Origin of the sequence: Halorientalis pallida (assembly GCF_004118325.1) — an archaeon.
GTDB classification, from domain to species: Archaea; Halobacteriota; Halobacteria; order Halobacteriales; family Haloarculaceae; genus Halorientalis; species Halorientalis pallida.
In genome coordinates this window covers 129001-242500 of sequence record NZ_RDFA01000002.1, presented here as the reverse complement: position 1 = coordinate 242500, position 113500 = coordinate 129001, and the positions used below count along the sequence as shown (strand labels likewise).

General features: G+C 64.9%; 110 protein-coding genes and 4 tRNA genes (1 of these 114 cut by a window edge). 57 read left to right on the top strand and 57 right to left on the bottom strand.

All coding sequences use genetic code 11. The features are described 5' to 3' along the window. On the top strand, positions 1–346 hold the end of the coding sequence (locus EAF64_RS06390) for a hypothetical protein (protein ID WP_129068148.1). 971 nt of this gene lie to the left of the window's left edge; 346 of the gene's 1317 nt are visible here — the last part of the coding sequence; its start codon lies beyond the left edge, outside the window; the stop codon is at positions 344–346. Here EAF64_RS06390 and EAF64_RS06385 read toward each other — a convergent pair. From EAF64_RS06385 to EAF64_RS06370, 4 genes are all read right to left on the bottom strand, one after another. Next, positions 343–546 (bottom strand): DUF7561 family protein, encoded by a 204-nt coding sequence (locus EAF64_RS06385; RefSeq protein WP_129068147.1) that lies wholly within the window; start codon positions 544–546, stop codon positions 343–345. The genes EAF64_RS06390 and EAF64_RS06385 overlap by 4 nt on opposite strands. Positions 547–584: 38 nt before the next feature. Further along, complete coding sequence (locus tag EAF64_RS06380; RefSeq protein ID WP_129068146.1) at positions 585–1304, bottom strand: MinD/ParA family ATP-binding protein; 720 nt, start codon at positions 1302–1304, stop codon at positions 585–587. A 79-nt stretch (positions 1305–1383) separates the two neighbouring features. Next, a complete protein-coding gene (locus EAF64_RS06375) occupies positions 1384–1812 on the bottom strand; it encodes an HIT family protein (RefSeq protein WP_129068145.1) in 429 nt (142 codons plus the stop codon). Between the two features lie 47 nt (positions 1813–1859). Beyond that, positions 1860–2237, bottom strand: coding sequence for a DUF5658 family protein (locus EAF64_RS06370; protein ID WP_227738897.1), 378 nt, complete (start codon positions 2235–2237; stop codon positions 1860–1862). Positions 2238–2438: 201 nt separating this feature from the next. Between EAF64_RS06370 and EAF64_RS06365 the strand changes: the two genes are divergently transcribed. Genes EAF64_RS06365 through EAF64_RS06355 form a run of 3 tightly spaced genes read left to right on the top strand, consistent with a single transcriptional unit; the run spans position 2439 to position 4799 of the window. Next, the gene (locus EAF64_RS06365) at positions 2439–2861 is read left to right on the top strand and encodes a hypothetical protein (RefSeq protein ID WP_129068144.1); all 423 of its coding nucleotides are present in this window, start codon (positions 2439–2441) and stop codon (positions 2859–2861) included. Between the two features lies 1 nt (position 2862). Beyond that, positions 2863–3594: a HalOD1 output domain-containing protein gene (locus EAF64_RS21325; protein ID WP_227738896.1), complete on the top strand. Its 732-nt coding sequence runs from the start codon at positions 2863–2865 to the stop codon at positions 3592–3594. A gap of 53 nt (positions 3595–3647) precedes the next feature. Continuing rightward, positions 3648–4799, top strand: coding sequence for a thiolase family protein (locus tag EAF64_RS06355; RefSeq protein WP_129068143.1), 1152 nt, complete (start codon positions 3648–3650; stop codon positions 4797–4799). Between the two features lie 112 nt (positions 4800–4911). On the opposite strand, the gene EAF64_RS06350 is transcribed toward EAF64_RS06355, so the two are convergent. The 8 genes from EAF64_RS06350 to EAF64_RS06315 form a co-directional block, all read right to left on the bottom strand. Next, on the bottom strand, positions 4912–5574 hold the full coding sequence (locus EAF64_RS06350) for a DUF2306 domain-containing protein (protein ID WP_129068142.1): 663 nt from the start codon (positions 5572–5574) through the stop codon (positions 4912–4914). 163 nt (positions 5575–5737) lie between these two features. Beyond that, positions 5738–6337 carry a TetR/AcrR family transcriptional regulator gene (locus tag EAF64_RS06345; protein ID WP_129068141.1) on the bottom strand — a complete coding sequence of 200 codons (600 nt, stop codon included), beginning with the start codon at positions 6335–6337 and terminating at the stop codon, positions 5738–5740. Between the two features lie 61 nt (positions 6338–6398). Next, positions 6399–8216, bottom strand: a complete 1818-nt coding sequence (locus EAF64_RS06340) for an LEA type 2 family protein (RefSeq protein ID WP_193767598.1) — start codon at positions 8214–8216, stop codon at positions 6399–6401. Between the two features lie 80 nt (positions 8217–8296). Then, positions 8297–9166, bottom strand: coding sequence for a ZIP family metal transporter (locus EAF64_RS06335; RefSeq protein ID WP_129068139.1), 870 nt, complete (start codon positions 9164–9166; stop codon positions 8297–8299). Between the two features lie 57 nt (positions 9167–9223). After that, a complete protein-coding gene (locus EAF64_RS06330; RefSeq protein WP_129068138.1) occupies positions 9224–10354 on the bottom strand; it encodes a DUF7344 domain-containing protein in 1131 nt (376 codons plus the stop codon). A gap of 88 nt (positions 10355–10442) precedes the next feature. After that, positions 10443–14033, bottom strand: coding sequence for a PAS domain-containing protein (locus EAF64_RS06325; protein ID WP_193767597.1), 3591 nt, complete (start codon positions 14031–14033; stop codon positions 10443–10445). Positions 14034–14097: 64 nt separating this feature from the next. Then, entirely contained in the window at positions 14098–14724 is a 627-nt protein-coding gene (locus EAF64_RS06320; RefSeq protein WP_129068136.1) for a uracil-DNA glycosylase, read from the bottom strand. Between the two features lie 46 nt (positions 14725–14770). After that, positions 14771–15301 (bottom strand): type IV pilin, encoded by a 531-nt coding sequence (locus tag EAF64_RS06315; RefSeq protein ID WP_129068135.1) that lies wholly within the window; start codon positions 15299–15301, stop codon positions 14771–14773. 102 nt (positions 15302–15403) lie between these two features. On the opposite strand from EAF64_RS06315, the gene ileS reads away from it, so the two are divergent. After that, positions 15404–18610 (top strand): isoleucine--tRNA ligase, encoded by a 3207-nt coding sequence (gene ileS, locus EAF64_RS06310; RefSeq protein ID WP_129068134.1) that lies wholly within the window; start codon positions 15404–15406, stop codon positions 18608–18610. 53 nt (positions 18611–18663) lie between these two features. Here the strand turns inward: ileS and EAF64_RS06305 are convergent, their stop codons facing one another. Further along, positions 18664–20067: a PAS domain-containing sensor histidine kinase gene (locus EAF64_RS06305; RefSeq protein WP_129068133.1), complete on the bottom strand. Its 1404-nt coding sequence runs from the start codon at positions 20065–20067 to the stop codon at positions 18664–18666. A 492-nt stretch (positions 20068–20559) separates the two neighbouring features. Here EAF64_RS06305 and EAF64_RS06300 point away from each other — a divergent pair, with 492 nt between their 5' ends. Beyond that, positions 20560–21525: a DUF726 domain-containing protein gene (locus EAF64_RS06300; protein ID WP_129068132.1), complete on the top strand. Its 966-nt coding sequence runs from the start codon at positions 20560–20562 to the stop codon at positions 21523–21525. Between the two features lie 29 nt (positions 21526–21554). Here EAF64_RS06300 and EAF64_RS06295 read toward each other — a convergent pair whose 3' ends face one another. Next, positions 21555–22403 (bottom strand): ribose-phosphate diphosphokinase, encoded by an 849-nt coding sequence (locus EAF64_RS06295; protein WP_129068131.1) that lies wholly within the window; start codon positions 22401–22403, stop codon positions 21555–21557. A 116-nt stretch (positions 22404–22519) separates the two neighbouring features. On the opposite strand from EAF64_RS06295, the gene EAF64_RS06290 reads away from it, so the two are divergent. After that, positions 22520–22852, top strand: coding sequence for a DMT family transporter (locus EAF64_RS06290; RefSeq protein WP_129068130.1), 333 nt, complete (start codon positions 22520–22522; stop codon positions 22850–22852). On the opposite strand, the gene EAF64_RS06285 is transcribed toward EAF64_RS06290, so the two are convergent. Then, positions 22853–23656, bottom strand: coding sequence for an HVO_0234 family beta-propeller protein (locus tag EAF64_RS06285; RefSeq protein WP_129068129.1), 804 nt, complete (start codon positions 23654–23656; stop codon positions 22853–22855). 177 nt (positions 23657–23833) lie between these two features. Between EAF64_RS06285 and EAF64_RS06280 the strand changes: the two genes are divergently transcribed. Continuing rightward, positions 23834–24442: an OsmC family protein gene (locus EAF64_RS06280; RefSeq protein ID WP_129068128.1), complete on the top strand. Its 609-nt coding sequence runs from the start codon at positions 23834–23836 to the stop codon at positions 24440–24442. 21 nt (positions 24443–24463) lie between these two features. On the opposite strand, the gene hemL is transcribed toward EAF64_RS06280, so the two are convergent. After that, a complete protein-coding gene (gene hemL / locus EAF64_RS06275) occupies positions 24464–25804 on the bottom strand; it encodes a glutamate-1-semialdehyde 2,1-aminomutase (RefSeq protein WP_129068127.1) in 1341 nt (446 codons plus the stop codon). 343 nt (positions 25805–26147) lie between these two features. Between hemL and nasA the strand changes: the two genes are divergently transcribed. Next, positions 26148–28262, top strand: coding sequence for an assimilatory nitrate reductase NasA (nasA, locus tag EAF64_RS06270; protein ID WP_129068126.1), 2115 nt, complete (start codon positions 26148–26150; stop codon positions 28260–28262). A gap of 39 nt (positions 28263–28301) precedes the next feature. Here the strand turns inward: nasA and EAF64_RS06265 are convergent, their stop codons facing one another. The 12 genes from EAF64_RS06265 to EAF64_RS06220 form a co-directional block, all read right to left on the bottom strand. Further along, positions 28302–28598 carry a hypothetical protein gene (locus EAF64_RS06265; RefSeq protein ID WP_129068125.1) on the bottom strand — a complete coding sequence of 99 codons (297 nt, stop codon included), beginning with the start codon at positions 28596–28598 and terminating at the stop codon, positions 28302–28304. 89 nt (positions 28599–28687) lie between these two features. After that, on the bottom strand, positions 28688–31348 hold the full coding sequence (locus EAF64_RS06260) for an Ig-like domain-containing protein (protein WP_129068124.1): 2661 nt from the start codon (positions 31346–31348) through the stop codon (positions 28688–28690). Then, a complete protein-coding gene (locus EAF64_RS06255; RefSeq protein ID WP_129068123.1) occupies positions 31348–32364 on the bottom strand; it encodes a phage tail protein in 1017 nt (338 codons plus the stop codon). The genes EAF64_RS06260 and EAF64_RS06255 overlap by 1 nt, the downstream gene beginning before the upstream one ends. Positions 32365–32486: 122 nt before the next feature. Continuing rightward, positions 32487–32951, bottom strand: coding sequence for an HTH-type transcriptional regulator Lrp (gene lrp, locus EAF64_RS06250; protein WP_129068122.1), 465 nt, complete (start codon positions 32949–32951; stop codon positions 32487–32489). 3 nt (positions 32952–32954) lie between these two features. Continuing rightward, positions 32955–33320 carry a P-II family nitrogen regulator gene (locus tag EAF64_RS20850; RefSeq protein ID WP_193767596.1) on the bottom strand — a complete coding sequence of 122 codons (366 nt, stop codon included), beginning with the start codon at positions 33318–33320 and terminating at the stop codon, positions 32955–32957. Continuing rightward, entirely contained in the window at positions 33317–34648 is a 1332-nt protein-coding gene (locus EAF64_RS06245) for an ammonium transporter (protein WP_193767595.1), read from the bottom strand. Before EAF64_RS06245 ends, EAF64_RS20850 begins: the two co-directional genes overlap by 4 nt. Before the next feature lie 441 nt (positions 34649–35089). Continuing rightward, positions 35090–35584 carry a DUF7519 family protein gene (locus tag EAF64_RS20845; RefSeq protein ID WP_193767594.1) on the bottom strand — a complete coding sequence of 165 codons (495 nt, stop codon included), beginning with the start codon at positions 35582–35584 and terminating at the stop codon, positions 35090–35092. Further along, positions 35581–36864, bottom strand: coding sequence for a DUF58 domain-containing protein (locus EAF64_RS06235; RefSeq protein ID WP_193767593.1), 1284 nt, complete (start codon positions 36862–36864; stop codon positions 35581–35583). Before EAF64_RS06235 ends, EAF64_RS20845 begins: the two co-directional genes overlap by 4 nt. Next, complete coding sequence (locus EAF64_RS20840; protein WP_193767592.1) at positions 36861–37391, bottom strand: DUF7269 family protein; 531 nt, start codon at positions 37389–37391, stop codon at positions 36861–36863. The genes EAF64_RS06235 and EAF64_RS20840 overlap by 4 nt, the downstream gene beginning before the upstream one ends. Then, entirely contained in the window at positions 37391–38056 is a 666-nt protein-coding gene (locus EAF64_RS06230) for a DUF4129 domain-containing protein (RefSeq protein ID WP_129068120.1), read from the bottom strand. The genes EAF64_RS20840 and EAF64_RS06230 overlap by 1 nt, the downstream gene beginning before the upstream one ends. Before the next feature lie 93 nt (positions 38057–38149). Further along, positions 38150–39130 carry a porphobilinogen synthase gene (gene hemB, locus EAF64_RS06225; RefSeq protein ID WP_129068119.1) on the bottom strand — a complete coding sequence of 327 codons (981 nt, stop codon included), beginning with the start codon at positions 39128–39130 and terminating at the stop codon, positions 38150–38152. A 39-nt stretch (positions 39131–39169) separates the two neighbouring features. Then, entirely contained in the window at positions 39170–39937 is a 768-nt protein-coding gene (locus tag EAF64_RS06220; protein WP_129068118.1) for a CPBP family intramembrane glutamic endopeptidase, read from the bottom strand. Between the two features lie 112 nt (positions 39938–40049). Here EAF64_RS06220 and EAF64_RS06215 point away from each other — a divergent pair, with 112 nt between their 5' ends. The 3 genes from EAF64_RS06215 (at position 40050) to EAF64_RS06205 (ending at position 41436) form a co-directional block, all read left to right on the top strand. Then, positions 40050–40697 carry a helix-turn-helix domain-containing protein gene (locus tag EAF64_RS06215; RefSeq protein WP_193767591.1) on the top strand — a complete coding sequence of 216 codons (648 nt, stop codon included), beginning with the start codon at positions 40050–40052 and terminating at the stop codon, positions 40695–40697. Between the two features lie 155 nt (positions 40698–40852). Continuing rightward, entirely contained in the window at positions 40853–41158 is a 306-nt protein-coding gene (locus EAF64_RS06210; protein ID WP_193767590.1) for a DUF7344 domain-containing protein, read from the top strand. Then, complete coding sequence (locus EAF64_RS06205) at positions 41155–41436, top strand: HalOD1 output domain-containing protein (protein ID WP_129068115.1); 282 nt, start codon at positions 41155–41157, stop codon at positions 41434–41436. Before EAF64_RS06210 ends, EAF64_RS06205 begins: the two co-directional genes overlap by 4 nt. Here EAF64_RS06205 and EAF64_RS06200 read toward each other — a convergent pair whose 3' ends face one another. Both EAF64_RS06200 and EAF64_RS06195 read right to left on the bottom strand, forming a co-directional pair. Further along, a complete protein-coding gene (locus EAF64_RS06200; protein ID WP_227738894.1) occupies positions 41437–42006 on the bottom strand; it encodes a PH domain-containing protein in 570 nt (189 codons plus the stop codon). A 138-nt stretch (positions 42007–42144) separates the two neighbouring features. Further along, positions 42145–44349: a heterodisulfide reductase-related iron-sulfur binding cluster gene (locus EAF64_RS06195; RefSeq protein ID WP_129068114.1), complete on the bottom strand. Its 2205-nt coding sequence runs from the start codon at positions 44347–44349 to the stop codon at positions 42145–42147. A gap of 162 nt (positions 44350–44511) precedes the next feature. On the opposite strand from EAF64_RS06195, the gene EAF64_RS06190 reads away from it, so the two are divergent. From EAF64_RS06190 to ilvA, 4 genes are all read left to right on the top strand, one after another. After that, the gene (locus tag EAF64_RS06190; protein ID WP_129068113.1) at positions 44512–45120 is read left to right on the top strand and encodes a conditioned medium-induced protein 4; all 609 of its coding nucleotides are present in this window, start codon (positions 44512–44514) and stop codon (positions 45118–45120) included. A 260-nt stretch (positions 45121–45380) separates the two neighbouring features. Beyond that, positions 45381–45791, top strand: coding sequence for a hypothetical protein (locus EAF64_RS06185; protein WP_129068112.1), 411 nt, complete (start codon positions 45381–45383; stop codon positions 45789–45791). 27 nt (positions 45792–45818) lie between these two features. Further along, positions 45819–46466: a CRISPR-associated protein Cas4 gene (locus tag EAF64_RS06180; protein WP_129068111.1), complete on the top strand. Its 648-nt coding sequence runs from the start codon at positions 45819–45821 to the stop codon at positions 46464–46466. A gap of 223 nt (positions 46467–46689) precedes the next feature. Next, a complete protein-coding gene (gene ilvA, locus EAF64_RS06175) occupies positions 46690–47901 on the top strand; it encodes a threonine ammonia-lyase (RefSeq protein ID WP_129068110.1) in 1212 nt (403 codons plus the stop codon). A 5-nt stretch (positions 47902–47906) separates the two neighbouring features. Here the strand turns inward: ilvA and EAF64_RS06170 are convergent, their stop codons facing one another. After that, positions 47907–48866 (bottom strand): patatin-like phospholipase family protein, encoded by a 960-nt coding sequence (locus tag EAF64_RS06170; protein ID WP_129068109.1) that lies wholly within the window; start codon positions 48864–48866, stop codon positions 47907–47909. Between the two features lie 31 nt (positions 48867–48897). Next, the gene (locus EAF64_RS06165) at positions 48898–49752 is read right to left on the bottom strand and encodes an SDR family NAD(P)-dependent oxidoreductase (protein ID WP_129068108.1); all 855 of its coding nucleotides are present in this window, start codon (positions 49750–49752) and stop codon (positions 48898–48900) included. A 95-nt stretch (positions 49753–49847) separates the two neighbouring features. Here EAF64_RS06165 and EAF64_RS06160 point away from each other — a divergent pair, with 95 nt between their 5' ends. From EAF64_RS06160 to thsB, 11 genes are all read left to right on the top strand, one after another. Continuing rightward, positions 49848–50225 (top strand): Rid family detoxifying hydrolase, encoded by a 378-nt coding sequence (locus EAF64_RS06160; protein WP_129068107.1) that lies wholly within the window; start codon positions 49848–49850, stop codon positions 50223–50225. Beyond that, positions 50225–50437 (top strand): hypothetical protein, encoded by a 213-nt coding sequence (locus EAF64_RS06155; protein WP_129068106.1) that lies wholly within the window; start codon positions 50225–50227, stop codon positions 50435–50437. Before EAF64_RS06160 ends, EAF64_RS06155 begins: the two co-directional genes overlap by 1 nt. Positions 50438–50464: 27 nt before the next feature. Next, positions 50465–50548, top strand: a tRNA-Ser gene (locus tag EAF64_RS06150). Between the two features lie 671 nt (positions 50549–51219). After that, complete coding sequence (locus tag EAF64_RS06145; RefSeq protein ID WP_129068105.1) at positions 51220–52515, top strand: hypothetical protein; 1296 nt, start codon at positions 51220–51222, stop codon at positions 52513–52515. Positions 52516–52599: 84 nt separating this feature from the next. Beyond that, positions 52600–53727, top strand: coding sequence for an ABC transporter permease (locus EAF64_RS06140; protein ID WP_129068104.1), 1128 nt, complete (start codon positions 52600–52602; stop codon positions 53725–53727). Between the two features lie 94 nt (positions 53728–53821). Further along, complete coding sequence (locus tag EAF64_RS06135; protein ID WP_129068103.1) at positions 53822–54439, top strand: Yip1 family protein; 618 nt, start codon at positions 53822–53824, stop codon at positions 54437–54439. 501 nt (positions 54440–54940) lie between these two features. Beyond that, on the top strand, positions 54941–55510 hold the full coding sequence (locus tag EAF64_RS20835) for a stage II sporulation protein M (RefSeq protein ID WP_193767589.1): 570 nt from the start codon (positions 54941–54943) through the stop codon (positions 55508–55510). A 979-nt stretch (positions 55511–56489) separates the two neighbouring features. Further along, a complete protein-coding gene (locus EAF64_RS06125; RefSeq protein WP_129068101.1) occupies positions 56490–57311 on the top strand; it encodes a DUF6159 family protein in 822 nt (273 codons plus the stop codon). A gap of 42 nt (positions 57312–57353) precedes the next feature. Continuing rightward, the gene (locus EAF64_RS06120) at positions 57354–57746 is read left to right on the top strand and encodes a DUF7383 domain-containing protein (RefSeq protein WP_129068100.1); all 393 of its coding nucleotides are present in this window, start codon (positions 57354–57356) and stop codon (positions 57744–57746) included. Positions 57747–57801: 55 nt separating this feature from the next. Beyond that, on the top strand, positions 57802–58674 hold the full coding sequence (locus tag EAF64_RS06115; protein WP_129068099.1) for an alpha/beta fold hydrolase: 873 nt from the start codon (positions 57802–57804) through the stop codon (positions 58672–58674). A gap of 204 nt (positions 58675–58878) precedes the next feature. Continuing rightward, on the top strand, positions 58879–60543 hold the full coding sequence (gene thsB / locus EAF64_RS06110; protein ID WP_129068574.1) for a thermosome subunit beta: 1665 nt from the start codon (positions 58879–58881) through the stop codon (positions 60541–60543). A 229-nt stretch (positions 60544–60772) separates the two neighbouring features. Here thsB and EAF64_RS06105 read toward each other — a convergent pair whose 3' ends face one another. Further along, positions 60773–61654 (bottom strand): hypothetical protein, encoded by an 882-nt coding sequence (locus EAF64_RS06105; protein WP_129068098.1) that lies wholly within the window; start codon positions 61652–61654, stop codon positions 60773–60775. Positions 61655–61873: 219 nt separating this feature from the next. On the opposite strand from EAF64_RS06105, the gene EAF64_RS06100 reads away from it, so the two are divergent. The 4 genes from EAF64_RS06100 (at position 61874) to EAF64_RS06085 (ending at position 67086) form a co-directional block, all read left to right on the top strand. Continuing rightward, positions 61874–62323 carry a hypothetical protein gene (locus tag EAF64_RS06100; protein ID WP_129068097.1) on the top strand — a complete coding sequence of 150 codons (450 nt, stop codon included), beginning with the start codon at positions 61874–61876 and terminating at the stop codon, positions 62321–62323. 241 nt (positions 62324–62564) lie between these two features. Beyond that, complete coding sequence (locus EAF64_RS06095; RefSeq protein WP_129068096.1) at positions 62565–65288, top strand: alkaline phosphatase PhoX; 2724 nt, start codon at positions 62565–62567, stop codon at positions 65286–65288. Between the two features lie 42 nt (positions 65289–65330). Further along, complete coding sequence (locus EAF64_RS06090; protein WP_129068095.1) at positions 65331–66023, top strand: PGF-CTERM sorting domain-containing protein; 693 nt, start codon at positions 65331–65333, stop codon at positions 66021–66023. A 106-nt stretch (positions 66024–66129) separates the two neighbouring features. Further along, positions 66130–67086 carry an AEC family transporter gene (locus EAF64_RS06085; RefSeq protein ID WP_129068094.1) on the top strand — a complete coding sequence of 319 codons (957 nt, stop codon included), beginning with the start codon at positions 66130–66132 and terminating at the stop codon, positions 67084–67086. Here EAF64_RS06085 and EAF64_RS06080 read toward each other — a convergent pair. Together EAF64_RS06080 and EAF64_RS06075 are read right to left on the bottom strand one after the other, a co-directional pair. Next, positions 67083–68534 carry an MATE family efflux transporter gene (locus tag EAF64_RS06080; RefSeq protein WP_129068093.1) on the bottom strand — a complete coding sequence of 484 codons (1452 nt, stop codon included), beginning with the start codon at positions 68532–68534 and terminating at the stop codon, positions 67083–67085. The two genes, EAF64_RS06085 and EAF64_RS06080, sit on opposite strands and share 4 nt — an antisense overlap. Then, complete coding sequence (locus tag EAF64_RS06075; protein ID WP_129068092.1) at positions 68531–69142, bottom strand: TetR/AcrR family transcriptional regulator; 612 nt, start codon at positions 69140–69142, stop codon at positions 68531–68533. Before EAF64_RS06075 ends, EAF64_RS06080 begins: the two co-directional genes overlap by 4 nt. A gap of 130 nt (positions 69143–69272) precedes the next feature. Between EAF64_RS06075 and EAF64_RS06070 the strand changes: the two genes are divergently transcribed. Further along, positions 69273–69581 carry a hypothetical protein gene (locus tag EAF64_RS06070; RefSeq protein WP_129068091.1) on the top strand — a complete coding sequence of 103 codons (309 nt, stop codon included), beginning with the start codon at positions 69273–69275 and terminating at the stop codon, positions 69579–69581. A gap of 14 nt (positions 69582–69595) precedes the next feature. Here EAF64_RS06070 and lrp (EAF64_RS06065) read toward each other — a convergent pair whose 3' ends face one another. Further along, positions 69596–70051, bottom strand: a complete 456-nt coding sequence (gene lrp / locus EAF64_RS06065) for an HTH-type transcriptional regulator Lrp (protein WP_129068090.1) — start codon at positions 70049–70051, stop codon at positions 69596–69598. A gap of 126 nt (positions 70052–70177) precedes the next feature. Here lrp (EAF64_RS06065) and glnA point away from each other — a divergent pair, with 126 nt between their 5' ends. Beyond that, entirely contained in the window at positions 70178–71548 is a 1371-nt protein-coding gene (glnA, locus tag EAF64_RS06060) for a type I glutamate--ammonia ligase (RefSeq protein WP_129068089.1), read from the top strand. Positions 71549–71671: 123 nt separating this feature from the next. Here the strand turns inward: glnA and EAF64_RS06055 are convergent, their stop codons facing one another. Then, positions 71672–72577: a phosphatase PAP2 family protein gene (locus tag EAF64_RS06055; protein ID WP_129068088.1), complete on the bottom strand. Its 906-nt coding sequence runs from the start codon at positions 72575–72577 to the stop codon at positions 71672–71674. A 1-nt stretch (position 72578) separates the two neighbouring features. Continuing rightward, positions 72579–73847 carry a YihY/virulence factor BrkB family protein gene (locus tag EAF64_RS06050; protein ID WP_227738893.1) on the bottom strand — a complete coding sequence of 423 codons (1269 nt, stop codon included), beginning with the start codon at positions 73845–73847 and terminating at the stop codon, positions 72579–72581. Between the two features lie 112 nt (positions 73848–73959). Between EAF64_RS06050 and EAF64_RS06045 the strand changes: the two genes are divergently transcribed. After that, positions 73960–74361: a hypothetical protein gene (locus EAF64_RS06045; RefSeq protein WP_129068086.1), complete on the top strand. Its 402-nt coding sequence runs from the start codon at positions 73960–73962 to the stop codon at positions 74359–74361. Here EAF64_RS06045 and EAF64_RS06040 read toward each other — a convergent pair. Next, complete coding sequence (locus EAF64_RS06040) at positions 74358–75470, bottom strand: tRNA (guanine(26)-N(2))-dimethyltransferase (RefSeq protein ID WP_129068085.1); 1113 nt, start codon at positions 75468–75470, stop codon at positions 74358–74360. The two genes, EAF64_RS06045 and EAF64_RS06040, sit on opposite strands and share 4 nt — an antisense overlap. A gap of 85 nt (positions 75471–75555) precedes the next feature. Between EAF64_RS06040 and EAF64_RS06035 the strand changes: the two genes are divergently transcribed. Beyond that, positions 75556–75903 carry a hypothetical protein gene (locus EAF64_RS06035; protein WP_129068084.1) on the top strand — a complete coding sequence of 116 codons (348 nt, stop codon included), beginning with the start codon at positions 75556–75558 and terminating at the stop codon, positions 75901–75903. 62 nt (positions 75904–75965) lie between these two features. Continuing rightward, positions 75966–76373, top strand: coding sequence for a PPOX class F420-dependent oxidoreductase (locus EAF64_RS06030; RefSeq protein WP_129068083.1), 408 nt, complete (start codon positions 75966–75968; stop codon positions 76371–76373). Positions 76374–76383: 10 nt separating this feature from the next. Here EAF64_RS06030 and EAF64_RS06025 read toward each other — a convergent pair whose 3' ends face one another. Then, positions 76384–77436 carry an aldo/keto reductase gene (locus EAF64_RS06025; protein WP_129068082.1) on the bottom strand — a complete coding sequence of 351 codons (1053 nt, stop codon included), beginning with the start codon at positions 77434–77436 and terminating at the stop codon, positions 76384–76386. A gap of 78 nt (positions 77437–77514) precedes the next feature. Between EAF64_RS06025 and EAF64_RS06020 the strand changes: the two genes are divergently transcribed. After that, positions 77515–77709 carry a hypothetical protein gene (locus tag EAF64_RS06020; protein ID WP_129068081.1) on the top strand — a complete coding sequence of 65 codons (195 nt, stop codon included), beginning with the start codon at positions 77515–77517 and terminating at the stop codon, positions 77707–77709. 3 nt (positions 77710–77712) lie between these two features. Here the strand turns inward: EAF64_RS06020 and EAF64_RS06015 are convergent, their stop codons facing one another. Next, positions 77713–78801, bottom strand: a complete 1089-nt coding sequence (locus tag EAF64_RS06015; protein WP_129068080.1) for a CPBP family intramembrane glutamic endopeptidase — start codon at positions 78799–78801, stop codon at positions 77713–77715. Between the two features lie 166 nt (positions 78802–78967). Here EAF64_RS06015 and EAF64_RS06010 point away from each other — a divergent pair, with 166 nt between their 5' ends. From EAF64_RS06010 to EAF64_RS05985, 6 genes are all read left to right on the top strand, one after another. Then, complete coding sequence (locus tag EAF64_RS06010) at positions 78968–79876, top strand: acyltransferase (protein ID WP_129068079.1); 909 nt, start codon at positions 78968–78970, stop codon at positions 79874–79876. Positions 79877–79942: 66 nt separating this feature from the next. Then, positions 79943–80326 carry a hypothetical protein gene (locus EAF64_RS06005; protein WP_129068078.1) on the top strand — a complete coding sequence of 128 codons (384 nt, stop codon included), beginning with the start codon at positions 79943–79945 and terminating at the stop codon, positions 80324–80326. A 78-nt stretch (positions 80327–80404) separates the two neighbouring features. Further along, positions 80405–80680: a DUF7577 domain-containing protein gene (locus tag EAF64_RS06000; RefSeq protein ID WP_129068077.1), complete on the top strand. Its 276-nt coding sequence runs from the start codon at positions 80405–80407 to the stop codon at positions 80678–80680. 36 nt (positions 80681–80716) lie between these two features. Further along, a complete protein-coding gene (locus EAF64_RS05995; RefSeq protein WP_129068076.1) occupies positions 80717–81445 on the top strand; it encodes an Nmad3 family putative nucleotide modification protein in 729 nt (242 codons plus the stop codon). A 91-nt stretch (positions 81446–81536) separates the two neighbouring features. Beyond that, a complete protein-coding gene (locus tag EAF64_RS05990) occupies positions 81537–82223 on the top strand; it encodes an RAD55 family ATPase (protein ID WP_129068075.1) in 687 nt (228 codons plus the stop codon). Beyond that, the gene (locus EAF64_RS05985; protein ID WP_129068074.1) at positions 82220–82639 is read left to right on the top strand and encodes a hypothetical protein; all 420 of its coding nucleotides are present in this window, start codon (positions 82220–82222) and stop codon (positions 82637–82639) included. Before EAF64_RS05990 ends, EAF64_RS05985 begins: the two co-directional genes overlap by 4 nt. Here the strand turns inward: EAF64_RS05985 and EAF64_RS05980 are convergent, their stop codons facing one another. Continuing rightward, positions 82640–83743, bottom strand: a complete 1104-nt coding sequence (locus EAF64_RS05980) for a sensor histidine kinase (protein ID WP_129068073.1) — start codon at positions 83741–83743, stop codon at positions 82640–82642. A 193-nt stretch (positions 83744–83936) separates the two neighbouring features. Between EAF64_RS05980 and EAF64_RS05975 the strand changes: the two genes are divergently transcribed. Further along, positions 83937–84239, top strand: coding sequence for a hypothetical protein (locus EAF64_RS05975; RefSeq protein WP_129068072.1), 303 nt, complete (start codon positions 83937–83939; stop codon positions 84237–84239). 293 nt (positions 84240–84532) lie between these two features. Here EAF64_RS05975 and EAF64_RS05970 read toward each other — a convergent pair. Further along, positions 84533–84603 (bottom strand) — tRNA-Gly (locus EAF64_RS05970). Between the two features lie 420 nt (positions 84604–85023). Between EAF64_RS05970 and EAF64_RS05965 the strand changes: the two genes are divergently transcribed. Then, complete coding sequence (locus tag EAF64_RS05965) at positions 85024–85860, top strand: DUF4397 domain-containing protein (RefSeq protein ID WP_129068071.1); 837 nt, start codon at positions 85024–85026, stop codon at positions 85858–85860. 130 nt (positions 85861–85990) lie between these two features. Further along, on the top strand, positions 85991–86845 hold the full coding sequence (locus EAF64_RS05960) for an NAD+ synthase (protein WP_129068070.1): 855 nt from the start codon (positions 85991–85993) through the stop codon (positions 86843–86845). Here the strand turns inward: EAF64_RS05960 and EAF64_RS05955 are convergent. Both EAF64_RS05955 and EAF64_RS05950 read right to left on the bottom strand, forming a co-directional pair. Further along, on the bottom strand, positions 86842–87480 hold the full coding sequence (locus EAF64_RS05955; RefSeq protein WP_129068069.1) for a hypothetical protein: 639 nt from the start codon (positions 87478–87480) through the stop codon (positions 86842–86844). The two genes, EAF64_RS05960 and EAF64_RS05955, sit on opposite strands and share 4 nt — an antisense overlap. Positions 87481–87563: 83 nt before the next feature. After that, a complete protein-coding gene (locus EAF64_RS05950) occupies positions 87564–88244 on the bottom strand; it encodes an enoyl-CoA hydratase/isomerase family protein (RefSeq protein ID WP_129068068.1) in 681 nt (226 codons plus the stop codon). A gap of 61 nt (positions 88245–88305) precedes the next feature. On the opposite strand from EAF64_RS05950, the gene EAF64_RS05945 reads away from it, so the two are divergent. After that, entirely contained in the window at positions 88306–89067 is a 762-nt protein-coding gene (locus EAF64_RS05945; protein WP_129068067.1) for a DUF7114 family protein, read from the top strand. A 60-nt stretch (positions 89068–89127) separates the two neighbouring features. Here the strand turns inward: EAF64_RS05945 and EAF64_RS05940 are convergent, their stop codons facing one another. Further along, positions 89128–90384 (bottom strand): RNA-guided endonuclease InsQ/TnpB family protein, encoded by a 1257-nt coding sequence (locus EAF64_RS05940; protein ID WP_129068066.1) that lies wholly within the window; start codon positions 90382–90384, stop codon positions 89128–89130. Positions 90385–90740: 356 nt separating this feature from the next. Here EAF64_RS05940 and EAF64_RS05935 point away from each other — a divergent pair, with 356 nt between their 5' ends. From EAF64_RS05935 to EAF64_RS05920, 4 genes are all read left to right on the top strand, one after another. Beyond that, complete coding sequence (locus EAF64_RS05935; protein WP_129068065.1) at positions 90741–92060, top strand: homing endonuclease associated repeat-containing protein; 1320 nt, start codon at positions 90741–90743, stop codon at positions 92058–92060. Positions 92061–92177: 117 nt separating this feature from the next. Continuing rightward, a tRNA-Thr gene (locus EAF64_RS05930) sits at positions 92178–92249 on the top strand. A gap of 182 nt (positions 92250–92431) precedes the next feature. After that, positions 92432–93622, top strand: coding sequence for a tyrosine-type recombinase/integrase (locus EAF64_RS05925; protein WP_129068064.1), 1191 nt, complete (start codon positions 92432–92434; stop codon positions 93620–93622). A gap of 50 nt (positions 93623–93672) precedes the next feature. Further along, positions 93673–94662: a hypothetical protein gene (locus EAF64_RS05920; protein WP_129068063.1), complete on the top strand. Its 990-nt coding sequence runs from the start codon at positions 93673–93675 to the stop codon at positions 94660–94662. A gap of 29 nt (positions 94663–94691) precedes the next feature. Here the strand turns inward: EAF64_RS05920 and EAF64_RS05915 are convergent, their stop codons facing one another. Next, entirely contained in the window at positions 94692–95183 is a 492-nt protein-coding gene (locus EAF64_RS05915) for an FxLYD domain-containing protein (protein ID WP_129068062.1), read from the bottom strand. Between the two features lie 876 nt (positions 95184–96059). Here EAF64_RS05915 and EAF64_RS05905 point away from each other — a divergent pair. From EAF64_RS05905 to EAF64_RS05890, 3 genes are all read left to right on the top strand, one after another. Beyond that, the gene (locus EAF64_RS05905; protein WP_129068061.1) at positions 96060–96488 is read left to right on the top strand and encodes an SWIM zinc finger family protein; all 429 of its coding nucleotides are present in this window, start codon (positions 96060–96062) and stop codon (positions 96486–96488) included. A gap of 462 nt (positions 96489–96950) precedes the next feature. Then, on the top strand, positions 96951–97457 hold the full coding sequence (locus tag EAF64_RS05895; protein WP_153188280.1) for a hypothetical protein: 507 nt from the start codon (positions 96951–96953) through the stop codon (positions 97455–97457). A gap of 152 nt (positions 97458–97609) precedes the next feature. Beyond that, positions 97610–98557, top strand: coding sequence for a DUF4268 domain-containing protein (locus EAF64_RS05890; protein WP_129068058.1), 948 nt, complete (start codon positions 97610–97612; stop codon positions 98555–98557). A gap of 41 nt (positions 98558–98598) precedes the next feature. Here the strand turns inward: EAF64_RS05890 and EAF64_RS05885 are convergent, their stop codons facing one another. The 6 genes from EAF64_RS05885 to EAF64_RS05860 form a co-directional block, all read right to left on the bottom strand. Beyond that, on the bottom strand, positions 98599–99669 hold the full coding sequence (locus tag EAF64_RS05885; protein ID WP_129068057.1) for a hypothetical protein: 1071 nt from the start codon (positions 99667–99669) through the stop codon (positions 98599–98601). Next, the gene (locus tag EAF64_RS05880) at positions 99666–100388 is read right to left on the bottom strand and encodes a M48 family metallopeptidase (protein ID WP_129068056.1); all 723 of its coding nucleotides are present in this window, start codon (positions 100386–100388) and stop codon (positions 99666–99668) included. The genes EAF64_RS05885 and EAF64_RS05880 overlap by 4 nt, the downstream gene beginning before the upstream one ends. Next, positions 100381–103356 carry a type I restriction endonuclease subunit R gene (locus tag EAF64_RS05875; RefSeq protein WP_129068055.1) on the bottom strand — a complete coding sequence of 992 codons (2976 nt, stop codon included), beginning with the start codon at positions 103354–103356 and terminating at the stop codon, positions 100381–100383. The genes EAF64_RS05880 and EAF64_RS05875 overlap by 8 nt, the downstream gene beginning before the upstream one ends. Continuing rightward, positions 103349–104722, bottom strand: coding sequence for a restriction endonuclease subunit S (locus tag EAF64_RS05870; protein WP_129068054.1), 1374 nt, complete (start codon positions 104720–104722; stop codon positions 103349–103351). The genes EAF64_RS05875 and EAF64_RS05870 overlap by 8 nt, the downstream gene beginning before the upstream one ends. Then, the gene (locus EAF64_RS05865; protein WP_129068053.1) at positions 104715–106226 is read right to left on the bottom strand and encodes a type I restriction-modification system subunit M; all 1512 of its coding nucleotides are present in this window, start codon (positions 106224–106226) and stop codon (positions 104715–104717) included. The genes EAF64_RS05870 and EAF64_RS05865 overlap by 8 nt, the downstream gene beginning before the upstream one ends. Before the next feature lie 115 nt (positions 106227–106341). After that, positions 106342–106941, bottom strand: coding sequence for an adaptin protein (locus EAF64_RS05860; protein WP_129068052.1), 600 nt, complete (start codon positions 106939–106941; stop codon positions 106342–106344). Between the two features lie 767 nt (positions 106942–107708). On the opposite strand from EAF64_RS05860, the gene EAF64_RS05855 reads away from it, so the two are divergent. Together EAF64_RS05855 and EAF64_RS05850 are read left to right on the top strand one after the other, a co-directional pair. Next, the gene (locus tag EAF64_RS05855; protein WP_129068051.1) at positions 107709–109298 is read left to right on the top strand and encodes a hypothetical protein; all 1590 of its coding nucleotides are present in this window, start codon (positions 107709–107711) and stop codon (positions 109296–109298) included. Between the two features lie 942 nt (positions 109299–110240). Further along, positions 110241–110630: a hypothetical protein gene (locus EAF64_RS05850; RefSeq protein WP_227738891.1), complete on the top strand. Its 390-nt coding sequence runs from the start codon at positions 110241–110243 to the stop codon at positions 110628–110630. A 486-nt stretch (positions 110631–111116) separates the two neighbouring features. On the opposite strand, the gene EAF64_RS05845 is transcribed toward EAF64_RS05850, so the two are convergent. Genes EAF64_RS05845 through EAF64_RS21590 form a run of 4 tightly spaced genes read right to left on the bottom strand, consistent with a single transcriptional unit; the run spans position 111117 to position 113209 of the window. Then, positions 111117–111467: a hypothetical protein gene (locus EAF64_RS05845; RefSeq protein ID WP_129068049.1), complete on the bottom strand. Its 351-nt coding sequence runs from the start codon at positions 111465–111467 to the stop codon at positions 111117–111119. Between the two features lie 58 nt (positions 111468–111525). Continuing rightward, complete coding sequence (locus EAF64_RS05840; protein ID WP_129068048.1) at positions 111526–112032, bottom strand: hypothetical protein; 507 nt, start codon at positions 112030–112032, stop codon at positions 111526–111528. After that, complete coding sequence (locus tag EAF64_RS05835) at positions 112029–113024, bottom strand: hypothetical protein (RefSeq protein ID WP_129068047.1); 996 nt, start codon at positions 113022–113024, stop codon at positions 112029–112031. Before EAF64_RS05835 ends, EAF64_RS05840 begins: the two co-directional genes overlap by 4 nt. A gap of 50 nt (positions 113025–113074) precedes the next feature. Continuing rightward, complete coding sequence (locus EAF64_RS21590; RefSeq protein WP_267899425.1) at positions 113075–113209, bottom strand: hypothetical protein; 135 nt, start codon at positions 113207–113209, stop codon at positions 113075–113077. A 223-nt stretch (positions 113210–113432) separates the two neighbouring features. Here EAF64_RS21590 and EAF64_RS05830 point away from each other — a divergent pair. Then, positions 113433–113500, top strand: a tRNA-Thr gene (locus EAF64_RS05830).

Below are 113500 nucleotides of genomic sequence, written 5' to 3'. Positions count from 1 at the left end.
GTTCTCGTGGGACTACGAGCGCCGCGGCGACGGGGTGGGCATCACGACCGTCTCCCACGACGGCGGGGATTCGGTCAGGGCGAGCGAACTCGTCTTCCGCGGGGACGGGTTCGTCGGTGCCGGATCGACTCCCGAGACGGTGGCCGGCGAACTGGACGTGACCGAGAGCGGTGGGCAGTGGCCGGCCGCGTTCGCCTCCGGGAACGTCGACGGCGACGCCGCCGTCGTCGCGGGCGATCAGGCTCGCCTCGGCGTCGCCAGCGACGCGGAGATTTCGCTGGTCTGGGAGTCGGCAGACAGCGACGTGTCCGCGACGCTGTCGGCGTACGAAGGGCCGGACGCCTAGAGTTCTTCCACGTCGTCGGCCGTCGCGTCGCGGTCGTCGGGCAACCGGTCGATGCACTCCGAACAGAGCAACCACTCCGAGCCGTCGGCGAGTTCCAGCGCCAGCCCCGCGGCGCGGTCGCCGCCGAACGACCAGATGTCCGCGATGCCACCCGCTACCTCGACGCGCTCCCCACAGCCGTCACAGGGCTCGTGTGCCATGGTGGCCGTTGGGCCGCCCGTGGCTTGGCGGTTCCGGCCTACAGCAGTCCCTCCTCCGGGAAGTCCAGTTCCAGATCGGTGCCCAGCACCCGCTCTACGGCGACTGCGACCGCGGGCGCGAACTCGGTGTCGGGGTCGGCACAGACGGGCAGGTCCGCGACCGTCCGCACGTCGCTCTCGGGGATGGTGGCGTCGGCGGGCTCGACGGCACCCGCAGCGCGGGTCGCGATCACGGCGTCGACCGGCGCGCCGAGGTCGTGGAGGCGGTCCCGCATCGTCGGGAGCCGGTCCAGCCCGCGCTCGCTGGCGGGGGCGACCAGCGCCACGCGGTCGGCGCTGGTGACCGCCGCGACGGCCTGGTTGGCCGCAACTGGGGGCGTATCCACGAGGACGTGATCGAATCGCCCGGCCGCCGTACCGAGCAACTCTTCGAACCGCCGGGCCGCCTCGGGGGTCTTCGCCCGGGCCAGGGGCTCGAAGGGCGCGCGAGCGGGACAGGCGGCCAGCCGACCCGGCACGTCGAGAGCGAGGTCGGCGAGGCCGTCGGCTAGCTCCCCCGAACCGGTACAGAGGGCGGTCAGGTCCGGGTCGATGCGGCCGGGGACGTGGGCTGCCAGCCCCTGCGTGGCGAAGGCGGCGTCCAGCAGGGCCACGTCCCGGCCGGCCCGCGCGAGGGTCGCGCCGAACTCCACGGTCGTCCGCGTCGTGCCCGCACCGCCGACCACGCCGGCCAGCGCGAGCGTCGATCCGCTGGTCACGGACGGGCCTGCTCCTGTCTTCCGATAAAAACCTACGGGCACGCTCGTGGACTCGCTCGGATCGAGACCGACGACCTCGCTAGTCCTGCGCGGCCGCGATGTCCTCGGCGATGTCGGCCATCTCGTCGTCGTCGAGGTCCGGTGCCGCGCCGCCGACCGCGTGGATGGGGCTCCCGCCGTCGTCGGCGAAACGCGGGACCACGTGGCCGTGGACGTGGGGCACTTCCTGGCCACTCTCCTCGCCGTTGTTGAACCCGACGTTGCTGGCCGGGGCGTCGACGGCGGCCTCGGCGGCCGGCACGAGGTCGTGGATGGCGGCGTACAGTGCGTCCGCGGTGTCGTCGGGCAGGTCGTTCAGCCGTTCGTGGTGGTCCCTCGGGATGACCAGCGTGTGGCCCGGCGCGAGCGGGTTCACGTCGAGGAACGCGAACACGTGGTCGTCCTCGTAGACGGTGTGGCTCGGAATCTCCCCCGCGACGATCTGACAGAAGATACAGTCGTCTGACATCGCCTGGGTGTTCGACCGCCGGCCTCAAAAAGCGTACGCGAGGCGGGCTATCCGAACAGCAGGGTGGCGTTGATCACCGACGCGCCGAGCCACGGGAGCGCGAGCCCCAGCGGGACGACCGCGCGCTCGCGGTCGGGCATCGCGAGCCAGGCCGTCAGTCCGAACCCGACGGCCCCGACCTTCAGCGCGCCCAGCATCCCGATGCCGGCGTCGGCGACGGCCGCCCGGACGACCGGGTTGCCCTCGGTCAGGCCACGCAGGAGTCCGAGGTGTGTCAGCGCGACGTCGGCCAGCAAGGTGACGGCGACCAGTGCCCACAGCCACCGTTCGTGGCGACTGGCCGCCAGCACGATCCGTTCGACGTAGCCACTGTGCGACTGCTGTCCGTCGGGTACCCCACCCGTGTCGTACGCGTCCGTTGCCATGTCCGTGGACCCCACCGCGTCGCCGGGCCCGCCCCACCAGCGCGGACCGCGGCGTCGGTGTCGTGTTCGTTTCTAGCCGAACTGGCGGAAATAAGCTTTCGGTCCGCCACACGGGGCTGGAGAGCCGTGTTTCCGTCCGCAGTCGTGTTCACCGTGCCGGGGCAAACAGTTAATAGCAATTCGTCTGAAAACTGCACGAGAATGACTCGCATAGCTGGCCGCCCGGCACGGACGGCCGCCCTCGGATTCGGAGTGCTCTGGATCGCAAGTGTCGCGTTCACGACGCCCGCACTGGCACAGAGCGGGGGCGCAGGGTCGGGCGGCCCCGGCTTCTGGTACGCGACGAGCCTCATCGCACAGGTGATGCTCTCGATCGGTGCGGTCGGGTTCGTCGTCCAGGCCGCTCGGGCCTACGGCGGTGAGATCGGCAAAGCGCTCTACGTCGCCGGGGGTGGTGTCATCGTCTTCGCGGTCTGGCGACTGCTCGACGGCGCGGTCAAGATACTGAACCTGCAGAGCCCCGGCGAGAGTATCGAGAGTACCGTATATCTCGTGACGACGGCGCTCTTGCTCGCGGGCTTCTACATGCTCTGGGAGACGATGAGCGGCCACAGCGCGGCCTGAGATGACGAGCTACGAACGCCTCGCCGAGCGGCTGATCGAGACCCAGCGGACGATGATCGGCAAGCGCGCCGTCGACATCGCCCGCTCGGTCGAGGGGCTCTCGATCACCGACGACGGCGCGGTCGAGAACGTCGCAGCCGACGACCGGCAGGTCCTGGACGAGCTGGTGCGGTCCTACGTCGACGTGATGGGCGAGTCCGCTCGCACCCGGCTCACCGACGTGGCCAGCGAGTACGAGGACCTCACGCTCCCGGAGACGCTGGGCGGACCGCCGGCCAGCGCGGACGCGGCGGAGACGACCGACGCGGTCGAGCCGGTCACGCCCGACGAGGAGGCCACCGCCGAGGACGTGGACGACGCCGTCACCGCGGCCGAGGACAGGACGTCACGCGAGGACGTGGTCACGAACATCTGGGGCGACGACGTGGCCGCCGAGCCCGAGGCGGCCGCCGATCCCGTCGCCATCGACGTGGTCGAGGGGTCGTTCGCCACCATCTACGTCAACGTCACAGGTGACCGCGGGCGAGGCCCTGTGCCGGTCGGCCAGTTGATCGTCGACGCCGTCCTCGCCGAGACGGACCTCGAACCCGACGATCTGGACCACCTCTCCGCGTACGTCTCCGCCGACGAGATCGTCGCGCTCGCCGAGGACGATGACCGGACGTCCGTCTCCTTCTCGGTCGAAGACCACGAGGTTCGTCTGGACGAGGACGGGTCCGTTACGGTGGAGTGACCTCACAAGACGGGAGAAACACCTATCGGTCTCGATCCGGTAACGAGTGTCACATGAGGGACGCACTCATCGTCGACGCGGTGCGAACGCCTTTCGGCAAGCAGAACGGCTCGTTCCGGGACACACATCCGCAGGACCAGGCGGCGGAACCGCTGACAGCGCTGGCCGAGCGCAACGACTTCGACGGCGAGGAGACCGTCGAGGACGTGATCTACGGCTGTGTCACGCCGGTCGACGAACAGGGGCTCAACATCGCCCGCCTCGCGCCGATGGTCGCGGGCTGGGGCGACCGGGTGCCCGGCGTCCAGTTGAACCGGATGTGTGGCTCGGGCCAGCAGGCGGTCAACTTCGCCGCGACGAACGTCATGGCCGGGCAACACGACGTGCTGGTCGCGGGCGGCGTCGAACACATGACCCGCGTGCCGATGGGCTCGGACGGCAACAGCGTCACCGAGACCTACTTCGAGGAGTTCGACGAAGTGACCACGCAGGGTGAGGGCGCAGAGCGAATCGCCGAGGAGTACGGCTTCAGCCGGCAGGAACTCGACGAACTCGCCGCCGACTCCCAGCAACGCTGGGGCGAGGCCTGGGAAGCCGGCCACTACGACGATCAGATCACGCCCGTCGAGACGGAACTCGACGGCGAGACCGTCACCGTCGAGCAGGACGAACACCCCCGCCCCGAGACCGACGTGGAGACGCTCTCCGGCCTCCCGCTCTCCTTCCGCCAGGAGGGCAACGGCGTCCACCACGCCGGGAACTCCTCGGGCATCGTCGACGGCTCGGCAGGTCTGCTGGTCGCCAGCGAGGACGCCGTCGAGGAACACGACTGGGACCCGATGGCCCGCATCGTCGCCACGGAGGTCGTCGGTGTCGACCCGATCACGATGCTGAAGGGACCGATCCCGGCGACCGAGCAGGTGCTGGAGAAGGCGGACATGAGCGTCGAGGAGATCGATATCTTCGAGGTCAACGAGGCGTTCGCCGCCGTCGTCGCCGCCTGGCTCGAAGAGACCGGGGCGTCCTGGGAGGACACCAACGTCAACGGCGGGGCGATCGCCCACGGCCACCCGCTGGGTGCGACCGGCGGTGCACTCCTGACGAAACTCGCCCACGAACTCCAGCGGACCGGGCAGGACTACGCACTGTCGACCATGTGCATCGGATTCGGCCAGGGCGTCGCGACCATAATCGAGCGGGTCTAAGAGGCCCACTCTCTCCGTCAGGGGGATCGCCAGCGGCGACCCCCTGCGCAAAAACTTGGAAAAAAAGCCGAGCGCGCGCCGGTGACGCGCGCCCGGTACAACAGCCCAGTACTCACCCGTCTGCCGTCCCGAACTGGTTCTCGTACCGCTGGACGGCCAGGAAGATGACTGGCGTGCCAAGCAGCGTCGGCCACAGCCAGCGGGCCACCGTGGGGAGAAAGACGAAGTTCACCGTCGAGAACGCGGTGACGGTGGCGATGTAGCCCGCTCCCATCCGCGTCAGGTGCTCGTAGAACCAGGCGCGGGGCTCGGCTGCGTCGGTTCGGAACAGCCCCACGTCCCGGACGCCGAATCCGACGCTGATCCCGCCGAACACGACGAGGACGGTGCCGAAGCTCGACCCACCACGGAGTCCCAGCCCGCCCATCACGAGCAGACCCAGTCCGGCGACACAGAGCAGGCCCACGGCGACCCAGTCCACGAGCACCGGGTCGTCGGCGGGTCGCTTGCGCGAGAGGACCCGATACCCCGAGAAGACGAAGTAGAAGCTGAACACGGCGATCAGCGCGAGGAACTGCCGGTTCTGAGTGGGTGCGAGAGCGAACAGCAGGAGCGCCGATCCGGAGACGAACGCCATCGCGCCGACGTAGACCCGCCCGAACTGTCGGTGGCGCTGGCCACCGTTCTCGGTCAGTAGGGCTCCGAGCCCGGCGCACAGCGCGAGGAAACCGGCGACGATGTGCGAGCCGAGGGTGGCAGTTTCGGCGAGTGTCATCGGTCCTGCGTGCATCCGCGGCCGAGGGAACTGCTCTCGGGCGCCGTACTCGGGACTGCCCTGGGTGGCATCTCGGTGAGACTCTCGGCGACACGATAATAAATCTACTGAGTGAACACTCACTAACCAATCGTCGGACCGACTGGATCGTCGGCTCCAGCGCTCAGTCCGCCGTGGCCAGCAGGGAGTCGACGTAGCGGCCGACGGCGTCGGGGAGCGACTCGCCGACGTCCATCCCCAGCGAGAGGTAGAAGCCGGTCGCGCCGTCGGCCGCGGCGACGAGGAAGGCGGCAGTGGCCCGCGGGTCGACGCTCTCGTCGAAGGTGCCGTCCGTGACCCCGTCTTCGAGGATCTCGGTCAACGCGTCGATCGTGTCGCCTTCGAGCGCGAGCAGTGGCTCCTGTAGCGTCTCGTTGTGAGGGGCGTGGGCGAGCAACTCCATGACGGCGACGTCGACGCCGCGGCGTTCGGTGTCGGCGCGGTCGGTGAAGAGGTGGTCACAGGCCTGCCGGAGCCGCGTCTCCGGGTCCTCGGCGTCGAGTGCGTCGAGTTCGCGGCGCAGGAACCCGGCCGCCGTCTCCAGAAACGCGACGACCATCTCGTCTTTCGAGTCGTAGTGGTAGTACAGACCGGCCTCGCTCAACTCGCTCTCGGCGGCGATCTTGGCCGTCGTGAGCCGCGCGTAGCCGTGTTCGGCGAGCGCCTGCCTGACCGCACCCGCGACCGCTGCCTTCGTGTCTGACGGAACGGACTCCTCTCCCATAGCCGTGAGTGAGCGCTCACTCGTATGCCAGTTTCGCTCCGCTGGCCCGGTGCCGTGGGGGCTACCCCTCGCTGGCGTTCAGTACGTCGGTCTCGATGGTCGCCTCCTGGCCCAGCGAGTCCAGGGCGACGCGCTCGCGCTGGCCGAGGACGGAGACGGTGGCGGTCACGTCCACGTCGAAGGTCGACTGCTCGCCGTTGCGGACGTGGCGCACCCACCAGCGGTCCATCTTCGAGTTGTCCAGCACGAGGCGCGCGGTGACCGTGTCGCTCGATTCGGGGTCGACCACCTGTCCGACGCGGGCACTCCGGTCGGCCAGCGTGACGCCGTTGGTCGTTACGGTGTAGTCGATGGCCGCCACCGTGACCGGGGTCGCGAGTTCGTTGCGGACCGACGTGCGCGTCTGTATCGGCGCCGTGTCGGCGGTGGCCCGGTTCCACTCGGAACTGACGCCGGTGACGACCAGCGCGGTCCGGCCCTGCACCTGCACCGCCTCGTCGCGGTCACCGTTCATGCCGGCGAGCAGGTCGGTCCTGACGGTGCTCTCGCGGGTCCCGAGGTCGGCGTCGAACTTGGTCGCGCCCACGTCGGCGGTCGCGGTGGGCGTCGTCACCACCTGCGAGCGCTCGCCGTCGTTGAGGTGGCGGGCCCACCACTCGGGCACCTCGCCGTTGTCCTTCAGGCTGGTCAGCGAGAGCGTGTCACTGCCGGGTTCGACGGTGTCGAGGGCGGTCGAGCCCTCGGCGATCTGAACCCCGTTGATCGTCGTCGTCTGGGTCACGTCCAGCGAGAGGAGGGCGGCCAGCCCCGGATCGTCGGGCGTGTCGAGGCTGGCGTCGGTCTCGATCTCGGTGGTGGCGTCGGTGACCGCGCCCCACCGCTGGTCGGTGTCGGTGACCGACGGCGGCTCGAAGTCACCCTCCTGCTGGGGCGTCTCGACCGGTTCGACGCTCGTTCCGCCGCCGCCGAGCATGTCCGTCTCCAGGCGCAGGGTGCGGTCGAACACGCGCATGGGGACGCGCTGGCGTTCGCCGTCCCGGACGACGTAGCCGTACATCCGGACCGAGAGGTCGCTCACCTCGTCGTCGGTGACGTGTTCGCGCCACCAGTCGGCCATCTTCGGCGAGTCCAGCGCGACGGTCACGTCGATGGACCCGGCCTCGCCGGGTGCGACGTTCAGCCCCGCCTCGCGCTGGCCGCGACCGAGTTCGACGCCGTTCATCTCGACGACGTACGCCACGCCGTCGAGGGTGACCGCGTAGTCGTGGACGTTCTCCACGTCGGCCGAAAACGAGAGCGGCGTCGTCTCCGCGGTCGCCTCGCCCCAGCTGGCCCGCTGGTTCCGCAACGTCAGGAGCGGATCGCCCTGGAACGCGACCTGCTGGGCTCCCTCGGTCGTGAACCCGCCGAGGATGTCCGTCTCGACGGTCGAGGACTTAGCGGGAATCTCGCGGGAGAATCCGGGCGCGTTCACGGTCGCGTCGACGGTCAGCTTCGACTGCTCGTCGCCGTTGACGTGGGTCACCCACCAGTCGGCGATCTTCCGGTTCTCCATCGCCGCCGTGAGGGTGACCGTGTTCGTCCCGGGACCGAACCCGACGCCGGACCGTTCCCCGCGGGCCAGCGTCACGTCGTTCAGCCGTGCCGTGTAGGCCACGTCCACGACGCCCGGCACGCCGACGGGATTGGGGTTGTCGACGGTGACGCTCGTGACGATCTCCGTGGTCCCGTCGGTGACCGCACCCCAGTCGTAGCTGGTCGATTCGACCGTCGGCGCGGCGAAGGCACCGGTGGCCGCCAGCACACCGACTGCCACGACACCGAGGACGAGAACCGCCGCGACGACACCGCCGGCCTTCAGCGCGACTGCACGTGACACCATTTCGAGAAACTATGGACAACTTGAACATAGTTTCACTGGCCGAATCGACGGTCGATTTCGGCCGCGCCGGCGGCGGGTTAGCCCAGCGACACGTCCAGATACAGCATGACGACGACGCCGAGCATGGTGCCGAGGGTGGCGATCCGTTCGTTCCCACGGACGTGGGTCTCGGGGACGATCTCGTCGGAGATGACGAACAGCATCGCGCCGGCGGCGAAGCCCATGGCGTAGGGGAGCAGGGGTTCGACGAGCGCCACGGCCAGCACGCCCAGCAGGACCAGTGGGAGTTCGACGATGCCCGACCGGAGGCCGGCGACGACCGCGTAGAACCGCCGATCCAGCCCGGCGTTGATCGCCGCGACCGACACCGCCAGCCCCTCCGGGACGTTCTGGATGCCGATGGCGAGCATGAGCGAGATGGCCTGGGCGAGCGCCGCCTCCGCCGCCGCGGGGTCGGTGGCCTGTGCCACCGCGCCGAAGCCAACGCCGACGGCCAGCCCCTCGGGCATGTTGTGGAGCGTGATCGCGAGGATGAACAGGACGACCGGGGCCAGTCGCTCGTCGTCGACGCCGGGGACGGACTCGCCGGGGTCGGCGGCGTCGGTCCGGCGCTCGCCAGTCAGCAGGTAGTGGGCGTGGGGCACCAGTCTGTCGGCCTGATCGAGAAAGAGGACGCCCAGCGCGAGGCCGACGAGGACGGGCACCGGATCGCCGCCAGCGTACTCCTCGATACCGGGGACGATGAGGCTCGTGAACGCGGCCGCGAGCATCACGCCGGCGGCGAAGCCCAGCGCCCCGTCGAGGCCCCGCTGGCTCGGGTTCTTCCAGACGAACACGAGAGAGGCCCCGAGCAGGTTGAGACCGGCGATGACCAGTCCCCCGACCAGCCCCATGACGACCGGGTTCGTTCCGACGACGCTCCGGAACGCCTCGACCACTGCCGTCATTGCCGACACGTTCTCACAGCAGGAATAATAGTGCCCCGGTCATCGACGGTCTCGCTCTCAGGGGAGTGCTTCCGGCCGCCGGCGTGAACTGTCGGCCGTGTCACTCACTCCGACCACGTCGCGGAGCGCCGTCACGAGGTCGTGGCCCGTGCCATCGACGGTGACCGCCCGCTCGTCGCCGTCCCGGGACCCCACCAGCGCCGCCCGCCGGTCCGCGAGGACGACCCGGCCGAGTCGGCCGTGCGTTCCGGGGAGCGGCCCCAGTCGCTCGCCGTCGGCGGCCCGGACCGAGATTCCGGACAGCGCGCTCTCGACGGACTGGGCCGTGCGGTCGTCCGTCGCGGCGACGGTCACGGCCACGCCGCGGTCGATCGCCTCCCGCAGGTGCGTGAGACAGTCCGCGGTCACCATCTCGGGAGTCGCGACCACGAGGGCGAGCGACTCGTCGGCGTGGTCGAACAGCGCCCGCTGGCGCTCCCGAACGTCCGTTCGGCCGGCGACGGTCCAGACCGCGTCGTCGTCGGGCCGCTGTCGCTCCGCCGTCTCAGGGCTGTCGCCGTCGTGTGTCACCTCGCGCAGGTGCGCCGTGCCCTCGGATTCGTCCGACCGGCAGGTCGCAGTCCTCGCCTCGGGGTCGTAGTCGAGGACGCCGCTGGCGTCGAGTTTCGGGAGATGGACGTGGTGCAGCGTCGAGCGGACGGACGCGAGGTCGGTGGCCCCGTCCTCACCCTCGCTGACGGCGACGGCGACTGCGAGGACGGCCAGCGGGATCCGGTCGCCCGATTCACACCCCGCCAGGACCGAGCGGAGCGTCCGCCGGCGGTCCCGCCACTGGTCCGGTGTCGCCGATCGGTCGCGTCCCGTCGGCTCGCCCGTCGAGCGGTCCGTGCCGCCGCCGTGGTCGCTGTACCACCGATCGACCGCTTCGGGGGTGTCCGAACGTGCCCGAACGGTGCCGCGCTCGCGGTCGAACTCGATCAGCCCGGCGCTGTCGAGTCTGGGGAGGTGGGTGTGTACCAGGGCGACCTCCTGGCGTGTGACGGCGGCGTCGCGGCCGTCGTCGAGCCGGTCGGCGAGCGCCGCCGCGAGTTCGTCGACGGTGCAGGCGTCCCGGTCCGCGACCGCGGCGAGGACGTGTCTGTGGCGGTCCGAGAACGGGCCGGATCGAGCGGTCGTCTCACGGCGCATCACGTTGGGGACGTCCGCACACCGGGGGAAAAGCCGCGTGCCTAAACGGTTTGGAGAGCCCCGCGCCGCCGGGTCCGAAACCGGCGGCTCAGTCCGCCGTGGCTCCGTCGTCGCCGAGCAACGCCGTCAGGATACGCCCCTCGGCGGCGCGGAGGTGCTGGTGGAAGGTCGGCGGGGAGATCCCGAGCGCGTCGGCGACCTCCTCGCCGGTACTCTCGCGGGGCCACTCGAAAAAGCCCGCGTAGTAGGACGCCTCCACCGCGGCCAGTTGCCGGTCGGTCAGGATCGCGTCGAGGTCGAGCCCCCGGTGGCCGCCGTCGCGGCTGTCGAGGGTCGTCCGGCGCTGGACGAGCATCTCGGCCTCCGGGTAGATCCGCTGGACGCCGTCGACGACCGCCCGGACGGACGCGTCGGGTGGCAGTTCGACCGTCATGTGGTAGTCGCCGTCGGTGACCCGCGCGGTCTCGACGCGGCCGCCGTGGGCGCCCAACAGCGACAGGACCGGCGGATCGTCGAGGTGGACCTCGAACCGCCGGTCGTCTCCGACCGTCCCGACGTAGGTCAGGTCCTGCCAGTGCGGGACCAGATCGACGAGGTCGTCGAGCCACGCCTGGGCCGCCTCGTCGGCACTCCCGTAGGCCAGGTACGTGTCCCCACCGGTCGGGATGGTCTTCGCGACGGTGACGGTGCCGGTCGGCTCCCCCTCGAATCCGAGAGTCTCGAACAGGTTCCGGATACGGAACTCGACCTCGGTGACCTCGTCGCTCATCAGGAGCCGCTGGCGCTCGATGGCGTTGATCGTGTGGCCCATCACGTCGCCGAGGCCGCCCAGCACGGCCCGCTCCTCGGTGTCGAAGGCGTTGGCCCGCTCGGTGTAGACGTTCAACACGCCGTAGACGGTGTTCTCGTAGCTGATCGGGACCGCCGCCGACGCACGGTAGCCGTACGCCCTGGCCCGCTCGCGCCACTGCGCGTAGTCGGGGTCGGTCTGGACGTTCTGACACACCTGCAACTGGCCGGTCCTGAACGCCCGGCCGGTCGGCCCCCGGGCCGCTTCGCTGTCGTCGACCCGGATCGTCACGTCGCTCAGATAGTCCGTCACGCCGGCTTCGGCCCGGGTGACGACCACGTCTTCGGTCTCGTCGACCGCGCCGACCCAGGCGAAGGCGTAGGAGTCGGAGTCGGCCAGTCGTTCACAGACCAGTGCCTCGACCTCCTCGCGGGTCGACTGCCTGAGCAGGGCGCGGATGATGTCCCGGCCGACCGCGTTGAGGTTGTTCAGCGCGGCCAGTTGCTCGCGCTGGCGGCGGAGTTTCTCCTCGTGGGCGACCCGCTCGATGGCGGTCGTGAGGATGTTCGCGACCGCTTGCACGAAGGCCACGTCCTGCTCGCTGAACTGCTCGGGCTCGGTGTCGTGGGTGCCGAGGACGCCCCACGGCCGTTCGGGCGTGCCGACGACGACGCTCACACCGCTTCGCACGCCGTGGCTCGTGAGCAGTTCCGGGCCCGAAAAACGCTGTTCGGTTCGCAGGTCCTCGACGACGACCGGCCCCTCGGACAGGAGCGTGTAGCCGGCTTGCGAGTCGCGGTCGGTGCCGACGGTCGCCTCACCGACGAGCCCGTCGCGCCACCCCACGCCGGCCCGCAGGTGCATCTCGCCGTCGGACTGCAGTTCCAGTAGCTTGCAGTAGTCGACCTCGAGCGTCCCCGAGATGGCCGTGACCGCCTGCTCGAACAGTCTGTCGAGGTCCTCGGCCGCGAGCGCGTACTGGCCCAACTCCGTGACGACGGCCTGCTGGCTGACCCGCGTCTCGAGTTCCTGCTCCCGGCGACGCTGGTCGGTCACGTCCTGTGACATCCCCATCCCGGCGACGACCTGACCGTCGTCGTCGCGGACCGGAACGGCGTGAAACTGGAGGGTTTGGTCGCCGAACGCCACCTCGAAACACCGCTCCTCGCCGTCGAAGACGGCCTCGTAGTGGGGGACGACCTGATCGGCCAGTTCCGTCGGTACGCGCTCGTCGATCCGCTCGCCCTCGATGTCGCCGGCGTCGAACGGGTAGTCCGCGAACCCCTCGCCGCCCGCCAGCAGGAAGCGCAGTTCCTCGTCGAACAGCGTGACGACGCCGTTGGGGAACTGCTCGACCAGCGTCCGGTACCGCCGCCGCGACCGGGCGAGTGCCTGCTCGCGCTCCTTGCGCTCGGTCACGTCCCGGAAGTACACGGAGAGGCCACTCTCGGTGGGGTAGATCGTGTTCTCGAACCAGGCGTCCAGCGGCGGGTAGTAGTCCTCGATCGTGACCGTCGTCTGCTCGTCGAGGGCCTCCTGCAGCGCCGCCTCGAACCGCTCGGTGGGGTCGAGTTCGCTCCGGATGTCGTTGCCCAGCACCTCGTGTTCCGCTATCCCGAGGAGCTCGGCCGCGCGCTCGTTGACGAACGAGAACCGCAACGCCGAGTCGAGTCCGTAGAACCCGTCGCTGATCCGGGCGAACACGTCGTCGAGTTCGGCCCGCAACTCGTCGCGTTCGCGTTCGAGCTGTCGCGCCTGTGACTTCAGCCGGGTCACGTCCTCGACGGTGACGACCGCCCGGTCGACGTGCCCCTCGCTGTCGGTGAGCGGCACCGCGGTGACCGACAGGAACAGCCGCCCCTGCTCGGGGAGTTCGACGCGTAACTCCCGGTCGTACACCGGCTCGCCGGTCTCGAAGACCGTCCGGGACGGCCGCTGCTCGGGCGGGATCGGCTCGCCGTCGACGGTGTACACGTCGTACCCAGTGGGGCTTTCGAGGGGGGTTCGCTCCACGTCCTCGGGGATGTTCGTCCGGATCACGTCGCCGTCGGCGTCGACGACGAGGATGGCGACCGGCGCGGCGTCGAGGGCCCGCTCGAACAGGTTCCGTTCGCGCTCGAGCTGGCGGGCGTGCTCGCGGCGCTCGGTCATGTCCCGTGTGATCTTGACGAACCCGTCGAGGTCGCCGTCGTCGTCACGAACCGGCGTGATGACGACGTTCGCCCAGAACCGGCTCCCGTCCTTCCGGACGCGCCACCCCTCGTCCTCGGCCCGGCCGCTCCCGACCGCCTCGGCGAGATTCCGCCCCGGCACGCCGGCCGCCTGGTCTTCCGCCGTGTAGAACACGTCGAATCGCTCGCCGATGATCTCCTCGGCCGCGTACCTCTTGATCCGCTCCGCGCTGGTGTTCCAGCTGACGACGGTTCCGTCGGTGTCCAGCGTGAAGATGGCGTAGTCTTCCACGTAGTCGACCATCTCCCGGAACTGCGCGTGGTCCGCGTCGCCCCGGTCACTCCGGGGCTGCAACACGCCGACGACGCCCCCCTCGGCCCGGCCGAGCCCGAGCGTACAGGGCGTGGTCTCCCCGTCGGCGGTGGCCGTCACCGCGACCGACTCGATTCCTTCGTCGCTCGCCGCCAGCCGCCGGAGACCGATCTCGACCCGGGCAGCGTCCGCCGGATCGAACAGTGCGCTGACGCGTTCACCCAGGATACCCCCGCGACTGTGGCCGGTCAGGTCGAGGAGTCCGTCCGTGACCGCCCGGAGCCGACGGTCGCCGTCGAGTCGGAAGCAGGCCACGCCGGCCGTCCTCGCCAGCGTGCCGACGAGGCTCGAATCCCCCCACCGGTCCGATACGGGAGCCGAAGCGCCCGCGGATTCGTCCGCCATCGTACGACCGCTTTCCATCCGACGGTGATAAACGCAACTGTGGATCTCGTTTCCCGTTTCTCGGTCACCACTCCGCGACCGCTTGCCCGATGGCGTCGACGTACTCCGCGCGTGTGTACTCGAGCCGCGAGAGCCACACGTCCTGGTAGGAGGGGTGCAGGAGCGGCAGGACCGTCGTCGACAGGTCGGGGCAGTCGACCGGCGACAACACCGCGTCGAGGAACCCCTCGCAGTCGCGGTCGACCATCGCGAGCACCGACCGGGTGGCGTGTTTCCCGGTCGTGACCACGGCACGCGGCGCGACCGTCTCGATCTCCTCGCGCAAATATGGTCGGCAGTTCGCCCGCTCTTGCTCCGTCGGCTCCCTGTTCGTCGTCGGCTCCTCGGGAGCTGCCGGGAAACACTTCACGGCGTTGGTGAAGTAACACTCATCCGGTCCGTAGCCGGCGTCGGCGAGCACCGTCCTGATGCGTCGGCCGGAGTGGCGGGACGTGTAGGCCATCCCGGTCCAGTTGCCGCCGCGCCAGCGGTCGGCGTCGGGATCACCGTACCCCGGCGCTTCGCCCACGACGACGAGATCGGCGTCGAGCGGACCGTTGCCCCACGAGATACACTCCCGGCCCTCGACCAGCGCGGGACAGCGCCGGCAGTCCTCGGCGAGCGGGTTCCGGTCCTCGGGGTCGGTTGGCATCGGGCGGTGATACTGATCGGTCGTACTCCACGATGACGGTTCGTGCTCAATTCGCGGTCAGTCGCTCTTCGACGATCACCGCGCCCGAGGGGGTGTGGACGATTCGGACCGTGATCCGATCGCCGGGATCGAGTTCGCAGGCACCGCTGGTCAGCCGGAAGTCGAACACGTCGCCCGCCCGGTACACGTCCTCGCGGAGTGCGCCTCTCGCCTGGCCGGTGCGACCGTCGAAGATGTCCGCGCCCTCGACGTTCTCGTCGGCGTCGATGGTGTTCGTCGGGAGGCCGACGATCCGCCCGCGTTTCCCGCAGGCGTCGGACGCGTCGACGGCGATCTCGACGTTTTCGACCCGGACGGGATCGCCCGCCTGGTGGTAGAGCCGGACGCGCTGGTTACCGAAGCCGCCGTCGTCGGCGACGAGGTCGCCGCTGGACTCGGCGATCGTCGGTGCTGGGTCGTCGACCTCGTCGCCGAATCCCAGTGCCCCCAGCGACAGGACGGCCGCGACGACGACGGCGACGCCGACCAGCAACACCTCACCGAGAACTTCCGACTGGCCGCGCTCGGCTCCGAACACGCCGTCCGCTTGCCGCTCGCTCCGGATAAACGGACGGTTCGGCTCGCCCCCTCGTGGCGCGGGACCGATTTGCCTTTAGTCCCGGCTCCGAATGGGATTCACATGAGCAGGTTCGAGCCGGTGGACGACCAGTACGAGCCCCACGACCTCGAAGACGAGGTCTTCGAGTACTGGGACGCGGTCGACGCCTACGAACAGACCAAACGACACCGGGCCGACGGCGAGACCTACTTCTTCGTCGACGGGCCGCCCTACACCTCCGGGTCGGCGCACATGGGGACGACCTGGAACAAGACCCTCAAGGACTGCTACATCCGCTATCTCCGCATGCAGGGGTACGACGTGACCGACCGCCCGGGCTACGACATGCACGGGCTCCCCATCGAGACCAAAGTCGAGGAGAAACTCGGCTTCGAGAACAAGAAAGACATCGAGGAGTTCGGCGAGCAGAACTTCATCGACGAGTGCAAGGACTTCGCCGAGGAGCAACTCGAGGGCCTCCAGGAGGACTTCAAGTCCTTCGGCGTCTGGATGGACTGGGACGACCCCTACAAGACGGTGCGCCCGGAGTACATGGAAGCGGCGTGGTGGGGCTTCGAGAAGGCCCACGAGCGCGGGCTGGTCGAGCAGGGGAAACGCTCGATCAACCAGTGTCCCCGGTGTGAGACCGCGATCGCCAACAACGAGGTCGAGTACCACCAGGTCGGCAAGCCCTCCATCTACGTGAAGTTCCCACTCGAAGACCGGGAAGGGAGCCTCGTCATCTGGACGACGACGCCATGGACAATCGTCGCCAACACCTTCGTCGCGGTCGACGGCGACCTCGACTACGTCGGCGTCGACGCCGAGAAGGACGGCGAGACCGAGCGCCTGTACGTCGCCGAGGCCTGCGTCGAGGACGTGTTGAAAGCGGGCCGCTACGACGACTACGAGGTCGTGGCGGAACTGTCCGGCGAGGAGATGGTCGGCTGGGCGTACGACCACCCCCTCGACGAGCAGGTGCCCGACCACGCCCAGGCCGAGGGCTCCGGGCAGGTCTACACCGCCGACTACGTGGAGGCCGACCGCACCGGACTGGTCCACTCCGCGCCCGGTCACGGTGAAGAGGACTTCGAGCGCGGGCAGGAACTCGACCTCGAAATCTTCTGTCCCGTCGGCAACGACGGCGTCTACACCGACGCCGCCGGCGAGTACGAGGGCGAGTTCGTCCGGGACGCCAACGACGAGATCATCGGCGACCTCGATTCGGCGGGCCACCTCCTGTCGAGCGAACAGGGACACTCCGTCCGGGAGGGACAGTGCTGGCGCTGCGATACCGATATTGTTCGCCTCGTCACCGACCAGTGGTTCATCACGGTCACCGACATCAAAGACGAACTGCTTTCCAACATCGAGGACAGCGAGTGGTACCCCCAGAGCGCCCGTGACAACCGATTCCGGGACTTCGTGGAAGACTCGCCGGACTGGAACGTCTCCCGCCAGCGCTACTGGGGCATTCCGATCCCGATCTGGACGCCCGACGACGGGGAGTGGAGCGGCGAGATGGCCGACGCCATCGTGATCGGCACGCGCGAGGAACTCGCCGACCGCGTCGATCAGGACATCGACCCGGACGCGGTGGATCTGCACAAGGGCACCGTCGACGACCTGACGATCACCGAGGACGGCCGGACTTACACCCGCGTCGGCGACGTGTTCGACGTGTGGCTGGACTCCTCGGTCGCGACGTGGGGCACGCTGAACTACCCCGAACAGGACGACGACTTCGAGGAACTGTGGCCCGCCGACCTCATCGTCGAAGCCCACGACCAGACCCGGGGCTGGTTCTGGTCGCAACTCGGTATGGGCACCGCCGCGCTCGGCGAGGTCCCCTACGATCAGGTACTGATGCACGGTTGGGCGCTGGACTCCGACGGGCGAAAGATGTCCAAGTCCATCGGGAACATCGTCGAACCCGGCGAGGCCATCGAGCGCCACGGTCGGGACCCGATGCGCCTGTTCCTGCTCTCGGTCACCGGACAGGCAGACGACATGAAGTTCTCCTGGGAGGAGATGGCCGAGATGCAGCGCCGGCTCAACATCCTCTGGAACGTCTTCCGCTTCCCGCTGCCGTACATGCGGATGGACGAGTTCGATCCTGCCACTGTGGACCTGACCGACGCGGAGACGGAACTGGTCGACGAGTGGGTCCTCTCGCGGCTTCAAACTGTGGAGGAGACCATGACCGAGCACTTCGAGGACTTCGAGCAGGACAAGGCGCTGGACGAACTGCTCTCGTTCGTCGTCGAGGACGTCTCCCGGTTCTACGTGCAGGTCGTCCGCGAACGGATGTGGGACGAGGGCGATAGCGCCTCCAAGCAGGCCGCCTACGCCACGCTCTATCGCGTCCTCGAAGAGACGGTCGCGCTGATCGCACCCTTCGCGCCCTTCGTGGCCGAGGAGATCTACGGCAACCTCACGGGCGACGCCGGTCACGACACCGTCCACATGCGTGACTGGCCCGAACCCGACGAGTTCTGGAAGGACCCCGCCCTCGAAAGCGAGGTCGAGGTCGCCCGGGCCGTCGAAGAGGCGGGCTCGAACGCTCGCCAGCAGGCCGAACGGAGCCTCCGCTGGCCGATCACGCGGGTCGTCGTCGCGGCCGACGACGAGGAGACCGGGGCGGCCGTCGAGAGCCAGCGCGACCTCCTGACCGAGCGGCTGAACGCCCGCGACCTCGAACTGATCGAGCCCGGCGAGAGCTGGGGCGAACTCGCCTACTCCGCCGAGGCCGACATGAGCCTGCTGGGACCGGAGTTCGGCGACGAGGCCGGCCGGGTGATGAACGCGATGAACGAGGCCAGCGTCGACGAGCCGACCGTCCAGGCCCTGGAAGCGGCCGTCGAGGACGCGATGGGCGAGGCCGTCGACCTGAGCGAGGAGATGGTCGAGTTCGTCACGCAGACGCCCGACGACGTGACGGGCGTGGCCTTCGACGTGGACGGCGACGAAATGGGCGTCGTCTACATCGACGCCGGCCTGACCGAGGACATCGAGAGCGAGGGGTACGCCCGCGAGGTGATCCGCCGGGTCCAGGAGATGCGGAAGGACCTCGATCTCGATCTGGAGGCGCGCATCCGCGTCGACCTCGACATCGACGACGACCGCGTGGCCGACCTCGTGGCCGACCACGAGGATCTGATCGCCGAGGAAGTCCGAGCCGACGAGTTCGGATCGGTCGAAGACGGTCACCGGAAGGAGTGGGCGGTCGAGGGTGTCGAGATGGAGATCGCAGTGGAAGCGGTGGCGGCGGCGGAAGCGTCGGAGTAGCCTATCACGCCGGAGTCGAGCGGAGCGAGGCCACCCGGCGATGACGAAGGCGGTCAGTCCTTGCCGGTCGGCAGTCGAAGGATGGCTTCGGTTCCCCGGTCTGTCCGGTCGACGGTGATGCCGCCGCCGGACGCGTTGGCGACGGTCGCCGCCAGCCACAGGCCGGCCCCGCTGCCGTGTTCGAGGGCGGTTTCCTCCCGTCGTTCGAGGATAGCGACCTCTTCGGGGGCGATGCCGGGGCCGTCGTCGGCCACGCGGACCGTGACCGTCCTGGCGTCGCGTTCGACGTCGATCCCGACCCACGGGTCGGGGCCGTCGTTGTGTTTGACGGCGTTCTCGACGAGGTTCTGGATGGCCAGGTCGACGTCGTCGTGAGCCTGGGCCGTGACGGACGCGGGGCCCCGTCGCTCGACGGTCGCGTCGGGGTGGTTCCGGTCGGCCCGGGCGGCGATCTCGGTGACGAGGTCACCCACGTCGGTCTCGGTCACGTCACCGTTGCGAAGGATGGCCCGTTCGATGCGGGTGGCCTTCTGACTGGTGTCGGTGAGCGAGTTGCACTTCTCGACGATGCGCTCGGACAGATCGCGGACTTCCTCGTCGTCCGAATCGGCGAGCAACTCGGCACAGGCCCGGATGACGTTGATGTCGTTGCGGAGGTTGTGGCGCATCACTCTGGTGAGGACCTGTTTGAGCTCCGAGAGCTGGCGTTCCCGTTCCTTGCGCTTGGTCACGTCGCGGGCGATGCCGACGACGCCCTCGACCTGCCCGTCGCGTTCCAGCGGCGTGAGCCTGTGTTCGCCGGTGACGGTCCGGGAGCCGATCTCGGACTCCATCTCGACGGCTGCGTCCGTGCGGTCGCCGGTGAGGATGGCCTCGACCGCGTCGGCGTAGCGGGCGAACGTCTCGGCGTCGACGACCGACGCGAAATCCAGCAGGTAGGTGCCCTCTAGCGCCGCGACCGGGATACCGGTGAACTCCGTGACGCGCTGGTTGACGAGCTCGGTGCGGCCGTCCGGTCCGTAGACGTAGGCGATGTCGCGGCTGCTCTCGACGATCGCACGATAGAGACTCTCCGTGTCCGTCTCCCGGTCGATCCGTCCGAGGACGACCTCCATCGCCGCCGGGGCTCCCTCGTACCTGACCGTCGTGCCGTGGAGCTCGACTGCGCGCTCGGTGCCGCCGGCACGGACCATCGTGCAGGTGTACTCCCGTCGCTCGTCGGGCGTCGCGCAACCCGCCGCGAGCGCCGTCTCGACGCGCTCCCGATCCGCCTCGTCGACGAACGACAGGAACGACTGCCCGGACAGGTCGGCCGCCGGGACGCCGAGCAGGTCGCCCAGGGCCTCGTTCGCGTGGACGACGGCCCCGTCCTGGACGATACAGACGCCGACGAGGTCGCGTGCCAGCAGTCGCTGTTGCCAGGGAGAGGCCCCGTCGACGGCATCCGGCACAGTCACGTTCCTACCTGTGAGTCAGACTGACATGGCTTAATAGTTAGAGGTACGTCGGTGAGTGAAGCCGGGCCTCGCTACTTACGGCCCGTTCCAGTCGGAGTGGCGGAAACGGCCGCGAGGCCCGCGCGCCCCAGATTGCGGCGTCCACTCGCCGTGCTGACGCGGCCCGCCGAGCGGTGCCAAGAGGCAGAAAAAACGACCGCAACCGGCAGCTAATGATACGAATTCTGGTACGAGTGCCGAGTGCTGGGCGTGTATCTCACACGCTCACACGGCCGAACAACCCCGTCGTTTCTTTATCAGTTTTCCAGACCGAGTGGTCGCGACACCGGGCTGAGCTTAACTAAGTTAGGCAGAATCTAAAATATACTTATTGCATTCTAATTCGGCGTAAAATAATTAACGATGGTAAATACTGCGACGGGCAGTATATAAACAGCTGTCCTTGTGGGGCGGTACTTACATATCGATCCCCTCGCCCGTGACAGTCGCATTATGTCACGGGATCGGGAGCCTGTTGACGACGCACAGGGCAGAGAGAGCACGCGACGGTCGTTTCTCGAGGCGGCCACGACTGCGACGGTGGCGGGGGCCGGACTCGTCGGTGCCAGCGGACAGGCGGCGGCGCTGTCCTACGGACAGACACAGGCACCGGACGGGTATCCGATCGTCTCGACACGGGATCACTTCGACAGCGACGCCGATCTGATCAACGGCGAGACGCCGACGAGCTATCAGATCGAAGGCGACTGGGACGCCGACGAGTCCTGGGGGTACACGCCGGGCGACGAACTCGTGATCTGGGTTCACGGCTTCCTCAACGCCGACAAGGACGCTATCCTCCTTCCCCAGGGTGTCAACGCGGGCTACGAGACGGACCTGGCCCTCCAACAGAACGGGTACGACGAGTTCGTCACCGCGTTCTCCTGGGACGCCGACGAGGGTCGCAGCCTCGACCTCGGGTGGGCGGACGCGAAGGACATCGCCCGCGCCAACGGGGAGAAACTCGCCCAGTTCGTCGTGGACTGGAACGACGAGTCGACGCCGGTCGGAAACGGCGAACCGGTACGGATCGTCGCACACTCCCTCGGTGCGCGGGTGATCGGCGAGACGCTCGTGCGTCTCACTGCGGACCACGGCGCGGAAAACGCCATCGACGAGGTGGCCCTGCTGGGGGCGGCGATCCCCGACGAATCGCCGTCCTGGGCCAACGAGTACTACGGACCGATCGAGTACGCGACCGGCGAACTCACGAACTACTTCAGCTGGTACGACGACGTCCTCGATCTGGTCTACGAGACCCGCGAGGTCGAGGAGGCCCTGGGCCAGGAGGGGATCGGCGGCTGGGCACCCGACAACTACGACGACACGAACGTCTCCTGGGACGTGAGTAACCACCTCCAGTACTACAAGCCCGACGAGGGCTGCATGGCGACCGTCGCGAGCGACTTCAAATCGTAGGGGCGCGGTCTCTCTTTCCTATCGGCCGCTCAGAGCGCGTCCACGATGGCGGGCGCGGCACTGACGGTACTCGCGGCCCGTTCCAGCGTATCGGTGCCGTAGATGGCCTCGACGCCGGCACGGGCGAGTTTCGTCGTCGCGTCGGCGGCCAGCATCGGGTGGACGCAGGTCACGTACACCCGGGCGGCACCCATGTCGTCCAGCGCGGCGACCGATTCGGCCATCGTCGACCCGGTGGCGACGATGTCGTCGGCCAACACCACGTCCCGACCGTCAACGTCGGCGTCGCGGGGCTCGATCTCGACCTCCGACCCCGAGAGCCGGGTCTTCTCGAAGTAGTCGACGCGGCCGCGACCGTAGGCTTCCTGCACCGTCTCGGCGATGTCGATGGCTCCCTCGTCGGGCGAGAGGAAGACTGGCTCGGTGAGGTCCGTGGGCAGCGGATCGGCCAACTGGGCTGCGGCGTCGACGGTCTCGGCCGGCACGTCGAAGTGATCGGTGATCGCGGGCTCGTGAGGGTTGACGGTCAGCACGCGGTCGGTGCCCGGGCTCAGCGCGCGGGCCATCGCGCGGGCGGACACGGGCTGACCCGGCTCGAAGGCCGCGTCCTGGCGGGCGTAGCCCATGTATGGAATCACGGTCGTGACGTGGTCGGCGCCGGCCTCGCGGACGGCGTCTTGCAACTGGAGCACCTCGACGTGTGCGTCGCTCGTATCCGTGGCGGCGACGATCACGGCCTCGTCCGCGTCGAAGTACGGGACCTGTGCCATGAGTTCCCCGTCGGGGAACCGCTCGAAGGAGACGGGCGCGAGGTCCGTGTCGGTCGCCGCGGCCACCGCCGCGGCCAGCGACTGGGAACTGGACCCACTGACTATCATAGTCGAGTCCTCGCCACGGCGACTCTAAAACCCATCTTTTTGTTTCGTCGCCGCTCCGTGACACCCCGGTCGGCCGGAACGTAACCGCTTAGTGACACTGATCTGTACGCTCGCGCGTGAACCCCTACGCCCTCCTCGCCGCCGCGATCGCCTCGGAACTGGTCGCCACCGTGTCGCTGAAACTCTCCGACGGGTTCTCGAACCCCCTCCCCAGCGTCGGCGTCGTCGTCGGCTACGGCGCGGCGTTCGTCCTGCTCTCGCTCGTGCTCGAAGAACTCCCCGTCGGGCTGGTCTACGCCACGTGGGCCGCGCTGGGCATCGTCGGCATCGCGGCCGTCGGCGTCGTCGCCTTCGGCGAACGGGTCGACCCCGCAGGGGTGGCCGGCATCGCCTGTATCCTCCTCGGCGTCGTCCTCCTCAACGTCGTCTCGGGCATGTCCGCCCACTGATCACGACTCGGGGGCGACGGCGAGCCCGCGCACGCCGGGCAGTCCGAGTGCCCGTGAGCGCCAGCCGTCGCCCGCGTTCACGAGGACGGTGCCCTGTCCCGTCACGGCGTAGGTCCCCGTGCCGTGGGTCACCGCCACGACCGACTCCTCGGTCGGCAGGTCACACGCGTCCCAGTCCTCGCCGTCGCCTGCGTAGAGCGCGTCGGCGGTCGCCGCGTGGCCCCGCTCGGGACTGCTGGCGACTGCGACGAACGCACCGTCCATCCCCGTCGCCCAGCCCGGGCCGAGGTAGTAGAGGCCGTCGTCGGTCGCGGCCAGGGGCGTCCCGCCCGTCGCCACGTCCCGGGCGTCGGCGAGTCCGACGTGATTCAGGCCGTCGCCGACGCGGTAGACGCCCGCCGCGGTGGCAAGCAGGTCACCGTCGATGGCGCGAACGTCCTCGACCGTGCCGAGTGCCGTCCACTCGTCGCCACCGCTCTCCCGGCGAGCCACCGTGCCGTCGGGGCCGGCCGCGAGCAGGTCGTCGCCGTCGAACCCTACGGCAACGGCGGGGCCGAACCCAGTCCCAGCGTAGCCGCCGTCGGCGCTCACCAGCACGTCCTCGTCGGTGGCGACGGCCAGGGAGTCGGGCCCGGCGGCCACGTCCCGGGCGGTACAGCGGTGGGCCAGCGAGAACTCGCCGACGATGTCCGCCGAGACGGCGACGACGGTCACACCGAGGTCGGCGGCGACGTACAGTTCCGTCGTGCCGGTCTTCTCGCCGTAGACGCGTTTCTCGTCGAGACTGATGTCCGCGTCGCTCATGTTCAACTCTCGAACCGCCCCGGTCGAAAGACTACCGACTGGTCGTCGGCCCCCTCCCCCTCGTCAACCCGGTCGTCGACGACAAGTCGCCCTTACAAGCGGGTAAGGCTCCCTTCTCCGTTCGACCCCGGTTCATAACAAAGTACCTCGATGACCCAGCACCCACTGGTGTCCGGTATGGCTTCCGAAGACCCACAGACAGAGACAGTACAGCACGGCGTCCACGTCGGCGACCACCTCGAATTCGTCGACTGGCTCGAAGCGAACCCCGACGACGGCCGCATCGAGTTCCGTGCCACCGGCGTCGCCGAGGACACCGTCAACCGCACGACGGCGACCATCGACGAGTGGTCGCTGGGCGGTGATGAGATGGGCGCGGATCGGGACCACACCCTCCACTTCGGGCTCCCCGAGGAGCTCGAAGAGAGTCTGGGCTTTACCGACCTCGAAGAACGATACGAGGCCATCGAGGGCGCGCTCGCCGGCCTGACGGCCTGCATCAACGGGACCATCGCGTTCAACGCCGTCCGCGAGGGAATCGACGTCGGGGACGTCCGGACCCGGGTCAGGGCACCGACCGACCTCCGTGTCCTCTTCGGTATCCACGACACCGACCGGGCCGACGAGATGTTCGACGAGCCGATCATCGAGGTCGAGGTCACCGGCTCGGACCTCAGCGACGAGGACGTCGAACGGATCCGCGAGTACCCGAAACGCTCCCCGGTCTACAACCTCGTGACGCTCGCGCACCCCAACGACCCGGCCGTGACGGTCGAGCGGAGCTGAGGGTCGCTCGCGCCCTCTCCGTTACAGCGTTTCCTTGTACGCTTCCAGCGTGTCCTCGACGTCCTCGTCGGTGTGGGCGTACGTAACGAACTGGGACTCGAACTGGTTCTGCGAGAGGAACACGCCCTCGTCTTTCATCTTGGGCCAGAAGACGCGCCGCCAGCGGTCGGTCTCGCCGGCGGCCACGTCCGCACCGGTCTTGGGGCAGTGCTCGAACCGGGGGCAGGACTCGCGTTGCTCGCAGGCACCCTCGCAGTGATCCTCGAAGCTGTCCGGGGCGTCGCGGCTGAACACGAGCTTGAACATCCCGTCGCTGCCGGTGACGGTGTAGGAGGGGGCCTGCTCTTCGACGATCTCGGCGAGGCCCGTCCGCAACCGCTCGCCGAGGTCGTGGATGTGGTCGTGCACGTCGTGTTCGGCGGCGTAGCGCAGCGATTCGAGCCCGGCGGCCATCGTGACGGGGTGGCCCGAGAACGTGCCGGCCTGGAACACCTCACCCGAGGGGGTGAACTGCTCCATGAGCCGGGCGGGGCCGCCGATGGCACCGACGGGGAAGCCGCCGCCGATGAGCTTGCCGAACGTCGTCAGGTCCGGTTCGATGCCGAACTTGCCCTGGGCACACTGGAGACCGCCGACGCGGAAGCCGGTGATCACCTCGTCGAAGATGAGCAGGGAACCGTGCTCGTCGGTCAGATCGCGCAGCGTCTCGTGGTAGCCGTCGACGGGCCGGACGATACCGTAGTTGGCGAGGATCGGCTCGACCAGCACGCCCGCGATCTCGTCGCCGTAGTCCTCGAAGACGTTGTGGGCCGCCTCCTCGTCGTTGAACGGGATGGCCAGCGTCTCGTCGGCGAACGACTGGGGGATACCCGGACTGGAGGGTCGGGTGTCGTCGTACTCGCCCTCGACGAGGGTCGTCTCCTGCGCGCCGTGGTAGCCGCCCTGCATGACGACGATTTTATCGCGGCCGGTGTGGGCGCGGGCGAGCCGGCAGGCCGAGACGGTGGCTTCGGTGCCGGAGTTCACGAACCGCAACATCTCGACCGAGGGGACGTGCCGGGCGACGAACTCGGCGTGCTCGACCTCGATCTCGGTCGGCATCCCGTACATCGGGCCCTCGCTGGCGTGGGACTGGATGGCCGACTCGACGGGCTGTGGGGTGTCGTGGCCGTACAGGAGCGGCCCGAGGCCCATCACCCAGTCGACGTAGCGGTTGCCGTCGGCGTCGATCACGTGGCCGCCGTCACCCCGCTCGACGAACGGCGGGTAGGGCTCGATGGCCGCCCGCACGGCGGAGTTGACGCCACCGGGCAACACCGAGAGCGCCCGGTCGTACAGGTCGCGCGACTGCTCGTGGGTCATGTCCCGGTCTTGGCCCGCCCACACCAAAGACCTGACTCACTTGCGCCGGACACGGGTCCGCGCGACCCGCCCGCCACGACTCCCCCATCTCCGTGAACCGGCAATAAAAACCACCACACTGTTCGTCCAGTATCGTCTCGAACGGACGGTTCACTGCCGAAAAATAACTCTATCGTCCACTATTCCGGCTGGAAGTGTCGTGTGTGTTTTGGACAGCGTTTTACCAATGGAGATGGAGCAACTAAACACGCAGAAATGACGACGAACCATCAAACTATCCGTCGTGTCGGAAACGAGTGTTCACTTCTCTCGGCTGGTTCGCCGTTCTCGACGAGTCCGACGCATGAGTGAGTGGGTCCCGACAACGTGCATGCGGTGTGCCGTCGGCTGTGGACACAAACAGCTCGGAGTCGAGGAGGGATACGGGGTCGACGTCGTGCGCGGCGACGGGCAACACCCGGTCAACCAGGGGCTGGCCTGCCAGCGCGGCATCCAGGAGAGCGGCGACCCCGACGGCGAGTGGCTCTCGCAACCGCTCGTCCGCAAGGGCGGGGAACTCGTCGAGACGTCGTGGCCGAACGCGCTGGAACGCGTCGCCGAGCGGTTCGACGCGGCGCTGTCCCGTGACCGGGACGCCGTGGCAGTGCTGGGCAGCGGCCAGCAGACCAACGAGGCGGCCTACGCCCTCGGCAAACTGGCTCGCGGTGGCTTCGGGACGCGGTACTACGACGCCAACACGACGCTGTGCATGGCCAGCGCCGTCACGGCCTACTACGAGGCGTTCGGGAGCGACGCGCCGCCGTGTACCTACGACGACATCCCCGAGGCCGAGAGCCACGTCGTCTGGGGTGCCAACCCGGCGGTCGCCCACCCCGTCATGTTCCGGTGGATCCGCGAGAGCGCCGGCGAGGACGACAGCCGGCTGCTCGTCGTCGACCCCGTCGCGACCGACACCGCGACCGCGGCCGACGAGCACGTCCAGCTCGACCCCGGCGAGGATCTGTCACTGGCCCGGGCAGTGCTGGCCGAGATCGTCGATCGCGGCGCCGTCGACCGCGAGTTCGTCGACGAGGCGACGACCGGGTTCGACGACCTGGTCGCGGACCTGCCCGATCCCGCGGCGGCGGCAACCGACGCGGGCGTCACGCGCGGGACGGTCGCCGACCTCGCCGCAGCCCTCGAGGACCGGACGCTGATCTACTGGGGCATGGGGATCAACCAGAGCGTCCGGGGTACCGACGCCGCACGGGCGTTGATCGACCTGTGTCTCGCCTCCGGTAACCTCCGATCCGGGAGCGGCCCGTTCTCGCTGACCGGCCAGGCCAACTCGATGGGGGCCCGCGTGGTCTCCTGTAAGGGCTCCTGGCCCGGCCAGCGTCCCTTCGACGACCCGAGCCACCGCACCGAGATCGCCGACGAGTGGGGCGTCCCCGTCGGCCGACTGCCCGACGACGTTGGTCCCGGACCGGTTGGGACCATCGACGCCATCGACGACGGCCCCGTCGAGGCGGTCTACGCGGTGGCGACCAACCCCGTCGCCGGGATGCCCGACGCGACGGCGGTCGCGGAGCGACTCGACGACACCTTCCTCGTCGTGCAGGACAGCTTCCGGACGGAGACGACCGAACTCGCCGACGTCGTCCTGCCGGCCGCCACCTGGGGAGAGTCGGAGGGCACCGTCGTGAACATGGAGCGGACCGTCTCGCGGGTCCGGCCGGCCTCGGACACGCCGCCGACGGTCCAGCAGGACATCGACATCATCGCGGCCGTCGCCGACGAGGTCGTCCCCGGCCTGTTGCCCGAACCGCCGGTCGACCCGTCCGCGATGTTCGACGAGTTCGCCGCCCTGACCGCGGGCACGAAGGCGGACTGTTCGGGCATCGCCTACGAGCGACTCGATCACGAACTCGGGGTCCGCTGGCCGGCCCCCGAATCCGACGCCGAGGGCGGCTACCGGTATCACGAGTCGACCGACGACGGGGAGCGCTGGCGCTTTGCCACCCCCGACGACACGGCGAACTTCTCGGCCCCGCCCGAGCCCGATCCGCTCCCGGAGCCGACCGACGAGGCGTACCCCCTCACGCTGACGACCGCTCGCGAGGCCGACGGGTACAACACCGGTGTCCGGTCGCGCTCGGTCGACGATCCGGACCCGGTCACGGCGCGGATCGATCCCGTGACGGTCGCGAACGAACTCCCCGACTCCACCGAGAGCGACGACGACCCCGCGGTCCGACTGGAGACGCGGCGGGGGACGATCACCGCACGGGTCGACCCGGACCCGGCCGTCCCCGAGGGACTGGTCTGGATCCCGATCCACCACCCGGCGACCAACGCCCTCACCGTGCCGGCGACCGACCCGCGGTCGGACGAACCGAACTTCAAGCAGTGTGCGGTCCGCCTCCGGCCGGTCCCGGAGACCGACGCCGACGCGCCCGTGCGCGCCCCGCTAGACTGACCGGCCGTCTCGGCGTCCCCGGTCTCGATCCAGTCGCGTCTAGTCCTGGAGGGCCGCCATGTGTTCGCGGGCTTCCTCGCGCGTCATACCACGCACGCCACAGGCACAGGAGAGCAACTCCGGGTCAGCCAACTCGTCCACCTGTTCCCGCCGGTCCCGTTCCAGGCCGTCCGAGTCGGCGTCGTACTCGAAGTACACCCGGTAGCTGACCTGCGCGACGCCCTCGATACGGTGGTCCGCATCGGGGTCGGGCTCGGCGATCTGGGCCTCGTGCTCGGCCTGCATCTCCGCTTTCCAGTCCTCCAGCGTCTTCTCGGGATCCCGGTCCTCGGGCATGGCCGTGGCCTCGCGGGCCCGGGGCAAAAAACGCTCCCCCGGTGGTGACAGCCCCGTGCACGCTCGCGGCCTGTGCCGCAGTGACCCCCTCAGCCACGCCGCGCCCACACGAGCAGTGTGAACACCGCCAGTACGGTCACCGCGGGGCCGAATCCGGGACCGGACTCGGTCGTTGTCGCCCGTCTACTCGTGGTGGGCGCTGCAATATCGGCTGCCGGTCGGTCGACCGTCTCCACCAGGGTCGTGGTCGGCTCTCCGGTCGCCTCCGTCTCCGCTGGGGTCGCAGTCTCCGTGTCGGCGGCCGGTGGACCCCTGATCTCCGTGTCCGTCTCCGCGCCGGAGTCCGTCGCTGGCCGTGTCGTCGCCGTGTCGGTGGGGGTCGCCGTGCGCTCTTCGACGACCAGGTAGGCCGACTCATAGTCCTCGCCAGTCTCGATCCGCACGAGTCGCTGACCCACGTCGTCCGCCCCGGCGACCCACTCGAAGGTCACCGTCGTCGACTCGCCGGCGTCGAGCGAGACCGCCTCCGTCGCGCGGTCGATGCGGTCGATGCTCAGCGTAACCGAGCGTGTACCAGCCGCGCTCCCCGTGTTGGCGACCGTCGCCATCACCGTCGCCGCCTCGCCGGTCGCGACCGGTGCACTCGGTGCGTCGAGATCGACCGCGAACGACGCCGAACCGCTGCCTGCCACGTCGCGCACCTGCTCGACGGTAATCGTGGCCGTCGCGCGGGCCGTGGCACCGTTCCCGTCGGTGACCGCGTACGTGAACGCGTCCGTTCCGCTGAACCCTCCCTCCGGCGTGTACCTGAACGACCCGTTCTCGCGGAGTCTGAGCGTTCCGCTCGTCGGTTCTCTCACCGTCGACGCGGTGAGCGTGTCGCCGTCCGGGTCGGTTGCAGTCGCCGCGAGCCCGGCGGCTGCCGAAACCGAGAGCGTCGCCCCCGATTCCACGCCGAACTCGCGGTCGATCGCCTCTGGGGCCTCGTTGACGTTCTTGACCGTGACGCCCACCACCGCGGTCGCCGACGCGGTGCCGTCGGTCGCCGTGACTGTCAGCCGCTCCTGGTCGGCCGTCTCGTGGTCCACGTCGTCGGCGTCGGCAACCGTGAGCCGGCCCGTCCGCTCGTCGAGCGTGAACGCTGGGGTCCCGTCCCCGTCGCGGTCGGGGTTGCCGCCCGTGATCGCGTACGCCACCGAGGTCGTGTCTCCAGTCGCGGTGACCGTGCCGATGGCCGCCCCCGACGGCGCATCCTCGTCGATCGAACCGAGCGTGCGGTCGTCCAGTGACGGTGTGGCGTCGGCGACCTCGACCGTGATCGTCGTCGTGGTCGTCTCGGTCCCGTCGTCGGCGCTCACGTCGAGGGTCAGCCGCCGGCTCGAGTCGTGGTCGAGCGTGTCCGCGTCCGCGACGGTAATCGCGCCCGTCGTCGCGTCGACGGCCAGGGCTGTCGATCCGTTGCCACCGGTAATCGCGTAGCTGACACCGGTGTCAGGTGCGCCACCTTCGCCCGCGGTGGCGTCCACGTCTCCCACGACCGTCCCGACACTGGCAGTTTCGTCCACCGTGAAGGGCCCAGTCGCACCGAACGCCGGCGGAGCGGGCGAGCCAGTCCGCTCGAGGTACCTGAGTCCGTCGTCCGCGGCCAACAGCAGGTCCACGTCCGTGTCACCGTCCGCGTCGACGGTGAGCGTCGTCCCGTACACACCGAACGCCGGATCCACACCGCTGAAGGGGTTCCCGTCGCCGCTCACGGCGGTGAAATCGTCCGACTCGCCACGGTCGTAGTACCGCTGGCTCCCGTCGTCGGCGAGCAGTTCGACGGCACCGTCGGCGTCGAAGTCGGCGGCGATGGCCGCGAGACTCGCGTCCGTGGCGCTCGCCGACACGGCCGACAGCGGATGTGACCCGCTCGTCCGGTCGACGTAGCCGTCGTCGGTTCGTTCGACATAGTGCCAACCGGCCGTGGTCCCGTTTTTCCACGCCACGTCGTCGTCACCGTCGTCGTCGAAATCCCGAACCAGCGTCGTCGAACGCGTCCAGAACGCCGTCTGGACGCCAGCGAAGGGGCTGTCGGCCTTCGTGCGTTCGGTGAACGTACCGCCGTCGTTCTCGTAGTAGTGCTCGGCCGAGCCGTCGTAGGCCAGCAGGTCCGGGTCGCCGTCGTCGTCGAAATCACCCACGACGGCGTCGACGGTGCCCGAGCTTCCCGAGACGTCGATCCCGGCGAACGGGTTGTCGGCGCCCGTCCGTTCGACGTAGGTCTGCCCGTCGGTGTTCTCGAGCCACCGGAGCGAGTCAGTGGCCGGCTCGAACGCGATCACGTCCGCGTCGTCGTCGCCGTCCACGTCGGTGACGAACACCCCGGTCCGTGTCCCGAACGCCTGCCCGACGCCAGCGAACGGGTTGTCGTCGCCGCTTCGCTCGACGAACCTGCCGCCGTCGTTCTCGTAGTAGCGCTCGGCCGAGCCGTCGTAGGCCAGCAGGTCCGGGTCGCCGTCGTTGTCGAAGTCGCCGGCGATGACGTCCGCCGTCGCGGCGGTGCTCGTCACGTCGACGCCGTCTGCGGGGTTGTCGTCGCCCGTCCGCTCGGCATAGTCGCCCGATGCCGCCAGTGCCGTGGCGGACACGATCAGGCACAACCAGACCCCGAGCGCGACGGCGAGCACGAGTCGCCGCGCCACTGGCCGCCGGGATCGTCGTCCGTCGTCGTTCTCGCCATGATCGCCGCCGCCCGATCTCCCCGTCATCAATCGCGAGACGGGTAGACGCCCGTGAGCGCGATGCAGTAGTTTACGGTCTGATAGGGCGGTCTGTTCTCGTGTGCGCGCCCGTCCCCGGTCGCACCGACCGCTCCGGCCACGTCCATCGCCCCGTCGCCGTCCCCGTCCCCGTAGATTGGCACGGTTCCCCGGGCATCGGGCTGGGCTGCCAGCACGTTCTCGTCCGGGCTCGTGGCGGTGCCCTTCGCCGTACTCACCGGGAGATCGAGTTCGTTCTCGTGACTGTGGGACGGTAACTCGCCGGTCGACAACGAGACCGTCGCATTCCCACCCGTCTGTCCCATCCGGTACGTCCTGCCCTCGGGCCCCCGTCCCTGGTGGACTGGAACCCGGCCCTGCAGGTCCGGGAGTCCGAACGTGCTGCGACCGTCGCCGCCGTAGCGTGTTCCCAGCAGGGAGAACAGTGCCTGGTTCTGACTGACGGGCAGTATCTGACCGTTACACTGCGCCCAGCCCTGCGGAGCGAAATCGAAGCCGAAGCCTCTGATCTCTCCGACGAGCGGTTCGCCGCTGGCCTGTGCTACCGAACTGGTCCCGCTCGCCCGTCCACCCGCACCGCCGAACAACTGGCCGAGCAGACTTCCGCCCGCGGCGACCCCGAGGATGCTCGCCAGTACACCGCGTCGCGACGACGACTGACTCGATACCCCGTCTCCCCCGGCCGTCGGTTCGTGGCGCGTGAACACCGCCTCGTACGCGACTGCATCTGGATCGGGATCGGCCGTCGTCACTGGGACGAGCGCCAGCCTGAACGAGCCCAGTTCCGGATGAGTCACTCGGTAGCTCCCCTGATCGACGTGTGTCCTGTCCGCAGCCTCGAACCGCAACGTGAACTGCGCCCACTCCTCGGGACCGTCCCCCGACTCGACGACCTCCCGCAGTCTGAGTGCCGTGTCGGCGTCCGTACCCCGATGCACCGTGAACGTCTCGCCCACGTACTCCACGAATCCACTGCGTGGCAGCTGTGACCCCTTCTCCGACATACCTGATACGGTACGGGACACTCTAACAAATAATAAATTAATTGATATTGGGGCGAGCACCGATCACGTGCCCCATCGGGCGACTGTGAGAGAAATCGTCGAGTGATTTCGGCCGTCTGCCCTCAGTCCTCGGTTTCGAGGTCGACGGCGAACTGCGAGTTCTCCCGGACGACGTCGAGGACGACGCTGGTGTTCGCCGCCTCGACGTCGGGATCGGTCAGCAGGTCCTTGATCTTGCGGTTCATCTCGTCCGTGTTCTTGAACTTCCCGACCGCGACCACGTCGTGGCTTCCGGTCACCTCGTAGACGCTGACCATCCGCTCGTGGTCACGCAGCCGGTCGACGACTGCTTTGAGACCGTTTCCGTCCACGCTGAGGTGGAAGACCGCGGTCACGTCGTAGCCGAGTGCGTCGTAATCGACTATCGGTCGGTAGCTCTCGATGACGCCTGTCTCTTCGAGGTCCGACAGCCGTTTCGAGACCGTCGTCGCCGCGAGGCCGGTTTCGCTGGCGATCTCGCGGGCGCTGGCCCGGCCGTCGGAGAGCAGCGCGTTCACGATGCGACGGTCGGTGTCGTCGACTGCCATCCGTCAGACCGCGTCACGACCACGTTTGTCGGTCCGGATCTGGACGGCGTCGTCGACGTCGACGACGAAGATCTTGCCGTCCCCAGGTTCGCCGGTGTGTGCGGCGTCCTGAATCGCGTCGACGACGTCGTCGGCGGGGACGTCGGCGACGACCGTCTCCAGTTTGACCTTCTCGTGGAGGTCGACGACGTACTCCTCACCGCGCCACTGGCCCTTCTTGACCGGCTGGCTCCCGCGGCCGCGGACGTTCGTCACTGTCAGCGAGGGCGCACCGACCTCGGCGAGCCCTTTCTTTACATCCGACAGCTTGCCGGGTCGGATGAACGCGATCACCATCTTGATACTGCCGTCGTTGGGTTCGTCACTCATTTGTCGTCACCGTCGTTGGGTTCGCGACCGCCGTCGGTCTCGTACGTCTGTCCGCCGTCCGTCATCGTCGCGTCGTCACCCAGCGAGAACTCGGGGTAGGACTCGACGCCGTGTTCCGCGATGTCCAGTCCTTCGCGCTCGTGGGTCTCGGAGACGCGTGCCTGGCCCGTGGCCTTCAGCACGCCGAAGACTATGGCGGTCGCGAGGACCGTCCAGACCGTGATCGCCAGCACGCCCGCGACCTGCGTGATAATCGCGTTCACACCGGCGAAGCCACCGGCCGCGACGAACGGGTACGCGAGCGTCCCGAGGACACCGGCGCTCCCGTGGACCGGGAAGACCGCACACACGTCGTCGATCTTGAGCGTCTTCTCGACGAAACCGAAGACGATGGGGAGCTGCGCGCCGGCGAGGCCGCCGACCACGATCGCGCCCCACCAGCTGGCGACGTTGGGGATCGCCGTGATCCCGACGAGGCCGGCCAGCAGACCGTTCGCGACGTACAGCGTGTCGACTTTGCCCGTCTTGGCGAGTGCGACACCGCCAGCGCCGATCGCGCCCATCGCCATCGCCAGGGTCGTCGTCAGCGCGACGCGACCGAGGACGGCACCGTTGAACACCATGTTCCCGGCGTCGTTCTCGACGAAGATCGCGGCCGTCCCCACGTTGAACCCGAACCAACCGAAGGCCAGGATCAGCGTCCCGAGCACGGCGAACGTCAGCGAGTGACCGGGAATGACGTTGACGCTGCCGTCACTGTTGTACCGGTCGATCCGTGGGCCGAGCACCCACGCGGCCGTGAGGCCGGCGATGCCGCCCATGCCGTGGACGATCATACCGCCCGCGAAGTCCTGGAAGGTCGTCCCGAGGTACTGTGAGAAGTACGCTCCGGACCAGGTGATGCCGGTGACGACGGGGTAGATGATCGCCGCCAGCAGGAACGTGTAGGTCACGTACGCACGGAGCTTCGCGCGACCGGCCACCGCCCCGGAGACGATCGTCGCCGCCGTCATGGCGAAGACGGCCCCGTACAGCCAGCTGCTGGCCCAGGAACCCGGATCGGCGCCGGCGGTCCAGGCGAACCCGGACCCACCGACGAGACTACTGACTCCCGCACCGATCAGGAAGAACGCCATCACCCCGACCGACCAGGTCAGCAGGTTCTTCGTCAGCTGGTTGGCGACGTTCTTCGAGCGTACCTGGCCCGCCTCCAGCATAGCGAAGCCGGCGTGCATGAAGAAGATCAGGAACGACACCATCAGGATCCACGTGAAGTTCAACGCACCGACCACGTCGCCCACGGTGGCCTGCAACAGGATCGGATCCATCAGGCCGACACCCCCGTCACACGAATGGCGCGATTACCCGCGTGTTTGTCTAACTTTTCACCGAAACCCGCTATGCTCGTTTGGTATTTCACGAGAGAAGGTCATGGAATCCCACTACATAAGGGTTAGCTTGAACATCGGGCAATTTTCAACTCTTGGGTAGACGAACGTTGGAATTACAAGAGACTATTATCGATATAAGGTTGTATTCCGTCCAGTCGTTGGGCACTTGTACGCGATATTTCCGGACGTTCGTCAACCGGTGTCCCATCGGATTTCCCCTTCGTAGCCGGTGCGCGCCCACAAACTAACGACACGTTGTCTCAGTCGACTATTTGGTACTGGTTCGTTTCGGTCATCGTTCTAACTGGTGCATCTTTTCGAATTTTTGCCGCTGATCGACCGTTCGGACAGTTCCGGCACGCACCCCGTCAGAGAGAATCACATGGACTCGTCCGGTGCGAGCGCGAGCGCGGCCGTCAGACAGATGCTGCCGACGAGCAGGAGGCCGACGCCGACCGGTGTGGCCTCGACGGAGACGACCGTCGGTGCGACAGCGATTCCGGCCGCTGCCAGCGCGATGGCGGTGGTTCCGGCCGCGTGGGTCGTCTCCAGCCGGTGAGTGGCGGCCGTCTCGTCGAGCGTGGCCCGGAGTTCGGTGGCCGTCCGCCCGACCGTCCAGGCCACGACGACGGCCGCGCCGGCACCAACCAGCTGTGGAGCGCCGGCCCCCGTCACGCCGCCGGTCACGACCGCGCCGAACTGCCCGAGGCTCCCGACGGTGACGAGGGTCGCCCGACCCCGGACCGATCCGACGGTGACTCCCAGCAGCCCGAGTCCTCCCAGCACGGTGGCGAGCGCCCCGACGCCCGCGAGGACGAACCCCACGACGGCCGCGCCCGTGGCGTACCCGGCGGCGAGCCGACCGGGTTTCACCGCGACCACCCCGCAGTCGCCAGCGCCCGTTCGACCCCCTCGCTCGGCCCCACGTCGACGACGGGGACGCCGCTGGCGCGAACGTCCGCGAGTCGGTCCCGGCGCTCGAACCGCGCGAGCGTCCGGCCCGCCGTGTTCTCGGCCGTGGGGTCCGGACTGACGACACTGACCGGCGTTCCCAGGGCGGCGACGCCCTCGATCAACCCAACGACGGCGTCGTCGACCGCCGGCGTGAGCACGATCACCTCGGCGGTCCCGGGGAGCCGTTCGCGGAGCCACCCGCGACCGGCGTCGGTCGCATCGCTCGCCGCGCCGCCGGCCCCGTCGTCTCCCCCGCGCTCGACCGAATTTGAGAACAGTTCCCGTGCGCGCTGCTCGTGTGCGCGCCCGCGACCGGGCGCGAGCCACGCTCTCTCGGGGCCGAGCGTCGCGACGCCGACGCGGTGGTCGTCGGCCGAGAGCCCGCCGAACAGCGCGGCAGCCGCCGACAGCGACCGCTCGACCGCGGTTTCGCCCTCCGGGCTCGGTGCCACCGCGGCGACGGGGCGAGTGTCGATCACGAGGACGACCGGAAGCGACCGTTCGGGGTGGAACTCGACCGTCGCCAGCTCGCCCGCCCGGGCTCGCCGCTGCCAGTCGATCCGGCTCAGCGGATCACCCCGCCGGTACTCCCGGATCGTCCGGAAGGTTAGCCCGTCTCCGGAGCCGTCGACGGTCCGTCGGCCGGCGAAGCGGGCGTTCGCGGCCCGGAGCGGGAGCCGCTGGCCGTCGTCGAGCCGCGGCGGTTCACCGAGCTCCGTCGCGTCGTCGGCGGCGACCTCGACCCGCCGCTCGATCACGCCCGCGGCGTCCCGGAGGAGGACCGTCGCCGGCTGGAACTCGTGGATGCCCGAGGCGGCCTCGACCGTGTAGGACAGCGTGGCCGTTCCGCCGGGTCGCAGGCTCGTCCCGAGACTCGGCGCGCCGTCGACGACCCGGAGTGCGGGCGGCACGCCGTCGACCAGCCGACACTCCGGAATCGTCCGGTCGCCGACGTTCTCGACCGTGAGCCGGACCGTCACCTCGTCGCCGGGGTCGGGGTCGGGGTCGTCGACCGACCGAGTGAGCGCGAGCGTCCCGGCCGGCGGCGCGACCACGCGTCCGTAGGCCAGCAGTGCGACCGCCAGTGCGGCGACGGGGAGCAGTGCCGGTGTCCAGGTGAGGAGCCCGAGCGCGCCGACGAGCAGTGCCGCGGCGCTCAGCCCGCGCCACCGCCCGGTCCGCTGGACCGTCCCGCTCACCCGTTCACCTCCCGCAGTGTCGCCAGCGCGGCACGAGCTCGCCGCGAGAACGTCGGCTCGCCGCGCAACACGGTCCGCACCCGGTCCCGACGCGAGGGCGGCCGTTCCTCGAAGAAGGCCAGTGCGGCGTCGTCGTCCGTCCAGTCGCCCGCCGTCAGCTGCTCGCGCGCTTCCGCCCGCGAGCAGTCGAATCGGTCGGCGAGGACGCCGACGGCGACGGTCTCGATCCGTGCCCGCAACCGCGCCCGTTCGTCCGCCTCCCGCGTCGAGAGGGCTGCCAACTGCCGGTCGATATCGTCGCCGGGCACCGGCCGCCCCCTGTCGGTGGGGTCCGGGAGCGACCCGCCAGCGACCGTCGTCGACGAGCGGTCGAGTGCGGCCAGCCCGCCGACGCCGCCCGCCAACAGCGCCGAGCCGACGAGGACGGCCACCGCCAGTCCGCTCCCGCCGACCGACAGCGGCGTGAACACCAGCACCGCCCCGGCGGCCGTGGACGCGAACCCGACAGCGAGCAGGACCCGGCGCATCAGTCCTCACCCCCGTTGTCGAGCGCTGCGAGCGCGTCGCGAGCGCGTTCCTCGCGGTCCTCGGTCGGCTCCGCCGCGCCGTAGCGCACCCGGTCGAACAGGTCGGTCAGCCGCTCGACAGGCTCGGTGGCCGCGCCGGCCCGGATCGCCTCGCGGGCGAACTCCCGGGGCGTAGTGGCCTCGCCGCAGGGCACGTCGAGTTCCCGCACCATGGCTCGCCAGGCGCGGTACACCTCGTTGTCCGGGGCGGCGTCCGGGACCAGTGGGCCCGCATCGGTCCCGCCGTCGTCGCCGGTTTCGGGGTCGACTCGCACCTCCGGCTCCGCGGGCTCGTCGGACTCGCTCCCGTAGCGTCGCAGTCCGGCCAGCGCGAGACCGGCGACGACCAGCGCGGTGACGACCAGCAAGAACGGGGGGCTCACGGCGGGGAGTAGCCCCGCGACGACGCCGTAGATCCCACCGACGGGGCCGAGCAGCCCGACGCCACCGGGATCACTCCCTCCGGGGCCGCCACCGCTGGTCGCGTTCGCGCTCGCATCGGTCGTGTTCCCCGGGCCGCTCGTGACGCTTGGTGGATCCAGACCGGTGACGGCGGTCGCACCGACGGCGAACGCCAGCGCGGCCGAGAGGGCGACCAGGGCGACGAGGGGCGGACGGCGTTGCACGGCCGCCGGTTCGGTCGCCCGAGACTTGAAGGCTGGCCGACTCTTTCCGGCTCAGAAACCGACCGAAACCGGCGGCCGTGCAACGCCGGTCTGTCACAACTCCTGGGCCACGTCCTCGGCGAAGTAGGTCAGAATGAGGTCGGCACCGGCCCGCTTGATCGACAACAGCGACTCGTGGGCGACGGCTTCGAGGTCGAGCCAGCCCTTCTCGGCGGCGGCGTGGAGCATGGCGTACTCCCCGGAGACGTTGTAGGCCGCGACGGGGTGGTCGAACTCCCGGCGGACCGCGCTCACCACGTCCAGATAGGGCAGGGCGGGCTTGACCATCAGCACGTCTGCCCCCTGTTTCACGTCCAACTCGACCTCGCGTGTGGCCTCCCGGGCGTTCGCGGGGTCCATCTGATAGTGGCGGCGGTCGCCGAAGGCTGGTGCCCCGTCGGCGGCGTCCCGGAACGGGCCGTAGAACGCGCTCTCGTACTTGGCCGCGTAGCTCATGAGCGGCACGTCCGGGTAGCCCGCACCGTCCAGTCCCTCGCGGATCGCGCCGACCATCCCGTCGGTCATCGAGGAGGGCGCGACCATGTCCGCGCCAGCCTCCGCGTGGGAGACCGCCGTCTTCGTCAGCAGATCGAGCGTCTCGTCGTTTTTCACCGTGAGCGTGGGATCTTCGGCCGCGTTCTCCTCCACGACACCACAGTGCCCGTGGTCGGTGTACTCGCACATGCACACGTCGGTGATGACGTAGGCGTCGGTCTCGTCGGTGATCGCCCGGACGGCGCGCTGGACGACGCCGTCTGCGGCCCAGGCCCGGGAGCCCCGGGCGTCTTTCGACTCGGGGATGCCGAAGACGACGACCGCCTCGACGCCGGTGTCGCGGATCTCCTCGACGCGGGCGACGGCCTCGTCGACGGGCACGCGCTCGTGGCCCGGCATCGAGGGGATCGGCTCGCGGTCGTCGGTCGTCGCGTCGACGAATACGGGGGCGATCAGGTCGCTCGCCGAGAGGTCGACCTCGCTGACGAGCGAGCGGATACCGTCCCGCCGGAGCCGGCGGGGCCGGTGTGTGAGGTTCATGCCCGAGCGTATCACCGGTATCGGCAAAAACGCACTGTTTCAGCGGGTCACCACACCGAACTCTAGCAGCAGGTACCCGCTGGCCATGATCAGGGCGTTGTAGAGGCCGTGCAACCCGACGGGCACCCAGATGGAGCCAGTCCGCTCGTAGCTGTAGCCGAAGCCGAGGCCGACGACGAATACGATGGTGACCATCACGACCACCCAGCCCGTCGAGTAGGTCAGATACGAGGGGAGATGCAGGACCGCGAAGAGGACGCCCGCACCGAGGATCGCACCGGCACTCGACATCACCTCCCCGAGATACTGCTGGACGACGCCTCGAAACAGCGCCTCCTCACAGGGTGCGACGACGAACAGCGACAGCGGGATCATCGCGAGCACGAGCGCCTGGGGATCGATCGGCACCTCCGTGACTCGGCTCGGGAGCAGGGGACCGCCCAGCTGGAGAGCGGCCAGCAGTGCGACCGACCGGACGGTGAACAGCGCGACGCCGCCACCGAGGACGGACGCCACCAGTCGACCGCGGTCCGGCACCGCCAGCCCCACGTAGCCGACGCCACGGCCGGTCGCCTGGACGAACGTCAGCGCGGCGATACCGAAGCCCAGCTCGGCGAGCCCGAGCGTGAGGGCGACCGTCGCGACCGTCACGGGCAGGAACAGCGACGGCACGAGCAACAGGCCGCTGCAGATGGCGGCGAAGACGGTCAGCCCGACCGCGACTACGATGCGTTTCGGTCGCGATCCACCCCGTCGATCCCCCGTCCGCGTGTCCGTCCGATCCGGACCGTCCGTCGGTTCGGCCATGCACCTCGACGTTCACCGTCGAGCGAAATACGGTTTTACCTGCAGTTCTGCCGGCGAGACAGTCCACTCGACCACCAACGAACGACTTTGCCTTCGCCGCCGAAGTGGCGATATGAGCGTCATCGCCGAGTTCACCATCGCGGCGGACGCGTTCGCACTCGGTCGGCTGATCGCCGATCAGCCGGCGCTACAGATCGAACTCGAACGGGTCGTCCCGATCGCGAAACGCGTCATGCCCTACGTCCGGGGCCACGGGGACGATCTCGACGGCATCGAGGGACGACTGGCGGCCGACCCCAGCGTCGAGTCGGTCCAGACGCTCGACCGGGCGGTCGACAGCGCCCGCTTTCGCGTCGAGTGGGCCGCCCCCGTCGAGGAGTTCGCCGCCGGCCTCGCCGCGGCGAACGCCTCTGTCCTCCGTGTCACCGGCGAGGCCGAGTGGGGCGTCCGCGTCCGATTCGAGGATCACGTTGGCCTCGGCGAGTTCACCGCGTTCTGCCACGACAACGATATCGACTACACGCTCGAGCGCGTCGCCACCGCCGAGACGCCCGGCACCGGCAACCCGTTCGGACTGACCGACGTCCAGTACGAGACGCTGGTCGAAGCCACCCAGCGCGGTTACTTCGACATCCCACGGAGCGTCACGCTCGCGGCCATCGCCGCCGACCTCGGCGTCTCCGAACAGGCCGTCTCCGAGCGACTCCGCCGCGGCATCGCGACTGTCCTCGAGCGAATCCTGCTCGACAGCCCGCGATGACGGTTCCCGACCGTGCCATCTCGTGACACGCCCGGAGACCAACTAATACGCCCTGACGCCTCATGCAGTCGACTGATTGCCGCCTGCGGCGTACCGAGGCTATGCTTCCCACGGAACCACCGCACTCGAGAGACGACTCCGGACGGCGGACTGCGGTGTTCGCCGCACTCGCGGACCCACAGCGCCGCCGGTTGCTCCGCCATCTCCGGGCGGCCGGCGGCCCAGTCACCACCTCGGAGCTAGCCCGGACGCTGGCACCGAACACACGGGGACGGGACGACGGGATACAGCGCGCCCTCTCGGCGCTCGTCCACGTTCACCTTCCAAAACTCAACGCCGTCGGACTGGTCCACTGGGACGGCCGGCGCGCCGAACTCGCCGACCTCCGGACACTGCCGATGGCAGTCCCTCTCGACGACCTGCTCGCGAACCCAGACCCCGACCGTGGAGCGCGGCCGTGACCGACGAGTCGACGATCCGTCTCGAATTCGATCCCGAGGCCGAGGACATGCCCGCCGTCGCCGTCGTCAGTGCCGTGGCCACCGCGACCGAGACGGCCGTCGACGACTTCGATCACGTCCTCGACGACGAACTCGACGCCAAGGCCCTCAACAGCCTGTTCGACCCCGGATTCGACCGGACGCACCGGGACCTCTCCGCGCTCTCGACGCGGTTCACCTTCTGTGACTGTCGGATCACCGTCTCCGGGGAGGGATGGGTTCGCGTCGAGTCGGGGTGACTACATCTTCTGTTCGTTCTGCCGTTCGCGGATGACCGCGGCGACCTCCTCGTAGTTACTGATGCCGCCGAACGTCATGCCCTGGAACCGGCCGAAGCCCGAGGAGAGGATGTCCGTCGAGACGACGATGTGGCCGTGCCCGAGCAGGCGCTCGATCAGCGACGCGCCGGTCTGGAGGCCGCGCACGTCGAGCATCCACGCCTCGTTGGACGCCTTCGAGGAGATGCCCGTGAGCTTCATCATCCGCCGATCGGTGACGACGTACCTGACTTTCCGGCGCTGGTAGAAGACGTACCCGCCGATGAGGCCTGCGACGAGGAACCCGGCGATCACGGCCTCGTCGCCGGCCGCGAGCCCGCCGACGAACACGAGGACCGCGACCAGCAGGTGGATGCTGTACGCCGACCACGCCGGTCGCGCGTCGATCAGTACCTCCTCACCGTCCAGCAGCGGGACCGACGCCTGCTGGGTGCGTGACGGACTGGCCCCGTTGCCCGCTCCCGCTCTCGGTTGGTTCTGCCCGCCGTGCTGCTGTGTTCCCTGTCCGGAATCGTTCTGCTGCCCTGACATTCGGGCTGTACTTCAGAACATGCTAGTAAAATACCCACGAGCGTTTCACGCGGTGAGTCGTCGGCAGCGCACCCCCCGTCTCGAATACGATCTCGCGGTCCCGTGACGTCGACCGTCCTCGACGGAAACGTGAGTCCGCTAGTCGTCGGCGGGCGCGGACTCGCCGCCGGCGGTCGCGCCGGCACTGACGCCGTCGTGTTCGACGGCTTCGACGAGCAGTTCGGCCACGTCGACGATCTCGATGTCGTCCTCGAAGTCGCCGGTCTTCCGGCCGTCCTCGTACATCGTCATGCACATCGGGCAGGCGACGACGAACTTCTCGACGGCGTTGCCGGCCTCCGTATCTTCCAGCGCTTCCCGGAGGCGTTCCTCGCTGGGTTTCTCCTCTTCTTCGATCTCCATCCAGAGGCCACCGCCACCGCCACCGCAACAGAACGAGTCGTCGCGGTTGCGCGGCATCTCGTGGAGGTCACAGCCCGTCGCGCGGATCAGGTCACGCGGCGCCGCGTACTCGTCGTTGTACCGACCCAGGTGACACGGGTCGTGGTACGTGACGGTGTAGTCGAGTTCGTTCCCGCGCAGGCCGAGTTTCCCGCGGTCGACGAGTTCCTCGACGGCCTGGGTCCAGTGGTAGATGCCCGCGTCGGGGTCCCACTCGTCGTCCTCGATGTCGAAGTCCATCATCGGGTCGTCGGCGAACTCCGCGAAGTCGACCTCCGGATACTCGTTTTTGAACGTGTTGAACGAGTGGGGGTCGGTACAGACGATCTTCTCGAAGTGGACGTCCTGGAAGTTCTCGACCATCGTCGCGGCCTGCTCGACGAACAGGAACTCCTCGCCCACGCGACGGATGTCGTTGGCGTCGTAGACCTCGTCGTCGTAGAGGATGCCGAAGTCCACGTCGGCCTCCTGGAACAGTTTCGCCAGGGACTTGGCGACCTGCTTGTTCCGGTCGTCGAAGGACGGGTAGTCGCCGACGTACCAGAGGAACTCGACGTCCTCCTCGCGGGCGTCGGCCACGTCGAATTCCAGATCCTCGGTCCAGTCGCCACGAGACCGCTGGCTGTTACCGAAGGTGTTGCCCTTCTGCATGACGTTCTGGAACACGTCCTGCAGGCTGGGCTGGATCTCGCCCTCGTCGGTGAGCTGACGGTTCAGCCGGGTGAACGTCTTGAGGTGCTCGATCTCGACCGGGCAGGCGTCCATGCAGGCCATGCAGGCCATACAGGACTCCATCGTCTCGGCCTGGATCACCGCGTCGTCCGAATCGGCGACGATGTCTTTCTCGTCACCGCCCTTGTCGACGTGTTCGCGGTAGTTCTTCAGGTCGAGGATCACGTCCCGCGGCGAGAGGTTGCGGCCGGAGGCGTTGGCCGGACAGACCGAGGTACAGCGACCACACTTCGTACAGGCGTCCTGGTCGAGGATCTCCTTCCAGGAGAACGAATCCATGGATTCAGCGCCCGTGTCGGCGTCCAGATCGGCGGGGATGCCGGGCAGACGCTTGCCGGCTTTCTCGTCGCGCGTGACGACGTTGGCGAACGACGAGATCATGTGGAACGGCTTGGCGTAGGGGATCGCCGCGATGAAGACGAACGCGATGATGGCGTGGGACCACCAGGCGAGCGGGTAGGCGGCCGTCGCCATCGCGGGGGTCATCCCGGCGGCTGCGAACACGTCCTTGAGGAACCAGCCGACGAAACTGACGGTCTCGAAGGACACGTCACGGGTGGCGCTGGTGCCAAGAATCCGGATCGCCTCGGTGACGAACCCGCCGACGCCGAGCAGGAACAGCGACCAGATGAACAGGTGGTCCTCCAGACTGGAGTTGGGGCCCCAGAGCCGTTCGTTCCGGACGACGTAGCGCCGATACAGCGCCATGCCGATCCCGACGACGAACAGCAGGCCCATGAAGTCCATCACGAGGGAGTAAGAGAGGTAGAAGTCCCCGTTGAAGATGGAGAAGCTCTGACCCGTCAGGAGCTTCCCGCCCTTCTCCAGGACGTCCATGTCGATGGCCAGGATCGTCGTCCCGATGAGCAGGGTCAGAAAGCCCCAGAGAATAAAGGAGTGCATCAGCCCGCCGTAGAGGTCACGGTCGAACTGTTTCTCGTTCGTGAAGACGATCTTGGTCGCCTCGCGGATCCGCCCGCCGAGGTCGTCCATGCGCTCGAACCAGTCCTCGTCACCCTGTGCGTACCGATCGAACCGCCGGTACACACCCCAAATGAGTACTGCGATCGTCAGCGCCGCCAAGTAATAGAAGACGACCTCACCGATGTGGCTGATCTGCCACATCGTCGGGCGCGTGACGGTGTCACCCGCCTGCAACGGTAGTACCATGTTGTGCTTGTGTGGAAGTTACGCGCTTAAGTCTTGCCAAGCGCCAGCATACCCACGGTACACAACCCGTCGACGATTTCTCGCCATCCGTGGCCCGCGGCGAACCACTCCCGGATATGGCCGGCAATACCTTTTTGTCCGCGCGTCCATCGACCAGTGACGATGGACGAGAAAACCGAGGAACTCCGGGATATCTTCGTCGAGGTCACCGACGAGGAGACGGTGACCGAACGCCAGGAGGAGGGGCCGGGGTCGCTCGCCGACGCCGACGAGGCCGCCGTCGCCGACCGCATCGCGGCCGTCGTCGCGACCATGCGCGAGCGCTACGACTTCGCGACCGACCTCGACGACGACGCCCTCGTGACAGTCGTCCGCGGGTTCTACGACGGCGCGGACGACGCCGCCATCGCCGAACCCCTCGACGAGACCTCCGACGAGGTCTTCCGCGCCCGCATGGACCTCCACCTGCTCGACGACGAGGACACCGCGTTCCCCTTCGCGTTGTCCGACCTCCGGGACGCCCGCGCGGACGCGGACGACCCCGACACGGCCGCGCTGGCCGACACGCTCGATGCCGACCCCGAGACCGTCGAGCGCGCGCTGGCGGCCGCGAGCGCTCAGGAGGCCATCCGGCGCGTCAGCGGCCGCTTCCAGAGCCAGTTCGAGGACGCCATCCCCGACGCCGCCCTCTCGATCCAGCTGACCGAAGCCGCCCAGGAGAGCGGGCTCGAAGAAGCCGCCGAGGACATCGAGACGGACACTAAATTCTAGAGAACCCACTTTTTACTGCAGGGTTCGCCACTGGCGAACCCCCCGTCTGCTCACGGGCGGCGAAGCCTCCCGTTCGCATGGTATGAGGGAGCTTCGCTCCCTCACTGTCGCAAAAACGTGGGGAAAAACACGGGATTCGCGCCGACGGCGCGAATCCCGGGAACCGGTGGCCAAGGGCCGCCGGATGCTTGTGGTGTCCGGACCGCGACCGCACCGTCCGGCACAGCACTCATCTTTCGGGCGGCTGAACGTCCGCGCAAATGTCTGCCCTCGCGCCCTCGAACTGGTTCCCGGACGAACGGCCGGGCAGACCGGAGATCGCGATCGCTGCGGTCGTGTTGCTGGACGTGGCGTACGACTTCTACGCCGAAGAACCGATCGACTGGCCGTGGCTCCTCGCCGGCTTCCTCGGCTGTGTGATCGCATGGGGGCCGCTCGCGGCCTCGCCGGTCGGCGCGCGGGTCGGCGACTGGTTCCGTGGAATCGGACTCGGCGGTCGGTTCCTCGTGATACTGGCGTTCGTGGTGCCAGTCTGGGCTGCGATCGCGCTCTCCGTGGTCCCGTCGACACCCGTCCGCAGCGCCGCGAAGGGCGTCCTCCTCGGCGTCGTGGTCGTCGTCACGGCCCGGTTGCTCCAGACACGGGTCGCCGAGTCGCCGGACGAAGGTTGAAGTACCAGTCCGGAACCACCCCTGTCCATGCACACGTTCCGGGACGTGGAGACGGCCGCGTACTGCCCGCGAAAGCTGTACTACCGCCGCCGCGCCGGCCCGCCGGACGTGCCCGACGAGGTGGCCGCCTGCCGGAGCCTGGCCTTCGAGTACGAGCGCCTGCTCGATTCGGACGCCGACCTGCTGGCCGCCCCCATCGAGGTCTCGCCGACGCAGTTCCGGTCCCGGCTCGGTCGCGCGAAAGCCCGCCTCGACGCCTGGGACGCACTGGCCGACCCGCCCATCCAAGAGCGCACGCTCGAAGGCCGGGAGTGTCGCGGCGTCGCGCACAAGGTCCTCGAAGACCCGCTGGCTCCCTCGCTCGTCTTCGCCGGTCGGCCGCCCGACGAAGGGGTCTGGGAGCCCCAGACCGTGCGGCTGGTCGCGGCGGCGAAGGCCCTGTCCTGGGAACGCGAGACCGCCGTCGAGCGCGCCTACGCGGAGTACCCGGCCTACGGCGTCGTCCGGACCGTGCCGCTGACGACCCGCCGGAAGGCCGCCTACCGGAGGGCCGTCCGGACGGCCGACGCCGTCGACGGCCCGCCTGCCCGGGTCGACAACGACGCGAAGTGTTCCCCCTGCGAGTTCCGCGAGCAGTGTGGGGTCCGCACCCGCTCGCTCCGGTCACTGCTCTAACCATTTATATAATTTGACGCCCGTCAGCTACCCGTCTGACACAGGTCATATACGGGCGCTGTGTGCCGGTTTCGGGGTGTCGGAATGTCCGCGGGGTTTAAGTGTCTCGGGGGTGCGTGTAGAAACGCAGTCACACGCTCCACTCCGTTTTCCTCGACCGCCGGACGGCGCGGGCGGTCGCCAGTCGGGAAATACCTAACTCCACGTAGTAGAAAGACCGGCTATGCTCGAACTCGCCGACGTGGAGGCCGCCAGGGAGCGGGTCGCCCAGACCGCCAGGCACACGCCGATAGAGTACTCCCACAGCTTCTCCGCGATGACCGGTGCGGCGGTCCACCTGAAACTGGAGACGTTCCAGCGGACGGGCGCGTTCAAGATCCGTGGTGCGACCAACCGCATCGCCACGCTGTCGGACGACGAGCGAGCGGCCGGCGTCGTGACGGCCAGCGCCGGCAACCACGCCCAGGGGGTCGCACTGGCGGCCACGAAGGCCGGCGTCGACGCGAAGATCGTCATGCCCGAACCCGCACCGGTCTCGAAGGTCAAGGCCACCCGGAGTTACGGGGCCGAGGTCGTCCTCCACGGCGAGGACTACAACGAGGCCGCCGACCACGCCCACGAGATCGAACACGAGGAGGGCCGCACGTACGTCGAGGCCTTCGACGACCCGATGGTGATGGCCGGACAGGGAACCATCGGCCTCGAAATACTCGAGGACTGCCCCGCGGTGGAGACGGTCGTCGTCCCCATCGGCGGCGGCGGACTCATCAGTGGGATCGCTACCGCCCTCAAGGGCCGAAACCCGGACGTGCGCGTGATCGGGGTGCAGGCCGAGGGGGCCTCGAGCGCCGCCGCGTCGCTCGCCAAAGGGGAGATCGTCGAGCGCGACAGCGTCAACACCATCGCCGACGGCATCGCGACCCGGCGGATCGGCGACGAGACGTTCCCGATCATCCGGGAACGCGTCGACGAGGTCGTGACGGTCAGCGACGAGGAGATCGCCGTCGCCCTGACCACACTGCTGGAGCGCTCGAAGACGCTCGTCGAGGGGGCGGGTGCAGTGCCGCTGGCGGCCATCCTCGAAGAGCGGTTCGCGTACGACGACGACGAGGTGATCGTCCCGGCGCTCTGTGGCGGGAACATCGACCTCAACACGCTCACGACGGTGATCCTCCGCGGGCTGGTCAAGACCGGTCGCTACCTGCGACTCCGAACCGTTCTGAAGGATCGACCCGGCACGCTGGAGGAGTTGACGAACATCCTCTCGCGGCACCGGGCGAACATCTACGCCATCCGCCACGACCGCACGTCACGGGACGTGGCGATGAACGACGCCGAGGTCGAACTCGACCTGGAGACGCGGGGGCACGACCACGTCGAGACCGTGCTGGACGCCCTCGAAGACGCGGGCTACGAGACGGAGGTTCTGCTGTAGGTCCCTCAGAGCCCGTCGAGAAACGCCGTGGCTCGCTCGCGCCCGGCCTCGACCAGGTCGTCGACGAACTCCGGGCTCCGGTCGAGTTTCGAGGCGTAGCCCAGGTCGCCGCCGAAGCCGATCCGGCGGACCTCGGTGTGACGGAACTCCTCGTCGGGCAGGTACCCCTCGGCGACGAACTCGTTGATCTGCTCGACCGTGTGGAGCTCCTGATTCAGCGAGAGGTTGCCCGCGAGTTCGTTGCGGCGGTCGGCGATCTCCCGCATCGAGGTCGGCTCCCCGTCCCGGATCTGGGGGTTGACCTGGACGACCCACAGTTCGTCGGGTTTGCGGGCCGGCGGCACGTGGTAGAGGTCCCGGATCGGCGGGTTCTGCGAGAACAGGCCGTCCCAGTGCTCGTCACCGTCGATCTCGACGGCCGGAAACAGCTGGGGAACCGCCGCCGACGCCAGCACCGCCTCGGGCGTCACGTCGCCGTTGGCGAACGTCTCGAACGTTCCGCCCTCGATATCGACCGTGCCGACGACCAGTTCCGGGGCCGCGGCGGTGGCCAGCCCCGGGAGTGCGTCGAAGTCGACGACCGATTCGAGCGTCCGTCGGAGCCGGGCCCGTCCCCAGTCGGTGAACGGGTGCTGGTGCGGGCTGACCTCCGGGAACGGGACGCCCATGTTTTCGAGTCGAGTGGTCCAGACCAGCGTGTCGTTGGTCGCCCTGTCGGCAGGGCCGGATGCCGCCAGTTCGTCCCAGAGATCGGACAGGACCACCGGCGCGGTCGTGTCGGCGGCGAGGTGGCCGTACCAGCCGGCCAGCGCCGCGAACGCGCCGCCGGAGGTGCCGCTGAGGCCCACCAACCGGTCGCCACGATCGTCGACAGCTGGGAGCAATTCTCCCAGCACACCGGCGGTGAACGCGGTGTGACTACCCCCGCCCTGGCACGCGATCGCGACGTTCGCCTCGTCGCTCATACCGATGGCTCGGCGGTCGCCCGACGTAAATCTATTCGTATGTCGACAGGTGGCCGCCGTCCCAGGTGAGGTCCTCGCCGTCGAGGTGCTGGCCGTACTTCGAGAACCCGAGCGTGAAGAGGTTCGCCACGTCGACGGGTTCCATCATCTCTTTGACCTGTGACTTCCCGAGCATCACGTCCTCGACGACTTCCTGCTCGGTGACGCCGCGCTCTTCGGCCGTGTCGGGGATCTGGTCGGTCACCAGCGGCGTCTTCACGTACCCCGTCGAGACGGTGAACGCGCGCAGGGTGCCGTCACCTTCGGCCGCGATGGACTTGGTTAGCCCGCGCAGACCGAACTTGGAGGTGATGTAGCCCGCCTTGTCCTGGGTCGCCGTGTGACCGTGGATCGAACACATGTTGCCGATAGCGCCCACCCCATCGTCGGTGTTGCGGATGTGTGGCACGGCGAGTTTGGCGATCAGGAACGGCGCCCGGAGCATCACGTCGTGCATCAGGTCGTACTTCTCCATCGGGAACTCCGGCAACGGCGAGATGTGCTGGAGGCCCGCGATGTTCGCGACGTACCGCAGGTCCCCGATCTCGGCGGCCTCGTCGACGATCCGCCGGACGGCATCGTCGTCGGTCAGATCGCCCACGATCTCGTGGATCTCACCGCCGGTGTCCATCTCCTCGGCCGTCTCGGTCGTGCCCGCCAGTCCCTCTTCGTCTAGGTCTGTGGCCGCGACGGCGAGGCCGTTCTCTGCCAGCGCCACGGCGGTCGCGCGGCCGATGCCCGAGCCAGCACCGGTCACCAGCGCCACGCTGTCGGTCGTGAAGCGGTCGTCGTCCAGGGTCAGGATACGGTCGGCCGTGAGTTCCGGGGGTTCGACGCCGTCGGTCATGGCTAGGACCTCATGGGCCAGCCGAAAAAGCGGGCGGGTGCCGGCAGGGCTCTCCACCGTCGGCATTTAAGTCCGCGCCGACCCCGGGTGACGGTATGAAACGCACCGTCAGCACCGACGACGCGCCCGCGGCGGTCGGGGCTTACAGTCAGGCCACCACCACCGACTCGCTGGTGTTCACCGCCGGGCAGATCCCCCTCACGCCGGACGGCGACCTGCTCGACGACGCCCACATCGCCGACCAGACCGAGCAAGCGCTGGACAACCTCGCCGCCATCCTCGACGAGGCCGGGGCCGGCATGGACGACGTGCTGAAAGTCACCGTCTACCTGGCCGACATCGACGACTTCGAGGCGATGAACGACACCTACGCCACCTACTTCGACGACGAACCCCCGGCCCGCAGTGCCGTCGAGGTGGCCAACCTCCCGAAAGGCGTCGGCGTCGAGATCGAAGCCGTCGCCACGACCTGATGGACCCACGCGTCAAGTCGAGCCTGTTGTGGGGACTCGTCGGCGGACTCGGCTTCCTGGTCCTGTTGCAGGGGTACGAACTCGTGAGTACCGAGCGGGTGGCTTGGCTGGTGAAGTTCGCGGTGGCCGCCGCCGTCGTGGTCGGCGCGACCGGGGTGAGCTATCTCTACCAGTTCGGCGTCCCCGCGGACGCCCGAAAGGGAAACCGTTAAACGCGGAACGGCGATAGGCTCACGTGAGCCAGGATGGCCGAATCTGGTAAGGCGCACGCCTGGAAAGCGTGTTCCCGTTAGGGATTCTGGGTTCAAATCCCAGTCCTGGCGTGTCTGTGACGAGCAACCCGTGAGCGACGCCGACCGCCAGTGAGGCGTCGCTCACTCACGCGAGTCACGACCGATAGTGGATTTGAAGCCCTGGAAGTCACAGCGCGCGGGTATGACGAGCGCGACCGTCTTCCTCTGGGTTCAAATCCCAGTCCTGGCGCTCTTGCCACGAACAACTCGTGAGTGGCAAAACGACGTCCTGGGATTTGAATCAGGGAGTGGGAGGTGAGCGAGGGTTGTGAGGCGCGAAGCGCCTCGAAAAGCGAGCGGCAACACTGGGGGGAGAGTGACATGTCGAAGCACGACCTGTCGTCCCTGTTTCGCCGTGTCGGCGCGTTTCGTGACATACAGAAGTGATTTTGCATAAGATACAATTAATTGAAATAGGAAATGCAACGAACAAACGCGTTCCGGGTTGGGTGGGTGCCGAATCCGTACCGGTCGGTGACTCGGTCTCGCTGGTTCTACAGACAGCAGCGATCCAGCCCAGAGTGATCGAAGTGGCCCGAACGCGCGTACTGCTCGTCGTGGTATTCGCCATCGGGTTCGTATCGCAGGTGCCTGTCGGGACGGCTTCGTCGGCGAACGTCTCGATCACCTCGGTTTCGACCACGCCGGAGAGTCCAGTTCCGGGCGATACCGTCACGATTCGATCGACGATCGAAAACCCCGTGGGGAGCGCAACGTCCGTCGACATCGAGCGTGTCGTCGTCCGCCGGAGCGAGGGGGCGTACAGGGAGGTCGCCGAGGCCACTGACCTCGGCACGCTTGGGTCGGGGTCGTCCTTGACGGTTCCGCTGACAGCATCCTTCGACGAAACTGGATTGAAGCGTCTCCGAATCCATCTCTACGGGGAGGCTGCGAACGGCAGTTCGGTACACGTCCAGCGGCCGGTCGTCGTCCGTGTGAGCGATCAGCACCCACTGCTCGACGTCAGCCTCAACGAGACGGTCACCGGGACGACCGGACACGGTCACGTCACGATCGCGAACGGCCTCCAGTCCCGCGCTCGGAATCTGGAGCTCTCGCTGACAGAAACCGCTCTCTCTCTCGTCGACGGTCGGGTCGTTCTCTCTGGTCTCGACAGCGGGGAGTCGATCACCCGGCAGGTCCGCTATCGCCCTTCGGAGTCGGGAGCGTACGACGTTCGTGCCCGGTTGCAGTACGTCGTCGGAAACGGCGAAGTCAGGCACGTCGAGACGACGGTTCCAGTGTCAGTCGAACCGCTGCGTAACGACGTCGTCGTGGAAGCGACGCGGGAACGTGGGGCGGAGTCGACGGTCGCTGTCCGGCTCATCAACCGGGGCAACGCACGACTGGCGAACGTCACGCTCCGGGGCGTTTCGCGGAACGCGTCGATCCCCCGTCAGTTGCTCGACCCGATTCCGCCGGACGCCTCGCGGGAGACTCGCCTGAACGTCTCGCTCGCGGGTGAACGGGCGTCGGTGCGGGTACAGGTCAGCTACGACGTCGGCGACCGCCACGACGCCGTCAGCGACCGGGTCGTCGTCGAGTCGACGCCCGGGCAGATCGAACTGACCGGGACCGACACGACGGCGGAAGACGGCCGGATCAAGATCACCGGGAGCGCGAGCAACGTGGGGCTGACAACGGCAAACAGCGTCATCGTCGGCGTGAAAGACACGCCACGGGTGAGTCCGGCGGCACCGACCCGGGAGTACTTCGTCGGGACCGTCCCGGAGAGCGACTTCGTCTCCTTCGACGTCTACGCACGCGTGGACGGCCCCGTCTCGTCCATCCCGCTCGAAGTCAGTTACCTCGTCGACGGGGACCGGCACACGCGGACCGTCCACGTTCCCTACGAGGGCGGCGAGACGAACGTCTCCGCCGGCACTACGGGGTCGGACGAGGGGTGGCTTCTTCCGGCCGCACTCGGGGTCGTCGTCCTGCTTGGAGTCGGAGGGGTACTCTTCGTCGGGTGGCGCAACAGCCGTGATCGGTCGTGAGCCCCATACTGCCGTCGTCGGCGGCGGAACAGTGGACGATCGTAGGCGTGGCATCGGGGCCGGTCGTGGGCCGGTGATTCCACCGTGAGACGCTTTCTGCCGTCGGTCCAGATCGCGTGGCGGAACCTCTCGCGGACCAAGGTTCGGGCACTTTTGGCGGCCGTCACGATCGTCATCGGTGTCGTCGCCGTCGCGTCGCTGGGCATCCTCGGGGCGACGCTTCGCGATCAGGCGACACGGAGTCTCGGCGACATCGGGAACCAGGTCGTCGTCACGCCGGCGGAGGGGACCGACACGCGTTCTCTCTCGGCGCGACAGCTGACCGACATCGAGCGCGTCGCCCGGGATAGCGTGGTCGTCCCAGTCGCCAGCGCCGTTCGGGAAGGAACCTTCGGCACCGAAACGAAGCGGGTACAGGTCCACTACTTCGGCGATCCACCGCCGAGCTACGAAGCGGCGGACGGACAGATCCCCGAACCACTTCGCGGCGGTGCGCTCGTCGGAACCGAACTCGGGCGGAAACTCGATCTCGAACCCGGGAACACCATCACGGTCAACGGCACGTCGTATCGAGTTCGGGCGCTGGTGAAAGGCAGCGGGAGTGCCTTCAGCCCGATCTCGCCGCAAAACGCCGTCATCCTCCCTCGGGAAAATCACAACGAGTACTCCCAGGTGGTCGTGATCGCAGACTCCAGTGCCCAAGCCAACGAGACCGCCACTGAAATCAACGCCTCCCTCAACACCCGCCGAAACCGCGTCGTCGACGTACAGGCGCTGTCGTCGTTCACCGAGCGGATCGACCAGTTCTTCGGATTCCTGAACGCGTTTTTGATGGGACTCGGCGCCATCTCGCTGGTGGTCGCCGGCGTGAGCATCCTCAACGTAATGTTGATGAGTACCATCGAACGCCGCGAGGAGATCGGTGTTCTCAGAGCCGTTGGCTACCAGAAACGACATGTCCTCCGGATCGTGCTCGCCGAGGCACTCCTGTTGGGTATCGGTGGGAGTCTCATCGGCGTCGTCCTGAGTTTCGGAATCGGGACGACCATCGCGTTCGTCGCTCTCGACGACGCGACAGCGATGCTGGCACCGTACGTCGCCTGGAATCGCACCCTCGGCGCAGCCTTCGGGATCGGTACCAGCATCGTGAGCGGTCTGTATCCCGCTTGGAAGGCCGCAAACGAGCGCCCGGTCGACGCAATCCAGGGTTGAAACTGAGCGTCTCGCCGACTCGTTCGAGTCAGCCGCCGCAGAAGTATCTTTCAACAACAGGTTTTTGAAATTGGATTAAGAAATGAAATAATAAATGAAGTACAACACTCTCTTCCTGAACCCCGACCGGTTCTTCGAAGACCGGGTGGAGGCGAACAAACTCCGCATCTGGCCAGCCCTCGTGGTGGTTCTGTCTGGCATCGCTGTCGGCAGCAACAATCTAGTCGTTCTCTCCAAACTGCTTACAGCCACATCCCCGTCAGTATCGCTCATCCTCGTCGTCAGTACGATCGTAAATACGATAATAAGCGTGTTCACGATCGTATTCTTCTGGTTCATGTACTCCAGTGTACTTTATTTCGTCTCGCGCTGGTTCGGTGGAGCGGGTGGTTTCCGCGACCTCATGCGTCTCGTCGGGTGGTCGTTCGTTCCAACCATCGTCGGGGGTGTCTGTTCGCTACTGATAACCTATCAGCGAGTCGGGGGAGTCGACGAGGTGTCCAGGACAGCTGTAATTGACTCGATTCGATCGGTCCCACCGACGATGCAACTGGTACTAACGACCATCGGTGTGGCCATCGTCACCTGGCAGGCGTTCCTTTGGGTCTTCGCGGTCAAACAGGCCCGGGGTCTGTCGCCGCGAGCGTCCGTCTACACGATCTCGATACCGTTTGTCGTCTCCGTGCTCTGGACCATCCGCCCGTTACTGTGACGTACGACAGTCGAGTAGTGTCTGCTCAAAAGCAGTGGAATATCTCTCTGCACACCGTCGCCCGATCCGGTGGCCAGTCCTATTTTTCGACCAAAACCATTTATACAATTGTATCATTGAATGAAACATGCCTCAGTCAGCGACGGGGGTCGAATCAGGCGACCGCAATCTGTTGCCTTTCGCACTGTTTCTGACGCTCATCACGTCCGGGGTCGCGCTCGTTGGCTTGAGTTGGTCGAGGCTGAGTGGCTCGTCGAGAATGCAACTGGCTGGCCTTGGCTTGATATGGGGACTCACCCTGGGCGGGATCGTTTGGTACACGAGTACGGTTGCGAATCCAGATCGGCGGTTCGTTCTCGCCGCGAGCATCGTCCTCGCTCTGCCGACTGCCGTGATAATCGCATTCTCTCAATCTCTCGGGTTTGCGGCTCCGTCGTTCGCGTTCGGCCTCGGACTGGTAGCGGCCACCCTGGTTGGCAGTCCCAAATTACGCAATCATCTGTGAGCGTGTATCGATACGCACTGGCACCTATCGCACACTCCGTTCGGCGGAGTCGCCGGCACATCGGGCTCGCGGCGGTGATATTCTTCTCCGGATTCGTTCTCGGTGGCATCAGTGTCGCCCTGGACGCGTTTGGGCCCCGTCCTGCGGGCTCCACGGGGCAATTCGCCATACCCGACCTCGAACTGTCCAACCTGTTCGTAAATAACCTGCTCGTCACGCTCATGCTCGTCGGTGGGGGCTTCGTTTTCGGCAGCCTAACGACCGCTGTCCTCTTTATGAACGGACTCCTCGGCGGGACCATCCTGAACGCGAGTACGGAGTCGATTCCCTTGACTCGAGTGCTCGTCCTGGTCGTCCCACACTCGATACTCGAGATACCGGGATACCTCCTGGCTGGCGCTGCAGGGTTCAAACTGCCCGAGATGCTTCTCACCTATCTGTTCGGGTGGCGCGACACACTCTACGAACGGGTGTATCTGGTCGACTTTGGCGTCTTGACGTCGATTTCAATCTCTCTCGTCCTCGTCTCTATTTTCATCGAGTGGTTCGTGACTCTCTCGCTGTGATCTCCATGCACCTGCCCGACGGATCGGTCCCCGGTTCGGACGCGTGTTCATCGAACGCCGACACTGTGAAGTCGTCACGACGACCTCGAGCGGTTACCCTCCACGACGGGACATCGTTCCTACAGACAGTCCCGAGACGCCCGGCGGATCTCCGGTTCTCCCCGCAAAAAACGGTGTTCTTTGATCACATCGAGACTGCGGTACCAGTAGCGACACCAGCGGCGAACCCGGTCGCCGAGCCAGCCGGACCGACGACCGATCCGACAGCACCGCCCCAAACGCCTGACTGGATACCTCCTGCCGCGCCCACCGCTGCGGCACACTCGATGGAGTCACACTGCGTGCCCACGCCGGCCCAGAACTGACCGACGGCGGGGCTCTGCAACGCACTGAACAGAAGAATTGCCCCTCCGGCCAGCGTCAGTACGAGCAACATCCTGCCGTCTGTCAATTCGATTCCCGATAGTGGACTTTCATATTCCATGCGTCCAACATATTCGTTTGCAATTCGTTTACTCATGTCTTTTCGAATAATATTTATGTTTGAATGGTATTTACACCCTCGAGACAACGGTCCGTGGTCCCGTCCTCGTCGAAGTTGTTCGTCCGGTCCGGTGCCGGTCCCCGAATTTCTGCCCGTTTGAGACGCCCGCGTCCGTCGTGAGTAGGTCAGGCGGGGTGGAACCGAATCCGAGACTGCGGGGTGGCTTCCCACTCCCGATTCACGAACTCAGGCCCACTTCGCTCGAATCTCTGACGACCGTAGCGCCGCCAAGACCGAAGAATCAACGCGTTCAAGCCTTCGCCACGGCCCGTCGGACGCTCCCGGAACGATCCGTCATCGTGAGACCACGCCGCTGCCGCGACCCGGCCCGGCCGCGATGCTGGCGTGTGGAGTCGCGACAGTCGCGACAGCGGTCGAACATCCACCACGCGCGAACCCAAAACAGATATATGATTTCTCGATGAAATGAGTGGTATGGGGATATTTAGCCGCCTGAAGATGGGCTGGAACCTGTCGATGGACAGCCTCCGCGTCCTCCGCAAGCAGCCGGAACTGACCCTCTTTCCGGTGATCAGTGGGATCGCAGGGTTGTTGTTCATCGCCCTGCTGTTCGGTGGATCGTACGTGCTGAACCTGTTCGAGGGAACGATGGCGTTCGTCGTCCTCTTCGCGTTCTACCTGGGGACGGCCTTCATCGCCTCGTTTTTCAACGCCGGACTGGTGTACAGCGCCCGCGAGAGTTTCGAGGGGCGTGAGCCCTCTGTCAAGTCCGGACTGCAGGCCGCCTGGAGACACAAGACGCCGCTGTTCGTCTGGGCGGTCATCTCGGCGACCGTGGGGATGCTGCTCCGGGCCATCGAGAGCGACGACAGCATCGTCAGCAGCATCGTCGCGCTGGTCGTCAGCGTCGCCTGGTCGATCATCACCTACTTCATCATCCCGGTGATCGTCTTCGAGGACGTCGGGCCGCTGGAGATGTTCAAACGGAGCGGTCAGACGTTCAAGAACACCTGGGGCGAGACCGCCGGTGCCAACTTCGGTGTCGGCCTGGTATCGATCCTGTTCGTGCTGGTCGGACTGCTCATCGCCGCCGTCGTCTTCATCGGACTCGGCGGGTTCAGTGGCGGCGCTGGCTTCTTCGCCGCTGCCGGGATCGCCGCCGTCGTCATCCTCGGGGCCGCGCTCCTCTCGACGGCGCTCGGTGCCATCGCCAAGACCGCGCTGTACGTCTACGCGACCGAGGGCAAGCGCCCGCCCGAGTTCGAGAACGTCGACTTCGACCGCGGCGCGCGCTGACGGACCACCCGCTTTCTTGTAGCCTGACGATCACGAACGAGTATGAGCGAACAGTACCGGGCCGACTACCGCATGCTGGAAGTGCGAGAGCACCTGGGAGAGAATCCCGAGGCGCTGGACGTGCCGTGGGCCGAGTTCGTCGGCGACTGCTCCTCCGAGCGGACGTTTCGGGTCCCGACCGGCGAGGCTACCGACGCGTATCTCGAACTCCAGGCCTACGGGGTCGACGCGTACGGCCACGAAGTCGTCGTGAACGACCGGGCGCTCTCGGGGTTCGACGTGCCGCCCGGCGACGGCTGGCAGTACTGGATGACGACGATCCAGGTCCCCGACCTCCGCGAGGGCGAGAACACCCTCCGCATCCGCCGCGGCCCCGACAGCCACGACGAGTTCGTCGTCGGGACGGTCACGGTGAACTGGCGCGAACCTGTATAAACGCCCTCACGTCTCGGGGGACAGTCGAATCCGGGCCGGTGGTGTGACCTGACACATGTCGACGCCAACAGTCACGGAGACGACGCTCGACACCACTGGACTGGAGTTCGCGGCGCTTTCCTGTGGGGACGGGGACCGCGACGCCCTGCTCTTGCACGGCTTCCCGGACGCCCCGCAGACGTTCGTGCCGCTGATGGAACGACTCGCCGACGCGGGGTACACCTGCTACGCCCCGTACATGCGGGGCTACGGCGAGACCGAGCGCCCGCCGACCGAACCGGGCAATTACTCGCCGATGTTGCTCGCCTCGGACGTGTTCGCGCTGACCGGCGAACTCGACGATCCCGAGCCCCTCGTGGTGGGCCACGACTGGGGTGGGATGGCCGTCACGACGGCGGCGGTCGCCGGCGGTCGCGGGCTGGGGACCTGCGTCTCGATGGCCATCCCGCCGAACTTCTGGTCGCAGCTCGACGACTACGCCACCCAGGCCACGCGGAGCTGGTATATGAACCAGTTCCAGGTCCCGGGCCACGGCGAGGAGATCGTGCGCGCCAACGACTTCGCGCTGATCGAACGGCTCTGGCAACTCTGGAGCCCGGACTGGAACTACGACGACGACCACCTCGAAACCGTGAAAGATACCTTCCGCACCGGTGAGACCGTCGAGGCCGCCCTGCGGTACTACCGGGACTTCTTCGACATGTTCCTCCCGCGTCGCCGGTCCGAACAGGAGATCGCCGGGATTGAGGTGCCCACGCTCGTGTTCGCGGGCGCGCACGACGGCTGTATCGGGGCCGATCTCTTCGAGGGCGTCACCGACTGCTTCGACGCCCGCGCCGACCTGGAGATCCTGCACAACGCCGGCCACTTCCTGCACGCCGAACGCCCCGACGCCGTCGCCGACCGAATCCTCGCCTTTGCCGACTGAATACTTAAACAGGTCTCGATTTCGGATTCCGGTCGACGACCGAGAGTGTGCAAACCCGACACACGGACGACCGAAACCCGTCGCATGCGGCCGGTTATACGGCTCGAACCGTAGCTTCCCACAGTTACTCGCTCGGCTCGTGGACGACAGGTTTTTATAGAAGCACTTTCAATCATTCGATTGATTATGAGCCAGCAGCAGCGAATGCGCGGTCAGCCGATGGTCATCATGGGCGAGGACGCCCAGCGGATGAAAGACAAGGACGCTCAGGAACACAACATCGCGGCTGCTCGCGCGGTCGCCGAGTCGGTACAGTCCACACTCGGACCGAAGGGCATGGACAAGATGCTCGTCTCCTCGATGGGGAGCGTCACCGTCACCAACGACGGCGTGACCATCCTCCAGGAGATGGACATCGACAATCCGACGGCCGAGATGATCGTCGAAGTCGCCGAGACCCAGGAGGACGAGGCCGGCGACGGCACCACCACCGCGGTCGCCATCGCTGGTGAACTCCTCAAGCAGGCCCAGGACCTGCTCGACCAGGATATCCACCCGACGGCGATGATCCGCGGTTTCGACATCGCCAGCAAGCACGCCCAGGCCGAGATCGACGAGATCGCCGAGTCCGTCGACCCTACCGACGAGGAGACCATCCGCAAAGTCGCGGAGACCTCCATGACCGGCAAGGGCGCGGAACTCAACAAGGAACACCTCAGCCAGCTCATCTACGAGGCCGTCCAGGCCGTCACCGTCGAGGCCGAGGACGGCTCCCACGTCGTCGACCTCGAATTCCTCAACATCGAGACCCAGGAAGGCAGCTCCGCGGGTAACTCCGAACTCCTCGAAGGCGCGGTCATCGACAAGGACCCCGTCCACGAGGACATGCCCACGGACCTCGAGGACGCCTCGGTCATGCTGCTCGACCAGCCCGTCGAGATCGAGGAGGCGGAAGCCGACGCCTCCCTCTCGGTCGACAGCCCCGACCAGCTCCAGTCGTTCATCGAGCAGGAAGAAGAACAGCTCCGCGCGAAAGTCGATCAGATCGTCGACAGCGGGGCCGACGTGGTCGTCTGTCAGAAGGGTATCGACGACATGGCCCAGCACTACCTCGCCAAGGAGGGCATCTTGGCCCTGCGCCGCGTCAAGAAGACCGACATGCAGTTCCTCGCCGAAGTGCTGGGCGCGAACATCGTCTCCGACCTCGACGGTGCCGACGCCGACGACCTGGGTACCGGTGAGTTCACCCGTGACGACGACGCCGAACTGTTCTACGTCGAAGGCGGCGACAGCCACGGTGTGACGCTGCTGCTGCGCGGCTCCACCGAACACGTCGTCGACGAACTCGAACGCGGCATCAGTGACGCGCTGGACGTCGTCGCCGCGACCGTCTCGGACGGCCGCGTGCTGGCCGGCGGCGGCGCAATCGAAGTCGAACTCGCCCGCCGTGTGCGGGACCACGCCGACTCCGTCGAAGGCCGCGAACAGCTCGCCGTCGAGGCCTTCGCCGACGCACTGGAACTCGTTCCCCGCGTCCTCGCGGAGAACGCCGGGCTCGATCCCATCGACACGCTGGTCGACCTGCGCGCCGCCCACGACGACGGCGACGCCCGCGCCGGCCTGAACGTCTTCACCGGCGACGTCGAGGACACCTACGAGGCCGGCGTCGTCGAACCGGCCCACGCCAAGGAACAGGCCCTCTCGTCGGCCACTGAAGCCGCGAACCTGGTCCTGAAGATCGACGACATCATCTCCGCCGGCGACCTCTCCACCGAAGGCGACGGCGAGGAAGGCGGCCCCGGCGGCGCGCCCGGCGGTATGGGCGGCGGCATGGGCGGTATGGGCGGTGGCATGGGCGGCATGATGTAAGACGACCTTTTTGCACTTCCCTCGCGCCCCTTCGGGGCGCTCGGTCAGGCAAAAAGCTCGGCCAAAAATCGCGGCGGCCTCCCGCTCGTCGGCCGCCGCGGTCCGCGCGCTCGCGGGCCTCCGGCCCGCTCGCGTGCGGTGCGACGCCTTGTTGCCCACCGCACCCACACCGCGCACGTTCGATAGCGGTTTGGGGTGCGTTCGACACGGAAGCGGATCGGTCGGGGACTCACTCCGCGATCTCGATCTCCGGGATCGCCTCGAACTCCCGGCCACCCCACCGGCTCCCGAAGTGGAGCAACGTGCGGTCCTCGAAGCTGAACTCGACAGTCCAGTCGTAACTCCCCTTCCGGAGGGCGGTCGCGTCGACGGTCGTCGCGAACCGGTCCGACGACGATGCGTGGGACAGGCTGAACGTGACCGAGTCCCGATCCTCGTGGACGAGCTCCCCGTCGACCGAGAGGTCCCGTGGAAGCCCCTGTCGAGGGACCCACAACCGAACCTCCCCGCTCGTGCCGGACTGCTGAAGCAGCCCGGAGTAGCCGACGACGACGCGCCGCGTTCCAGTCTCGTATCGCGTCTCGCCGTCCGACAGATACCGGACCCGGAGCGGCGGGACCATCCCGCCGAACACGGCAGACACCGACCCCGAGACGCGGACGGGGTACCGCTCTCGCGTGTCGACTTTCTGGATCAACTTCGGCGTGTCCGCGGGGCTCCCGTCGGCACCGTAGAGTAACATTCTGACGGGTGCCTGCGTGCCCAGAGTTATCGACGCCGTCGGGACGACGGCGAGCGTCGCGCCCGTCTCTGTGTTCTCGATCTCGAACCGCCCGGTGGACGGCCCCAGTTCCGCCGTCTCGTCCTCGAAGACGACACCGGGATGTGTCGAGTGGTACCGCTCGTCGTCCGAGATCGTCAAACTGTCGCGGGAATGGTGAAACGCCGGCGGCGGCCTCGTCGGCGTCCCGTCGGGCGACGCCGTCGCCGCCGGTCCCGTCGTCGTCGGGGGCGGGGGTTCGGTCGTCGGGTCCTCTGCACTCTGACAGCCGGTCAGCCCCAGGGTACACAGCGCCCCGAGCGCACCGAGATACGAACGTCGCGAGCGCATTCGAGTACGACGAACCAGACAGCCGAGTGGGAAAAACCTACGGCACGTCGGCTGTATCTCTGCTGTATCGACCTGCCCCAGCGTGACACCGCGCTCGACCACTCCGTGTAGTGGGCCCTGTCACCCCGTCTATTGAGCGTATAGAGCTCTCTATCCCGCTCTGAGCAAAACGTATCAGAATTACTTAAACTAAAGCGGTATCGCGGTCGAACTCCGGCCATGTCCCAGCCAGTGGACCAGGCCACCGACACGAGAGAGACCGTCTACGAGGAGTACATCATGGGCGTCCGGGTCGTCGAACTGACCGACGGGGACGACACCCGGTATCGGTTCGAGGCGCCGGACCACTGCGGCAAGACGTTCGACGACCCCGAGGTGGCGACGCTGTACGCCGCGGTTTACTTCGACGTGAACGGCTTCGTCGAGGCGGACACGGGCGAGCGCGGTATCCCGCCGGCCATCGTCTCGGCGGGTCGGGACACGATGGCGGGGTACATGCGGACGCTCCCCGGCGCGGACACCGAGTGGCTGAGCTGTTACTTCGCGGAGCGTCCCGAGAAGATCCGACGGCTGCTCCGGAACGTCCGGGCACGTGCCGAGAAGATCCAGCGCAACGCTATCGAGCAGGGGATCGAGGACGAACCCGACGAAACACAGGCCGAAGGGTAGCGGCCGGAGCCGCCGGCCGTTTCCCCGCCTCCCTCGCGCGTCGGTCCCAGAGCGTCCTGTCTTTTCGAGCCGTCCGTCGCCGTCCCGAAACCCTCGACTGTGCCCCAGCATCGAGTGTCAAACACTCACGAACGTAGTCGTACGTACTGCCCCGCGTTGCACTTACGGGAACGTACCTTCTTCTTTCCAACATACTGGTAATATAAAGCGGTTTTGTACGTGCATCCTCCCCTCTGGGTGCATGGTGGATCTAACTCGGCGAAACCTGATGGAATCGTCAGTCGCAGCCGCACTGGGTGCCAGTGTGGTGGGGATCGCGACCGGTTCAGAGACAGAGATTTCGGAAACGGATACTGCAGGCGCACCAGGCGTCGTCGGCAGCATCAAGCGGTTCTCGACGACCGCCTTCGGCGCGGAGGTCACGGGCCCGTTCGTGTTCGAGAACGGGGGCCTGCTGTACAGCCTCCAGCACCCGGCGACGGGCGACCGTGGCGATGGCGTTTCGAGCCCGGACGCGAAGGCCAACCAGCCGCCCTACGACCGGGCCGGCGTCGGCTACTTCAGCGGTTTCAACTTCGAGTTCGACGGCGACAACGACGACTTCGCGGAACTGCCCGTTCCCTCGACCGTCGAACAGCAGGGCCAGGTCCTCTCGGCCAACCACGAGTTCGTGATGCTCGCCCAGGCTCGCGAGCAGATCAACGGCGGGAGCGAACTGCTCGGCGTGACCCAGACGCCCGACGGAACGAACGTCACGCAGGACAACTTCGAGGGCACCCAGTACGGTGCCGCCGCGACCAACCCGGACTGTAACCAGTTCGTGCCCACGAACGACGCGGGCACCGAAGGGTACCTCTTCACCAACTGGGAGAACAGCCCCGGGAACGTCAGCCGCGTCCCGATCAGCATGACCGACGACGGCGAGTGGGAGGCCGACCTGGAGAACGCCATCAACCTCGCCAACACGGAGCCCCTGCGCGAACTCGGCGGGACCCGGATCAACTGTTACGGTGACCGCAGCCCGTGGAACACGATGATCTCCTCCGAGGAGAACTACGCACACCCGCGGGTCTCCCTGACCAACACGGTCGGCGACATCGTCGACGCCGGCACCGGCAAGGGCACGATCGGCGGCTGTCAGTTCTGGAACCGACCGAACCCGACCGAGATCCAGGGCGTCCTCGAGGACTACTACGGCGAGGGCAACGGCTGGTACGTCCAGGGCTACTGGGCGCTGGACGGCGTCGAGTTCCTGGCCTACTACCTCGGTGCCGACCAAGTCGACCAGGGCGAGGGCGAGAACACGACCGAGCCGATCGGGGACGTTTACCCGAACCCGTACCGCTACGGCTACCACGTCGACTTCCGCGACCCGGCCGCCGAAACGCCACAGCCCGTCAAGTACTACGTCATGGGCCGTGCCTCCTGGGAAGCGCCGAACATCCAGGCCGACAAGAAGACCGTCTACGGCTGTTCCGACGGCGACAACAAGGGCATCTACAAGTTCGTCGCCGACGAGGAAATCGACAGCTACGAGGACCCGATGGACGTCGAGGGCACGCTGTACGCCCCGAAGATCACCAACGACGCGGCGTCGGCCGCCGAGTCGGACGACCGGAACAACCCGGCACAGACCGACCTCGAAGTCGAGTGGCTCCCGCTGGGTCACGCCAGCAACCGGGAGTGCGAGGCGTGGATCGCCCAGTACGACGACGTGACGCAGGTCGACTACCTCGAAGCCCACACCGAGAGCTGGAGCGAGGGCGACGAGGTCACCGACGCCGTCCTCGAAGAGGCCGACAAGACCGTCGTTGAGAACGGCAACCGGAACTACATCACCAACGAGGAGATCGTCGAGTGGGCCCGCCAGTACGAGGCGAACGGTCCCGACGGCGTCGACGAGGACCTTCGGATGGTCCCCTTCCTCGAAACGCGTGCCGCCGCCAAGGAGATCGGCGCGTCCATCGAGTTCAACAAGGCCGAGGGTGTCGACAGCCGCGACGGTGCCGGTCCCGGCGAGTACGTCTACTTCGGTATCTCCGAGTTCAACGACGCGCTGGCCGACGAGGAGGGCGACATCCAGCTCGAACGCATCGACGGCGGTATCGTCTTCCGCGGCGAACTGGAGGCCGACTACAACGTCTCCCGGCTCGAACCCGTCATCGTCGGTCCCGACTTCGGCGTCCAGAGCGACCAGCGGCCCGACGGCGACGACGGCGTCGCCAACATCGACAACGTCTACGCCATGGAAGACGGCCGCGTCCTCTGCTGTGAGGACGGCTTCAACGAGGGGCCAGCCTCCTTCCCGAACGACGCGCTCTACGTCTACCAGCCACCGGTCGACGTCGACGTCGAATCGGTCGCCGTCGCCAACAGTGGCTCCGGCGCGGTCGACCTCACGGTCTCCTCGCTCCCCAAGGGCTTCTCGGGTGCGCGGCTCACCGTCTCGACCAGCGACGACGGTGTCGCCGAGATCACGGGCGTCGACTACAACGACGCGCTCGGACTCACCGCCGCGCCCAAACTGGCCGCGGACGGGCAGGCGGCCGAACTCCGCGTCGCGGACCTCGACGGCGAGATCCAGCCCGGCGCGCAGAACGTCACGCTCGCCACGCTCGAGATCGAAGCCGCCGGCGCCGGCACGACCGACCTCCAGATCGACGTCCACAACATGGACGCGGAGGGCGGCGACGAGATCGACGTCCAGGAACGGATGGGGATGGTCGTCACTGGCCCGCCCGCGCTGGGCAGCGGCTCCGCCAGCGGGACGGCGCCGACCGACCCCGACGGCGACGGCGAGTACGAGGACGTCAACGGCAACGGTCGCATGGACTACGCCGACATCGAACTCCTGTTCGAGAACCTCGACAGCGACGCCGTGACGATGAACGTCGACGCCTACGACTTCAACGACAACGGTCAGATCGACTACGACGACGTGGTCGAACTGTACGAGGAACAGTAAGCCACCGCTCTCACCACCTCCCTCTCACGCCCGACAGAATCCATGACACGGACCCCTACCCGGACGGTCGCCGCACTCGCGCTCCTCGCCGGCCTGCTACTGGTCGGTGGGGCCGGGACGGCGACGGCCGACGACGGCGCACAGCTGACCGTCACGAACGCGACGGTCGACGAAAACGAGACGAGCACGCTCCGACTCGCGCTCTCGCGCGCCCCGGCCGGCCTGTCGGGCTACGAGGTGACCCTCGTTCTCTCCGAGTCGGGCGTCGCCGAAATCACGAACGCCAGCTACCCGGACACGTTCCAGCTGACGACCGAGCCGGCGATCACCGGTGACGGGCAGCGCGTGACGCTGGAAGCCGCCGTCACCGACACGCCGCCCGGCGCGACGAACGTCACGCTGGCGACGGTCGAGGTCACGGGTACCGGCGGCGGGACGACCGCCGTCCGCGTCACCGACGCGCAGGTCGACGCCGACAACGGGAGCCGCGTCGCGCCCGCGTACAGCGCCGGCTCGGTTGCCGTCGAACCGCTGTCCAACGATGGGGGTGGCACGCAAAACGGTGACGAAACCGGCGACGACTCCCCCGAGGGTTCGTCACCTGCGGCCCCGGCCGACGACCCCGGCAGTGACGAGTCGTCCACACCGACCGGGGCGGCCGGCCCTGGCTTCGGTGTGATCGTCGCACTCGCGGCACTGCTGGCCGTAGCACTGCTGGCCCGTCGGCGGCGCTGACCGCTCCCCTCGATCCCGATTCTCTCGTTCCCCCCTTTCTCACACGCTCTCTCTTCACCTGACCCGGATCGTAACCGTTGAGCCTCGGCCGTGGCTCGAACCGAGCGTGTCGCTGGCATCGGTGCTGGGATCGGCCGTCCTGCCGGTGGTGGCCGTCGCCGCGGTCGGATACGGGCTCGGCCGGATCAGAGACGTCGCCGTCGAACCGCTCTCCGATATCACGCTGTACGTCCTCGCGCCGGCGCTGGTGTTCTACAGTCTGGTGACGACGCCCATCGCTGGGCCGACGGTCGCTCGGCTGTTCGCCGGCGTCGCGGCCTTCAGCGTCGGGATGGTCGTGCTCGCGGAACTGGTCGGGCGGGCGCTGGGCGAGGACGAACCCGTGCTGGGCGCGTTCGTCCTGACGAGTACGTTCTCGAACGCGGGCAACTACGGCATCCCGCTGTCGGCGTTCGCCTTCGGGGCCCTGGGGCGGAGTACGGCTGTCCTCTACATCGTCGCCCAGTCCGTGCTGATGTACACGGTCGGGGTGTACGTCGCCGCTCGCGGGGAGGCCGGGTCGGCGCTGGGCGCGGTCACGCGGGTCTTTCGCCTGCCGCTGGTGTACGCGCTGGCCGTCGCGGCCCTCGTCCGGGTCGGTGACCTCGCGCCGCCGACGGACTCGGCGGTGATGGAGACGATCGGGCTCACCGGCGACGCCGCGATTCCCGTCATGTTGCTCATGCTGGGCATCCAGCTCGCCAACTCCAGCGGCGGCAGTACCGTCACCCGGACCGCGCCGGCGAGCGCGCTCAAACTGCTGGTCGCGCCCGTCCTCGCCGTCGGCGTCGCGCTCGGCGTCGGGCTGACGGGGACTGTCGGCCGGGTGTTCGTCCTCGAATGTGCGATGCCGGCGGCGGTGACGCCGCTGATGCTGACCATCGAGTTCGGAAAGCGTGTGGAGGGAGCCGACGGCCTCGCCGCCGCCGACTACGTGAGTACGACGATTCTGGTCACCACGCTCGCGAGTCTGGTGACGCTGACCGGCCTGATCGCCCTGCTACAGGCCGGGCTGGTCCTCTAGTCGTCGGTCGCGGCCGCGGGACTGCCGAGGTCCGTCTCCTCGCCGCCCTCGCCCTCGCCCTCGTCCTCGGTGAGGTCGGCCTCGCGCCAGGTCCCGCGTTTGAACCAGAGGTACGCGATGGCCGCGGCGAGGACGTTCGAGATGGAGAAGGCCGCCCAGATGCCGCTGGGGCCGTACGTCTGAGCGCCGATCCAGGCGACGGGCAGACGGATCACGCCCAGCATCAGGATCGAAATACCGGCGGCGGTCATCACCTTCCCAGCGCCGCGGAAGCCGCCGCTGTAGGCCCGAACGACGCCGATGAGACCGAAGGTGGGCGCGACGATCCGCAGGAAGTTCGCCCCCTCGGCGACCACGGCGGGGTCGTCGGAGAACGCGCTCATCACCGCCGGTGCGACGGCGAAGATCACGACGCCCAGCACCGCGAGGAGCAGGAAGGAAGCCTTCGCGGCGAAGTGGTTGGCGGTGGCCGCGCGGTCGGGCTTGCCCGCGCCGATGTTCTGCCCGGTCATCGTCTCGACGCCGCGGTCGACGGCGATGGCGGGCATGAAGATCAGCGAGAACACCCGGATGCCGACGCCGAACGCGGCCTCGACGGTCACCGAGAAGGTCGCGACGATCACCAACAGCAGGTTGACCGACAGCGCGCGGCCGGTCCCCTCGATGGAGGCCGGGACGCCGATCCGGAGGAGTCGCCGGGCGTAGGACAGATCGGGGAACATGTCCCGGACGTTGATCTCGATGCCTCGCCGCCCGCCGATCATGATGCCCACGCCGACGAACATCGCCAGTCCCCGCGAGAAGACAGTCGCGATGGCCGCGCCCTGCACGCCGAGTTCGGGGAACGGCCCCCACCCGAAGATGAGGAACGGGTCGAGCGCGACGTTCAGGATCACCGTCCCGAGCATGACGAGCATCGGCGTGATCGTGTCCCCGGAGCCCCGCATCAGCGCGATGAAGACGAAGAAGCCGAACATGAACGGGAGCCCGAGCGTGATGACCTCCATGTAGCTGGTCGCCGGGGGCAACACCGCCGGCGAGGCACCCAGCAGACCGAGGAAGTCCTCGATGACGAAGAAGCCGGTCACGCCCAGCAACGCCGAGAACAGCAGGGCGAAGGTCACGGTCTGGGAGGCGGCGTACTGGGCCTCCTCGGGTTCGTCGGCCCCGGTGTACTGGGCGACCAGCACGCTGCCGGCAACGGACAGCCCCAGCCCCAGCGAGATCAGCAGGAACACGAGGGGGAACCCGAAGGTGATCGCCGCCAGCGCCACGGTGCTGTACTGGCCCAGCCAGAACGTGTCCGCGAGGTTGTAGGTGACCTGCAGGAGGTTGGTGATGACGATGGGCAAGGAGAGGAAAAAGAGGGGCTTGGCGATGGGACCCTCGGTCAGGTTGAGCTCCTCTTGGCCCTTGAACACGCTGCTCAGGCGCTCGCGGACGCTCATTCGGGACTGACCTCCGCGACGGTTTCGTCGTCCGTCGTCACCGTCCTGTCGATGTAGGCGGTGAGCATCCGGCGGGCGCAGTCGGGGTCCCGGCCGACCGCGACCTGTTTCGTCCCCGCACCGTCCAGCGCCGTCACCAGGAACCGGGCGGCGTCGTCGGGATCGACCTCCGCACGGACCGTCCCCGCGTCACTGCCGTCCGCGAGGATGGACCGAAACTCGTCGTGGAGGAACGCGTCGAACCGCTGGAGCCGCTCGCGGATGCCGTCGTCGTAGGGTGCCTGCGCTTTCAACTCCAGCATGGCGGTCTTGAACGCCACCCGCTCGTCGTCGTCCTCGACGGGCGGCGAGAGGACCTTCTCGACCAGCGCGCGCAGGCGTTCGGGCGCGGTTTCGCCCGGCGGATCGCCCACGCGCTCGGTGAACTCGTCGTAGAGGAAATCCAGAAACGACTCCAGCAGTTCCTGCTTGCTGTCGTAGTGGTAGTGGAGGGCCGCTTTGCTCAACTCGGTCTCGTCGGCGATGTCCTGCATCGTCAGGTCCGCGTAGCCGTGGGTACAGAGCGCGCGGTAGGTCGCAGACATAATCTCGTCGCGAGTCTCGCTCATCTACACGTACTTACTGACTGGTCAGTCAAAAGGGTTGGGAACCCGTCGTGTCACGGTTTGCCGTCCCACGGCTTCGGGTCGAGCCGACACACGAGGCTTATGCGAGCGGCGGACAGATTTGCGAACAGAGATGCTCCGCCGACTGGTGCTCGTGGTGGCGGTGGTTGCGGGTGTGGGCCTGGCCGTCCAGCCTGCGGCCGCGACGTTACAGGATACCGACGGGAACGGGACCGCCATACCCACAACCGACACTCCAAACCCAACCACCACCGACGCGACGCCCTCCAACCGCACGGCCGAGGGCAACGCGCTCCGGCCCGCACCGACGCCCTCGGTCGGAGCGACGGTGACGACCGACGGCTCCGGCCCCGGCTTCGGTCCTGTCCCCGCGGCACTCGCGCTCGCGGCGCTGACGGTGCGTGTGGCTCGCAGAAACTGATCCGCTCGCGCGCGTTACTCCACTTCGAGCGTGAACTGCTCGTGTTCGCTGGCGGCGTTGAGGACGACGCTCGTGTTGGATTCTTTGATCTCGGGGTCGATCAGCAGTTCCTTGATCTGGTCGTTCATGCCGTCGGTGTCGGTGAACTTGCCGATGGCGATGATGTCGTAGTCGCCGGTGACCTCGTAGACCGAGATCATCTGCTTGTGTTCCTGCAGACGGTCGGTCACGTCCGGCAGGGCCGACCCCTCGATTTTCAGCTGGACGACGGCGGTCACGTCGTAGCCCAGCGCGTCGTAGTCGACTTTTGGGGTATACCCGGTGATGATCCCGTCTTCTTCGAGGTCTTTGAGGTGATTCGAGACGGTCGTGACGGAAACGTCCAGTTCCTCGGCAAGACTTCGCAAGCTTGCTCGACCGTCGCCCAGCAGGGCATTCACCAACTTTCGGTCCAGATTTTCGTACGTCATTACTTCTGGACAGACACCCCACCCTTTAGAATTTTACGAATATTCAATTTCAGCGCGTCGAAGGAAGACTTGCACAAATCAGTAGGGTTTTTGTATCTCGGGTATTCCCTACCGATGACGAGAAAGATGACAAACCCGAACATCAAGGCTGACGGCGGGTTGACAGCAGACGCACAGGCAGTAGTCGACGAGATCGAGGAGAAAAACGTCGATTTCCTTCGGCTGCAGTTCACGGACATTCTGGGGACCGTGAAGAACGTCTCCGTACCCGCAGACCAGGCCGAGAAGGCGTTCTCCGAGGGTATCTACTTCGACGGCTCTTCGATCGAAGGGTTCGTCCGGATTCAGGAGTCGGACATGCGCCTCGTGCCCGACCCGGACACGTTCGCGATCCTCCCGTGGAAAAACAGCGAGGAGCACGCGAGCGGGCGGCTGATCTGTGACGTCATCAACACCTCTACCGGCGAGCCCTTCGAGGGCGACCCGCGCCGCGTCCTGAAGAACGCGCTCGAACGCGCCGAGGAACTGGGCTATACGGTCAACGCCGCGCCGGAACCGGAGTTCTTCCTGTTCGAGGAAGACGAGGACGGCCGTGCGACGACGAAGACCAGCGACGCCGGTGGCTACTTCGACGTCGCGCCCAAGGACCTCGCCTCCGACGTGCGCCGTGACATCATCTACGGACTGGAGGACATGGGCTTCGAGATCGAAGCCAGTCACCACGAGGTCGCGCAGGGCCAGCACGAGATCAACTTCGAGTACGACGACGCCCTGTCGACGGCCGACAACGTCGCGACATTCCGGACGGTCGTGCGGGCCATCGCGGCCGAACACGACCTGCACGCCACCTTCATGCCCAAGCCGATCCCGCGGATCAACGGCTCGGGGATGCACACCCACATCTCGCTGTTCGAGGACGGCGAGAACGCCTTCCACGACGAGGACGACGAGTTCGACCTTTCGGACACGGCTCACTCCTTCATCGCTGGCATCCTCGAACACGCGCCCGCACTGGCGGCGGTCACCAACCCGACGGTGAACTCATACAAGCGCCTGGTGCCCGGCTACGAGGCACCCGTCTACGTCGCCTGGTCGGACCGCAACCGCTCGGCGCTGATCCGCAAGCCGGCCGCGCGCATCCCGGCCGCCAGCCGGATCGAGGCCCGGTTCCCCGACCCGTCGTGTAACCCCTACCTCGCCTTCGCGGCGCTCATCCACGCCGGTCTGGACGGTATCGAGCGAGACCTCGACTGTCCCGACCCCGTTCGGGAGAACATCTACGAGTTCGACGAGGAGAAACGCGAGGAGTACGGCATCGACACCCTCCCCGAGAACCTCGGCGAGGCCGTCGACGAACTCGAAGCCGACGAGACGATCTACAGCGCACTCGGCGAACACGTCGGTCCGAAGTTCGTCGAGGCCAAGAACCAGGAACACGAGGACTACCTCGTCGACGTCTCCGACTGGGAGATCGACCGGTACCTCGAGACGTTCTAACGCCGCTTCACTCACCCGTTTTTTCGAACACGACCGCCGCGTCCGAGTGCCGACAGTACCCGGTATCGCTCGCCGGCCGACTACTGCCCGACCGGTCGCGCCGGGATCGACCCGACGCGGTCTTCACCCGAGCCGAGCGTCGAGACGCGACCCCGCGACCGGGACCGCGACCAGCGTGCCGATGACGACCGCTGTGGCGACGACGCCCGGGAGCGGCGGCGGATCGAGCACCGCCACGACGCCCAGGAGCCCGCCCACGACGACGACCCCCAGCGCGGCCGTCACCAGCGCCTCGCGGCCGGTGTGTGCAGTCGTGGGAATCCGATCCGCGAGCGTCCACCAGGCGACCGAGCCACCCAGCGACGCGCCGACGCCGAACAGCAGGTACTCCGTCGGGCCGACGACGACCACCCCCGCCGCGGCCAGCGCGCCGGCCGTGGGGAAGGACTGGCGTGGCGTCGAGAAGAATCGAACGGCGACGGCCAGCCACAGGACGCCCAGCGCGACGCCAGCGAGAATGTCCCCGAGGTAGTGGACGCCGACGACGACCCGAGACAGCGAGACGAGCGCCGCGACGGTCGCGCCGACGTACAGCGGTCGCCGGTCGCCACGGTCGGACGCGAGCCAGCCGAGGCCGCCGTAGACGGCGGTGCTGCCGAAGGCGTGCCCGCTCGGGAAGCCGTAGCCGTCGTCGACGGTCGCCGCTCGCACCACCGACCGGAGCCAGTCGGGAACGCCGCCGACGGACACGGGCTGGCCGGCACCCGGCGGTCGCGGCAACGCGAAGGCGTGTTTCAGCAGGGCCACCAGGGCGAGCGCGCCGAATCCGAGCGCGACGACCTGGACGACCAGCGGTCGGTCGAGCCGGTCGCCGAGGACGGGCGTCCGGTCGCCCAGCCAGTAGAACAGCGAGAAGAGCAGAAAGTAAGCGGCTACGTCGCCCAGCAGTGTCACCAGGGCGAACGCGGCGACGAGCGGGTCCGGGAGCGCACCGAGTGCCTCGACGGCACCGGCGTCGCGGACCGGCATCTCAGCTCCGGAACTCTTCGACGGTGTTACGGAGGCGGCCGGGGAGGCCAGCCATCGTGACGCCGACGCCGACGAGGACCATCAGCGTGTACAGGCCAAGCGTCGACAGCCAGATGACGAGCATGGCGAGGATCGCCCAGCCGCCGCCGAGGAAGTAGAACGCGCCGATAGTCATGGCGGTGCCGTACAACAGGACCAGGTACGGACCCCAGCCGGCCGCGTGACCACGGCCGACGCGTCGACGGACGTACCGTTTCAGGTCGCGCTCGATCTCCTCGCGGTGGACGGTCCGGTCGTCGATGTCCGCTTCGAACGCGTCGAGTTTCGAGCGGAGTTCCGCCAGTTCTTCTTCGAGGTCCTCGTCCGGACCGGTCGCTGTGGTGCTCGCGTCGGCGTCGTCGTCGCCGTCGTCCGGCGCGCCCCCGTGTTCGTCGGACATGCCTCGTTGGCCGACACCTCGTGGGCGTTCCTGTTGTAGTTGCCGGTTGCCGTCGTCCCGGTCGGCCAGGACGGCGTTCAACACGACCCCCGCGAGCAAGACGAGACTCCCGACGTAGAACCACGTCACCAGCAACAGGACGCCGCCGATGACGCCGTACAGCTGGAAACTCCCCGCGCTCTCGGCGTAGAGCCGAAAGCCCGTACTCAGCAGGGCCCAGCCACCGCCCGCGAAGACGGCTCCGGGGAGGGCCTCCCGGATGCCGACCGGTACGTCCGGGAGGATCACGTACAGCGGGAGGAACGTGATGGTGAGTGTCAGCGCCAGTACGGGCGTCCCGAGCGCGCCGGCCAGCCGGCCCGGCACGAACCCGACGACGACGTTCACGGCAGCCGCGACGCCCACGCCGGCCCCGACCGCCACCAGCGCGACGCTGGCGTCGGTCACCTGATTGACGAACGAACTCGATTCGGCGGTCCCGTACACCTGTCCGAAGGCGACGTTGAGGCCGCGAAACAGCTTCAGCGCGCCCCACACGAGCACCGCCACGCCGGCGACGGTCGCGCCAGCGCGCCCGCTCGCACCGGTCAGCGACTCCAGCAGGACCTGCTCGCCCGCTGGCGAGAGGACGCTTCCCAGCTGGGCGACGACGGTCCCGGCCAGTGCCTCCCCGCCCAGCGCGGAGGCGACGACCAGTGCCAGCAACAGGAGCGGCATCAGCGAGACGAAGGTGTAGTAGGCGAGGCTAGCGGCGAGAAACGTGATCTGCTCGGACCGCGCGGCGCTGACGACCGCCCGTGCGACACCCGTGGCGTCGGCGTTCCGTGACACGGGATCCAATTTCACCTCCCGTCCCAATACCGCATCGGAAGCCGAACCCGTCCCGTGTCGGGACCCCTGTGGGACCGAAAACGCATTTAGTCCCGGGCCTGCAGGAACCGGTATGGACGAGAAATACGAACGAGGGGTCCTCCGTATCTCGGCCGTGTTCCTGCTCGCGGCCGTCCTCCTCATCCCGGTCGGCTACGCCGGGATCGGTGGCTCACCGGTCCTGTCCGTCGGCTTCGCCGTCCTGGCGGCCGGGCTGTACGTCGCCTGGCAACGCAGCGACGAGTACAGCGTCTACCTCTCCGGACTCTGGCTCGGCCCGGTCGTCGCGGCTATCGTCGCCGTCGCCGGGTTCCTCATCGGTGCCTCTCCCGGCGAACTCCAGGCACTCGGCGGCATCGTCGGCCTCGTGGGCGTGTTCAACCTCATCCTCCGCCCCGTCTATCGGGTCGTCCACTATTTCGTCGCCGGTGCCGTCCAGATCGGCCGCGAGATTCAGGAAGAGCGCTCCTCCTAGTGCAGGGCCGCCTCGATCTCGGCCACGTCCGCCGTCGTCTTGAACGTCGTTCCTCCGTAGTGGGTTCCGGACGCCTCGTGTCCCGCGTCGCGAAGCGTCGCGAGGAAGTCGTCCATCCCGACCGCCGACTCGTTCCAGCGCTTGTACAGACGGTGCTGGTCGTAGTGGGTCGGCGCCGATAGCTCCTCCTCGACGGTCGAGAGCAGGTCCCGCGCCCGGTCTGCGGTCCCGAGATCGTCGGTTACCTGCTCGCGGACAGCGGCCACGAACTCGGGGTCGTGGGGGTCGCCCAGCCACAGCGGCCCGGCGGTCTGGAGGTGGTGGCCGCAGTGGGGGCACTCTTCGCCCGGGTCGGCCAGCAGGCCGCGCTCGTGGTCGCGGTAGAGGCAGTGCTGGCAGTGGTCGACGTGGCCGAGTTCGTCCAGCAGGGCGTTGGCCGCGCGGGCGCCCTGTTCGAGGTCGAGGTAGGTCCGGGCGTAGTGGTCGGTGACGTGGCTGAACACGGGCCGGGCGGCCACGTCGAACTTCGCGGCGGTGCGGACCAGCGCCGACACCAGTACTCTGAGCCCCATCTCCGCGTGGTACTCGGTGTTGCGCGGGACCGCGCCGTACTTGCGGACGCCGCTCTCGAAGTGGGCGCCACACAGCGGCGCGGTGTCGGTCGCGGTGACACAGAGCAGTCCCTGTGCGCTCCGGACCGCGGCGTCGGCGAAGGGGATCGGCGTCCCGAACGGGTCCACGTCCACCACGTCGAACCGCTCCTGGTGCATGAGCACGTTCGCGTCGTCGTGGACGGTCTCGCCCTCGAGTCCGTTGCGTTCGAAGTTCTCGGCGGCCAGCTCGACGGCCTCGGGATCCACGTCACAGGTCGTCGCCGTCCAGCCGTCGGCCGCGGCCCGGACGCCCCGGATCCCGCTGGCGGCCGTCGCGTCCAGATAGGTGGTCGGCGCCGCGCTCTCGTCCCCCTCGCGTTCCCGGTAGGCCCGTAGTGTCGCCACCGTCAGGTCCCGGTTGAGTTCCATCTCCGGGTTGTAGAACACCTCGCCCTCCTTCCCGTCGGTGGCCTCTCCGGGGACCTCGACCTCGATACTGCCCTCCTCGATTCGCATACCTCCGATCCGAACGCGGGGGCGAAAAGGGATGCGCTCTGCACTCATCGAACCTGTTTTGGCAGTCCGCCACTATTTCGAGTCCGTGACAGCGGTCGACGACTGGGTGGCCGACCTGGCCGCCGCCGGCGAACTCACCCCGGAGAGCGTCGACCGTGTCGTCTCGCTGCACGGCGAGCGCGGCCAGCGCGCCATCGAGGCCGTCGGCGAACATCGCGTCAAGGAGTACCGCGATTTCACCGTCGTCGTCGGCTACGAGGACGAGTACATCGTCGAGGCCGGCGAGTGTAACTGCGCCGATTCGGAGTACAACCTCGATTCCGCCGACCCCACGCAACTGTGCTGGCACGCCCTGGCCGTCCGGATCGCCGAGGCCATCGACGAGGTCGACCACCACGACATGTGGTACAGCGACGTGCGGGACTTCCTCTGAGACACCGGTCGCGACGCCCGGCCAAGCCTATAACTGGGCCGGCGTCGTTCCTTCTGAGGTCGATGCCCGACATTCCCGAGGCCTACCACGACTTGTTCGAGAAGGCGACGTTCGCCCACGTCACCACCATGTTGCCGGACGGCCGCCCGCACACTACGCCGGTCTGGGTCGACTACGACGCCGACGCGGACCGCCTGCTCGTGAACACCGAGCGCCACCGCCGCAAGGCGAAAAACGTCGAGCGTGATCCGACGGTTTCGGCGAGCATGACCGACCCCGAGAACCCCTACCGGTTCCTCTCGGTCACGGGTGAGGTGATGGAGGTGACGACAGAGGGCGCACGCGAGCACATCGACGCCCTCGCGATGCGGTACATGGGCGAGGACGAGTATCCACAGCCCATCGAGAGCGAGCGGGTGATCTTCCGCATCCGCGCCGACGAAGTCTACTCGATGAGTCCGCCGGAGTGAAACGCGCCGGTCAGTCTCCGGCAGCCTGCTCGTCGATCCCTTCGAGATCTTCGCCGCCGACGGAGGAGCGCAGCGCGTCCATCCCGTCGTCGCGGTCGACGCCGAAGTTGTCCGCGGCGAGCTCCTCGACGCGCTGGAACTCTTCCTCGGAGAGAGCGGGCGTGTCGGCCGCACCGGCCCACTCGTCGATGTCGTCCGTGGTTCGGAAGGTGGGGGTCACGCTGGCCACCTCGTCGAAGGCCAGCAGCCACTGGATCGAGGCCTGCCCCATCGTGCGCTCGCCGTCGCGTTCCAAAAAGCGCAGGTTGTCGACTTTGTCCCAGCCCGTCTCGTACCACTCCTGGGGTCGGTGCGCGCGGTGGTCGCCCTTCCCCAGTTCCGTCTCGGGGGTGACCTGCTCGTTCAGGAGGCCCGAAGAGTGGGGCACGCGCGGGAGGACGGAGGTGTCGGCGTCGAGCCGGCGGACCTCCTCGATGGCGTGGCGACCCGGCGTCTGCTCGAACACGTTGAACACGAGCTGGAGGGCGTCGAACTCCTGCTCGACGGCCTCGGTGGCCTCGGCGAGCCAGCCGATGGAGGGCCCGAGCGCCCAGCCGATGGCCTCGACCTTGCCCTCCTCGCGGAGCTCGTCCAGCGTCTCCAGCACGTCCGGGGTGACCTCGTCGACGTTGGCGTTGTGCAGCATCAACACGTCGACGTAGTCCATATCCAATCTCTCGAGCGAGCGGTCCAGTGCCGTGTGGATCCACTCGGGATCGACGCGCTTGGGGAGTTCGCCGTGGCCGGCCTGCGGGTTGTTGTAGAAGTCGTAGCCGACCTTCGTGGAGACGGTGACTTCCTCGCGGTGTTCGGCGAGGGCCTCGCCGACGAGCTCCTCCGAGTCACCGTGGCCGTACACGTCGCCCGTGTCGAAGAAGGTGATCCCCCGATCGAGGGCGTGCTGGACCATGTCGACGGCCTGCTCGCGGGAGCGGTCGCCCCACCAGTCGGTGCCGACGACCCAGGCACCGAAACCGACTTCGCTGACCTCGACGCCCGAGTTTCCGAGTTCGCGCTGGTTCATGGCTCCCGATACGAACCCCTCGCACTTAGCGGGTGTGATTGCCAAAAGTTACCTTTCGGTGACATCATCGGTGACGGTATGGACGACACCCTCCACCGACGGCTCACGCTCGTGGTTGCCCTGCTCGTGGGAATCCTGGTCGCCCTGATCGCGATCGCGTATCTCGCCTGGGGGAGCGACGCGGTGATCGTCGCCGTCGCGGCGCTCTGTCTCTCGCTGAGTACCTGGACCGTCCTCGCCTGGCGACGGCGGGGCGGCCTGCTCGCTCGCTGATCGCTACTCCCGCAGGGTCGGCACCGCGACGGACTCCCGGAGCGTCAGATCGCCGTAGGCCCGGCGGACCCACCACGCGGTCAGGCCCGTGCCGACGACGAGCGCCAGCAGGACGAGCAGGCCGCCCTCCGGGCCGAACGCCCCGCCGGTGAGGAGCGCGGGGCCGGTCGTCTCCGTCGCCAGCACGGTCGCGCCGACGGTGATCCCGCTGACGGGGAGGCCGTAGACCCCGCCGACGACGGTGTTCCAGGCGAGATGGAGGCCGATAGCCACGCCCAGCCGGTCGGTCCAGACGTACGCCAGCCCGAGCAGGATGCCAAAGAGCGTGATGTTCGTGATCGAGATGACGCTCGCGTTCGGGTTCGTCGCGTGGAGCAGGCCGAACAGGGCGGCGGTCGCGAGCGTCGCGAGCAGGATGGCCCGGCGACGGCCGATCCGCTCGAACCCGCCCAGCGACTCCGCCAGGTTCGTCAGGAGGTAGCCCCGCACGAGCAGTTCCTCGGACACCGCGACGCCGAGAAAGAAGAGCGCGACCGCGAGCAGGCTCACCGGCGTCGAGAGAGCCCCGAACGCGATGCCGGCGTCGGCGTCGCGGACGAGCGTCCCCGTGACCCGCAGCCAGCCGGTGAGGAAGGTGACGCCGGCCAGTAGCGTCGGGAGGACGACGCCCAGCGCCAGCCCGAAGCCGGCGTCGCGGAGCCACTGGCGGTCCACGTCCAGCCCGAGCGCGTCGAGCGGCCGCCGTCCGACGAGGTAACTCGCCGTGGGCAGTGCGATCAGGACCGTCACGAAAAACAGGCTCTGACCGACGACGCCGCCGATGCCGCCCAGGGTCGCGATCAACAGCGAGCCGACGACGAGGTTGGCGAACACCAGCAGGCCGGCACCGATCGCGAACCGCCAGAGAAGTCGGAGACGGCGCTCCCGCCGGTTCCAGAAGGCGCTCACGACGAGGCCGACGACGCCGCGTCCGTCGGCTCCCGCCGCCGTGGGTTCGTCGGGTTCCGGGTCCCGTCCGGCACGTTCCTCCTCGTTCGGCGTCGCGTCGTCCGGGTCCGACATCCCCTCGTCGGGCCCGCGCTCGTCGGCCATGGGCGGTGTGTCCACTGCCGAGGGGATGAACGTAGGGGGTTGTCTGCGGGTGCGAACGGGCGGCTCGGGTCGCGTGGGCCGGCCGAACGTGTGCGGTGGTTACTTTCCGGTAACGGTCCGGAGAGTAACGAAAACCCCTATCAACGCGGGTTCCGATGCAGTGGGTATGACGAAGCGTCACGTCTCGTTGCCGCCCCTGGCCGAGGAGGGGCTCCGGGCGTTCATCGGCGAGGTCGACGAGCGCCTCAGCAGTGACGAGAACACATGCGACGTAGTCGAAGACGTGCTCGTGGACCTCCACGGCGACCGACAGGCCTACGAACGCTGGCAGTCCGGCGAGTCGGTGTCGCCGGCCGAACGCGTCCGCCTGCAGGGGTACGACCCCTGTAACGCCACCCTGGAGAGCGAGTACTACGCCGAGGTCGCCGCCATGGACGAGGGCGAGTACGAGCGCTCGAAGTACCTCCAGTGGCTCTGGCGGCAGTTCGACGCCACGCCGATGGCCGACAACATCGCCTTCGCCCTGCGCTTCCGGCAGATGCTCGCCGACCACCTGTTCGCCGACGCGGGTGACGACCTCCGGCTGTTCAAGGGCATCACCTTCACCTTCGGCCACAACATCGAACTGGGCGACAACGTCGTCGTCCACGACGACGTCCACCTCGACGACCGCGGGAAACTCACCGTCGGCGACCGCGTGTCGATCTCCGACAACGCCCACGTCTACACCCACGACCACGACGTCGTGGACCAGACAGAGGTCACCAACTACCACACCATCATCGAGGACGACGTGCGCGTCACCTACGACTCGATGGTGCGGGCGGGCGTGCGCATGGGTGAGAACTCCATCCTCGCGGCCAAGTCCATCGCCGGCAAGGACGTCCCGGCCCACCACATCGCCGCCGGCCAGCCCGCCAACTCCATCGCGGTCAAGGACGGCTGGGAGAGCGTCGCCGACCCCATCGAGGACGCCAACGTCGACCGCAGCGACGAACGCGTCGTCGAGTACGACGTACCCGACGTGGACGTGTTCGACGAGTTCCAGCGCGACCGCTCGCCGCCCGACGCCTGAGCGCCCCTTGATCTCTTCACCTGTAAGAAACCTAATTTTTATTCGGAGTGCGTCTGACCGCTGGGTATGGCACAGCGGTCGTATCCGTCCAGGGAATCGACGACGGGGTCGGCTCCGCTCGGTATCAAGCTTCTGTGCGGTCTGAGCGTCGTCGTCGGAATCTTCGCAATATTCGGGCTCGTTCTCTCGGTGGGGCAGTACACGACTGGACTGATCGGGCTGATCGTCGCGGCCTTTGGCATCGGGATGCTCCTGCTGATGGGGGTGGTCGTCTACGGCCTGTGGACGCTCAAGACGTGGGCCTGGTACCTGATGGTCGTGTTCTACACCGCGGGGACCCTGATCCGGATGATCCCGCCGTGGAGCGTGCCCGAACTGGTCTCGATCCTGCTCACCGTCCTCCTGCTGGCCTCCCTCTTCCACGTCCGGGGCTACTACCTCGGGTCGTGAGCGGACCGTCCGGCCGACTTCCCCTCACCCCTTGCAACCGACGGAAGAGCCAAGTACCGTGACACCCTATCACATGCTATGGAGGTCTGGACCTGGATCGTGGCGTACATCGTCGGATTCAGTCTGCTCCAGTTGCTGGTCTACCGGTATTTCCGGGACAGCGAACCGTCGGTCGACGGGGCCTCGACGGGCTCTGGTGAGCAGTACTCGGCCGCGACCGACGGACTGGAGCGAGACCAGACGAGTCGCCGGACGCGCGACGACGATGGCACGGTGTGCCAGCACTGCGGCACGTTCAACGAACACGAAGCGACGTATCGGTACTGCAAACACTGCGTCTCGCCGCTCCGGTAGCGACGAGGTTTTCCCCGCGACCGCCGACCGGCCGGTATGCGAAGCGTCGCCATCAACGTCGCCGCCAACACCAACGAGCCCGGCGTCCGCGGCCCGCTCTTTCCCGACGGTACCTTCGAGTACGTCCCCATCCCCGAACCGGAACCCACCCACGCCGACGCGAGCGTCCCGACCTACGCCGACCTCGACCTGACCACCGACGTGCCCGCGGACTACCGGTCCCACCCCGTCCACCTCGACCCGGAGTTCGCGGAGTATCCTCGCTGTGAACGGTACACCTACGGCGATCCACACGGCGTGAAAGCCGGTCCCATCGCCGACCTGTCGGCCGGCGACTACCTGCTGTTCTACGCCACACTCGCCACCGACGGCGACCGGCCCGACTGGGCCCCGCCCGAGTGGGGTGCGTTCCTGATCGGTCAGTTCCGACTCGCCCGTGACCCACTCACCGGCGACGGGTACAGGGATCTCCCCGCCGACGCCGAGGCTCGATCCGTTTTCGCCAACAACGCACACGTCAAACGCGACCCGTTCGACGCCCGCGTGCTGGTCCAGGGCGACCCCGATGCGTCGGAACTGTACGACACCGCCGTCCCACTGAGCACTCCCGACGCCGGGAGCGAGGCCAACGCCGTCGTGACCGCCTTCTCGGCCGACTCCGGGAAGGGCCCGTGGTGGCGACGCCCCCTCCAGTTCGACGGCGACGCGACCGACCGACTCCTGACCCTCGATCCCGCCGACGCCGCCCGGCCGTCGGGCCGGTGAGGCGGGCCACCACCCGGCGGTGACGCCGTACTGTTCTCAATCGTGAGAACACAGCAGGAACACCTATATTCCGAGATGGATCTGTTCCGGTATGCGCGTTTCGAGCGGTGTCCCCGGTTTCGACGAGATCGTCGAGGGCGGCCTCCCGGCGAACCGGCTGTACGTGGTCAGTGGGCCGCCGGGGAGCGGGAAGACGACGTTCTCTTCGATGTTCATCACGGAGGGTGCCCGCAACGGCGAGAACTGCCTGTACGTCACGATGCACGAGTCGAAAGACGAACTCATCAACGACATGTCGAACTTCGATTTCGGCTTCGAGAAGGTGATGCGCTCGGATCGAGTGCAGTTTCTCAATCTCGTGACCGAGGCCGGCAAGCGGACGATCACCCAGTTCGGGACGGACGGGGGGCTGACCAACCGGCTGAAGGCGTTCATCGAGTCTAACGACATCGACCGCGCGGTCATCGACTCGACGATGTTGCTCCAGCACTTCTTCGCGGACATGTCCGAGGAGATCACGGGCTTTCTCTCCTCGCTGAAACAGACCGACACCACCATCCTGCTCATCTCGGAGATGACCGACCCGACCTCCTACTCCGACGAGCACTACCTCGCCCACGGGGTGATCTTCTTCCACAACTACATGGAGGCCGGCGGGATGACACGCGGCGTCCAGACTATCAAGATGCGTGGCACGGCGATCGACTGTGACATCCACAAGATCGGCTTCTCGGACAAGGGGTTGCGAGTCCATCCCAACGAGAAAGTACAGCGATGAACCTCTACGAGGACCGCTTCGATACCGACTGGGATCACCTCGACCGCGAAGAGGCTATGGAGCGCGCCTTCGCGCTCGGCGTCGCCGCCTCGCTGGGCCAGCGCAACGAAGACGAGTACGAGGCCGTTCACCAGGCGATGGGGACCAACTACGACGCCAGCATCGTCGAACTCGCCTACAAGGAGGGCAAACAGAAAGGAACCAAACGCAAACGCGCCGTCGACAACGCCACCGACGCCGAGGAGATCTGGGAGGCGGTCATCAGCGCCGAACTCGACGACGTCGAACCGTCCGACGACGAGGACACGACCAGCAGGGCGACCGACCTCCCCTCGGCCGTCTCCGACCCGCCCGAGATGACCGACCAGCCGGATCGGGACCCCGAACAGACGGAGTTTCCCGACTTCCTGGAGTAGTCAACGGGGCAGTTCGAGGTTCACGACGGTCCCTTCCGTCCTGTCGCCGATCCAGGCCCGGCCGCCGTACTGTTCGAGGACCGACGCCGTCAGGAAGAGCCCGAGACCGTCCCCGTCGCTGTCGAGTCCCCGCTCGCTGGGCTCGAACACGTCCGTCTGTACTTCCTCCGGAAGGCCGGGGCCGTTGTCCGCGACCGAGAGAACCACCGCGTCCACACGCGCCGCGACCGACACCTCCACCCGCGGGTCCTCGCCATCGTTGTGTTCGACGGCGTTGGCCAGCACGTTCGCGACCGCCCGCCCCAGCAGGTCGTTGGCTTGGACGGTGCAGTTCTCCGGGAGCGAGCCGACCATCTCGAACGTGCCCTCGGGAAACGTCTCGCGGGCCGCGGCCAACTCCTCGCGCAGGACGGCCCCGAAATCGACCGGCAACAGGTTCGGTTCCTCCGTCAGCGTCCGTGTGATGTCCCTGATCTCCTCGATGGTCGCCGTCATCTCGTCGGCCCGGTCGATCACCGTCTCGGCGTGGTCGGCTCTCTCTTCGTCGACGCGCGCTCCGAGGAGCTGTGCCTGCCCACGGACGACCGTCAGCCCGTTCAGCAGGTGGTGGCGCAGGATGCGGTTCAGCACCTCGTTGGTCTTCTGCTGGCGCTCGACGAACTCCTGTTCCAGCTGGGCCTGCGTCGCCGCCTCCGCGTTCTGTTTGGCCCTGACCTGCGCGATCCCCACCAGCAGTCCGAAGAACCCACCGGCGACGATTTCCGTCATCGACTCGACGCTCATCGGCACGTCCTGGCCCAGCAGTCCCAGCAGGACCGACCACCCGGCCAGCCCCACCATCGTGTAGATCCCCAGCGCGTACCAGACCGCGACCGTCCGTCGCCGCTCGGTCGTCAGACTCCGCTCGTGGAGTTTCAGCCCCTGATAGACCATCAGCGTCACGAACAGCGCCGGCAAGACGAGATCGAGCGCCCGGAAGAACGGCTCGTCGACGCGCATCCGAACCAGCCCGACGAACAACACGAGCGACACCAGACTCACGACGGGAACGATCCACTCGAAGAACGTGTCGATGACCCACTCGTCGACGTCGGCCCAGTGCATGTCCCCTGGTTTTCCCTGTCCGACTCGCCGGCTTACGTGTATCGGAGTGGCAGACACCGGACGGACGATTCCCCCACACCCTCGGATGTGAGGACGAACCTTTTACTCGGATGCTGACAATGGAGGTACCAACGGAAGCAGCGAGTGGGTGTCGTGGGGACGACGACGGTGAACGCTTCCGGGGGGCCAACGGATGGAACAGACACGCGACGACGGAACCGTGTACAGTGTGATCGACCGAGCGGCGCGACTGGCGCTCGCGCTCGCCATCCTGGGGACGCTGTTCGTCTCGGGCGCGGCCGCCGCCGACAACGCGACGACGCCGGCACCCGCCACGCCGGCCACGGCCGCCGACGATCCCGGTGGGACCGACCCGGTCGACGCGAACGCCGGCATGGCGATTCCGTCGGCCACCGGCCCCGTCGCCGGTGCCGGCATCGCCGCGGGCATCGCCATCGGCGTCGGCCTGTTCTCCCGATTCGGCCGGGAAGAGTGAACCGATGGGTGGCGACTCGCTCCTCGGAGAATGCGCTGGCCGGGCGTTCACGGAGCACCGCGAGGTGAACGCCGACCGACATCGTCTGTCGGCAGTCGAACCACGTGAAGACGGTCGCTCACTTCGGTCGCGCTGCGTCTTCCCTACTTCAACTCCCGCGATCACGGTCGCTGCTCGCGAGTTGCCAGCGACAGACATGCGCCGGCCGGGAATTGAACCCGATGGCGAGACTCGCTATCGCTCGTCTCGCGTGATTCAATTCCCGGCTGCTCGTTCGTCGCTCCGCTCCTCACTGCGCCGGCCGGGAATTGAACCCGGGCTATGAGCTTGGGAAGCTCATGTCCTACCACTAGACCACCGGCGCTCGTTCGCTTCGCTCACTCACGCCGAGCACCATCTCACTTCGCTCGATGGTACACCGGCGCTCACATCCGTTCGCACCGAGGATCGCAAATCCGACGGATTTGCTCACCACCGGCGCACTTCGCTCGTTTCATTCACGCCCCGAGCCCTGCGTCGCTTCGCTCCGCAGGACACCGGCAGACTCGCACTGCTCGTCTACCGAGCCCTGTGGCGCACAGCGCCACAGGACACCGGCGCTCACGTTCCAGCGTACCGCGTCCCGGCACTTGAACGTAGCGCTTCGCACGACGATTCCGGAAACTGTTGCACGCGGTGTAAGCCCAGACAAACCCACCCGCCGCCACGCCGACCGCCGGACAACAGTTGCAGACCGCTGCTATCCCGCGAATAACCAAGCCGTCGCCGCCCCTGTGGTCGGTGCATGCCAGCCAACAATCCACGCCGCGCCGCCGGTCTCGTTCTGGTGGCCACACTCCTCGGGGCTCTCCTGGTCGCCGGGGCGACAGCGGGCGTCGCACAGGACGAGACGCCGACCGACGAGACCGAGGACGGGACGGCCCAAGTCCGGATCGTCCACGCGGTCCCGAACGCCCCGGCCGTCGACGTACAGGTCGACGGTGCGACGGTCCTCGAAAACGTCACGTTCGGGACCGCCAGCGACTATCTGTCGGTCGACGCCGGCACCCGACAGGTGACCGTCACGGCCGCGAACGACACTGAGGACGTCCTCTACGACGAGACGCTCCCGATCCAGCCTGGCACTTACACCGTCGCCGCGGCCGGCGAGGTCGGTGACGACGCCGCGGAGCCGTTCACACCCGTCATCCTCCTCGACGAGGGCACCGAACCCGACGACGACGAGGCGCTGGTCCGGCTCGCCCACCTCGCGCCCGACGCGCCGGCCGTCGACGTGACCGTCGCCGAGACCAACGAGACGCTGTTCGAGGACGTCAGCTTCGCCAACAGTTCCGACTACCAGAGCGTGCCGGCCGGTGACTACACGCTCGCAGTGCGGCCCGCCGACGACGCGGACGCCGAACCGGTCGCGACGGTGGACGTCACCCTCGACAACGGCACTGCGTACACCGGCTTCGCCGTCGGCTACCTCGACCCCGCGACCGCGGCCGGCGACGAACCGCTCGACGTGGTACTCGAAACCGACCAGCTCACGGAACCGACCGTCGAGAACGAAACCGGCGAGACGCCCGACATCCAGGTCGAAACCGTCGAAGCGACGCCGACCGACGGCGAGGAGTGACCGACGCCCATCGACCGGCCGTCCTGCCGTTCCTCCAGACTCGTTCTTTTCTGCCCGTCTGAACCGGACACGCGTCCGGAAATCGGGGTGCGTCGGGACGTATTAGTCCGTCGGGACCGAACGGACGTGCATGATGGAGACGGAACAAATAGCACGTGCCGATCAGCCGCTCGACCTCTCCCTGTCGACGGCGGAACTGGACGCCCGTCGGGATCACATCAGGTCGTTCATCACCGACCAGATGGACGCAGCGGGGGTCGAGGACGCCATCATCGCGCTCTCGGGTGGGATCGACAGCACGCTGACCGCGTACCTGGCCGTCGAGGCCCTGGGGACCGACAGCGTCCACGGGCTGGTGATGCCCAGTGAGGTCAACCGCGAACGGAACATGAGCGACGCCGAACGCGTCGCGGAGACACTGGGCATCTCCTACGACGTGGTACCGGTCGAACCCATCGTCGACACGATTCTGGACGTGGTGCCGGGCATCGACCCCGAAGTCGACGTGGAGACCGAGCCCGTCCGGACGGCCGTCGGAAACCTCCGGGTCCGGGCGCGTGCGGTCCTGAACTACTTCTACGCGAACCAGAAGGACGCGCTCGTACTGGGGACGGGCAACCGGAGTGAGGCACTGGTCGGCTACTACACGAAGTACGGCGACGGGGCGGTCGACTGCCTCCCCATCGCCAACCTCTACAAGGGACAGGTGCGCCAGCTGGCCAAACACCTCGGCGTCGAGGACGACCTCGCGGAGAAGACCGCCAGCGCCGAGATGTGGTCGGGACAGACCGACGAACAGGAACTCGGGCTGACCTACGAGACGCTCGACTCCGTGCTCGCACTGCACGTCGACGGGCCGCTGTCGAAGTCCGCCACCGCTCGCGAGGTCGGCGTCGATCCGTCGGTCGTCGACCGGGTGGTCGGGCTCTACGAGCGCAGCGCACACAAGCGGCGGATGCCGCCGGGGCCGGAGCCGCTGGTCTAGCTGGCGTTCGCGACGACCCGGATACTATCGCCGTCCTGCAGGACGTACGACGACGGGTCGATGTCGTCACCGTTGACGGCGACCGTGACGTTCGTGTCCGGGTCGCTCTCGTTGTAGGTCGTCCCCTGGAAGGTGACCGACGTGTCGGTGACGCCGATGCCCAGCGTGGACATTGCGTACTCCAGGGTCACGCCCTGAGCGTGTACGTGCCATCGCTGGCCGTTGCCACCCTCGAAGTGGAACGCGTCGTCACGAAGCTGATACTGTTCCTGACTGAACTCGAGCGCGTTGCCGTCGATGACCACGTCGATGCTCCCGTGCTGGTGGGCGGTCTGGAGGCCGTACGGCGTCTGTTCGACCTCACCGACGCTTCCGCTTGCGGCCGCGGGACCGCTCCCACCGCCGATGTTGAGGAAGAACACGACGTAGACGAGAACGCCCACGGTCAACAGGAGCACACCCCCGATGATGGCCGGTCCCGTCGGGAACTCCCCGTCCTCGTCGTCGCCGACGTGGTTGGCGACCCGGCGGCGGTCGATGCGGCTCAGCTCCGATTCGTCGTGGTCGGTGTGCAGGTGTTCGAGATACGCCCCCTCCTGCTCGAACGACGCGTCACAGTAGTTACATTCCGGCATGAGACTCCCCGTTTCGTACTCCCACACTTCGAGAGTCCCCGATTCAATCTTTTCGGTCCGGCAGTTCCGGCGGGCCCGGGGTGTTACGCGCGGTCGAAGTCGGCCGCCGCGTGCAACGCCGCGAACGCGTCCGCTTCCCGCCGCTCCTGCTCGGTCGTGCCCGCGTCGTCGCGCAACCGGCGTTTGAGAGCGGCGAGCGCGCCGTGGTCGTTGCTCGCGATCTCGTCCGCCACGGCCCGGGGCTCGGCGGTGATCCGGGAGAGCAGTCCCATCCGGAGCGCCGCCTCGGCGTCGACGACCCGGCCCGAGAGCGCGATGTCCATGGCCTCGCCCTCTCCGACCACGCGGGGGAGACGCGCGGTACCGCCCCAGGCACCGAACAGCCCCAGCTCGACGCCGGTCTCGGCGAAAGTCGCGTCCGTGGTCCCGATCCGGAGGTCACACGCCAGCGCGAGTTCGACGCCGCCGCCCCGGGCGGGCCCGTCGACCCCCGCGACGACGACGGACTCGCTGTCCTCGATGGCGCGGGCGACTACCTGACCGTGGGCGGCGAACTCGCGGGGATCGTCGAGGTCGGCCACCACGTCGAGGTCGGCCCCGGCACAGAAGGCGTCGCCGGCGCCTCGCAGGTAGACGACCGGGGCCGCGGCGTCGGTGACGGCCGCTTCCAGCGCATCCAGTCCCGACGGGGTGAGGGCGTTACGTCGGTCGGGCCGGTCGAGCGTGACGACCAGCACGTCGTCGGCCCGTTCGGTGGTTATCATGCCGGGTTCGTGGTCGGTCGTTTCCAAAGGTCTTTGCCTTTCCCCCCGCTAGTTCGCCGTAATGGACGAAGCCGCTGCGGTTCGGCGAGCGGCGCTGGAGGCCGTCGACGACGTCGATCCGGATCGTCTCTTCGAGCGCATCGAACAGCGCGTCGAAGGCGGATCGATGGCGCCGGGCGCGCTGACGCTGTGCAGTGCAGCGGCCGTCGCCGAGGGTGCCGAGGCGCCGCCGGCCGGTTCCGACGAGACGCTCGGCACCGACGGGCTCGACGACCGTGCCGCCGGTGTCCAGTTGATCTACGAAGGACTCCGTCTCACCCGCTCGCTGGCCCACGCCGAACCGTGGGCCGGCCACGGTCGACTCGACGACTGGTCGACCTCCGCGGTCGCGGCGGCGCGATCCGGCGACGCCGACGGCAAAGACCGGGCGGCCGCCGCGGCCGACCTGGACGTCCTCGTCGCGGACATCCTCGTCGCGCGCGGCTTCTACCTCCTCGCCCGGACGGAAGCGGCCGAGGCCGCCGTCACGGTCGTCCGTTCGTTCGGTCAGGACCAGACCCTGCGCCGGGAGACCGACGACCCCACCCTCGACGGCAACCTCGAAGCCGACGTGTTCGAGTTGGCCGTCGTCGCCGGCACCACTGCCGCCGGCGGGAGCGCCCCGGTCGGCTGTCGAGAGTTCGTCACCGACCTCGCGACCGTCGAAGGTGAGCTTCCACAGGCCGAAGCCGTCCTCACCGGCGAGGTCAAGGAACGACTCGGTGGCCTCGTCGGGACCGACCCCTCGCCCGCCGGCGGTGCGCGGACCTCTGCCGACCATTAAATCGAAACGCCTGACATCCTCACCCGGTCAGAAACGGGGTGAATCCCAAGCGTTGGGATATTATGGTTCGCAGTCTGCCTGTTCTTGCGGGTGAAACACACCCGTGGTTGCATCGAACAGGTAGACTCCGGGCTGTGCCAGGCAGCCGTTACTCATATCCCCGTTTGGGGGAGTTTGAGTTATCTTTCGGCGGATGTTCACCGCACCGTTTACGTCTGCGTTCATCGCTGTATCGCACGAGTCACAGACGTATAGCCCACGCTCGACGCGATTGGCGTCTCGAATCTGCCCGCAACAAGAGCAGGTTTTTGATGTATTCTTTTCATCGACTCGGTCAACCAGTATCCCGTGTTCCTCGGCTTTGTATTCCAGCATGCGGGTGAAGCGGTCGAACTCCCACCTATGTAACTTCCTGTTCCCGCCCTTGCCCCAGTTTCGTGACTTGCCGCTACCGTGCTCCCGAATGCCGCTCAGGTCGCCCACGGCTATCTTCTCGATACCTTCTTCGATACACCGCTCAACGATGTGCTTCGAGAGCGTATGCAGCAAATGGTCTTTTCGGCGAGAGAGTGTCCTGCGTGCGCGCTGTGCACGATTTGACGGGCCGTTCTCACCTTCAGTCTGGTATTCTTTACGGGTGAAGTAGTCCTTGTCCTCTTTCAGCCGGTTGCCAGGATACAACTCGCAAGGGCCGTCCTCATAGTCGATAGCAAGGTAGTTGCTGATCCCGAGGTCGATTCCAGCGGTGTTGTCACCTGGAGCATCTTCGATGGGAATCTGTTTTCTACACACGAGGTGCAATTCCCACTGGTCACCATTCCAAACGGCTCGAACCTGCTGGATATTCTCGACGGTCACATCAGGTTGTGTCTCGTATTCTACGAGGATGACGTCTGACCGGCTATCTTTGAGATTGAGGCCTTTGGAGAGTCGAACTCGTCCGTGCTTGCCATCGTGTTTGATACCCGCACTCTTCCAAGTCACGGTGGAGCGTGGGTGCCGGTTGCCCCGTTTTCGGTATCCTGGTGGGTTGTTGCCGTCGTCGGAGTTGTACCAACTGGTGAACGCCTCAGCAAGCTCTTCAAGAACTCGCTGACTTGACTGAGAATGCAGGTCATTGTAGCGTTCGTGGTCCTTCAACTCCGATTTCAGTTCTCCCTCGTCGGGAATGTCCCCGTTGCCGTCCCACCGCTTCTGGATGTAGTGGCGTCCAACGTTCCACAGTTTCGATGCCGCAAACCCACACTGGTTGAGATCGCCACAAACCTGTTGGTGATTCCTGATTGTGGCAGAGTATGTGCGGGTTGTCTCCAACATTGTCCTCCATCATGATGATGTATGAATATTATTGCAATAATTGTGTTGGTGTAAGTGAAACATTTTGCCCCACTGGTACCGATGGGAAAATATCAACTAATGTATTTTAGTACTGAAATTTATTTGCTATTGGAATAATTCACGTCGGGCCGGATCACACACGAAGGAGCAACTTCGCCACAAGAGCGTGACGACGACGATGAAGTATCTCCACTCAGACTCGGAAACTCGGTCGTCGGCGGTGGAGCAAATTTGGTAAGTGAAAATAAGTCAATAGAGCCTCATCAGACTGTTCCGGCGAAAGGCGGAGAATACATTTTTTAGATGAGATAATACACAACAGATAGTATTCGGGAATGTCTGAGGATACGAAGAGATACAGAAATGCAAATTGGCTCCGAGAGAAATATTGGGAAGAAGAATTAAATCTCGATAAAATTGGAGATACTGCTGGAGTTTCTGGAGATACCGTTCTCCGTTGGATGAAAAAACACGATATTGACCGAAGACCGACTGGGGGCGAAGTTAGCCCTTCACAGGAAGAATATATTGACGCACTCCAACGGGTCGCAAATCGCTTGGGCAGAAGCCCCACTTTAGAGGAATACCAGCAGGCTTCGCGCAAAGATGAACCAAACGTAGGGGCTTACAAGGGACTATTTGATACATGGAGCGCCGCCAAGAAGGCCGCTGGATTATCCCTTCGCTCTTCTGTCCCTGATGGCCCCTCAGAAGAGGAGTGTGTTCGTATGCTCCGTAACGTTGCGAATCGGCTTGGAAAGACCCCCAGTCAAAGAGAATATGACAAAGCGATTTCCGAGGGAGAAATATCTGCGGCTAACATCAAACACCGATTCTCATCTTGGAATGCTGCGAAGGAGGCAGCAGGTCTTGAGGTGGTGGAGAAGCATGGATGGACTAAATCGGAAATGATTAATTCAATATCTCGTGTCAGCGAACGACATGACGGACAGTTATCAAAAAGAGCATATCTCAGATTAAACCACCCAACAGACCCGTCTGTTGATACAATAACGCGGCTTTTTGACTCATGGAATCAGGCGTTGGATAGTGCAGGGTTGTTACCTCAACCGTCTCAATATACCGAAGAAGAATGCATCGAGGCGCTCCAACATGTCGCTGGAAAACTGGGGCGACGTCCAAGAATACGTGACTACAGGGAACATCGACGCCCTATAGACCCAGTACCGTGGGTAATGAAAAATTCGTTTGGTTCATGGAATGATATGAAAGAACTCGCTGATCTATATACTTACGATGACGGGTCTTACTTGGAATTTCCCTATGGTTCAAATTGGCGCAATATAGTTGAAGAAGTCCGTGAGCGCGACAATTACAAATGTCGAAGTTGTGGCTTGACTTCGGAGGAGCATATTGAAATCTATGATCGTGATTTAGAGGTTCATCACCTTCACAAAATCATGTCCCTTTTTGATAAATTGCCAAGTGGATTAAAAGGAAAGGTTCGCTCAGAAGAATTTCTATCCGAGTCTGACCGGAAGATTGTAGAACGTGTTGTAGATAAGGCAAATGATTTAACAAATTTAGTGACTGTCTGTAAAAAATGCCATTCTCAATTGGAACTTCTTCCCGGTGAGAAACAAGCTGAACTGGTTGATGCTTCTCTTCCCGATGTTCAACCTCGAAAATCCTGATTTAATTATTGGCACGTCACGGTACGGCACACTCGGCGGCTTTCATCACATTCTTATACAGCTATGTAGTAGAATCGAGTGCGGAAGGCGGAAATTGGGTGCACGCACCCACGTAGTGCCTGGGTAGCTTAGCGGTAAAGCGCGTCCTTGGTAAGGACGAGACCCCGGATTCAAATTCCGGCCTAGGCTTCAAGCGTTTCAGCGCCTCTCTCCCCATTTTACGCCCTTCTTAGGAGAGAACAAATGGAACTCAGGAACGTTACGTTTCACTACACGTCCACCCCGTCGCCGTCTTGCGATTCGCGTTGTTGTCAGGACACCATAAGATACGGTGCCGTGCCGTCCGGCGATTCGGGGGGTGAGCGGTACCGATGAACCGGGCTGACCCGCTCGACAACCTCGGTAGTGGGGACGCGGTATCCGCAGAGATACCACCCGCGCCCGAGGACTACGAGTTCGAGTACCCACTGGTCAGCGAGCGCTCGAAGCGCGACCTACAAGAGTTCGGGCTGAACATGGTGGACGACTACCGTGACTTCAAGCACGAACTGTTGTCGTGGCTCGCAACCTACGGGAAGAACCCCGAGAAGCACGAGGGACTTGCCCACTCGACGCTCGAATCCACCCACTACAAACTCGAAACGGCCTTCCGGTGGCTGTGGCGGTACGAGAACCAGTACACTACGCAGTTCACGCCCGACCACGCGGACAAGTTCGTTCGCGTCCTCGACCAGTCGGATGGGATGATTGATTCGACCGTCCTACACCACGCCAAGGACATTAAGCGGTACTTCCGCTTCAGCAACCACGTCCGGGGAACGGACTACGAGTGGGAACTCGATGTGGAACTCTCGCAATCCAACGGTGACGAACGGGACTACCTTCGACGTAGCGCGTTCGAGCCGTTGTACCAAGCGGCGCTCGAACACTCGTCGGTGAAGAGTTACCATTCGGTGTCGCCGGACGAGCGGAGCCAACTGAAGTCCTTCGTCGCACAGCGTCTTGGTATCCCCAAGGAGAAGGTCGGCCCGGCGGAGTTCAAAGAAGCGAACTCGTGGAAGTACCCGTCCATGATAGCGGTCACGCTCGACACCGGACTACGCCCTATCGAGGTTGGACGGGCGAAGGTGTCGTGGGTGAACCTCGAAGACAACGAACTGAACATCCCGAAAGACGAGGCCACGAAGAACGAGGCGCATTGGAACTGTGCAATCAAAGGCCGGACAGCGAAGGCCCTGAAACGGTGGCTCGATGAAAGGGCTTCGATGGACAAGTACGACGGCAGGGACGAGTTGTGGCTAACGCAGAAGTCGTCGCCGTACAGTTCCAAGTCGTGTAACGCACTCCTTCACCGGGTAATCGAGAGCGGTGATGTTCCGATTCCCGAGCATAAGGAAATCTCGTGGTACTCTATCCGACACGGGGTGGCGACGTATTGGGCCAACCACGTCGGCCCGCACCACGCGAAGGAGCAACTACGGCACAAGAGTCTGAACACGACTATGAAGTACCTACACTCGGACGCAGAAACGCGGAACAGTGCTGTAGAGCAAATCTGGTAGACCGAATCACCCACCTGAACGTTTTATTCCGCTCGTTCGTATCCGCTCGCATGGCCTTCGGCTCTACGTGGCAGAATCTCTTAGAAAACGTCGAAGAACTCCCTTCAGACGCGACCCTCGTCACCCCACTCTCGCGGAAGGCGTTTCGCGTCACGGACGTTCAGGAACCGCGTGTACTGATTCAGTACCGGGACGACGACGAGACGATACCCCTTCAGCGCGACCAGTTCGAGACGCTGTTTCAGCGGGTTCAAGACTCGCGTGGCGAGTTCGAGTTAGACCGACTCCCACCGGACGCCGAACCCTATGCGACAGTGCTGTCCTTACATCCGCGTTTCGAGGTGGACGACCGCGAGGGAACGCTGACAGAGAGTGAGACGCCCACAGGCTCGCCGTTGGTGGACGCGACCGAAGGCACCGACGACGGCGACGAAGAGCGTGAAGAGCCGGATGTGGACGTGTATGCGGACGGTCTGCTGTTGATTGACGCCCTCGAACGCCACGACGTGACCACGCTCGAAGACGTAGAGACGCCCGCTCTGGTGAACCTCTACACGCTCTTATCCGATACGCAACGGAACGCCAACGACCTGCGTCAAGACGTGCGGGCTGTCCTTCTCGACAGGCTTCACCACGACCAGCCGGTGTCCGGTCAGTTCGGGTCAGTCCAGCGGACGAGTCGTCGGAACTGGTCGCTCAAAGACGACGAGTTAGTCCTGAACGCTTTCGAGGCCGCCGGGATTGAACGCGAGCGGTTGACCACGGTGGATTCAAGCAAAGTGGACGAAGCCCTCGAAGTCACGGAACTATCCGAGACGGACGTGTACGAAGTCGAAGAGAGCGAGTACGTCCGGAAGGCGGACGTTGACGAGGAAGAGAAAGAGACGCGCCTACAGGGACTCAAAGACAGGCTGGCAGAGACAGAAGGCGAGGAAGCCGACGAACTCCGCGAGGAAATCGCGGCACTCGAAGAGCGGATTGACGAACTGACCGAGTTCCGAAGCGGTCGGTCGTTCCATACGTCTGCTGGTGGACAGTAACGAGTCGGTCAAATGTGGAAAAAGGGGCGTCAGAACCCGGTCGTTACTTCGACTTCGTACTCTTCGATACGGCTGGCGTCGTCGCCCGTGAACATACAATCAAATTCCCACTCACGACCACCGGCAAGGTCGCTCACGTTGTCGAGTCCTTCACCTATCTGCGTACCTTCCGAGTCGAGGAACGTCGCGGTCGCCTCGACGTAGCCGATTTCACTATCTGTGTTGTTGACAGCGGTGCCACGGACACCGGACGAGAACTCTTCGCTGTAGAACTCGTGGTTCAGGATTTCCACGTCGGGCTGGTCGTTGCCACCACCGTCTCCGCTGTTCCCGTCGTTGCTGTTTCCGCTGTTACTGTCGCCGCCACTGTTGTCCGAGTTCCCGTTACTGCTGTCTCCGCTGTTGTCGTTCGCGTCTCCGCCGCCGGAGTCTCCGGAATCACTTTCTGAACAGCCAGCGAGGGCGAGGGCGCTGGCGGTCGTTCCAAGGGTCGCAAGGTACCGTCGTCGGTTCAGTTCCATTGCGTTTTGGCAATGAAGTGGCAACTACTTATATTGTTCTCATAGTCACGCAACGTGACCTATATCACGATTCGTGGGTGCTATCGCCCAACGACGCTATATTCAGGCAATGCGCCTTTCGGCGGAGTGGACGACCCTTGCGGACGAGCGTATCTTGGAATATTTACGAGACAACAAGAGCGGGACACCAACCAAAATGGCGAACCACGAGAATATCCATTTCTCGCGGTCTTATCTATCCAAGCGGTGCAAGGTGCTGGTGGACCACGGACTAATCGAGGACTATGGTAACGCGGTGTTCGTTCTGACTGATAAGGGCGAAGCGTACCTCGCTGGCGAACTGAATCTTAACGAACTCGACCCCGACGAGGAAGCGTAACTCGGGTTGGCAATCCGTTCCCTAATCGGCCATGAACGGGTTTCTTGACGCCTAAATTTCGCTCTTCGTGGATGGTCACACCGACGGCGAGCCGAGAGATGGCGGGAGTACGCCGTGTGGACTATCGTCGTCGGAGTGAGTGGTCTTGACCGTCGTTTCTGATAGGCTGTCAGAGGCGTTCAGCGGCCTCATGTGCCGTGATAATCCTATAAAATCCTAACATAGACCGCGCTGGCAGGTGACTACGGCTTCTGGTCGGCGTCGAGTTGGCTTTCGCTCACTACCTATCGAACTACTGGCTATATTCATATGTCGAATGATGGCTTGAGAAGGCATATTTCAGATGTTCCCGAATCAGAAGTACAGAAACCTAACACTTACACTGCCACAGCACGTAATTATTAACAGAGGGCGACCGCTTCTCGGGGCTTGATTCGCGTCAGAAAGCCCGCGTGCTGAGACACGCGAGCGGTGGCCTTCTGAGGTGTCAGAACGCCATGTCCAAATCAGCATTAGAGGTACTTGAGTCCGACGAACAGGTAGAGAAGAGGGCGCAGTGGGAAGCCTTCGAATTCACCGTCCTCGGTGACGGCGACGTAGAGGTACTGAACGGCTCCCACGAAGACGCCGACGACCACACGTACACCGTCCACGTCGAGGGCAGTGTCCCGTCGGATTGTACGTGTCCTGCGTGGGAGTACCAGCCCGGTGCGTGCAAGCATATGGTGGCCGTAGCGATTCGAGAGCCAGTCCTTGAAGCGGCCAATCGGGAACTGCCTGTCCGCGCCGACGGGGGAACCGTCACCCTCGAATCGTTCACTACCGAGGACACCGACGAAGACGGGTGCTGGTGCGACGACCACAGTATGCCCTGCTTCGACTGCTACAACGACGGTCGCCGCGACCTGCCGGGTGAGGGCGAATGACTCGACCGTCTCCGGCGGCGGCTCTGAACGGCGTACAGTGCGGCCACATTTGCGACCGGTGTAATCGAGGAATCAGGACCGGCGACAAGGCGGTCGCCTACGGAACCTACTACGAACGTGGCGGATGGACGCTCCGACGAGTCTGGTGTGACGAGTGCGCTGATAAGGGTATCAGCAACGAGACGGAAGGTGCCGACGAGGTACTTGTGGAAGCGGTGTACTGGCAGGGAAAACTCGCCTCGGTGACGACGATAGCCCGGAGCCGTCCCTCGAATTGAACAGACGACGGGTTGAACTGAGAACGAGAAAACGCCCTTAATATCAGATTTATTCAAATATACCACATTAATCTGATAGCCCTAATAGCGCCCATATTCCTGCTTTCTCTCTCATTATCCCCATTCATATATTATTGCTGTCATGAAATGGGTTAAGTATCTGGCCGACCAGTTGTAGTATGCGATGGAACGAAATGTTCGGCAATCGGTCTGCAATGACTTGAGAGACAAGTACGAGGAATTAGAACTTGAATCAGTTTTCATTAGAGAAGGGCCACAAGGGCGTGAACTGGTTCCGTTAGCCCGGTGGGAAATCAAACGAAAAATCCGACAGCGTGTGTTGTCCGACGAAGAAAAGTACCTGATTGAAGGCAGAACAGGTCACCTGCCGTTAGAACAGACCGTGTATCCAGAATACCACAAGGAAATAGACGTATCTCTCAACGAGTTCATCAGTGACTGCCTTCGGTTCGGGATTCTGAAGGAGTCAAGCCGTGGCAAATATGAACTGGTGAGGGCTGACCCCACTGCGTTCGAGTCCGAACGAGAAGGGATTCGTATTAGGTGTAGGTGGGAAGGAATCTATACAGTCTACCGCCATCGGATGAACACTTCGGGAGAAATCGACGTGAAGGCCAACGGCGACCCCGCAATTGACGGCAGAACGCTTCAGGACCCACTCGCTTGGTAAATGACGCTACAGGTTGTCCTCGCTAATAATCAAGCGCATACTGTTTATTTCAGCCACTCCGCTTCTTCGCGTAGTTTGTGTTGTCTTCCTTGACTACTGTCGTGAAATGCGTAGCAGACAGGTTTTTCAGCGCTCGCTTGGTGGTTCGCGGTATGCCAGACTTTGCTTCGCTCGAATCTCAAGAGGTACGCGAGTATTGGGAACACGAGGCCCAAGAGTTCACACCGTGGATAGCAAGTGAGATACGCGCCGAAGACGTTTCCGAGTTGGAAGACTCGTTAGGGTTGGACCTTGAGATAATCGAGGAAGAGAAGAGTGTCGGACGCTACAACGTCGATATTCTCGCAGAAGTCGTAGACGACAACCGAAACGTCGTCATTGAGAACCAACTGAACCCGTCGGACCACGACCACTTGGGCAAATCAATCGCCTATGCCTCGGGCGTTGACGCCGACATTATCGTGTGGATTTCACCACGATTCCACGACGAACACCGGGACGCGATACAGTGGCTCAATGAGAACAGCCGCGAGGGTGTGGACCTATTCGCTATCCGTCTCGAAGTATGGAAAATCGGTGATTCGGAACCTGCTGTCCGGCTGAATCCCGTCGCGGAGCCGAGCGAGTGGAAGGAGAAGGCCAAGCGGTCAGAGGGCGAACTAACGGACACGGAGAAGTTACAGGAAGAGTTTTGGACCGAGTTTCGGGACCGGATTGAAGACCGCGAGACGCCCTTGAGCGCTCGGAAACCGAACCCGCAACACTGGTACAACAATCCAATTGGGAAAACCGGCTTTGAACTCGCCTTCATTCTCAATTCCCGCGACAACCAACTCCGGGCTGAACTCATTATTCGAGATAACGCCGAAGCGTACCGGCAGTTGATAGACCAGTCACAACAAATCGAATCGGAGTTCGACCGAGAACTAACGTGGCACGAACCGGAAGAGACGCGAGCCGGGAAGGAGCGGAGTCGTATCGTCGTCACGAAGTCGGCTGACGTGACCGACCAAGACCAATGGGACGAATACCTCGATTGGATGATTGAACACGGCGAACAGTTCCACGACGTGTTCTACGACCGGATTCAGCGGCTATAATAGTCTATTCCAGAAGGATACAGACCGGAAGCGAGAACGTTCTATAAGTAGGAGTAGTGGCCGGTCCGGTGAACTTTTTCCCCATTTCTGAGTGAGAGGTTCCCTTCATCATCGAACGATGGTTGTTTATGTGATAGAATAGTCCTGTTTTCTGAATCCTCAAACAGTTGTTCCACACTAGCACCATCTCGAATATCTATCCAGCCGGTAGCCAGTGTCCTATCCGCTACCTTATTGTCGAATATGTCACGATAAGAAACACTGATACCGAATCCGAGCGTACTGACACCCTCTTCTATGAGTTCTTCGACACCCTCACTGAATGAGAACCTGCTTGGCTGTTCTCCGCCGGGGTCTACATATCGCTCAAAGTAAAGAGAGAAGTTCAAGTCTTGGTCATCATCTTCACGAAGAATCTCTTCTGTACGTGTTTGAGGTAGGTCTTCATCAGCACCTACCCTCTTCGGTGTGGTTGCACCTCCTGTGTAGGTGGCACGAAATGTAATCTCGCCCTGTGGTGTGTCCTGTTCAGTACTGGTGAAAACCTTGTCAGAGAGCGGTTCCACCTCTACACCCATATCATAATCAGCAGGTCCGTCTATCGCTTCTTCACCAACGTAGAACACAACATCAATCTCGAATTGCTTGGCGAGGCCAGTGCCTTGATTTGAACAGTGAATAGTGATAGAATCATCGGAGGCTTCAGTTACCGAAATATCGACAGCAGGAATGTACTCGACTTCCATTATCTCTTGCTGTCGTTCTTGAATGGAAGTCTGTTCTTCACTGATTGATGTTTGCTCTTCTGCTATAGACGCTTGTTCTTCGCTAATGTCTCTCTGGTCTTCTAAGACTCTCGTCTGGCGAAGGTATATCCATATCAGACCACCTGTAAGGAGACTATTCACGAGAATAGAAATGACTGACAACGAGATATTCCCTGCCTCACTCGGAGTTGCGTTCGGAAAAATCGAATCGACTGCCGTTGTAAGGAGGCCCATTGAAAATAGGGTTAGCCCGACAACCAGAAGTGCGACGTGAGAGAAAACAACGGCTATTCCGACCCCTTTTTCGGCGGATATTTCCTTACCACGGAGTCTTTGCCAGTTCATAAATCCGATTTCGTGAAAATCAGGTTCGTGCTATTTTGTTCCAACCACTCTGCCTTCTCCTTGTAGTTCGGGACGTGTTCCCCGACGAACTGCCAGAACTCCCTACCGTGGTGCTGTTCGGTCAGGTGAGCGAGTTCGTGGACGACGAGGTAATCAACAACGTCGGGCGGGGCCATTATGAGCCGCCAGTTCAGGCTAATCGTCCCGCCGGTCGAACAACTGCCCCACCGTGTTCGCTGGTTCCGGAGTTCGAGTTTCTTGTACTCGACACCCATGCGTTCGGCGTAGTGGTCGGTACGCTCGGTGAGGTGGTCCCGTGCCCGGCTCCGGTAGAAGTTCCGCAGAACTCGTTTGACCGACGACTGTTCAACGGCGCTCTTTCGGAGGCGAATCGAGTCCTCGTCTACCTCGTGCTTCCGGCGGGACTCTATGACGAGTTCTCGGTCTTGGCCGAGGAAGGGGAAGCACTCGCCAGCCTCGAAGGCCCGGTCGGGGACTTGCTCACGGTAGGTATCGTACTTCCGTTGCTGGTCCACGACCCACGCCGCGTTCTCCTTCAGCAATCTCGATGGACGAGCGTTTTCGGACTTGGGAAGGACGACCGTCACGCCATGTATGTCCACGTCGATACGCGTCTCATTGGCGTCGGCACTGCGGCGTACCTCGTACTCGATGGGATTCCCCAATAGGTCGATTTGTCGAGGTTGTGCTTTAGCCATTGTTCGCAATGAGATAGTTCCGAATAGCGTCCACGAAATCGTCGTCGCCCTGAATCAAGCGTCCAAGGTCGTACTGCTTGACCAGCACGTCCAGCAGGATACGCTCGATTTCAGCGATGGTCTGCTGGTTCGTTTTCCAGCCGTGGTATCCACGGTCCACGCGGTCGCGGAACTGCGAGACGATTTCCTCCGCCACGGCTTCGGCTTGTTCTTCGGAGTCGATTGCCTCGGTCGTCTCTTCGGTCAGGTGGGTGTAGATAGCGAACTCGGCGGCTTCCATCCCCTTTTCGTCGGCCTCGGCTTCCACTTCCAGAATCTCTTCCTCGACGGCTTTCAGGGCTTCAACCGCCTCGGGGTCGCCTATTTCGTCTCCCTGCCAGCGTTCCACTATGTCCGTCACGCGCTCGCTCAAGCGCTTGTAACGGGGGTTCTGGTTCTCCCGAGGGTGCAAGTGTTCGCGGGTTGCGTGGGCAATCTGTGACGCCTTGACGCCGGGATTGTCCAGTCCCTCTACGTCTTCGAGGTATTCCTCACCGAGTTTGTACGTCGGGAAGTCCCGCTTGATTTCCCCGATTTCGACGTTCTCGCTGATTATCTCGCGGGTCTTCTCCTGCATATCCTCCTCGGGGTCGTCGTCGCCGGAGGTGGTTCGCTTGAACGCGACGTGGACTCGGCTCAACCACTTGTAATCATCCTCGATACCGCTCTCTATGAGCCGCTTGTCGGGCGCAACGGACTCGTAGAGCGATTGTAGCCGTCGGAAGCCCTGTTTGAACTGGCGGCGTTCGGGATGGGTACTGACGCGTTCTACGGCCTCATAGGCCGCCTCTTGGGTGTCGTTCTTCGGTATCCCCTCGAAGATTTCCATGACCGTTTCCAACTGGTCTTTCAGGTCCTCGAAGAGTTCGCTCTTGTCGCGGGCGGCGTAAGCCTTCGTCTCGTCGTCGTAGTCCAGTGCCTCGTCGATGTTCTCGAAGACGCCTTGGAAGTCCACTATCTCGCCGTTCTCCTTGCCCTCGGCGGGCCGGTTTGTTCGGGCGATAGCCTGCATGAGCGTGTGGTTCTTGAGGTTGCGGTCGAGGTAGATGGTCTTCAGAATCGGGGCGTCGAAGCCCGTCAACAGCATGTTGTGGACGACCAGCAGTTTCGGGTCCTCGTCCTCTTTGAACGACTTGATGATACTGTCGCGCTCGTCGGGGTCGGTGTGGAACTGCTGAATCAGGTCCGGGTCGTCGTTGGTTGTGGTGTAGAGGACTTCCACTTCGTCCTCGCCGCGACGGTCGGTGAGTCGCTGGCCGTACATGGCGGCTGACCGGCGGCTCGGCGTGACGACCATCCCTTTCCAGCCGTTCGGGGAAACGTGTTCGTCGTAGTGCTGGTCGATTTCCTCGACGGCCTTGTCTACGCGCGGCTCGATTTCTGCGAGCGTGGTCGTGTTAACGGCTTCGCGGATGAACTCGCGCTTCTCGTCTTTGGTGAGGCCCCGAAACTCTTGGTCGAACTCGTCGTCCAGCCCGGCCTCGTCTATCTGCCATTCCATCTCGTGCCGGAGCGTGAAGTAGACGGGCAGAATCAGGCCGTCCTCGATACCTTCCTTGACCGTGTACTGGTGTAGGTACCGTTCGCCGGTTCGGTAGTCTTCGCCGTCGGGCGAGAACTCACGGAAGGTATTGCGGGCCTTCTGTGTCTCGCCTTCCCTGACCGGGGTTCCGGTGAAGCCGAAGTGGTAGCAGTCCGGAAGCGCGTTATCGAGACGACTGCCAAGGTCGGCTTCCATGAACCGGTGGGCCTCGTCGGACATGACGATTACCTCGTCGTTGCCCTGCGCGTCCGGCTCTACGTCTTGGAACTTCTGAATGGTGGTAAGGACGAGTTCGCTTTGGCCTTCTTCAATGAGTTCTTCGAGGTGGTCGATTCCCTTGGCCTCGGTCCACCGTTCGAGGGAGAGGTTCGCCAGTTGGTCCCGCATTTGGGAGTTCAGTTTGTCCGTGTCCACGATAATGAACACCTGCGGGTTGTCGGCCATATCACGGGACAGCAGATTCTCGGCGGCGTAGAGCATGGTGAACGACTTCCCCGACCCCTGCGTGTGCCAAATGAGGCCGGTCTTGTCCTCGCCCTCACCCACGCGGTCGAGAATTGCGTTCACGGCGTAGTACTGCATGTACCGAGGGATGATTTTCGCGTCCCCGCCAGCGCGGCGCTCGTAGAAGACGAAGTTCTTCAGCAGGTCGAGAAGAGAATCGGGATTGCACAGCGCCTTCACGGCTTGGCGCATTTCGTTGTCGTCCTCGAACTTCTCCGGGGCGTCGTTCCACGGCTCGTAAAATTCGCGGGGTGTGCCGACCGCGCCGTAGCGCAGTTCCATCGTGTCGGCGGCGACGTTGAACAGGCCGGGGACGAACAGCCGGGGTACGTCCTCTTGGTAGGCCAGCAGGTCGCTCACGGCGTCGTGCCAGTCGTTATCCTGCGCCCGGCTCTTCAGTTCCATCGTGACGAGCGGAATCCCGTTGACGAAGAGGTTCACGTCCGGGCGGATGGTCGTCTCCCGCGACACCGAGAACTGATTGACGGCGTGGAAGGTGTTGTTCTCGGGGTTCTCGTAGTCAATCAGGTCCACGTAGACGGTCTTCGTCACGCCGTCGTCCCGCCGGACGGTGAAGGTCTTGCCCTTGGTGAGCAACTGGTGGAAGTCACGGTTGCCGTCCATCAGATTCTCGGAATCAAGGTCGCGCTTCAGTGAGGAAATGAACTTCTCGACGTTTTCCTCGGTTACGTCCTTGTTCAGCGCGACGACTTGCTCGGCCAGCAGGTTCCAATAGGCGACCTCGTGGCTCTGTCGGTCATAGGCGGCGTCGAGGGCGCTGGCACCACGCTCGCCGTTCTCTCCGTAGGTATCCCACCCGACGGTATTGAGCCACGACAGAAGCGAGTGTTCAACGCCCTCTTCGGATGGGTGGTCAGCCATGCTGTGCGATTTCCTCCGGAACCTCGATGTTAGTGTCTGTTGTTCGGACTGTTCCCGATAGCAGGTCTTGCATGAGGCCTTGTCTTATTCGTTTGAGCCTCTCTTTCTCGTCCTCGTGTGATTGAATATAGTCTGAAAAGTCTTCGACGGCGTTGACTATCTTCTCCTGCTCTTCGAGGGGTGGTTTCGGTAAAGATACCTCCTTGAGTTGATTCAGGTTCACTCTCAATCTTCCACTCCCTCGGATATGTGCGGCGGCTTGTTTCCAGACCGGGTACGAGTTCAAAGTATACATGACAAACTTGTCGATGAATCCAGCGCCCGGCTCTAACTTGACAACATCAGCACATCCGAGCATGTAGTGGTCGTATTCATCCGGTAAAAGACATGCTCTGGCTACCGGTGAGGCCATTTTTGCTATGATAAGGTCGCCCGGCTCGGCGCTGTGGCGCTCTAATTCTTTGAATGTTGGTTCGTCCACATACCGAATGTTACTGTCACTATATTCGTTTTTCCTAACATTCTGCAACTGAATTATGCGTGCGAAACCATTCTGTATAAATTCTTCAGATTTGAGGCTTGACCCAAATGGCCCATCGACAAGTGAGTCCTCTTTTTCACTTGCAACGTCGGCCAACTTCACCTTCTCCCAATTATTTGGGACCTCACCGAGTGCTGTAGGTGATGGCGCGTTTGATATTCTATCGACAATATGCTCTTGAATAATTCCGTCTATTATCCTCTGCGATTGGTCAATGACCTCTTCTGTCTTCTGAATGGCGTGGTCGATATTATACAGTACAGAAGCAACTCTCCGTTGCTCTTTGAGGGGAGGTACCGCAACATCCAATTCCCGACGGAAGACACTGAATGGAACTCGCTGGCGACCAGTGGACCCACGCATACGGGAGACTGCGTAGTTGTGAACCGGGTATGATTTTCCGAGATAGTACAGGTACCACGGATGGATTCGTTCGGTCTTGGGAGAGAGGACGGCATACTCGGTCGAGCCGATACCGACCTTTGTATCCATCTCGGGGACGAGCGCGGCCTTTCCGTTCTCGGTACACGGTGTGATTCGAGCGAAAAGTGTGTCTCCGGCAGTGAATGTCTTCCCGCTGTACTCCGAGGCATTCCGTTCCCCGAAATAGCGAGGCCACGGGAGTTCAGTATCGAGTGCGTCCATCTCGATGTAGGTGTTCGGTTCCTCGTCGGACTTGGGGTTGGGATTCACATCGTAAACGTCGGTGCCGTCCACGAGTTCCCATCCCTCTGGTATCGTTCCCCAAAACCGACTTTCGGATTGCTCGGAACCCTCTGTGGGAACCGAATCATCATACTCGTCCAGCGTAGCCTCTTCACTCATAGTTCAACGCCCCCATGTGGTCGTCCATCCGCGCTTCTATCTCGTCGCGCTCGGCCTGCAACTCCCGTAGTTTTCCGAGTTCTTCTTGAACGTCAATCTCTTCCTCCGGCTCGGTCGTATCGACGTAGAGCGCGATGTTCAGGTTGTAGTCGTTCTCCCGAATCTCGTCCAACGACACCGTTCGGCTGACCCGTTCCTCGGTCGTCCAGTCGCGGAAGTTCTCGACAATATGGTCGAGTCCGTCCTCGGTCAGTTCGTTCTGGTTCGAGAGTTCGCGGTAGAAGTCCTCGTCGGCGGCGTGGACGAATTGTACCTCGTTCTTCCGCTCGGCAGGCTTGTCGGCGTTCAGCACGAGAATCGCGCTTGGAATCGAGTTGTTCTGAAACAGGTTCTCGGGAAGCCCGACGATGGCTTCCACAAGGTCGTCTTCGAGCATTGGCTCACGGAATTTGCTCTCGTGCTTGCGGAACAGCACACCGTGAGGAATGACGATAGCCGCCTTCCCACCCGAGTCGTCGCCCCGGTCGGGGTCCTTCAGTTGCTCGGCCATGTGCATAATGAAGGCGTAGTCGCCACGGTCGGCGCGAGGGAGTTTGCCACCGTCGTCCCAATCGAAGCGGTCATAGGGGTCGTCTTGAAGGTCGCTCTTCGCCCAATCCGCCGAGAAGGGGAAGTTCGCCAGCACCCGGTCGAAGCGCGTGAGTTCGTTGTCGTCCTCGTTGGTGAACGCCGGACTCGACAGCGAGTCCTCGCGCTCAATAGTGCCATTCAACCCGTGAATCGAGAGATTCATCTTCGCAATCGCGGCAATGTCGGGATTGATTTCCTGTCCGGTGAAGGTCATCTTCGAGGGGTCGCCACCCTGTTCCTCGCGGTAGTAGCGAGCGGCCTCAATGAGCATACCACCGGAGCCGACCGTCGGGTCGTGGAAGGTATGGCCGTCCTCGAACTCGTCCACAAGACGAACGCAGAGATTCACGATATGAGGCGGTGTAAAAAATTGCCCCCCTGATTTGCCTTCTTCCTCTGCGAAGTGGCGTACAAGGTCCATGTACGCCTCTCCGAGCATGTCCGGCGGGATACTGTCACGGTCAAGGTCGTGCTTCGAGAGGTGTTCGACCAGTTTCCCGAGCCGGTCGTCGTCCAGCGCGTCGGCGTCGATGTAGTCAGCCCGGAAGAGGCCCTGAAGTTCAGGGTTCTCGTCGGTAAGCGCGTCGAACGCTTCGTTCAGTTCCTTGTCCACGTTGTCCGAGACGGAACGAAGGTCGTCCCACAGGTAGCCCTCGGGAACGACCGGAATGTCGTACAGGTTCTCCCGGCGAGCGAAGTCCTCACCGTACTCTTCGAGGTTCTGCTGATACTGTTTCTCGAACTCGTCGGAAATCGACTTGTAGTAGACGAGCGGCAGGATGTACTCCTTGTAATCGGTCGGGTCTACGGCGTCACGAATAATGTCGGCGCATTTGAAAAGATGTGAGTCCAGTTCTTCCAACGAGAGGGTCATATGCCTCTCATTTCATGCGAGCGTGTTATTTGCTCCGGTGAAGTTCGGGGACAACGAGCGCGTAGTTGCCAGCATATGCCTTCCCGCGTTCTGACCCGGCTTGTAGGACGCTCTGTTATTTCTCGGAACCGACGGGGGTACGCACCCTCTTCTGTATCTGCCGGAGTTCCCGCTTCTGGTCGTACTCGAAATCCGGTTGGTTAGTCGAGTTGAAAGGGACGCCCTCGTTCCGGTAGGCGTCCGACGGGGGTTCTTCGAGAGCGAAATCACCGGATTCGACGGCTTCCACGAAATCCCACGGGAAGTAGTGAGTCCACGGGCCTTCGTCTTCCAAGTCGCTTACGTCGGCGTCGTCAACCACGACGAACCGGAAGTCCTCGTCGGGGAAGGCCGCTTCGTACAAGTCACGGACGAGACGTAGACCGTCCCGACGGCGCGGCTTCCAGTAGTCCTCGAACTGCGAGTTCTCGTACTCGTATTCCTCGCCCGCAATATGCTCTTCCCAAAGGTATTCTGCTTCCTGAATACCGGGGGCTTCCGTTTCCACCCTCAAATGCTGATTCCCGGTACACCACACAGGAATCTCTTCGACGTGCGCCCACCACTGTATATACCCTATGGGCACCGCTCGGTGTTCCGGGTGCGGATTCACACTGACCGTGCGGTCGCGGTCGAAGCACAATACAATCCGTTCAGTCGTTTCGTGGTGGCTCACGGTGGACCGTACATATCATAAGACGAGGTGGAATTTCAGGATTCCGGCAGTCCCCACTTGACGCCGACGTGCGAGAGGTTGTCGAAGAGTTCCAGAGCGCGTTCTGACGCGACTGACCGTGCGCTCTGACAGTAGCCCTATCAGCGATTGTTTGGTCGTCATTTTGCTCACAGTATCCCTATCGTCAACCGTTCCAGAATGGGGGAAGAAGGCCCACAAAAGCCATTTACGGGCGGATAGCATATCATCTATATCGACAGCCGTACACACCGCTACAAGGGTAATCTACCAAGGATGGATTAAAGGGAAACTGACCAAGGATTCCCTTTTCGGTGGACGCCGGGTGTCGAGTGGACCCCCGAACAATGGCAACTACGAATCCGAGCGGTAAGAGCCTACCGCCAGAGTACGGACCAAACACTTCGACGTATCGCTCGCGCTTTCGAGACGAGTTACTTGGCACAATTCGAGAGCGCTCGAACACTCTCTTCGACGTTCCGACGGCACTCGGGAAGACGCACACGGTAGCGACGACTTCGTGGGGCAAGTACCCCTCACTGACAAATCGGAGGCCAGTCGTCCAGTTCCACACGACACGAGACGCCCGTGACGAAGCCGCGAAAAAGAGCCGTGGACAGGGATTGAAAGTTGCGGTACTACGGGGTCGTGAAGAAGTTTCACTACCCGCTACTGGTGCTTTCGACGGGTATTCGATTCGAGGCCAACCACTCGGCCAGTGGATTCACCAGCAGTGTGAACGCAACGGAATGAGATACCCCGAAGCCGTTTGGCAGGCGGAGATTGAACTCAATGGCGACGTACCGTGGTCGGACGAAGAGCCACTGACCGGTGTTCAGTGGAACGAGTTGTTACCACTCACCGGAACCGACGTAGACATTATTCACGCCACGCACCAGTTCGCGTTTGCTCCCCCACTCCGAAACGATACAGTAGCCGTCTTTGACGAACAGCCGGACTTCACGCGGAACCTCAAGGACTCGCCAGACGAATTGAGCCGAGAGCGTATCCGAATGGCGGTTAACGCCTACCTTGACGACGCCGACGCACCCCTCAAGTCTTACAATGATTTCGTGACATTTTCGAAAAGAGGGCTGTTGGAAGAAGAATTAGACGCGGCTCTGTCTCACCAACCCAGTCGAGAGTGGCACCTATCCATTGACGACGCTCACCGACTGGCACCAGCAATTGCCCGAGCGATACATCATGCCGAGCCTCGGTCAAACGGTCGCCGCGTTGGGACTGCGACCTACACGCCACAGGCACCGTTGGGGTCCAGTAATTCAGGATTGAACGCTGACCAAGAGGTAACGGTAGTCTTTGACGACGAGGATACGCTTCAGACCGTTCGGGTCGTCCCCGACATGAGTCAAGCCCACGTCGTTCTCGGATTGGACGCCTTCCCGACCGAACCGCTGTGGGAACTGAACACGGGCGTCTCCTTCGACCTAAATAGTCTGCTGAAGCCACTTGAGCGAATCCTCTGGCGACGACGTGAGAAGCAACTGCGCGTCGTTCAGGTCGGGTCGAACGCAAACCACTGTACTCACGGAATCGGGAACACCGAGAAGGAGCGTGCGCTGGTCGAAGAAATCCGCGACCGACATGGCAGTGACTTCTCTACCGCGATTACCTCGAAGGCGGCGGAAGACACGCTGAAGCAAATGATGGAAGACGCCGGGGTGGACAATCCGACTATCCTCACCTTCGGGGAACAGAACAGCAGGAACGTTCTCGGGGACGAAGACGTTGGCTTGGTGGTCGGCTGTATCGACATGGGCGACGGGCCTGTGCTTGACCGGCTCGCTGAACTCGGGCTTGACGCGCAACCCATTCGGACGAGTACCGACTGCTTTGTCTGTGACGGGAACGGGTGCCGACAGTGCAATCATACCGGAAAGAAGCGAGCGAAGGGACGTGGATTCGTCGGCCCTGACGCTCGCGTAGCAGAGCGAATCTGCGACAGTGTTCGGCGCGACGAAGTAAAGCAGGCCATTTCTCGGTATGGACGTAACCCGACCGATTCGACTGATTCCGCAACCGTCTACGTCCATACGAACGTGATTCGCCCGTCGCTCCTACTTGACGACGACGGTGAAGGCGTCGATATACACGCGGACACGAAGAGCAACGTGATAGCGTTCGCCCGTGACCGAGACGAAACCACGACCAAAGAGGTGTGGGACAACACCAGCGCGTCTCGAAAGTATACCACCGAGGTTCTGAACGAATTGGTCGAAAAAGGATTTGCGACCCTTCGGAAGAAAGAACCCTACGGCACGCACGTCTACACCGTATCGTCGGACACGCCGAGCGACCACTTCGTAGACTTGGGCTGAACCCTCGAACTATCCTCTTTTGTGTAACAAAGAGCGTAGTTCAAGAGTTATGGAATTTACACTTCCAACCCCGAACCGCTCAAAATCGGATTGGGGTGTGGGACTCCTACCGGGCCGTTCTGAAATCGACACCGGGGGTGTTTTCGAGAAACCACCCCAATATGATAAAATATTTGATAAAAATATGGCCGATTTGGTACTCAGGTGTGGCGGCCTATCGCGGTGTCATTGCCGTTCAGGGACACCCTCTAACAGGGACTTTCCACCCCTCTACGGGCCGCTTAGACTGTCTTAGAGATGGTCAGATAACGTCGTAGAGCGACGCTATGGGCCTCCGGGACAGTCTCTCTGGTGGGGCGTCCCCGTGGGTATCTTACCACATCAGCAGTCTCAATCGCTACGAGCGCATGACACAGAGTCACACCCAACGGGTACCGGGGGGCCACCGTCGGGAGACCGGGCAGTTGGGACCGGTGGTCAGGGCCGGATACTGGCCGGGGGAGCCGGGGCCGGGCTGGTGGGAGATGGGCAGGCCGTCGGCGTCGGTCGGGCCGGGACAGCCGGGGCCGAGATTGGGAACGGTCGATTTATTCAGCGTGCCTCGCCCTCGCTCTGAATGTCCGTATCAGCGGGGGTGTTTCGGCAGTAGTTTCATGCGCTCATGAAGCCCGATACCGGCTTATACTGGCCCGCGTAGGCGTCGTGAGCGTCGTCCTCGTCGGCGTGGGCCATGCGTCGGCCTCCGACTTCGAGGGCGAGAGCAATGGACTGCGAACCGAGAATCGGGTGGTAGCGCTTATCGGAAGGGGGCAGTCAGCGGTTAGAAGCAGGGGTGGCGTTTAAGTACTTTTTCAGACTTGACTTCGAGGCTCTGTATCTCCCGGTTTCACTTTCACCTCGGCAGTCGAACACTTATTTGCCAGTGACTCGTCAGATATGAGCATGGTCGCAGGACTCCTTCAGTACGTGTCGAATCACCTCGACACCATCATGACCGGGTTGACTATGGCCGTGGTCGGAATCGGTGTCTACGAAGCGCGGGACGGGTTCTTCCTATTCAACGGGCAGTTCCGAGGGAAGTACGGTGCATTGCTAATATTCGTGGGGACGCTATTCGGTGCGTCTCTAATCACACCGGTGATAAGCGATTGGTGGGCGCAGTCGCTACCATACATCCCGCCCGGCCAACTACTCGGTGCGATACTCGTCCTCGGTATGCTCGGCGTCAACAAAGCGGCGGAGTGGAACTTCTTCGATATAAAATCGCTTCCCGTCTACGGGGTCGGCGTCGTCCTGATAGCGAATCCCGAAATTCTACACACTGTAGCGTAGCATTAGAAGCAACTACAGGTGTTTGCTCAGGTTTTTCCGGAGTTCAGTCCGCCTCTCTCGGTCCGGGTCCTTTGCTTCTTGCCTCCCTTTGACTCGCTCGGATTCTGTGTTTTGAGCAAAGCAGTCCACGCCAACTACATCACCAGCGAGATACCCTTCGTGAACTTCGGGCCGTACTCTGACTTTGACTGAGGGATTGTCCGTGACGGGCTGGTATTCCGCTGGCACATCCCTGATAGCAATATCAAGTGGACAATCATTCGCAGGGTGTTCGGACAAGATGGGTCCGTCTTCGCTTACCCTGAGTTCACTCTGTCGTATGCAATCGGACTCACCAACCCAACCGAGTTGAAACATCTTCCTCGTGAGTTTTCTTTGTAGTTCGGGACTCTCCGTAACGCGTTCAGCGAGGCTGGCCATAGCGACACATACTCGCGCTATCAATTAACGATTTCCACGACTCCTTATCTTGCTCAGACCTACCTCTCACCCAATCCTATCGAGGCGACCGTACCCTACGTCTTCCTCAATCATTCCGTAACGAGTGAGGTACTTCCGAATCGTCGTCGGGGAACAGTCGAACCCGTCGCGGGCCGCTATCTCGTCCGCTGACAGGCCTTCTTCGACGTATAGACGCCGTAGGGTGTCCTCGTGACGCCACGGTCGGAGTATGCCCAAGCGCTCGGCGTGAACCGTCACGCGGCTCTTTGAGACGCCGAGTTCGTAGGCGATAGTTCGAGAGGACAGCCCGCGTTCGTAATAGGCCCAACGCAGAAACTCACGGTCGCGCCAAGGCTTTGTTTCGGGGACGCGCTCTTCAGGTAGACGGAAGGTCATGGGCGAGACTACGTGATTCGCACCAGTAATTCGTTCGGTGGCAACGCCATTACGGGAATCACAGAACGTCGCCATGAATCAATGACCAGAAGCGGTGAGTGATAACTAAGAGCGTCAAGAAGTAGTGCGCCATCAGGCTGTAGACGATTCCACTCACGACAAATGCGAGTCCTGAACCAGCAGTGCCGCCTATGCGAGACACCACAATTCCAAAGACGAGGCAGATTATGAGAACAACACCTGCCAGAATCGCATAGAGCGTGAACTCCTTCGTCTTTCTTACTGTCCGTTCCTCGTAGGGATGGCTACCATCCTTGTCGTACCTCATAAGCAGGATGATAGTGTTTATCGAAAACCCCGTCAGGACGCTCAAGACCGAAGCAGAAGCAGTGATGAATCCCGACCAAAGCACGACGTAGTTAGCGAGAACGAATCCTACGATGGCGGGAAAAACGGCGAAGATACCAGCCAAGACGATGTAATCAAGCGGATTCTTTAGACCAGTCTCTTGGCCGAGAGATGAATAGTGGTCGCTGATGATACTCCCGATATTGCCGAATATCATTTTTCGACGTTTGCTGTCCCGGTAACTGGTTCTACAATCTGCTGGTCCAAAATATCGTTGGCCAAGTCGTTTGCTTCACTTCGGAGAGAATGTGCGGTTATGAGGCCAGCGTCAGTCCGGAGTTCATCACTATCGAGGTCTTTCCGCATAGCCACTTCCTCGTTCAATAGCGAGAACGTTTCGCTCCTACCACCATCTTTCTGAATGGTCACGGTGAAGTCTTCCACGTCGTCGCTGACGATTGTTCCAAAGTGCGTATCGCGGTCCTTGAGACTCGCCGCCTTGTTCTTCACCCACTGGAAATTCCCGCCATGTTCCGGACGCAGGACCAGCGAGCGTGTCCCGACTTCCTCGGTGCTTAATCCTTTTACCAGTTCCATCCGACTTTCGTCGTCCCCCGGAATCTTTCGGACGTTGATGTCCAACTTCGCTACCCGGTCTGCCTCAATGACCTTCTCAAGCACCTCTTCTGTAGAGACAGGTTCCATTTTCATTGTGTAGTCGGTCACTCCCGAGAGACACGTTTGTTCGATATGCTTCTTCAACTTCCCCTTCACGCCAATCCGGTTAACTTGGTGAAGGATGATTAGGGCGGTCTGGCCATTATCGTATGGCTTGCCTTCGCGTGTGTGTGGCAGATAGATAAGGAAGTACAGCGGCATTTGCTCGGCTTCGTCTTCTCCTTTCAGGTGAGTCATGTCGCCTGATTCAACATCACGGATTTCGGCCTCGTATCCGTGGTATCCCGTAGACACGATTCCCTCGATTACGTTCCCGTCCCGATGGTATTCTTCGATAACGAAGGTCTTGTCATTAGTCGAAGGTTCGAGATTGGTGTCCTGATTCGAGAACAGCGTTTCCATCAAGTCGAGAATGTGGCTTTCATCGAACGCTGTATCGTGAGCGTGTAGTTGGGTGAGATTGTAGCCGTTGTCAGGATTGCCGTGTTCGTATATCTCGAAAGAGTAGGGGACGAGTTTTTCCGAAGGCATTGGCTGGCACCTCGGAGCGAATTGATATAAATGTGGATACTATCTACCGTCTACAGGTCGCCAATGAGGCGAGCCTGAGCGAGCGCGAGCGCTTTCTCTTCCTCCGTCTCGGCACCTGCGATTTCGGCAACTTCCTCTTGGTCGGCTGGTATGCGAATCTCGTTCTCGTTCTGTTCGTCGCTCATACCAGTACTATCAGCCGGGATACGTGAACTTCTTTCGCTGGTTGGATGAATGGCGAAGGCTGTCAAACCGGCTGTTCAGCCCTGAAAATTAGCGAAACGGATTGGTCTTAGTTCGACATACACCGCTCCCACCCCACGTTTTATAAAAGTACAGTTACTATAATATCATAAGAAGGGTCGAATTGGGTCACTCTCCGGCAACACCTGCCGACAACCACACCCGAGAGTGTCGCGGTAAAGCGCGTCCTTGGTAAGGACGAGACCCCGGATTCAAATTCCGGCCTAGGCTCT

Excerpts from the sequence above, each read along its gene's own strand:
- EAF64_RS06385 (WP_129068147.1), bottom strand. The coding sequence starts at position 546 with ATGGCACACGAGCCCTGTGACGGCTGTGGGGAGCGCGTCGAGGTAGCG.
- EAF64_RS06375 (WP_129068145.1), bottom strand. The coding sequence starts at position 1,812 with ATGTCAGACGACTGTATCTTCTGTCAGATCGTCGCGGGGGAGATTCCG.
- EAF64_RS06370 (WP_227738897.1), bottom strand. The coding sequence starts at position 2,237 with ATGGCAACGGACGCGTACGACACGGGTGGGGTACCCGACGGACAGCAG.
- EAF64_RS06365 (WP_129068144.1), top strand. The coding sequence starts at position 2,439 with ATGACTCGCATAGCTGGCCGCCCGGCACGGACGGCCGCCCTCGGATTC.
- EAF64_RS21325 (WP_227738896.1), top strand. The coding sequence starts at position 2,863 with ATGACGAGCTACGAACGCCTCGCCGAGCGGCTGATCGAGACCCAGCGG.
- EAF64_RS06355 (WP_129068143.1), top strand. The coding sequence starts at position 3,648 with ATGAGGGACGCACTCATCGTCGACGCGGTGCGAACGCCTTTCGGCAAG.
- EAF64_RS06350 (WP_129068142.1), bottom strand. The coding sequence starts at position 5,574 with ATGACACTCGCCGAAACTGCCACCCTCGGCTCGCACATCGTCGCCGGT.
- EAF64_RS06345 (WP_129068141.1), bottom strand. The coding sequence starts at position 6,337 with ATGGGAGAGGAGTCCGTTCCGTCAGACACGAAGGCAGCGGTCGCGGGT.
- EAF64_RS06335 (WP_129068139.1), bottom strand. The coding sequence starts at position 9,166 with ATGACGGCAGTGGTCGAGGCGTTCCGGAGCGTCGTCGGAACGAACCCG.
- EAF64_RS06330 (WP_129068138.1), bottom strand. The coding sequence starts at position 10,354 with ATGCGCCGTGAGACGACCGCTCGATCCGGCCCGTTCTCGGACCGCCAC.
- EAF64_RS06325 (WP_193767597.1), bottom strand. The coding sequence starts at position 14,033 with ATGGCGGACGAATCCGCGGGCGCTTCGGCTCCCGTATCGGACCGGTGG.
- EAF64_RS06320 (WP_129068136.1), bottom strand. The coding sequence starts at position 14,724 with ATGCCAACCGACCCCGAGGACCGGAACCCGCTCGCCGAGGACTGCCGG.
- ileS (WP_129068134.1), top strand. The coding sequence starts at position 15,404 with ATGAGCAGGTTCGAGCCGGTGGACGACCAGTACGAGCCCCACGACCTC.
- EAF64_RS06300 (WP_129068132.1), top strand. The coding sequence starts at position 20,560 with ATGTCACGGGATCGGGAGCCTGTTGACGACGCACAGGGCAGAGAGAGC.
- EAF64_RS06295 (WP_129068131.1), bottom strand. The coding sequence starts at position 22,403 with ATGATAGTCAGTGGGTCCAGTTCCCAGTCGCTGGCCGCGGCGGTGGCC.
- EAF64_RS06285 (WP_129068129.1), bottom strand. The coding sequence starts at position 23,656 with ATGAGCGACGCGGACATCAGTCTCGACGAGAAACGCGTCTACGGCGAG.
- EAF64_RS06280 (WP_129068128.1), top strand. The coding sequence starts at position 23,834 with ATGGCTTCCGAAGACCCACAGACAGAGACAGTACAGCACGGCGTCCAC.
- hemL (WP_129068127.1), bottom strand. The coding sequence starts at position 25,804 with ATGACCCACGAGCAGTCGCGCGACCTGTACGACCGGGCGCTCTCGGTG.
- nasA (WP_129068126.1), top strand. The coding sequence starts at position 26,148 with ATGAGTGAGTGGGTCCCGACAACGTGCATGCGGTGTGCCGTCGGCTGT.
- EAF64_RS06265 (WP_129068125.1), bottom strand. The coding sequence starts at position 28,598 with ATGCCCGAGGACCGGGATCCCGAGAAGACGCTGGAGGACTGGAAAGCG.
- EAF64_RS06260 (WP_129068124.1), bottom strand. The coding sequence starts at position 31,348 with ATGACGGGGAGATCGGGCGGCGGCGATCATGGCGAGAACGACGACGGA.
- EAF64_RS06255 (WP_129068123.1), bottom strand. The coding sequence starts at position 32,364 with ATGTCGGAGAAGGGGTCACAGCTGCCACGCAGTGGATTCGTGGAGTAC.
- lrp (WP_129068122.1), bottom strand. The coding sequence starts at position 32,951 with ATGGCAGTCGACGACACCGACCGTCGCATCGTGAACGCGCTGCTCTCC.
- EAF64_RS20850 (WP_193767596.1), bottom strand. The coding sequence starts at position 33,320 with ATGAGTGACGAACCCAACGACGGCAGTATCAAGATGGTGATCGCGTTC.
- EAF64_RS06245 (WP_193767595.1), bottom strand. The coding sequence starts at position 34,648 with ATGGATCCGATCCTGTTGCAGGCCACCGTGGGCGACGTGGTCGGTGCG.
- EAF64_RS20840 (WP_193767592.1), bottom strand. The coding sequence starts at position 37,391 with ATGCGCCGGGTCCTGCTCGCTGTCGGGTTCGCGTCCACGGCCGCCGGG.
- hemB (WP_129068119.1), bottom strand. The coding sequence starts at position 39,130 with ATGAACCTCACACACCGGCCCCGCCGGCTCCGGCGGGACGGTATCCGC.
- EAF64_RS06220 (WP_129068118.1), bottom strand. The coding sequence starts at position 39,937 with ATGGCCGAACCGACGGACGGTCCGGATCGGACGGACACGCGGACGGGG.
- EAF64_RS06215 (WP_193767591.1), top strand. The coding sequence starts at position 40,050 with ATGAGCGTCATCGCCGAGTTCACCATCGCGGCGGACGCGTTCGCACTC.
- EAF64_RS06200 (WP_227738894.1), bottom strand. The coding sequence starts at position 42,006 with ATGTCAGGGCAGCAGAACGATTCCGGACAGGGAACACAGCAGCACGGC.
- EAF64_RS06195 (WP_129068114.1), bottom strand. The coding sequence starts at position 44,349 with ATGGTACTACCGTTGCAGGCGGGTGACACCGTCACGCGCCCGACGATG.
- EAF64_RS06190 (WP_129068113.1), top strand. The coding sequence starts at position 44,512 with ATGGACGAGAAAACCGAGGAACTCCGGGATATCTTCGTCGAGGTCACC.
- EAF64_RS06185 (WP_129068112.1), top strand. The coding sequence starts at position 45,381 with ATGTCTGCCCTCGCGCCCTCGAACTGGTTCCCGGACGAACGGCCGGGC.
- EAF64_RS06180 (WP_129068111.1), top strand. The coding sequence starts at position 45,819 with ATGCACACGTTCCGGGACGTGGAGACGGCCGCGTACTGCCCGCGAAAG.
- ilvA (WP_129068110.1), top strand. The coding sequence starts at position 46,690 with ATGCTCGAACTCGCCGACGTGGAGGCCGCCAGGGAGCGGGTCGCCCAG.
- EAF64_RS06170 (WP_129068109.1), bottom strand. The coding sequence starts at position 48,866 with ATGAGCGACGAGGCGAACGTCGCGATCGCGTGCCAGGGCGGGGGTAGT.
- EAF64_RS06165 (WP_129068108.1), bottom strand. The coding sequence starts at position 49,752 with ATGACCGACGGCGTCGAACCCCCGGAACTCACGGCCGACCGTATCCTG.
- EAF64_RS06160 (WP_129068107.1), top strand. The coding sequence starts at position 49,848 with ATGAAACGCACCGTCAGCACCGACGACGCGCCCGCGGCGGTCGGGGCT.
- EAF64_RS06155 (WP_129068106.1), top strand. The coding sequence starts at position 50,225 with ATGGACCCACGCGTCAAGTCGAGCCTGTTGTGGGGACTCGTCGGCGGA.
- EAF64_RS06135 (WP_129068103.1), top strand. The coding sequence starts at position 53,822 with ATGAAGTACAACACTCTCTTCCTGAACCCCGACCGGTTCTTCGAAGAC.
- EAF64_RS06125 (WP_129068101.1), top strand. The coding sequence starts at position 56,490 with ATGGGGATATTTAGCCGCCTGAAGATGGGCTGGAACCTGTCGATGGAC.
- EAF64_RS06120 (WP_129068100.1), top strand. The coding sequence starts at position 57,354 with ATGAGCGAACAGTACCGGGCCGACTACCGCATGCTGGAAGTGCGAGAG.
- EAF64_RS06115 (WP_129068099.1), top strand. The coding sequence starts at position 57,802 with ATGTCGACGCCAACAGTCACGGAGACGACGCTCGACACCACTGGACTG.
- thsB (WP_129068574.1), top strand. The coding sequence starts at position 58,879 with ATGCGCGGTCAGCCGATGGTCATCATGGGCGAGGACGCCCAGCGGATG.
- EAF64_RS06105 (WP_129068098.1), bottom strand. The coding sequence starts at position 61,654 with ATGCGCTCGCGACGTTCGTATCTCGGTGCGCTCGGGGCGCTGTGTACC.
- EAF64_RS06100 (WP_129068097.1), top strand. The coding sequence starts at position 61,874 with ATGTCCCAGCCAGTGGACCAGGCCACCGACACGAGAGAGACCGTCTAC.
- EAF64_RS06095 (WP_129068096.1), top strand. The coding sequence starts at position 62,565 with ATGGTGGATCTAACTCGGCGAAACCTGATGGAATCGTCAGTCGCAGCC.
- EAF64_RS06090 (WP_129068095.1), top strand. The coding sequence starts at position 65,331 with ATGACACGGACCCCTACCCGGACGGTCGCCGCACTCGCGCTCCTCGCC.
- EAF64_RS06080 (WP_129068093.1), bottom strand. The coding sequence starts at position 68,534 with ATGAGCGTCCGCGAGCGCCTGAGCAGCGTGTTCAAGGGCCAAGAGGAG.
- EAF64_RS06075 (WP_129068092.1), bottom strand. The coding sequence starts at position 69,142 with ATGAGCGAGACTCGCGACGAGATTATGTCTGCGACCTACCGCGCGCTC.
- EAF64_RS06070 (WP_129068091.1), top strand. The coding sequence starts at position 69,273 with ATGCTCCGCCGACTGGTGCTCGTGGTGGCGGTGGTTGCGGGTGTGGGC.
- lrp (WP_129068090.1), bottom strand. The coding sequence starts at position 70,051 with ATGACGTACGAAAATCTGGACCGAAAGTTGGTGAATGCCCTGCTGGGC.
- glnA (WP_129068089.1), top strand. The coding sequence starts at position 70,178 with ATGACAAACCCGAACATCAAGGCTGACGGCGGGTTGACAGCAGACGCA.
- EAF64_RS06055 (WP_129068088.1), bottom strand. The coding sequence starts at position 72,577 with ATGCCGGTCCGCGACGCCGGTGCCGTCGAGGCACTCGGTGCGCTCCCG.
- EAF64_RS06045 (WP_129068086.1), top strand. The coding sequence starts at position 73,960 with ATGGACGAGAAATACGAACGAGGGGTCCTCCGTATCTCGGCCGTGTTC.
- EAF64_RS06040 (WP_129068085.1), bottom strand. The coding sequence starts at position 75,470 with ATGCGAATCGAGGAGGGCAGTATCGAGGTCGAGGTCCCCGGAGAGGCC.
- EAF64_RS06030 (WP_129068083.1), top strand. The coding sequence starts at position 75,966 with ATGCCCGACATTCCCGAGGCCTACCACGACTTGTTCGAGAAGGCGACG.
- EAF64_RS06025 (WP_129068082.1), bottom strand. The coding sequence starts at position 77,436 with ATGAACCAGCGCGAACTCGGAAACTCGGGCGTCGAGGTCAGCGAAGTC.
- EAF64_RS06020 (WP_129068081.1), top strand. The coding sequence starts at position 77,515 with ATGGACGACACCCTCCACCGACGGCTCACGCTCGTGGTTGCCCTGCTC.
- EAF64_RS06015 (WP_129068080.1), bottom strand. The coding sequence starts at position 78,801 with ATGGCCGACGAGCGCGGGCCCGACGAGGGGATGTCGGACCCGGACGAC.
- EAF64_RS06010 (WP_129068079.1), top strand. The coding sequence starts at position 78,968 with ATGACGAAGCGTCACGTCTCGTTGCCGCCCCTGGCCGAGGAGGGGCTC.
- EAF64_RS06005 (WP_129068078.1), top strand. The coding sequence starts at position 79,943 with ATGGCACAGCGGTCGTATCCGTCCAGGGAATCGACGACGGGGTCGGCT.
- EAF64_RS06000 (WP_129068077.1), top strand. The coding sequence starts at position 80,405 with ATGGAGGTCTGGACCTGGATCGTGGCGTACATCGTCGGATTCAGTCTG.
- EAF64_RS05995 (WP_129068076.1), top strand. The coding sequence starts at position 80,717 with ATGCGAAGCGTCGCCATCAACGTCGCCGCCAACACCAACGAGCCCGGC.
- EAF64_RS05990 (WP_129068075.1), top strand. The coding sequence starts at position 81,537 with ATGCGCGTTTCGAGCGGTGTCCCCGGTTTCGACGAGATCGTCGAGGGC.
- EAF64_RS05985 (WP_129068074.1), top strand. The coding sequence starts at position 82,220 with ATGAACCTCTACGAGGACCGCTTCGATACCGACTGGGATCACCTCGAC.
- EAF64_RS05980 (WP_129068073.1), bottom strand. The coding sequence starts at position 83,743 with ATGCACTGGGCCGACGTCGACGAGTGGGTCATCGACACGTTCTTCGAG.
- EAF64_RS05975 (WP_129068072.1), top strand. The coding sequence starts at position 83,937 with ATGGAACAGACACGCGACGACGGAACCGTGTACAGTGTGATCGACCGA.
- EAF64_RS05965 (WP_129068071.1), top strand. The coding sequence starts at position 85,024 with ATGCCAGCCAACAATCCACGCCGCGCCGCCGGTCTCGTTCTGGTGGCC.
- EAF64_RS05960 (WP_129068070.1), top strand. The coding sequence starts at position 85,991 with ATGATGGAGACGGAACAAATAGCACGTGCCGATCAGCCGCTCGACCTC.
- EAF64_RS05955 (WP_129068069.1), bottom strand. The coding sequence starts at position 87,480 with ATGCCGGAATGTAACTACTGTGACGCGTCGTTCGAGCAGGAGGGGGCG.
- EAF64_RS05950 (WP_129068068.1), bottom strand. The coding sequence starts at position 88,244 with ATGATAACCACCGAACGGGCCGACGACGTGCTGGTCGTCACGCTCGAC.
- EAF64_RS05945 (WP_129068067.1), top strand. The coding sequence starts at position 88,306 with ATGGACGAAGCCGCTGCGGTTCGGCGAGCGGCGCTGGAGGCCGTCGAC.
- EAF64_RS05940 (WP_129068066.1), bottom strand. The coding sequence starts at position 90,384 with ATGTTGGAGACAACCCGCACATACTCTGCCACAATCAGGAATCACCAA.
- EAF64_RS05935 (WP_129068065.1), top strand. The coding sequence starts at position 90,741 with ATGTCTGAGGATACGAAGAGATACAGAAATGCAAATTGGCTCCGAGAG.
- EAF64_RS05925 (WP_129068064.1), top strand. The coding sequence starts at position 92,432 with ATGAACCGGGCTGACCCGCTCGACAACCTCGGTAGTGGGGACGCGGTA.
- EAF64_RS05920 (WP_129068063.1), top strand. The coding sequence starts at position 93,673 with ATGGCCTTCGGCTCTACGTGGCAGAATCTCTTAGAAAACGTCGAAGAA.
- EAF64_RS05915 (WP_129068062.1), bottom strand. The coding sequence starts at position 95,183 with ATGGAACTGAACCGACGACGGTACCTTGCGACCCTTGGAACGACCGCC.
- EAF64_RS05905 (WP_129068061.1), top strand. The coding sequence starts at position 96,060 with ATGTCCAAATCAGCATTAGAGGTACTTGAGTCCGACGAACAGGTAGAG.
- EAF64_RS05895 (WP_153188280.1), top strand. The coding sequence starts at position 96,951 with ATGGAACGAAATGTTCGGCAATCGGTCTGCAATGACTTGAGAGACAAG.
- EAF64_RS05890 (WP_129068058.1), top strand. The coding sequence starts at position 97,610 with ATGCCAGACTTTGCTTCGCTCGAATCTCAAGAGGTACGCGAGTATTGG.
- EAF64_RS05885 (WP_129068057.1), bottom strand. The coding sequence starts at position 99,669 with ATGAACTGGCAAAGACTCCGTGGTAAGGAAATATCCGCCGAAAAAGGG.
- EAF64_RS05880 (WP_129068056.1), bottom strand. The coding sequence starts at position 100,388 with ATGGCTAAAGCACAACCTCGACAAATCGACCTATTGGGGAATCCCATC.
- EAF64_RS05875 (WP_129068055.1), bottom strand. The coding sequence starts at position 103,356 with ATGGCTGACCACCCATCCGAAGAGGGCGTTGAACACTCGCTTCTGTCG.
- EAF64_RS05870 (WP_129068054.1), bottom strand. The coding sequence starts at position 104,722 with ATGAGTGAAGAGGCTACGCTGGACGAGTATGATGATTCGGTTCCCACA.
- EAF64_RS05865 (WP_129068053.1), bottom strand. The coding sequence starts at position 106,226 with ATGACCCTCTCGTTGGAAGAACTGGACTCACATCTTTTCAAATGCGCC.
- EAF64_RS05855 (WP_129068051.1), top strand. The coding sequence starts at position 107,709 with ATGAGATACCCCGAAGCCGTTTGGCAGGCGGAGATTGAACTCAATGGC.
- EAF64_RS05850 (WP_227738891.1), top strand. The coding sequence starts at position 110,241 with ATGGTCGCAGGACTCCTTCAGTACGTGTCGAATCACCTCGACACCATC.
- EAF64_RS05845 (WP_129068049.1), bottom strand. The coding sequence starts at position 111,467 with ATGACCTTCCGTCTACCTGAAGAGCGCGTCCCCGAAACAAAGCCTTGG.
- EAF64_RS05840 (WP_129068048.1), bottom strand. The coding sequence starts at position 112,032 with ATGATATTCGGCAATATCGGGAGTATCATCAGCGACCACTATTCATCT.
- EAF64_RS05835 (WP_129068047.1), bottom strand. The coding sequence starts at position 113,024 with ATGCCTTCGGAAAAACTCGTCCCCTACTCTTTCGAGATATACGAACAC.
- EAF64_RS21590 (WP_267899425.1), bottom strand. The coding sequence starts at position 113,209 with ATGAGCGACGAACAGAACGAGAACGAGATTCGCATACCAGCCGACCAA.